The organism is Dictyoglomus sp. LHC4 (assembly GCF_055181355.1).
Genome location: NZ_CM143707.1, coordinates 1,672,474 through 1,787,816 on the forward strand (window position 1 = coordinate 1,672,474; position 115,343 = coordinate 1,787,816).

The 115,343-nt window shown below is 31.6% G+C and carries 111 protein-coding genes, 3 tRNA genes, 1 pseudogene and 1 riboswitch (2 of these 116 only partly in view); of the genes and pseudogenes, 51 read left to right on the top strand and 64 right to left on the bottom strand.

What is annotated here, in order from left to right; all coding sequences use genetic code 11:
* The 7 genes from ACY3JO_RS08505 to ACY3JO_RS08535 form a co-directional block, all read right to left on the bottom strand.
* Nucleotides 1-805: the 5' portion of a DUF5696 domain-containing protein gene (locus tag ACY3JO_RS08505; RefSeq protein ID WP_463084568.1), read on the bottom strand. Its footprint begins 1,406 nt before the window's first position; the window shows 805 of its 2,211 coding nt (coding positions 1-805); the start codon lies at nucleotides 803-805; the stop codon falls past the left edge of the window.
* Nucleotides 806-816: 11 nt separating this feature from the next.
* Entirely contained in the window at nucleotides 817-2,886 is a 2,070-nt protein-coding gene (locus tag ACY3JO_RS08510; protein ID WP_463084569.1) for a YIP1 family protein, read from the bottom strand.
* Nucleotides 2,887-2,892: 6 nt separating this feature from the next.
* Nucleotides 2,893-3,744, bottom strand: coding sequence for a carbohydrate ABC transporter permease (locus ACY3JO_RS08515; protein WP_463084570.1), 852 nt, complete (start codon nucleotides 3,742-3,744; stop codon nucleotides 2,893-2,895).
* Nucleotides 3,745-3,771: 27 nt separating this feature from the next.
* Nucleotides 3,772-4,671: a carbohydrate ABC transporter permease gene (locus ACY3JO_RS08520; protein WP_463084571.1), complete on the bottom strand. Its 900-nt coding sequence runs from the start codon at nucleotides 4,669-4,671 to the stop codon at nucleotides 3,772-3,774.
* An 18-nt stretch (nucleotides 4,672-4,689) separates the two neighbouring features.
* Nucleotides 4,690-7,554 carry an extracellular solute-binding protein gene (locus ACY3JO_RS08525; protein WP_463084572.1) on the bottom strand — a complete coding sequence of 955 codons (2,865 nt, stop codon included), beginning with the start codon at nucleotides 7,552-7,554 and terminating at the stop codon, nucleotides 4,690-4,692.
* An 88-nt stretch (nucleotides 7,555-7,642) separates the two neighbouring features.
* Nucleotides 7,643-8,968 carry an extracellular solute-binding protein gene (locus ACY3JO_RS08530; protein ID WP_463084573.1) on the bottom strand — a complete coding sequence of 442 codons (1,326 nt, stop codon included), beginning with the start codon at nucleotides 8,966-8,968 and terminating at the stop codon, nucleotides 7,643-7,645.
* Nucleotides 8,969-9,176: 208 nt separating this feature from the next.
* A complete protein-coding gene (locus tag ACY3JO_RS08535) occupies nucleotides 9,177-10,037 on the bottom strand; it encodes a helix-turn-helix transcriptional regulator (protein ID WP_463084574.1) in 861 nt (286 codons plus the stop codon).
* Between the two features lie 79 nt (nucleotides 10,038-10,116).
* On the opposite strand from ACY3JO_RS08535, the gene ACY3JO_RS08540 reads away from it, so the two are divergent.
* Entirely contained in the window at nucleotides 10,117-10,734 is a 618-nt protein-coding gene (locus tag ACY3JO_RS08540) for a histidine phosphatase family protein (protein WP_463084575.1), read from the top strand.
* Between the two features lie 18 nt (nucleotides 10,735-10,752).
* Here ACY3JO_RS08540 and ACY3JO_RS08545 read toward each other — a convergent pair.
* Nucleotides 10,753-10,847 (bottom strand) — tRNA-Ser (locus ACY3JO_RS08545).
* A 71-nt stretch (nucleotides 10,848-10,918) separates the two neighbouring features.
* The gene (locus ACY3JO_RS08550) at nucleotides 10,919-11,338 is read right to left on the bottom strand and encodes a Clp protease N-terminal domain-containing protein (RefSeq protein WP_463084576.1); all 420 of its coding nucleotides are present in this window, start codon (nucleotides 11,336-11,338) and stop codon (nucleotides 10,919-10,921) included.
* 153 nt (nucleotides 11,339-11,491) lie between these two features.
* Here ACY3JO_RS08550 and polX point away from each other — a divergent pair, with 153 nt between their 5' ends.
* Nucleotides 11,492-13,234 carry a DNA polymerase/3'-5' exonuclease PolX gene (gene polX, locus ACY3JO_RS08555; protein WP_463084577.1) on the top strand — a complete coding sequence of 581 codons (1,743 nt, stop codon included), beginning with the start codon at nucleotides 11,492-11,494 and terminating at the stop codon, nucleotides 13,232-13,234.
* A complete protein-coding gene (locus ACY3JO_RS08560; RefSeq protein ID WP_463084578.1) occupies nucleotides 13,231-14,091 on the top strand; it encodes a tRNA (adenine-N1)-methyltransferase in 861 nt (286 codons plus the stop codon). The genes polX and ACY3JO_RS08560 overlap by 4 nt, the downstream gene beginning before the upstream one ends.
* Here the strand turns inward: ACY3JO_RS08560 and recJ are convergent.
* The 14 genes from recJ to ACY3JO_RS08630 are packed head-to-tail and all read right to left on the bottom strand — an operon-like array spanning nucleotide 14,018 to nucleotide 26,586.
* Nucleotides 14,018-16,495 (bottom strand): single-stranded-DNA-specific exonuclease RecJ, encoded by a 2,478-nt coding sequence (gene recJ / locus ACY3JO_RS08565; RefSeq protein WP_463084579.1) that lies wholly within the window; start codon nucleotides 16,493-16,495, stop codon nucleotides 14,018-14,020. The two genes, ACY3JO_RS08560 and recJ, sit on opposite strands and share 74 nt — an antisense overlap.
* The gene (gene secF, locus ACY3JO_RS08570) at nucleotides 16,496-17,371 is read right to left on the bottom strand and encodes a protein translocase subunit SecF (RefSeq protein WP_463084580.1); all 876 of its coding nucleotides are present in this window, start codon (nucleotides 17,369-17,371) and stop codon (nucleotides 16,496-16,498) included.
* Between the two features lie 17 nt (nucleotides 17,372-17,388).
* A complete protein-coding gene (gene secD / locus ACY3JO_RS08575) occupies nucleotides 17,389-18,588 on the bottom strand; it encodes a protein translocase subunit SecD (protein ID WP_463084581.1) in 1,200 nt (399 codons plus the stop codon).
* Between the two features lie 24 nt (nucleotides 18,589-18,612).
* Nucleotides 18,613-18,891, bottom strand: coding sequence for a preprotein translocase subunit YajC (gene yajC / locus ACY3JO_RS08580; protein WP_463084582.1), 279 nt, complete (start codon nucleotides 18,889-18,891; stop codon nucleotides 18,613-18,615).
* Nucleotides 18,867-20,036 carry a tRNA guanosine(34) transglycosylase Tgt gene (tgt, locus tag ACY3JO_RS08585; RefSeq protein WP_463084583.1) on the bottom strand — a complete coding sequence of 390 codons (1,170 nt, stop codon included), beginning with the start codon at nucleotides 20,034-20,036 and terminating at the stop codon, nucleotides 18,867-18,869. Before tgt ends, yajC begins: the two co-directional genes overlap by 25 nt.
* An 11-nt stretch (nucleotides 20,037-20,047) precedes the next feature.
* Entirely contained in the window at nucleotides 20,048-21,067 is a 1,020-nt protein-coding gene (gene queA, locus ACY3JO_RS08590) for a tRNA preQ1(34) S-adenosylmethionine ribosyltransferase-isomerase QueA (protein ID WP_463084584.1), read from the bottom strand.
* Nucleotides 21,058-22,146: a SpoIID/LytB domain-containing protein gene (locus ACY3JO_RS08595; RefSeq protein ID WP_463084585.1), complete on the bottom strand. Its 1,089-nt coding sequence runs from the start codon at nucleotides 22,144-22,146 to the stop codon at nucleotides 21,058-21,060. The genes queA and ACY3JO_RS08595 overlap by 10 nt, the downstream gene beginning before the upstream one ends.
* A 12-nt stretch (nucleotides 22,147-22,158) precedes the next feature.
* A complete protein-coding gene (locus tag ACY3JO_RS08600) occupies nucleotides 22,159-22,380 on the bottom strand; it encodes a DUF2905 domain-containing protein (protein WP_463083443.1) in 222 nt (73 codons plus the stop codon).
* Nucleotides 22,381-22,382: 2 nt separating this feature from the next.
* A complete protein-coding gene (locus tag ACY3JO_RS08605) occupies nucleotides 22,383-23,249 on the bottom strand; it encodes a diacylglycerol/lipid kinase family protein (protein WP_463084586.1) in 867 nt (288 codons plus the stop codon).
* Nucleotides 23,227-23,793: an epoxyqueuosine reductase QueH gene (locus tag ACY3JO_RS08610; protein ID WP_463084587.1), complete on the bottom strand. Its 567-nt coding sequence runs from the start codon at nucleotides 23,791-23,793 to the stop codon at nucleotides 23,227-23,229. Before ACY3JO_RS08610 ends, ACY3JO_RS08605 begins: the two co-directional genes overlap by 23 nt.
* The gene (gene ruvB, locus ACY3JO_RS08615) at nucleotides 23,783-24,781 is read right to left on the bottom strand and encodes a Holliday junction branch migration DNA helicase RuvB (protein WP_463084588.1); all 999 of its coding nucleotides are present in this window, start codon (nucleotides 24,779-24,781) and stop codon (nucleotides 23,783-23,785) included. The genes ACY3JO_RS08610 and ruvB overlap by 11 nt, the downstream gene beginning before the upstream one ends.
* A 2-nt stretch (nucleotides 24,782-24,783) precedes the next feature.
* Entirely contained in the window at nucleotides 24,784-25,359 is a 576-nt protein-coding gene (gene ruvA / locus ACY3JO_RS08620) for a Holliday junction branch migration protein RuvA (RefSeq protein WP_463084589.1), read from the bottom strand.
* Nucleotides 25,360-25,836, bottom strand: a complete 477-nt coding sequence (gene ruvC / locus ACY3JO_RS08625; protein WP_463084590.1) for a crossover junction endodeoxyribonuclease RuvC — start codon at nucleotides 25,834-25,836, stop codon at nucleotides 25,360-25,362.
* Nucleotides 25,837-26,586 (bottom strand): YebC/PmpR family DNA-binding transcriptional regulator, encoded by a 750-nt coding sequence (locus ACY3JO_RS08630; RefSeq protein ID WP_463084591.1) that lies wholly within the window; start codon nucleotides 26,584-26,586, stop codon nucleotides 25,837-25,839.
* A gap of 122 nt (nucleotides 26,587-26,708) precedes the next feature.
* On the opposite strand from ACY3JO_RS08630, the gene ACY3JO_RS08635 reads away from it, so the two are divergent.
* Nucleotides 26,709-27,410 carry an HAD-IIB family hydrolase gene (locus tag ACY3JO_RS08635; protein WP_463084592.1) on the top strand — a complete coding sequence of 234 codons (702 nt, stop codon included), beginning with the start codon at nucleotides 26,709-26,711 and terminating at the stop codon, nucleotides 27,408-27,410.
* Here ACY3JO_RS08635 and ACY3JO_RS08640 read toward each other — a convergent pair.
* Together ACY3JO_RS08640 and ACY3JO_RS08645 are read right to left on the bottom strand one after the other, a co-directional pair.
* A complete protein-coding gene (locus ACY3JO_RS08640) occupies nucleotides 27,391-28,932 on the bottom strand; it encodes an NAD(P)H-hydrate dehydratase (protein ID WP_463084593.1) in 1,542 nt (513 codons plus the stop codon). The genes ACY3JO_RS08635 and ACY3JO_RS08640 overlap by 20 nt on opposite strands.
* Nucleotides 28,933-28,935: 3 nt before the next feature.
* On the bottom strand, nucleotides 28,936-29,283 hold the full coding sequence (locus ACY3JO_RS08645; protein ID WP_463084594.1) for a NusG domain II-containing protein: 348 nt from the start codon (nucleotides 29,281-29,283) through the stop codon (nucleotides 28,936-28,938).
* A 72-nt stretch (nucleotides 29,284-29,355) separates the two neighbouring features.
* Between ACY3JO_RS08645 and ACY3JO_RS08650 the strand changes: the two genes are divergently transcribed.
* From ACY3JO_RS08650 to ACY3JO_RS08685, 8 genes are all read left to right on the top strand, one after another.
* The gene (locus ACY3JO_RS08650) at nucleotides 29,356-29,979 is read left to right on the top strand and encodes a SagB/ThcOx family dehydrogenase (RefSeq protein WP_463084595.1); all 624 of its coding nucleotides are present in this window, start codon (nucleotides 29,356-29,358) and stop codon (nucleotides 29,977-29,979) included.
* 72 nt (nucleotides 29,980-30,051) lie between these two features.
* A complete protein-coding gene (locus ACY3JO_RS08655) occupies nucleotides 30,052-31,083 on the top strand; it encodes an SIS domain-containing protein (protein ID WP_463084596.1) in 1,032 nt (343 codons plus the stop codon).
* A 2-nt stretch (nucleotides 31,084-31,085) separates the two neighbouring features.
* Nucleotides 31,086-31,556 carry a divergent PAP2 family protein gene (locus ACY3JO_RS08660; protein ID WP_463084597.1) on the top strand — a complete coding sequence of 157 codons (471 nt, stop codon included), beginning with the start codon at nucleotides 31,086-31,088 and terminating at the stop codon, nucleotides 31,554-31,556.
* The gene (locus ACY3JO_RS08665; protein WP_463085669.1) at nucleotides 31,553-32,752 is read left to right on the top strand and encodes a glycosyltransferase family 4 protein; all 1,200 of its coding nucleotides are present in this window, start codon (nucleotides 31,553-31,555) and stop codon (nucleotides 32,750-32,752) included. Before ACY3JO_RS08660 ends, ACY3JO_RS08665 begins: the two co-directional genes overlap by 4 nt.
* 2 nt (nucleotides 32,753-32,754) lie before the next feature.
* Nucleotides 32,755-33,867 carry a DNA double-strand break repair nuclease NurA gene (locus ACY3JO_RS08670; RefSeq protein WP_463084598.1) on the top strand — a complete coding sequence of 371 codons (1,113 nt, stop codon included), beginning with the start codon at nucleotides 32,755-32,757 and terminating at the stop codon, nucleotides 33,865-33,867.
* 6 nt (nucleotides 33,868-33,873) lie between these two features.
* Nucleotides 33,874-35,547, top strand: coding sequence for a helicase HerA domain-containing protein (locus ACY3JO_RS08675; protein ID WP_463084599.1), 1,674 nt, complete (start codon nucleotides 33,874-33,876; stop codon nucleotides 35,545-35,547).
* 2 nt (nucleotides 35,548-35,549) lie between these two features.
* Nucleotides 35,550-36,725 carry a metallophosphoesterase family protein gene (locus tag ACY3JO_RS08680; RefSeq protein ID WP_463084600.1) on the top strand — a complete coding sequence of 392 codons (1,176 nt, stop codon included), beginning with the start codon at nucleotides 35,550-35,552 and terminating at the stop codon, nucleotides 36,723-36,725.
* On the top strand, nucleotides 36,722-39,631 hold the full coding sequence (locus ACY3JO_RS08685; protein ID WP_463084601.1) for an AAA family ATPase: 2,910 nt from the start codon (nucleotides 36,722-36,724) through the stop codon (nucleotides 39,629-39,631). The genes ACY3JO_RS08680 and ACY3JO_RS08685 overlap by 4 nt, the downstream gene beginning before the upstream one ends.
* Here ACY3JO_RS08685 and galU read toward each other — a convergent pair.
* Both galU and ACY3JO_RS08695 read right to left on the bottom strand, forming a co-directional pair.
* On the bottom strand, nucleotides 39,597-40,463 hold the full coding sequence (gene galU, locus ACY3JO_RS08690) for a UTP--glucose-1-phosphate uridylyltransferase GalU (protein WP_463084602.1): 867 nt from the start codon (nucleotides 40,461-40,463) through the stop codon (nucleotides 39,597-39,599). The two genes, ACY3JO_RS08685 and galU, sit on opposite strands and share 35 nt — an antisense overlap.
* A 15-nt stretch (nucleotides 40,464-40,478) precedes the next feature.
* The gene (locus tag ACY3JO_RS08695; RefSeq protein ID WP_463084603.1) at nucleotides 40,479-40,832 is read right to left on the bottom strand and encodes a hypothetical protein; all 354 of its coding nucleotides are present in this window, start codon (nucleotides 40,830-40,832) and stop codon (nucleotides 40,479-40,481) included.
* 206 nt (nucleotides 40,833-41,038) lie between these two features.
* On the opposite strand from ACY3JO_RS08695, the gene nifV reads away from it, so the two are divergent.
* Genes nifV through ACY3JO_RS08715 form a run of 4 tightly spaced genes read left to right on the top strand, consistent with a single transcriptional unit; the run spans nucleotide 41,039 to nucleotide 45,114 of the window.
* Nucleotides 41,039-42,187: a homocitrate synthase gene (nifV, locus tag ACY3JO_RS08700; RefSeq protein WP_463083423.1), complete on the top strand. Its 1,149-nt coding sequence runs from the start codon at nucleotides 41,039-41,041 to the stop codon at nucleotides 42,185-42,187.
* A 2-nt stretch (nucleotides 42,188-42,189) separates the two neighbouring features.
* The gene (locus ACY3JO_RS08705) at nucleotides 42,190-43,446 is read left to right on the top strand and encodes a 3-isopropylmalate dehydratase large subunit (protein WP_463084604.1); all 1,257 of its coding nucleotides are present in this window, start codon (nucleotides 42,190-42,192) and stop codon (nucleotides 43,444-43,446) included.
* A 15-nt stretch (nucleotides 43,447-43,461) separates the two neighbouring features.
* On the top strand, nucleotides 43,462-43,962 hold the full coding sequence (locus tag ACY3JO_RS08710) for a 3-isopropylmalate dehydratase small subunit (RefSeq protein WP_463084605.1): 501 nt from the start codon (nucleotides 43,462-43,464) through the stop codon (nucleotides 43,960-43,962).
* Nucleotides 43,963-45,114, top strand: a complete 1,152-nt coding sequence (locus tag ACY3JO_RS08715; protein ID WP_463084606.1) for an iron-containing alcohol dehydrogenase family protein — start codon at nucleotides 43,963-43,965, stop codon at nucleotides 45,112-45,114.
* 3 nt (nucleotides 45,115-45,117) lie between these two features.
* On the opposite strand, the gene ACY3JO_RS08720 is transcribed toward ACY3JO_RS08715, so the two are convergent.
* From ACY3JO_RS08720 to ACY3JO_RS08750, 7 genes are all read right to left on the bottom strand, one after another.
* Nucleotides 45,118-45,792, bottom strand: coding sequence for an acyltransferase (locus ACY3JO_RS08720; protein ID WP_463084607.1), 675 nt, complete (start codon nucleotides 45,790-45,792; stop codon nucleotides 45,118-45,120).
* A 14-nt stretch (nucleotides 45,793-45,806) separates the two neighbouring features.
* Entirely contained in the window at nucleotides 45,807-46,673 is an 867-nt protein-coding gene (locus ACY3JO_RS08725; protein ID WP_463084608.1) for a methylenetetrahydrofolate reductase, read from the bottom strand.
* A complete protein-coding gene (locus tag ACY3JO_RS08730) occupies nucleotides 46,670-47,278 on the bottom strand; it encodes a methylenetetrahydrofolate reductase C-terminal domain-containing protein (RefSeq protein ID WP_463084609.1) in 609 nt (202 codons plus the stop codon). Before ACY3JO_RS08730 ends, ACY3JO_RS08725 begins: the two co-directional genes overlap by 4 nt.
* On the bottom strand, nucleotides 47,262-48,113 hold the full coding sequence (locus ACY3JO_RS08735) for a bifunctional 5,10-methylenetetrahydrofolate dehydrogenase/5,10-methenyltetrahydrofolate cyclohydrolase (RefSeq protein ID WP_463084610.1): 852 nt from the start codon (nucleotides 48,111-48,113) through the stop codon (nucleotides 47,262-47,264). The genes ACY3JO_RS08730 and ACY3JO_RS08735 overlap by 17 nt, the downstream gene beginning before the upstream one ends.
* Before the next feature lie 9 nt (nucleotides 48,114-48,122).
* Nucleotides 48,123-49,757 carry a formate--tetrahydrofolate ligase gene (locus ACY3JO_RS08740; RefSeq protein WP_463084611.1) on the bottom strand — a complete coding sequence of 545 codons (1,635 nt, stop codon included), beginning with the start codon at nucleotides 49,755-49,757 and terminating at the stop codon, nucleotides 48,123-48,125.
* Nucleotides 49,754-50,275, bottom strand: coding sequence for a metallophosphoesterase family protein (locus ACY3JO_RS08745; protein ID WP_463084612.1), 522 nt, complete (start codon nucleotides 50,273-50,275; stop codon nucleotides 49,754-49,756). Before ACY3JO_RS08745 ends, ACY3JO_RS08740 begins: the two co-directional genes overlap by 4 nt.
* 49 nt (nucleotides 50,276-50,324) lie before the next feature.
* Nucleotides 50,325-50,414 (bottom strand) — tRNA-Ser (locus ACY3JO_RS08750).
* A gap of 90 nt (nucleotides 50,415-50,504) precedes the next feature.
* On the opposite strand from ACY3JO_RS08750, the gene ACY3JO_RS08755 reads away from it, so the two are divergent.
* Entirely contained in the window at nucleotides 50,505-51,065 is a 561-nt protein-coding gene (locus tag ACY3JO_RS08755) for a nitroreductase family protein (protein WP_463084613.1), read from the top strand.
* Nucleotides 51,062-51,874, top strand: coding sequence for a sugar phosphate isomerase/epimerase family protein (locus ACY3JO_RS08760; RefSeq protein WP_463084614.1), 813 nt, complete (start codon nucleotides 51,062-51,064; stop codon nucleotides 51,872-51,874). The genes ACY3JO_RS08755 and ACY3JO_RS08760 overlap by 4 nt, the downstream gene beginning before the upstream one ends.
* Here the strand turns inward: ACY3JO_RS08760 and pheA are convergent.
* Both pheA and ACY3JO_RS08770 read right to left on the bottom strand, forming a co-directional pair.
* Nucleotides 51,850-52,920: a prephenate dehydratase gene (gene pheA, locus ACY3JO_RS08765; protein WP_463084615.1), complete on the bottom strand. Its 1,071-nt coding sequence runs from the start codon at nucleotides 52,918-52,920 to the stop codon at nucleotides 51,850-51,852. The two genes, ACY3JO_RS08760 and pheA, sit on opposite strands and share 25 nt — an antisense overlap.
* A gap of 125 nt (nucleotides 52,921-53,045) precedes the next feature.
* Nucleotides 53,046-53,360 (bottom strand): hypothetical protein, encoded by a 315-nt coding sequence (locus ACY3JO_RS08770; RefSeq protein ID WP_463084616.1) that lies wholly within the window; start codon nucleotides 53,358-53,360, stop codon nucleotides 53,046-53,048.
* Here ACY3JO_RS08770 and ACY3JO_RS08775 point away from each other — a divergent pair.
* The 4 genes from ACY3JO_RS08775 (at nucleotide 53,266) to ACY3JO_RS08790 (ending at nucleotide 57,454) form a co-directional block, all read left to right on the top strand.
* Nucleotides 53,266-54,030 (top strand): ABC transporter permease, encoded by a 765-nt coding sequence (locus ACY3JO_RS08775; RefSeq protein ID WP_463085670.1) that lies wholly within the window; start codon nucleotides 53,266-53,268, stop codon nucleotides 54,028-54,030. The genes ACY3JO_RS08770 and ACY3JO_RS08775 overlap by 95 nt on opposite strands.
* Before the next feature lie 92 nt (nucleotides 54,031-54,122).
* Complete coding sequence (locus ACY3JO_RS08780) at nucleotides 54,123-55,139, top strand: sugar-binding protein (RefSeq protein WP_463084617.1); 1,017 nt, start codon at nucleotides 54,123-54,125, stop codon at nucleotides 55,137-55,139.
* A gap of 68 nt (nucleotides 55,140-55,207) precedes the next feature.
* A complete protein-coding gene (locus ACY3JO_RS08785; RefSeq protein ID WP_463084618.1) occupies nucleotides 55,208-56,695 on the top strand; it encodes a sugar ABC transporter ATP-binding protein in 1,488 nt (495 codons plus the stop codon).
* A gap of 60 nt (nucleotides 56,696-56,755) precedes the next feature.
* The gene (locus ACY3JO_RS08790) at nucleotides 56,756-57,454 is read left to right on the top strand and encodes an SDR family oxidoreductase (RefSeq protein WP_463084619.1); all 699 of its coding nucleotides are present in this window, start codon (nucleotides 56,756-56,758) and stop codon (nucleotides 57,452-57,454) included.
* 50 nt (nucleotides 57,455-57,504) lie between these two features.
* Here ACY3JO_RS08790 and ACY3JO_RS08795 read toward each other — a convergent pair whose 3' ends face one another.
* The 6 genes from ACY3JO_RS08795 to ACY3JO_RS08820 all read right to left on the bottom strand — a co-directional run bounded on the left by ACY3JO_RS08795 (nucleotide 57,505) and on the right by ACY3JO_RS08820 (nucleotide 62,980).
* Nucleotides 57,505-58,050: a PsbP-related protein gene (locus ACY3JO_RS08795; RefSeq protein ID WP_463084620.1), complete on the bottom strand. Its 546-nt coding sequence runs from the start codon at nucleotides 58,048-58,050 to the stop codon at nucleotides 57,505-57,507.
* Between the two features lie 21 nt (nucleotides 58,051-58,071).
* Nucleotides 58,072-59,139 carry an endo-1,4-beta-xylanase gene (locus tag ACY3JO_RS08800; protein WP_463084621.1) on the bottom strand — a complete coding sequence of 356 codons (1,068 nt, stop codon included), beginning with the start codon at nucleotides 59,137-59,139 and terminating at the stop codon, nucleotides 58,072-58,074.
* Between the two features lie 5 nt (nucleotides 59,140-59,144).
* Nucleotides 59,145-60,494, bottom strand: a complete 1,350-nt coding sequence (locus tag ACY3JO_RS08805) for an MFS transporter (RefSeq protein WP_463084622.1) — start codon at nucleotides 60,492-60,494, stop codon at nucleotides 59,145-59,147.
* 16 nt (nucleotides 60,495-60,510) lie between these two features.
* Complete coding sequence (locus tag ACY3JO_RS08810) at nucleotides 60,511-61,299, bottom strand: mechanosensitive ion channel family protein (protein WP_463084623.1); 789 nt, start codon at nucleotides 61,297-61,299, stop codon at nucleotides 60,511-60,513.
* A 149-nt stretch (nucleotides 61,300-61,448) separates the two neighbouring features.
* Nucleotides 61,449-61,961 (bottom strand): rubrerythrin family protein, encoded by a 513-nt coding sequence (locus ACY3JO_RS08815; RefSeq protein WP_463084624.1) that lies wholly within the window; start codon nucleotides 61,959-61,961, stop codon nucleotides 61,449-61,451.
* Nucleotides 61,962-62,173: 212 nt separating this feature from the next.
* Complete coding sequence (locus ACY3JO_RS08820) at nucleotides 62,174-62,980, bottom strand: phosphotriesterase family protein (protein WP_463084625.1); 807 nt, start codon at nucleotides 62,978-62,980, stop codon at nucleotides 62,174-62,176.
* Nucleotides 62,981-63,080: 100 nt separating this feature from the next.
* On the opposite strand from ACY3JO_RS08820, the gene ACY3JO_RS08825 reads away from it, so the two are divergent.
* The 10 genes from ACY3JO_RS08825 (at nucleotide 63,081) to thiD (ending at nucleotide 72,229) form a co-directional block, all read left to right on the top strand.
* Complete coding sequence (locus ACY3JO_RS08825; protein WP_463084626.1) at nucleotides 63,081-64,028, top strand: YbgA family protein; 948 nt, start codon at nucleotides 63,081-63,083, stop codon at nucleotides 64,026-64,028.
* Nucleotides 64,029-64,051: 23 nt separating this feature from the next.
* Complete coding sequence (locus ACY3JO_RS08830; RefSeq protein ID WP_463084627.1) at nucleotides 64,052-65,071, top strand: zinc-dependent alcohol dehydrogenase; 1,020 nt, start codon at nucleotides 64,052-64,054, stop codon at nucleotides 65,069-65,071.
* 167 nt (nucleotides 65,072-65,238) lie between these two features.
* On the top strand, nucleotides 65,239-66,648 hold the full coding sequence (locus ACY3JO_RS08835; RefSeq protein WP_463084628.1) for a cellulase family glycosylhydrolase: 1,410 nt from the start codon (nucleotides 65,239-65,241) through the stop codon (nucleotides 66,646-66,648).
* A gap of 40 nt (nucleotides 66,649-66,688) precedes the next feature.
* Nucleotides 66,689-66,807, top strand: a riboswitch (TPP riboswitch).
* Nucleotides 66,808-66,863: 56 nt separating this feature from the next.
* The gene (gene thiS / locus ACY3JO_RS08840; RefSeq protein WP_463085671.1) at nucleotides 66,864-67,058 is read left to right on the top strand and encodes a sulfur carrier protein ThiS; all 195 of its coding nucleotides are present in this window, start codon (nucleotides 66,864-66,866) and stop codon (nucleotides 67,056-67,058) included.
* Nucleotides 67,059-67,065: 7 nt separating this feature from the next.
* Nucleotides 67,066-67,839, top strand: coding sequence for a HisA/HisF-related TIM barrel protein (locus ACY3JO_RS08845; protein ID WP_463084629.1), 774 nt, complete (start codon nucleotides 67,066-67,068; stop codon nucleotides 67,837-67,839).
* An 11-nt stretch (nucleotides 67,840-67,850) separates the two neighbouring features.
* On the top strand, nucleotides 67,851-68,957 hold the full coding sequence (thiH, locus tag ACY3JO_RS08850; RefSeq protein WP_463084630.1) for a 2-iminoacetate synthase ThiH: 1,107 nt from the start codon (nucleotides 67,851-67,853) through the stop codon (nucleotides 68,955-68,957).
* Complete coding sequence (thiF, locus tag ACY3JO_RS08855; protein WP_463084631.1) at nucleotides 68,954-69,559, top strand: sulfur carrier protein ThiS adenylyltransferase ThiF; 606 nt, start codon at nucleotides 68,954-68,956, stop codon at nucleotides 69,557-69,559. The genes thiH and thiF overlap by 4 nt, the downstream gene beginning before the upstream one ends.
* Nucleotides 69,549-70,217: a thiamine phosphate synthase gene (gene thiE, locus ACY3JO_RS08860; protein ID WP_463084632.1), complete on the top strand. Its 669-nt coding sequence runs from the start codon at nucleotides 69,549-69,551 to the stop codon at nucleotides 70,215-70,217. The genes thiF and thiE overlap by 11 nt, the downstream gene beginning before the upstream one ends.
* A complete protein-coding gene (thiC, locus tag ACY3JO_RS08865; RefSeq protein ID WP_463084633.1) occupies nucleotides 70,198-71,454 on the top strand; it encodes a phosphomethylpyrimidine synthase ThiC in 1,257 nt (418 codons plus the stop codon). Before thiE ends, thiC begins: the two co-directional genes overlap by 20 nt.
* Nucleotides 71,432-72,229, top strand: a complete 798-nt coding sequence (thiD, locus tag ACY3JO_RS08870; RefSeq protein WP_463084634.1) for a bifunctional hydroxymethylpyrimidine kinase/phosphomethylpyrimidine kinase — start codon at nucleotides 71,432-71,434, stop codon at nucleotides 72,227-72,229. Before thiC ends, thiD begins: the two co-directional genes overlap by 23 nt.
* Before the next feature lie 299 nt (nucleotides 72,230-72,528).
* On the opposite strand, the gene ACY3JO_RS08875 is transcribed toward thiD, so the two are convergent.
* From ACY3JO_RS08875 to ACY3JO_RS08890, 4 genes are all read right to left on the bottom strand, one after another.
* Nucleotides 72,529-73,839 carry a DUF4388 domain-containing protein gene (locus ACY3JO_RS08875; RefSeq protein WP_463084635.1) on the bottom strand — a complete coding sequence of 437 codons (1,311 nt, stop codon included), beginning with the start codon at nucleotides 73,837-73,839 and terminating at the stop codon, nucleotides 72,529-72,531.
* A gap of 155 nt (nucleotides 73,840-73,994) precedes the next feature.
* Nucleotides 73,995-74,981, bottom strand: a complete 987-nt coding sequence (locus tag ACY3JO_RS08880) for an ABC transporter permease (protein WP_463084636.1) — start codon at nucleotides 74,979-74,981, stop codon at nucleotides 73,995-73,997.
* Between the two features lie 27 nt (nucleotides 74,982-75,008).
* Nucleotides 75,009-76,493 (bottom strand): sugar ABC transporter ATP-binding protein, encoded by a 1,485-nt coding sequence (locus ACY3JO_RS08885; RefSeq protein ID WP_463085672.1) that lies wholly within the window; start codon nucleotides 76,491-76,493, stop codon nucleotides 75,009-75,011.
* Nucleotides 76,494-76,604: 111 nt separating this feature from the next.
* Nucleotides 76,605-77,600 carry a sugar-binding protein gene (locus tag ACY3JO_RS08890; RefSeq protein ID WP_463084637.1) on the bottom strand — a complete coding sequence of 332 codons (996 nt, stop codon included), beginning with the start codon at nucleotides 77,598-77,600 and terminating at the stop codon, nucleotides 76,605-76,607.
* Between the two features lie 444 nt (nucleotides 77,601-78,044).
* Between ACY3JO_RS08890 and ACY3JO_RS08895 the strand changes: the two genes are divergently transcribed.
* From ACY3JO_RS08895 to ACY3JO_RS08910, 4 genes are all read left to right on the top strand, one after another.
* The gene (locus ACY3JO_RS08895) at nucleotides 78,045-78,269 is read left to right on the top strand and encodes a hypothetical protein (RefSeq protein WP_463084638.1); all 225 of its coding nucleotides are present in this window, start codon (nucleotides 78,045-78,047) and stop codon (nucleotides 78,267-78,269) included.
* Between the two features lie 124 nt (nucleotides 78,270-78,393).
* The gene (locus tag ACY3JO_RS08900) at nucleotides 78,394-80,574 is read left to right on the top strand and encodes an alpha-galactosidase (RefSeq protein WP_463084639.1); all 2,181 of its coding nucleotides are present in this window, start codon (nucleotides 78,394-78,396) and stop codon (nucleotides 80,572-80,574) included.
* 17 nt (nucleotides 80,575-80,591) lie between these two features.
* Complete coding sequence (locus ACY3JO_RS08905; RefSeq protein WP_463084640.1) at nucleotides 80,592-80,792, top strand: MoaD/ThiS family protein; 201 nt, start codon at nucleotides 80,592-80,594, stop codon at nucleotides 80,790-80,792.
* The gene (locus ACY3JO_RS08910; RefSeq protein ID WP_463084641.1) at nucleotides 80,792-81,736 is read left to right on the top strand and encodes a PP-loop family protein; all 945 of its coding nucleotides are present in this window, start codon (nucleotides 80,792-80,794) and stop codon (nucleotides 81,734-81,736) included. Before ACY3JO_RS08905 ends, ACY3JO_RS08910 begins: the two co-directional genes overlap by 1 nt.
* Here ACY3JO_RS08910 and ACY3JO_RS08915 read toward each other — a convergent pair.
* Together ACY3JO_RS08915 and ACY3JO_RS08920 are read right to left on the bottom strand one after the other, a co-directional pair.
* Nucleotides 81,720-82,139, bottom strand: coding sequence for a M67 family metallopeptidase (locus ACY3JO_RS08915; protein ID WP_463084642.1), 420 nt, complete (start codon nucleotides 82,137-82,139; stop codon nucleotides 81,720-81,722). The genes ACY3JO_RS08910 and ACY3JO_RS08915 overlap by 17 nt on opposite strands.
* Nucleotides 82,140-83,081 (bottom strand): radical SAM protein, encoded by a 942-nt coding sequence (locus ACY3JO_RS08920; RefSeq protein ID WP_463084643.1) that lies wholly within the window; start codon nucleotides 83,079-83,081, stop codon nucleotides 82,140-82,142. It abuts the gene before it with no gap.
* Between the two features lie 365 nt (nucleotides 83,082-83,446).
* On the opposite strand from ACY3JO_RS08920, the pseudogene ACY3JO_RS08925 reads away from it, so the two are divergent.
* Both ACY3JO_RS08925 and ACY3JO_RS08930 read left to right on the top strand, forming a co-directional pair.
* Nucleotides 83,447-84,694: pseudogene (locus ACY3JO_RS08925) on the top strand (alpha-amylase family glycosyl hydrolase); the annotation flags it as partial.
* A gap of 24 nt (nucleotides 84,695-84,718) precedes the next feature.
* On the top strand, nucleotides 84,719-84,934 hold the full coding sequence (locus ACY3JO_RS08930) for a hypothetical protein (RefSeq protein ID WP_463085673.1): 216 nt from the start codon (nucleotides 84,719-84,721) through the stop codon (nucleotides 84,932-84,934).
* On the opposite strand, the gene ACY3JO_RS08935 is transcribed toward ACY3JO_RS08930, so the two are convergent.
* From ACY3JO_RS08935 to ACY3JO_RS08955, 5 genes are all read right to left on the bottom strand, one after another.
* A complete protein-coding gene (locus tag ACY3JO_RS08935; protein WP_463084644.1) occupies nucleotides 84,896-85,876 on the bottom strand; it encodes an N-acetylglucosamine kinase in 981 nt (326 codons plus the stop codon). The two genes, ACY3JO_RS08930 and ACY3JO_RS08935, sit on opposite strands and share 39 nt — an antisense overlap.
* 10 nt (nucleotides 85,877-85,886) lie before the next feature.
* On the bottom strand, nucleotides 85,887-87,137 hold the full coding sequence (locus ACY3JO_RS08940; RefSeq protein ID WP_463084645.1) for a 6-phospho-beta-glucosidase: 1,251 nt from the start codon (nucleotides 87,135-87,137) through the stop codon (nucleotides 85,887-85,889).
* 84 nt (nucleotides 87,138-87,221) lie between these two features.
* Nucleotides 87,222-88,076 (bottom strand): 2-oxoacid:ferredoxin oxidoreductase subunit beta, encoded by an 855-nt coding sequence (locus ACY3JO_RS08945; RefSeq protein WP_463084646.1) that lies wholly within the window; start codon nucleotides 88,074-88,076, stop codon nucleotides 87,222-87,224.
* Nucleotides 88,073-89,746, bottom strand: a complete 1,674-nt coding sequence (locus tag ACY3JO_RS08950; protein ID WP_463084647.1) for a 2-oxoacid:acceptor oxidoreductase subunit alpha — start codon at nucleotides 89,744-89,746, stop codon at nucleotides 88,073-88,075. The genes ACY3JO_RS08945 and ACY3JO_RS08950 overlap by 4 nt, the downstream gene beginning before the upstream one ends.
* 38 nt (nucleotides 89,747-89,784) lie before the next feature.
* Nucleotides 89,785-90,903: an ROK family transcriptional regulator gene (locus tag ACY3JO_RS08955; RefSeq protein WP_463084648.1), complete on the bottom strand. Its 1,119-nt coding sequence runs from the start codon at nucleotides 90,901-90,903 to the stop codon at nucleotides 89,785-89,787.
* Between the two features lie 122 nt (nucleotides 90,904-91,025).
* Between ACY3JO_RS08955 and ACY3JO_RS08960 the strand changes: the two genes are divergently transcribed.
* From ACY3JO_RS08960 to ACY3JO_RS08970, 3 genes are read left to right on the top strand one after another with little or no spacing between them, the layout of a single operon-like run.
* The gene (locus tag ACY3JO_RS08960; protein ID WP_463084649.1) at nucleotides 91,026-91,856 is read left to right on the top strand and encodes a metal ABC transporter substrate-binding protein; all 831 of its coding nucleotides are present in this window, start codon (nucleotides 91,026-91,028) and stop codon (nucleotides 91,854-91,856) included.
* The gene (locus ACY3JO_RS08965) at nucleotides 91,840-92,583 is read left to right on the top strand and encodes a metal ABC transporter ATP-binding protein (RefSeq protein WP_463084650.1); all 744 of its coding nucleotides are present in this window, start codon (nucleotides 91,840-91,842) and stop codon (nucleotides 92,581-92,583) included. Before ACY3JO_RS08960 ends, ACY3JO_RS08965 begins: the two co-directional genes overlap by 17 nt.
* Before the next feature lie 2 nt (nucleotides 92,584-92,585).
* Nucleotides 92,586-93,380, top strand: a complete 795-nt coding sequence (locus ACY3JO_RS08970; protein ID WP_463084651.1) for a metal ABC transporter permease — start codon at nucleotides 92,586-92,588, stop codon at nucleotides 93,378-93,380.
* A 2-nt stretch (nucleotides 93,381-93,382) separates the two neighbouring features.
* Here the strand turns inward: ACY3JO_RS08970 and ACY3JO_RS08975 are convergent, their stop codons facing one another.
* On the bottom strand, nucleotides 93,383-94,597 hold the full coding sequence (locus ACY3JO_RS08975; protein ID WP_463084652.1) for an ROK family protein: 1,215 nt from the start codon (nucleotides 94,595-94,597) through the stop codon (nucleotides 93,383-93,385).
* A gap of 201 nt (nucleotides 94,598-94,798) precedes the next feature.
* Between ACY3JO_RS08975 and ACY3JO_RS08980 the strand changes: the two genes are divergently transcribed.
* A complete protein-coding gene (locus ACY3JO_RS08980) occupies nucleotides 94,799-95,659 on the top strand; it encodes a VIT1/CCC1 transporter family protein (RefSeq protein WP_463084653.1) in 861 nt (286 codons plus the stop codon).
* Between the two features lie 24 nt (nucleotides 95,660-95,683).
* Here the strand turns inward: ACY3JO_RS08980 and nuoF are convergent, their stop codons facing one another.
* The 3 genes from nuoF to ACY3JO_RS08995 form a co-directional block, all read right to left on the bottom strand.
* Nucleotides 95,684-97,315 (bottom strand): NADH-quinone oxidoreductase subunit NuoF, encoded by a 1,632-nt coding sequence (gene nuoF / locus ACY3JO_RS08985; protein WP_463084654.1) that lies wholly within the window; start codon nucleotides 97,313-97,315, stop codon nucleotides 95,684-95,686.
* Complete coding sequence (gene nuoE, locus ACY3JO_RS08990) at nucleotides 97,312-97,773, bottom strand: NADH-quinone oxidoreductase subunit NuoE (protein WP_463084655.1); 462 nt, start codon at nucleotides 97,771-97,773, stop codon at nucleotides 97,312-97,314. Before nuoE ends, nuoF begins: the two co-directional genes overlap by 4 nt.
* Before the next feature lie 62 nt (nucleotides 97,774-97,835).
* A complete protein-coding gene (locus ACY3JO_RS08995; protein WP_463084656.1) occupies nucleotides 97,836-99,767 on the bottom strand; it encodes an HD domain-containing phosphohydrolase in 1,932 nt (643 codons plus the stop codon).
* A gap of 48 nt (nucleotides 99,768-99,815) precedes the next feature.
* Here ACY3JO_RS08995 and ACY3JO_RS09000 point away from each other — a divergent pair, with 48 nt between their 5' ends.
* From ACY3JO_RS09000 to ACY3JO_RS09010, 3 genes are all read left to right on the top strand, one after another.
* On the top strand, nucleotides 99,816-100,496 hold the full coding sequence (locus tag ACY3JO_RS09000; protein WP_463084657.1) for a PrsW family glutamic-type intramembrane protease: 681 nt from the start codon (nucleotides 99,816-99,818) through the stop codon (nucleotides 100,494-100,496).
* Nucleotides 100,489-101,205, top strand: coding sequence for an HAD family hydrolase (locus ACY3JO_RS09005; RefSeq protein WP_463084658.1), 717 nt, complete (start codon nucleotides 100,489-100,491; stop codon nucleotides 101,203-101,205). The genes ACY3JO_RS09000 and ACY3JO_RS09005 overlap by 8 nt, the downstream gene beginning before the upstream one ends.
* A gap of 61 nt (nucleotides 101,206-101,266) precedes the next feature.
* A complete protein-coding gene (locus tag ACY3JO_RS09010; RefSeq protein WP_463084659.1) occupies nucleotides 101,267-101,473 on the top strand; it encodes a hypothetical protein in 207 nt (68 codons plus the stop codon).
* A gap of 38 nt (nucleotides 101,474-101,511) precedes the next feature.
* On the opposite strand, the gene ACY3JO_RS09015 is transcribed toward ACY3JO_RS09010, so the two are convergent.
* On the bottom strand, nucleotides 101,512-102,435 hold the full coding sequence (locus tag ACY3JO_RS09015) for a D-2-hydroxyacid dehydrogenase (protein ID WP_463084660.1): 924 nt from the start codon (nucleotides 102,433-102,435) through the stop codon (nucleotides 101,512-101,514).
* Between the two features lie 50 nt (nucleotides 102,436-102,485).
* On the opposite strand from ACY3JO_RS09015, the gene cysS reads away from it, so the two are divergent.
* The gene (gene cysS, locus ACY3JO_RS09020; protein WP_463084661.1) at nucleotides 102,486-103,883 is read left to right on the top strand and encodes a cysteine--tRNA ligase; all 1,398 of its coding nucleotides are present in this window, start codon (nucleotides 102,486-102,488) and stop codon (nucleotides 103,881-103,883) included.
* A gap of 3 nt (nucleotides 103,884-103,886) precedes the next feature.
* Here cysS and ACY3JO_RS09025 read toward each other — a convergent pair whose 3' ends face one another.
* Entirely contained in the window at nucleotides 103,887-105,281 is a 1,395-nt protein-coding gene (locus ACY3JO_RS09025; RefSeq protein ID WP_463084662.1) for a sensor domain-containing diguanylate cyclase, read from the bottom strand.
* A 93-nt stretch (nucleotides 105,282-105,374) separates the two neighbouring features.
* Here ACY3JO_RS09025 and ACY3JO_RS09030 point away from each other — a divergent pair.
* From ACY3JO_RS09030 to ACY3JO_RS09050, 5 genes are all read left to right on the top strand, one after another.
* Nucleotides 105,375-105,463 (top strand) — tRNA-Ser (locus ACY3JO_RS09030).
* Nucleotides 105,464-105,550: 87 nt separating this feature from the next.
* On the top strand, nucleotides 105,551-106,657 hold the full coding sequence (locus ACY3JO_RS09035) for a TIM barrel protein (protein ID WP_463084663.1): 1,107 nt from the start codon (nucleotides 105,551-105,553) through the stop codon (nucleotides 106,655-106,657).
* A 188-nt stretch (nucleotides 106,658-106,845) separates the two neighbouring features.
* Nucleotides 106,846-107,298, top strand: a complete 453-nt coding sequence (gene nrdR / locus ACY3JO_RS09040; protein ID WP_463084664.1) for a transcriptional regulator NrdR — start codon at nucleotides 106,846-106,848, stop codon at nucleotides 107,296-107,298.
* 22 nt (nucleotides 107,299-107,320) lie between these two features.
* On the top strand, nucleotides 107,321-109,204 hold the full coding sequence (locus ACY3JO_RS09045) for a ribonucleoside triphosphate reductase (RefSeq protein WP_463084665.1): 1,884 nt from the start codon (nucleotides 107,321-107,323) through the stop codon (nucleotides 109,202-109,204).
* Entirely contained in the window at nucleotides 109,176-109,859 is a 684-nt protein-coding gene (locus tag ACY3JO_RS09050) for an anaerobic ribonucleoside-triphosphate reductase activating protein (RefSeq protein ID WP_463084666.1), read from the top strand. Before ACY3JO_RS09045 ends, ACY3JO_RS09050 begins: the two co-directional genes overlap by 29 nt.
* On the opposite strand, the gene ACY3JO_RS09055 is transcribed toward ACY3JO_RS09050, so the two are convergent.
* The 5 genes from ACY3JO_RS09055 to ACY3JO_RS09075 all read right to left on the bottom strand — a co-directional run.
* Nucleotides 109,851-111,032 carry an MFS transporter gene (locus tag ACY3JO_RS09055; RefSeq protein ID WP_463084667.1) on the bottom strand — a complete coding sequence of 394 codons (1,182 nt, stop codon included), beginning with the start codon at nucleotides 111,030-111,032 and terminating at the stop codon, nucleotides 109,851-109,853. The genes ACY3JO_RS09050 and ACY3JO_RS09055 overlap by 9 nt on opposite strands.
* 39 nt (nucleotides 111,033-111,071) lie before the next feature.
* A complete protein-coding gene (locus ACY3JO_RS09060; protein ID WP_463084668.1) occupies nucleotides 111,072-112,481 on the bottom strand; it encodes a DUF4388 domain-containing protein in 1,410 nt (469 codons plus the stop codon).
* A gap of 111 nt (nucleotides 112,482-112,592) precedes the next feature.
* Entirely contained in the window at nucleotides 112,593-113,261 is a 669-nt protein-coding gene (locus ACY3JO_RS09065) for a carbohydrate binding domain-containing protein (RefSeq protein ID WP_463084669.1), read from the bottom strand.
* Nucleotides 113,262-113,307: 46 nt separating this feature from the next.
* On the bottom strand, nucleotides 113,308-114,144 hold the full coding sequence (locus ACY3JO_RS09070; protein WP_463084670.1) for a carbohydrate binding domain-containing protein: 837 nt from the start codon (nucleotides 114,142-114,144) through the stop codon (nucleotides 113,308-113,310).
* Nucleotides 114,145-114,242: 98 nt separating this feature from the next.
* Nucleotides 114,243-115,343, bottom strand: partial view of an ABC transporter substrate-binding protein gene (locus tag ACY3JO_RS09075; RefSeq protein WP_463084671.1) — the 3' portion only. 816 nt of this gene lie beyond the right edge of the window; only the last 1,101 of its 1,917 coding nucleotides appear in the window; its start codon lies off the right edge, out of view — the gene reads right to left on this strand; its stop codon occupies nucleotides 114,243-114,245.

Genomic DNA, 115,343 nt, shown 5'->3' on the forward strand with positions numbered 1-115,343 from the left:
AAACCCTATAATATGAAGTAGCATTACCCGCCATATAACAAGCTAAACTTGCATCAGCATCCCCACTCTCAATAATTCCCAAGATTCCTAAATCATTTCTTTTTACTCCATATATAGGTAAATTTATATTCTCTGTTTTTGGGGGCATATCATATAAAGGAAGTCCATAATCTAGACCATATATTGGAATTTCAAATCCTCTCTCATTTCCGGCCTTATGATCAAATCTTACTAAAGCTCCGGAACCATCAGGCAAAACAAGATAACCATTATCTCTTTTTTCACCATATATAAAATAAGGTAAAACCCAAATTCTATTTAACTTTAAATCTCCTTCTTCCTCTATAGAATCCATTGGTACTCTAACTTTTAATCCATATGAGGTCAAATAAAACTCTATAGAAATAGATAAGCCCTGAGTAGAAAATTCATAATCAAATCTTATTCCATCCTTAATATTCTTCACTTTATAGTTTCCTCTCATAACTCCTAAAGCATAGGTATTATAGACAGTAATTTTCCCTTCTTGATCTGCCATCTCTACCACTAAATGAGACGGAATACTAAACTTAGTAACACCCATAGAAGGATCGTTTTCCCAATTTTCTGGAAATTGTCTAAAAATTTTTCCTGTTTTATTCTCCTTTATCATAACTTCAGCTGTTTGACTATTAAGTAACATAGAGAACCTCTCGTTTTGAGCTACAACTCTCAAACCATTATCTTGGCTATATAGAGGGATAATTAATAAAAGGATTAATATGACCATAAAAAAATTACTGTATTTCAAGAAGTATCTTTCCATCTCTTCACCTCTTAACCAATCATATATTTAATCTCTAAATAAACTGTATAGACAAATCTAATAAATTGTTGAAAAGTAGCAAAGAAAACCATACCTATAAACATAGCAAATATTATTCCACCTAAGGTTACTAAAGACGTTCCTATAGCTTTACTTAGGGTATATTCTTGGAGTTCCATCATACCAGAAAGAATGATCCATATTGACCAAAGAGTTCCTATAGTACCTATAAAATAGTAAAATGCTGCCTCATCTAAGGTAAAAACATGACTCAATAAAGTTTGAGGCAAAATCAAAAGAGCCAGTGGGAAAATACCATATACTGCCATAATAAAAATCTCTCTCATTTTTGCTTTTCCTTCCATTATGGTGGTAACCGCCCAATTTATAATCACCCATACTAAAATAGGAATTAACACTCTGCCTATCTCCAAGAGAATATTCAATTCTTCAGGTCGATATGGATTAAAATGAAAAGCAGTCATTAACCTTTGTATTATAAAAGAGAGAATTACAAAAACTAATAAGATAAGCGCTCCTCTAAAAGCTTTAGGTTTCCTTCTTAACTCGTAGAATCCATCAAAAGGATGCCTAATCACATAAAAAACAAACACTACAGTATTAAAAAGTTCGTGCTTTCTGAGAAAATTATGATAATGACTTCTAATAGTGTTTCCCAAAAATCTGTTTATCAAATATAAAGCTAAGATCAATAAAAGTATAGTGTTCATTATTAATGTAAAATTCCTTCTCATATACTCTATTCTGTATCCTCTTAAGGCTTTTGAATATCCTGTAGGATAAAAACCAAGTCTAAAACTTTCCATGGCTTCTTTATATTTTTCTTCATGGAGATAGTTTTTGCCTATACCAATATAAGCAAGATCATAATTGGCATCCATCTTAACAACTTTGTCCCATATATTAGCAGCTTTTCCATAATAACCTTGCACATAATAAGAATTCGCTTTTAATACTAAATTTCCAAAAGTGGTAGGTTTAAAAGTAGTTATAGTACCCTTATTCTCATCTAAGACAAAAACTTTTCCTTTATCTATATCTATAGCGGTTGGATATTGGAAGGTCCCTTTTTGATTTCCAATATCACCAACAACAAAAAGATAATCACCAAGATTGTTATAAACAAAAACCCTACCTACTCTACCATCTAAAACATAAAGATTTTCAGAATCATCTACAGCAATATCCACAATTTCTCCTCTAACAGTAAAACCAAAATATAGATCACCATACATACCGCCCGTGCGACCTTCCTGTTTAATAATATTGTCTCCTAAGGCATTTAATCTTTTAATTTGGTCATACCAAGCCCTTACACATCCATATATAAATCCATCTTTATCCGCTGTTACATTTCTATACTCAATCGGAATAAAAAGTACAAGTTGAGATCTTTGTTTTCTTGTAAGTACTCTTCTCCAGAAAAGTTCTACTGGATTTACCTCAACTCTATTACTTCCAAAAAATCTTTCAAAATTTCCATTTGGACTAAACTGTATTAAACCTTCAACCACATTCTCTGCTACCACATATATTCTTCCCAATTTATCCACAGCCACTTTTTTAGGAATATAAACAAAATCTTTACTTATAACCTCACCCACAGGTTTACCTACAATTTTAAAAAGAGAACCATCTGGATTTAAAATCACAATTCTCGCATTCTGAGAGTCTGCTATATATAGTTTGCCTTCATCGGTTAAAAATAAACCTGTCGGTGCTTTAAATCCATCCCTTTTACCATTATTGATAAAACCATCAATAATTTTCTTAATTCTAAAATCCTTATCTATAACAACAATTCTATTATTTCCTGTATCTGCCACATATATATCTCCATTCCTTTTATCTACAAAAAGATCTTCTGGTGAAGAAAAATCTTTGTCTAATCCTATAGTTTCACCCGTATAGATCTTTTCTGGCTCATAAGCAGGTAAAGAGGGAACTGGTCTACGTCGCTCATTATAAATATAAGTGTGATAAGGTATACCTGCATAAGTTACAGAAATAATCAGAAAAAGAAAAACTATTAAAATGTAAAATCTTCTTCCTTTTCTCATAAACAATTACTCCTTAATACCCGCAGATTTCATAGTTTCTACTACATTGCTTTGGGTCACTATAAAAATAATTAAAGAAGGTAACATCATAAGAATAGCAGCTGCTGCTGCCGCTCCAGCCCTTACAAAGCCTCCTTGTTGAATATAGGTAAGTGCTAAGGAAAAAGGCTTCATAGCCTCATTATGAACATATAACGAAGGAGTATATGTATCATTCCATGTATCTCTAAAAGCAAATAATATAAGAGTAAGCCATGCAGGCTTCACATTAGGCATAACCACATACCACCATATCTTAAACTCATTTGCCCCATCAATCCTAGCAGATTCAATATAGGAATCTGGAATCTGTTCCATAAACTGTTTCATTAAGAACAAACCTAAGGTAGCCCCTATATAGGGGAGGATAAGAGAAAAATATGTATCTAAAAGTCGCAATTTAGCCATTATAATAAACCTTGGAATATTGGTAACATAACCTGAAAACATTAAAGAAAATATCACAAAATTGAACAAAAACTTACTTCCTGGAAATTTATGTTTAGCCAAAGGATAGGCAGCCATAGAAGCAATAAGCACATGTCCTAATGTGCTCATAAAACTGATAAAAATACTATTAAAAAGATATCTTGAAAAAGGTACAAAAGAATTACTCATGAGATAAAAGAGATCAGAAAAATTCTTTAAGGTTGGTCTTTTAACAAATAATCTGGGTGGAAAAAGAAATAATTCATCTAATGGTTTAAAAGCATTCATTATAGAATATACAAGGGGTAGAGCCATAAATACTGCTACAATTCCAAGTACAATTATTAGTATTAAATTTCCCCACCAAGATCTATTAATTCTTGATCTCATTTTAAAAGTAAAACCTCCTTATGAATATTAATCAGGCCTAATTAATTTTCTAACTCCTTGGTTAATACTCACTGTTATTAAGAATAAAATTACCGCTATTGCTGACGCATATCCCATTTCATATCTAATACTTCCATAATCCCACATATGAAGGACTATAGTATGAGCTGAATATAAAGGACTTGGAAATCCAATCAATTGAGCAGATATGTCAGCCACAGCAAAGGACGCGGTAACTTGCATTATAGCTCCGAAAATAAGTTGAGGTTTTATAGAAGGTAAAGTTATATACCACAATTCTTGCCATCTATTTCTGATCCCATCTACTGCTCCTGCCTCATACAGACTTCTGTCTATAGTTTGAAATCCTGCAATAAAGGCTAAAAAGCTTGTCCCTAAACTCATCCAAAGTTGAATTACCATAAGCACGTATAGATTAATACGAGAATCCTGTAACCAATATATTGGTTCCTTTATTATGCCTAAATTCATTAGAATACCATTTAGCAATCCATATACATCACCAGAAAAGATGTAAGTCCATATGAAGAAAATTGCAGAAGATAGAGCAGGAGCATAAAAAAGTAAAGTTAAAAAAGCTCTAATTTTTGGGGGTAGTTCATTTATAAGCCAAGCAAAAAATAAGCAAGCAAAATAACTCAATGGTCCAGTAATTAAAGCAAACTTAAAGGTATTTTGTAAAGCAGTTAAAAAAACGTCATCCTCTAAAAAGAGTCTTTTATAGTTATTCCATCCAACAAATCTAGGCATCTGTATTACATTATAATTGGTAAAACTAAGGATAGCTCCCACAATAACAGGAATTACAGTGAAAGTAAAAAATAATATAAAATAAGGAAGAACTAAAAAATAAGATTCTTTATTCTTTTTAATTTCCTTCCATAAATCTTCAAATTTCCCTCTCATTTTAAATTCTCCCTCTAATTATTCTTTTGCTAATTCAAGTCCAAACTCTTCTCGTTTTCTATCAATTTCCTTATTAATCTCTTTAGTATATTTCTCTATAGCTTCTCTTGGTATCTCTCCAAGCATAACTACTTCCCTAAAAGCATTATCTAAATGTCTATATGTATAGTAGCTACCAGGAACATTAGGAATCTCCTTAAGATATTTCCATTGCTCAGAAAGGACCTTATAGTCTGAAGAAGGCCATGGTAAATAACTCATAGCTTCTACATTAGCAGTGTTATATCTTGCACCTGCCCCTAAAACAGCTTCTAATTCCCTACCAAACCTTGCTTGTACATCAGATGATAACCACCACTTAACAAATTCCCATGCCTCAGGGATTTTTTTGGATTGGGCAAATATTAATACTGCGTTACCACCACCAGCAACACTTCTATCTATGCTACCATCTGATTTTCTTCTTCCCGGAACAGGTGCTATTCCCCATAATCCGCTTATTTCTGGAGCTGCTACTTTAAATTGATTATACATAGTATAAGGACCAATACCTAAGGGCATCTCTCCTGTTCTAAATCTGTTAAAGAAATCATAATAAAGCGGTATTCCATAGAGAACATATAAATTTGTCCACTCTCTAAATGCATCTACACCTTCCTCATTATTTAGTACACACCTTTTACCATCTTCTGTATAATATTTTCCTCCCCTTTGTAGAAGCAACATGTTGAAAATATCAAAACTTGTACCACCTGTTCCTGCAGCAAATTGTAAATTATAACTCTGAAGCTTTGCGATAGTTTTGTAAAGCTCATCCCATGTATCTGGAATCTCAATGTTTAGACGACCAAGGATATCTGCCCTATAAAACATTATTGGAAAATCTTGAGTCATTGGCAAACCGTAAACTTTTCCTCCGAAACCATATGGAACAAGAGCATACTTAGCAAATCTCTTTTTTACTTCTTCAAAACCAGGTAATTTTGAAACATCTACCAATGCCCCACGTATTCCATAATCTACAGCAAGACCTCGAGGCACATTAAGAGCCACATCTGGAGGATTCTCTTTTGATGCAACCGAGAAAAGTAGTGCTGCCTCGGTAGTTATAATATTAATGTTTACACCTATTCCTGTCTTTGGGGTAAACTCAGTATCTATTAACATCTTCAAGGTTTCAGCCTGATCTCTACCCATTTGTACCCACACATTAATAGCCTTATCCTTTTCATATATAGTACCAATTAAGTTATAATCTTCAATAAAAGATATGAAAAACTTTTTAGTTGCATCAATAACCCTTTCAAATATATTGGGATTTATCCTTGGTACTTGTGCATCTTGTGAGGCTATTACAATATAATCAATATCTAATGGCTGTTCTCTAATTGTAAGAACCCACGCAGATAATGAAGATAAGTTATCTCTATATCTTTGCAATCTTTGAGCAATTGTTTCTGGCTCTCTTGCCATTCCTTCCAATTGAATTGCCACAGTTTCCAAGGTAGCTGCTTCACTTGCCTTTTCACCACCGATTTTCCTTATCTTTTCTGCATTTTCTCTCAATATTTTTGCATTTTTAAGAAGAGTATCTATAAGATCAGGAATATTTTGCTCTAACATATAATCTCTGTAAGGGTCTGGATTAGGAGAAGTAATCATAACAATTTTTGTATATAATTGAGATAAATCAATAGAACATTGAAGCACATTTCTTATTATATCTGCAATGCTTTCATAAGTAACTTTAAGACGCAGGGTATGTTCACCCTTTTTTAAATAAAATAAATACGGATCTTTATCATTTCCCAAATACGAAAATTGCCATTGAGTATTATATTTAAACTTAATATTTTTAACCTCTTCAAAAGGAATTTTTCCATCTATATAAAGAGTTCTTTCTGATGGTATTCCCGGATTTGCATTCTGTCTATATTTAATTCCTATTTTATATAAACCATCTTCAGGTACATTAAATCTCCACTCAATCCATTGACCTGCAGATCTCCAATTGTAGCCTCCTATGATATTTAATACTTTTCTCCTGGGATCATACGGTTCATTAAGGGGATTAGACCTATCAGAGATTGGATAAAGAGTGGGTTCTGATTTTAAGGTAGCATTTTCACCTTGTACCTTTATAAAAATACCACTGAGTTTTTTATACTCATTTTTTGGTGAAACTTCTTCATATTTTGGTTTTCTTTCTTCGTTGAAAATCTTTATATAATCAATAACCATAGGTTCTTTCACTGATACAAATCTTATAGTATGTTTTCCTGGAGAAAAATAAAAAAGGAAAGGATCAGCATATAAACCATCAGGATCCTCTAATATCTTTTCTACCCAAATAGGATTTTCCACCTGTATAGGTCTAAGTTCATTACCCCTGTTGTCTTTAAAAGCAGGTCCTCCATCTTTCCATATTCTTTCAAATCTCAATATCCTGGCTTCGTTAAAAGGTCTTTTTCCATCAATAATAAGTTCTCTTTCAATACTTGAATTTTTACCTTTTACAGGAAAATACTTAACTGCTATGTTATATAAACCTTCCTCTTTTATATTAAAAGTCCACTCTATATATCCATTCTCTCCAGTAAATATAACTGGATGTTTGTCAGAGGTTAGATCAGTTAAGACTTTTAAATTTAAATCTTTAGAAAAACTAGAATATTTCACACCAGGAATAATAATAACTGATTTAGGTCTTGGTTTATCTATATATTTCGATATGTAAGTTTCATAAGAATTTTCTCTACTTATAAGTTCAAAAATAATGTTTAATTTAGAACTTTGATTCTGAGCAAAAGAAAATGAAAACAAGAAATTAACAATAAATATAAAGGTAACCACTTTCAAAAAAGTTTTTATAACCTTTTTCAATTTATCTTCCTCCACCTTTTTGTAAACAATTTTATATCTTTTTGGGGGAGAAGACAAGTATTTTTTAATCTTCTCCCCCAAGGTTAAACTACTTCAACCCTTCTAAAATAGCATCAATAGCAGCTTGGAATTTAGGCTTCAAGGCTTTTATAGATTTAGCGGGATTAGCCACATCAATTTGGTTTATTAGATCCCAAAAACCAGGGATTCCAGATATAGGATCAATAACTGCTCTCGTAGAGGCCTCTAAAAGCAAATCATAAATCTCTTTTCCACCAACTCTTTCTATCTGATCTTTCACTATTAACTCCTTCTCTTTATCTGTTGGCATTAGCATCCATATTAAGTATAATGCTGCAAGCTCTGGATCTTTGGAGGAAGAAGCAATAGCCCATGCACCATCATCTGCCATATCAGCACTCTTTTTCTTACTATCAGGTCCCTTTGGGAATGGAACTATTCCAAGCTTCTTACCAAGAGCATTCCTCATTCCACTAAGTTCCCATGGTCCCCAATAATCCATACAGGTTATACCTTTTTGGAATCTACCCTGTGGATCTGTCCACCAGTCAGCAGGTCTCATCTTATATTTTGCATCCATATCATACAAGGCTTGGAATGCTCTATATGCCTTTGGATCATCCATCGCAAAAACAGGTCTACCTCCAATATATTTCACAACTTCCACATCATTAGTATAAAGGAAGGGTTGTATAACTGCCCAAGTAGCATAGGCATATTGATCTATCTTTCCATCACCATTGATGTCCTGGGTTAGCTGTTTTCCTGCATTAAAGAAAGCATCCCATGTCCATTTACCCTGCTTATACAACTCTAATGGATCTGGCAGTCCTGCCATCTCAAATTTCTCTTTATTATAGTAAAGAATATATGGAAATACATTGTCATTATATATATTTGTTACTGCATAAACTTGTCCTCTCCATGTGAAGAAGTCTACAGTACTTTTCCTAAAACCTACAGCATTCCAAAGATTTTTATCCTTAAAGTCAATATACCTATTAAGAGGAAGGAGCATCTTCTTCATCATCCAAGTAGGTTTTTCACCTGCACCAATATACACTACATCTGCTCCTGCTCCTGACAATATGGCTGCACTTAATTTAGGTCTGTAGTTTTCCCATGTCGTATATACTATCTGTACTTTAGCACCAGTTATTTTTTCAAATTCTTCTCTTACTTGCTTTGCTGATCGAACACCTGGAATACTACTTTTTTCTTCTTCTGGCCAAAATTGCCAAACATAAATAGTCCTACCCCTGTACTTTTGCGTATCAATATTTAATGTATAATTCCCCACCTTTACTGTATATACCTTTTGGCCAAAAGACGGAACTATAGCAGTTACAGATAAAAACGTAAAAATTAAACAAAACAGAAAAAATTTTTTCATGACTTAAAACCTCCCACCTTTAAAAAAATTCATACTTTTCAAATTAATTTTATCTTTAATAAAATTTTATCTTCTACTACAATTTTGGTAAAAAATAAAAATATTTTGCTTTATATTAAAATTCCATTAAAAACATGGATGGATTAATTATAGACTGAAACTTATATATTTCTAATGATTTTGAGGATTTATAAATACATTTATAAATTTAATAATTTTGCTTTCTAAATTTCAGGGGCGTTATCTGCATATATCTCTTGAATACTTTAATAAAATAACTTATGTTATTAAAACCACATTCCAATGCTATCTCAGATATGCTCAAATCAGTGTTTCTAAGTAATTCTACAGCTTTCTCTACTCTTACTTTATTTATATATTCCACTGGACTCATTTTAAGACTATCTTTAAATAATCTACAAAGATAAAATTTACTCATATCTACTTCTTTACTTAACTCTTCTAATGTAAGATCTTTGTTATAATTTTTGTTTATATAATTTAATACATCTTTTATCCTCTCTAATTTATAACCTAATCTACCATCAGTTTTAATAGGTTGTACATAATATCTAAAAAGTCTTCCAAAAATATCAAAAAGCAAGCTTTTGATAAAAAGTTCATAGCCATAGGGTTTTTCTATAAAAACATCAATAATATCTTCCACATCTCTTCTTATTTTGTCATCGTTTATCAAATTTGGTATATATATTTTTTTATTAATAAGAGGCATAAAATATTCATATTTACAGTAATCGGGCTCTTCAGAATAAAGAATTCCAAGATCAAATACAATAGCATATCCTATTGTCCTTCTTACAAGTTCCTCTCCAGAATGAATTGCACCACCATTAACAAAGATATACTCCCTTTCCTTTATTCTATACTCATAACTATCAATATAAAATCTTCCTATACCTTTTTTTATATAAAGTATTTCAAACTCATTATGCCAATGAGGATCTATCTTACCATTTTTATAGACAAATATGTCCTCATGAACAAAAAGATGAAAATCTGGAGTTCCATGATCAATATCTTCTATTAAATCTGCTTTCCTCTGCCTCATATTCACCTTAAAAATATTTAATTTTTTAATAATTTATTATAGACTAAATGTACAAATTTGGTTAAAATTTCTTCTTAGTATGGGAGAAATATATTTAATAAGACACGGAGAAACAGATTGGAATAAAGAAGGAAGATTTCAGGGGAGAACAGATATTCCCTTAAATGAAAGGGGCAAAAAACAAGTCCAAATCTTGTCTGAATATCTAATTAAAGAAAATATTGATTTTATTTATTCAAGTCCCTTAATAAGAGCTTATGAAACAGCCCTTCCTCTATCACAAAAGTTAAATAAGGAGATTATCATAAGAAACAATTGGATAGAGTTTGATTTTGGAGAATGGGAAGGGCTTACCGTAATAGAAGTACACAATAAATATCCCATAGAGAGAGACTTATGGTTATATCATACTGAGAGAGGAAGAATTCCTAAAGGTGAAAGTTTTAAAAATGTCTATGAAAGATTAAAATTAGAAAAAGAATTTATCTTAGAAGAGCATCAAGAACATAAAATAGCAATATTTACTCATGGAGCAATAATAAGAGCAGCTTTATATGTCTTTTTAGAAATTCCTTATTTAGGTTTTGGGAGAGTTACTGTTAGCTCTTGCTCAGTAACTCATTTTAAAATAAGTAAAGGTAAATTTATTCTTATAAGGTTAAACTATTTATTTCCGCACGAAATCTTTGAGATTTAAGTTCTAAAGATTTTTAAATGGCGGAGAGGGAGGGATTCGAACCCTCGGTACGGGTTTTAGCCCGTACAACCGCTTAGCAGGCGGCTGCCTTAAACCGACTCGGCCACCTCTCCAAGCACTGAAGATTATACCATAAGGTGTTAACAAAAAGCAATATTAATGAAAACCCCTAAATTTGTGTTTACTATTTTTGAAGCTCTTTAATTATTTTATCTAAATTTACACCTTGAGAATTAAGAATTTTACTTGCAAGAGATGTATTATCTTTTAAAATCCCCAAAAGTAGATGTTCGGAATTTATCGCATTATCACCGAATTTTTTAGCAAATTCCTCAGCATAATCTAAAATTTTTGACAATTTTGGGCTTAGTGGATACATTTCGTACTTATCAGTTTTAAGATTCTTAATTTCTCTCTCAAGTTCTAATTTTATTTTCTTTAAATCTACTCCCATTTTTTTAAGAATCCCACTAACAATACTATTTTCCTCTTTTATTAATCCTAAAAGTAAATGCTCCACATCAACACAAGGAGAACTATAAGCTAATGCAATCTCTTGAGCATAAATCAAAAATTTATCAGCCCTAATTTTAAAAGTCTTCATAAAATTTCCCTCCCTCTACCCATCACTATTTTAGATATTTTACAGTATATACAAACTACTTACAAGATATAAAGTATCAAAAAGAAAATACTTAAATCTTATTTAACAAATTTGAGTATCCTACACAAAAACTATTAATGATATAATAAGAATATGAAGAACAGAGAAGTTGCTCAAATATTAGATGAGATAGCCATCTTTTTAGAGATAAAGGGAGAAAATAAATATAAAGTTGCAGCTTATCAAGAGGCTGCAAGAAGAATAGAGAATTTACCAGAAGACATAGAAAAATTATTTAAAGAAGGGAAATTGTATCAAATAAAGGGAATAGGAGAAAGTATTGGGCAAAAGATAAAAGAATATTTAACTACAGGAAAAGTAACTTATTTAGAAGAATTACGAAAAGAAATACCCCCAGAAATCCTTGAACTTCTAAAAATACCGGGAATCGGTCCCAAACTCGCTTATAGACTTTATACAGAGCTTGGAATAAAAGATTTAGAATCCTTAGAGAAGGCAGCAAAAGAGGGTAAAATAAGGCTGTTACCAAGACTTGGACCAAAAGTTGAGCAAAATATATTAGAAGCCATAAAAGAATACAAAGAGAAACAGCAAGTATCAGAAAGAATACCTTTAGGAGTAGCCTTACCCTTAGTGGAAGAAATCGTAAATTACCTATCTCAATATCCCTTTGTAACAGACATAATACCAGCAGGAAGTATAAGAAGAAGAAAAGAAACCATAGGAGATATTGATATTCTTATAACCACTAGTGACATGGAAAAAGTAAATCAAGTTCTAAAAAGTTTACCTATATTAAGAAACATACTTGCAGCTGGAACAACTAAAACAAGTATTATTGTTGAACCCGGAATTCAAGTAGATTTTAGAGTTGTAGACAAAGGCTCCTTTGGATCCGCCCTTCAATATTTCACAGGATCTAAAGCTCATAATATAAAACTAAGAGAAATAGCTATAAAGAAGGGATTAAAAATCAATGAATATGGAGTTTTTAGAATTAGCGATAACAAAAAGTTATGCGGAGAAAAAGAAGAGGAAATTTACGAGTTATTAGGTCTACAGTTTATACCCCCCGAACTCAGAGAAGATCAAGGTGAAATAGAATCAGCAATGGAAGGTAAACTACCAGTGTTAATTGAAGAAAAAGATATTTTAGGAGATATGCATGTACATACAGACTGGAGTGATGGGGCAAATACCTTGGAAGAAATGGTAGAGGCGGCATATAGATTAGGATACAAATATGTAGTAATATCAGATCATAGTCAGGCACTTGGAGTTGCAGGTGGTTTAACCCCAGAACAAATTGAAAAACAGAGACAAAGAATCAATGAATTAAATAGAAAATATAGGGATTTCAAAATTTTACATAGTATTGAAGCTAACATATTAAGCGATGGTAGTATAGATTTACCAGAGGAAGTTTTAAAGAACTTTGATCTTGTTATTGCAGGATTACATTCTGGCTTTAAACAGCCAAAAGAGAAAATAACTGAGAGATTGATTTCTGCTATCAAAAATCCATGGGTAGATATAATAAGCCATCCCACGGGAAGATTAATAAATAAGAGACCAGCCTATGAAGTAGATTTTCCTGCTATTCTTTATTGGGCTAAAGAAACAGGTACCGTACTGGAAATAAATGCTCAACCCGATAGACTTGATTTATGCGATATAGATGCAAGAATGGCTCGTGAGAAACATGGCATTTATTTATCTATAGGAACAGATAGTCATGATATTCGTAGTTATTCACTTATAAAGTATGGAATCTATGTAGCAAGAAGGGCTTGGCTTAAAAAAGAAGATGTTATAAATACATATCCTTGGGAAGAAGCAAAACTTAAACTTAAAAGATATAAAGAGAAAAGATGAAAATAAGAAGAAAAGGAAAACTCTCCGAAGGCGAATGGGTTATCCTTTGGGAAAGTAAGAGACGATATCTTATTCAATTAGAAAAAGACAAGACCTTCTATTACCACAAGGGTTATGTACAACATAATGACATAATAGGACTTGAAGAAGGAAGTATCATAAAATCATCTCATGGTGGAAATCTCTTAGTTTTAAGACCAACCTACGCAGACTATATCCTTGAAATGCCAAGAGGTGCCCAAATTATATATCCCAAGGATATAGGCACTATATTAGTATGGGGAGACATCTATCCTGGAGCAAGAGTATTAGAGGCTGGTATTGGATCTGGAGCTCTTACCATAGCACTTTTACAAGCAGTAGGAGAAACGGGGGTAGTTATATCCTACGAGATAAGAGAGGATTTTGCAAAAAGAGCACTTATAAATATAGAAAATTTCTTAGGAAGAAGAGATAATCATATATTACGATTAAAGGATATATATCAAGAAATAGACGAAGAAGATAAAGATATAGATAGAGTTATTCTTGATCTTCCAGAACCGTGGAGAGCTATTAAACATATTGATAAAGTTTTAAGACCAGGTGGAATACTTGTAATTTATACACCTACCATATTACAAGTTCAAAAAACAGTAGAAAGCTTAGAAAGCTTTAAATCATTTACCCTTATTGAAACAATAGAAACCCTTCTTAGACCATGGCAGATAGAGAGTTTATCTGTAAGACCTTATCATAGAATGGTAGCCCATACTGCTTTCCTAACTATAGCAAGGAAAGTACTTACAAAAGAAGAGAATATATTTCAGAAGGCTTTGCCTTCTGTAGAAAATGAAGAAAATTTTGAACCAAATTAGTAAATATTTCTCTTTCTTCCTTTTCCAAATAGGGTAATTTTTCTTTCATCCTTTTATAACCTTCTATAAACTCATCTTTTCCAAAAAGCAAAATAATATGTTGACCAAAGCTTGACCACTTAATAAACTCTAAGTCTGTGAGAGGAGGTTTTAAAAATACCAAATATTTATATATTTTGTTCGGTATCTTGTTAGGATAAAAATATACATCTCTTCCTTCAAAAGATCTAATATCTTTATCTTTTGTTTTGGAAAACCTTGCATCGGTAAAAGAAGGTGTATATACATCATTAGGTAATCGAAGATTTTTTATTCCTAAAAGATCTGAAAGCATTAATCTTTTTTCCTCATTTTTAAGGTAAGAAATAAAAATAATAGGATTTTTTAAATTTTTAATAGTTTCTAAAAATTTATGAAAAACTTGTTCCTTCAAAAATAACTCTGAATCATCCCATAATAAAATAGTATCTTTGTTAATTTGAATTGTTCCTAAACTCCATGGAGAATATAAGTTTAATTCCCAAAAATTTTTATTCCAATTAGGAGATACTATGATATAATCTCTTTCTCTTTTCTTTATCTCCTCTATAAGATTTAACACCTCAAATATATTATCAACAAAATATAATATATACTTAATTTTATCTCTTTTAGTACTTTTTAAGGATTCTTCCGATTCTTTCCACTCTTCAAGATAGAAATTAAAATATTCTCTCCCTTGATATCCTTCTTTTTCTATTTTTAAAACAATATCTACTGTTTTAGGAATATCCTTAAAAGTCTCTTCACCTATACTGAGGGAAAAGATGGGAGTCGAAAAAACTCTCCCTGTTACATCTCCTATCTTTATCTTATATCTTCCCCCATTACCAATCTTCTCAAAATGTGTAAAAGTTGTAGAATTTATCTTAAATCTTGGCTCCTCATTACCAGGGCCAAAAGGCGGTAGTAAATCAAGCTCAGAAAGAAATTTGGATAAAAATTCTTTACTGACCTTATCTAAAGATATTTCAGCATCTATCTTTACTTTAGGTGTAAAATCCAAGTCTTTCCAAAGATTGTTTGCAGTGTTTATTGCCTCTAATTTAAAATCTACATAATCTTTATTTAGAATAGAAAAACCAACTGCACCTTTATGCCCACCATAATTTATTAAGTATGAAGATAGCTTAGATATATAATCAAACAAATCTACCTCTTCCACTCCTCTACCTGAGAAAACAATCATTTCACCCTCTTTTCTTCCAAGAAAGAAAGGGAGATTATATTCTTCAGTTAACATTGAGGCTACAACCCCTATAACTCCCCCTACCTCTTTTCCCCAATTTTCACTATACAAAAAAACTACACGATTTTTCTCTAAATCCTCATACTTTACTAATTCTTTTGCCATCTCATAGACTCTTTCTACTTCCTCTTTTCGTTTCCTATTAAATTCATCAAGCTTATCTGCAAAAGATTCTGCTTCCTCCACATCTTCGGTCAGAAAAAGTCTTACTGCTTCCTCTACCCCCTTAAATCTTCCTACTGCATTTATTCTGGGAGTTATACTAAATATTATATCTTTAGTACTTATTAGGGTATTGCGATCCAAACCAGCCTTCCTAATTAGAGCTCTCAAACCTAAAATATCCGATTTTAAGATCTTTTCTAATCCATATTTCACAAGTACTCTGTTTTCATCCTTCAATTCCATCATATCTCCCAGGGTACCTAAGGTTACAAGTTCTAATACACCTTTTTCATTATAAATATTTTTACCTATAGCGTCTCCTAAAACCTTTAAAAACTTAAATGCTACTCCTACACCCGCCATATATGGGTATGGATAATTATTTAAATAAGGATCAAAAACCAATAAAGCATCTGGAATACATGTTTCATCTGGAATATGGTGATCCGTCACAATTACCTCAATACCATTCTTTCTTAAATAATCTATTTCTTTTTTATTCTTAATACCACAATCCGCAGTCAATATAAGCCTTACAAATTCATTTTGAGTTAAAGCCCTCTTAATACTTTTTTCTTTAAGTCCATATCCCTCTTCTAATCTGTGAGGAATATAATAAGAAACATTAAAACCCCAATTGGATAATACACTATAAAGAATAGTGGTAGCTGTAATCCCATCTACATCATAATCTCCAAAAATAAGAATTTTGCCCTTAATTTCTCGTAGCTTTAGTAAATATTTAACTGCTTTTTCAAAACTTGGAAAAAAGAAAGAAGGGTCATATAAATGTTCCATTTTAGGGTAAAGAAATTTTTTTGCTTTATTTACATCAACAATTCCCCTATTTACAAGGAGACGGGCAAGAAGAGATGAAATTCCAAGTTTTCTTGCAAGTTCCTCTTCCTGCCCTTTATTTTCTTCAAAAAGAAGAATCCACTTTCTCATCATCTATGAAATATGCATATCTTTCCACTCACAAAGTAATGAGGTAGCTATATATATAGTACTATAAGTACCTATTATTATTCCAAAATACAAAGCAATTATAAAAGATCTCAAAACTGTTCCACCCCATATAAGAAGAGGTGTTATTGCTAATAAAGTAGTTAAAACTGTATATATAGTCCTTGCAAGGGTTTGATTAATACTCCTATTAGCAAGAGCTGTAAATTTTTCTTTTGGATTCTGTTTCATATTCTCCCTTATTCTATCAAAAACTATAATATTATCATTAATAGCATAACCTAAAAGAGTCAATATTGCTGCTATAAAGGATGGACTCACTTCCCACTGAAAAATAGAAAAGAGAGAGATGGTAGCCAAAAGGACAAAGGCTTCACTTATAATTGCAGAAATTGCAAAATCAAATCTAAATCTTATAGTTATATACACAAGCATTATAATTATGGCTAAAACAGAAGCAAGGATAGCTTTCTCTCTGAGTTCTTTGCTTATAGTTGGCTCAATAGTAGTTAGTTCTCTACCATCATACTTTCCTAACACTTTCTCAATCTCAGAAGAAAGTTTTTTAACATCTTCTTCATTTAAAAATTTTGTTCTTATCCAAATCTCTTTACCCTCTGATCCTGTCTGTATTGTAGCCTTGTCATAAAGACTTTTGGCTATATCTCTGATCTTTGCAATCTGATCAGAGGTTAAAGGAGAAAATAATTTATAATAGAGAAGACTTCCACTTTGAAAGTCAATACTGTAATTCAATCCCTTTGTAAAAAAGAATACCATACCAACAGCTACAAAAAGGAAAGATATGATAAGAAAAAACCTTCTTACTTTTTTCCCTAAAAAATTTATCTCTCTTTTCACAACTTTTCCTCCCTTCTCTAAAGTCCAATTAACTTTGTTGCCTTCTTAAATACTGGAATTGATAACAAATTCTCAAGAAGAGTTCTTGTGACTGTAATAGATGTAAACATACTAAGAGCCACACCTAAGGATAATGTTACTGCAAATCCCCTTATAGGTCCTGTCCCAAAATAGAAAAGTATCAATGCTGCAAGTATTGTAGTAACATTGCTGTCAATAATAGCTCTTAAAGCATTCCTAAAACCAGAGTCTAAAGCTGCTATAGGAGTTTTACCTTTAGCATATTCTTCCCTCATTCTTGCAAAAATTAAACAATTAGCATCTACAGCCATACCTATGGAAAGAATAATACCTGCAATACCTGGTAAAGTTAAGGTTGCATTTAAAAGCTTTAAGGCTGCAAGATCTAATATTAAATAAATTAAAAGAGCAATATCTGCAACGAGTCCCATCATTCTAAAAACAAGAATCATAAACAAGATAACAAGGATTCCACCAATAATTCCATTTCTATAAGCGGACTCCATGGTATCCTTTCCTAAGGTTGGATCAACAGTCCTATTTTCAATAACCTTTACAGGTACAGGTAAAGCTCCAGCCCTAAGAAGTATTGCGAGTTTTTGTGCCTCATCAATAGTAAATCTTCCTGTTATCACTCCCACTCCTTCAGTTATAGGCTCTTTTATTACAGGATTGGATATTACCTTACCATCAAGTACAATAAAAACTTGCTTTCCTACATTTTTAGCAGTAAAATCAGCAAATATCTTAGCACCTTCAGGATTCATCTCTACCCTGACCATAGGTTGTCCAACCTGATCAAACTCTACTTTTGCATTTTTTAACGCTGAACCAGTCAATATGGTATTTCCCTTTTCATCTTTAAATTCAAGTAAAGCTGTTTGACCTATAATTTCCAATGCCCTTTCTGGATCTTTTATACCAGGAAGCTCTACTACAATCTTATCTGTACCTTCTTTATAAATAGAAGGCTCCGTTACTCCTAATTGATCTATACGATTTCTAATAACCTCAATAGTTCTTCTTACAGCATCATCTGTAATCTCGACCCCTTCTGCCTTTTGACATTGCAATGTAACCCTTATACCACCCCTAATATCCAACCCAAATCTAAAAGGGAAAGTAAGAAGAATCCAGATAGCTACACCTAAAAGAAGTACAATAAAAGCTGTTTTATATTCTGCCCTTATGTTCATTATTTCATATCTCCCCTTTCTCTATTAATCTTTTAAAGGATAAGCAATCCCATCAATCAGCATCTCAAAAACTATACCTTTTGCAAAAGAAACTTGTATTGTCCTTTTCTGTTTATTTATAGCTACTATCTGCCCTATCAATCCCCCTTTTGTAACTATTTTATCCCCTACTTTTAGAGAATTTAACATTTCTTCTCTTTTTTTAGCTTCCTTTTTTTGAGGAATTACAAGAATAAAGTAAAAAATAGCTAAGAAAACTCCCCAAACAACTATTAAACCTAATAAATTAACAGCTTGTTCCATATATCCTCCTTCTCCAATCTATTTTCTTTATCAGAGATCAAATACTTAGAAAGAAATTCTCTTTTGAACTCACCAAACCTCCCTTCCTGTATACTTTTTCGTATTTCTTCCATAAGTCTAAATAGAAATCTTAAATTATGAATTGTGAGAAGTCTATAAGAAAGGGTCTCATGCTGTAAAAATAAATGTCTTATATAAGCCTTGGTAAATTTTTTACATGAATAACAATCACAATCTTCCTCTAAAGGTGTAAAATCCTCTTTATATTTTGCATTTTTAATATTTTTTCTTCCCTCTTTTGTATAAAAAACACCATGTCTTGCAAGCCTCGTAGGTAAAACACAATCAAACATATCTACTCCCATGGAAACTCCAATTATCAAATCCTCTGGAGCACCAACTCCCATAAGGTATCTTGGTTTATCTTTAGGAAGTAAATCTAAGGTATACCCCATTATCTCATACATGGCTTCCTTAGGCTCACCCACACTTATACCCCCGATAGCTATACCTTTTAAATCAAATTCTAAAAGCTTTTCAACAGCCTCTTTTCTAAGTTCTTTGTAAAAACCACCTTGTACAATACCAAAAAGAATCTGATTAGTATTCCCTTTCTTTTCTTTATAGTCTATAGCCCTTTTTAGCCAGAAAATGGTAGTTTTTAATGCATCTTTAGTTTCCCAGTATGAAGCACCATATCCTAAACATATATCAAGCGGCATTATAATATCTGAACCTAAAGCTTTCTGTATATCCATGACAAGTTCTGGAGTAAAAAAATGCTGAGTACCATCAATATGAGAACTAAAGTAAACACCTTCTTCATCTATTTTTCTTAATCTGGCAAGGCTAAAAACTTGATAACCCCCACTATCAGTTAATATAGGTCTATCCCATCCCATAAAAACATGAAGCCCCCCAGCTTTTTCTATCAATTCGTGACCAGGTCTTAAAAACAAATGATAAGTATTAGAAAGAATTATTTCAGCTCCTACCTCTTTTACTTCTTCTGGAGTAACAGTTTTTATAGCACCTTGCGTATCAACAGGCATAAAAACAGGAGTATTAATCTCTCCACGGTAGGTTCTTAATTTTCCTAATCTTGCTTTTGTTATGTTATCATCTAATATTTTCTCAAAAATCATATTTATAGCTCCTAATATATAAACATGGCATCCCCAAAACTATAAAATCTCAATCTTTCATCTATAGCTTTCTGATATGCCTTTTTCATAAGATCATACCCCATAAATGCTGCAACAAGCATAAGAAGAGTAGATTTTGGAAGATGAAAATTTGTTATAAGGCCCTCAAGAATTCTAAATTCAAAACCAGGATATACAAACAAGGAAACCAAACCCTTACCAGGTTCCACTTTCCCAGATCTTCCCTGAGACTCAAGAACTCTTGTTACTGTAGTACCAACAGCGATAATTCTTCTTCCTTCTTCCTTTGCTTTATTTAACCTATAGGCTACATCCTCTGATAACTCAAAATATTCAGGTTCTAATTTATGTTGGGTAATATCTTCAACCACTACGGGTTTAAAGGTCCCAAGCCCTACATGAAGAGTGACATATAATATCTCTACTCCCATGTTTTCCAAATTTTTCAAAAGTTCAAGTGTAAAATGTAATCCAGCTGTTGGAGCAGCAACAGCACCCTCCTTTTCAGCATAAACAGTCTGATAACGATTTGGATCTTTTATTGGCTTTTTAATATATGGAGGTAAGGGTACTTCTCCGATCTCTGGAAGAATGCTTTCTATATTATCCTGAGAAAACCGTAAAACAAAGATCCCTTCCGTATTTCTTTCAATTACCTCAGCATAAATATCCTTTTCAAAAAATATTTTTGAACCAATTTTAGCTCTTTTTCCAGGCTTTATTAATGCCTCATATTCCTTATCAGCTGTTTTCTTTAAAAGGAATATCTCAATCTTTGCACCAGTTTCCTTTTTTCCATATATCCTTGCAGGAATTACTTTTGTATTATTAAGTACTAATACATCTCCCTTTTTTAAAAAGTTCTTTATATCTCTGAAAATATGGATGGAGATATCCCCTGTACTTCTATTTACCACCATAAGTTTAGAAGAATCTCTTGGTTCAGCTGGCTCTTGAGCAATAAGTTCTTCTGGAAGATAATAATCATAATCTGACAATTTCAATACCATCTAACAACATCCACTCCTTGATAATAGTATTTTAAAATCTCTCTATAATTATAACCTTTTTCTGCCAAAAATTTTGCGCCTTTCTGAGAAAGACCTACTCCATGTCCATTTCCTCTACCCACAATTAATATTTGCCCACCCCTATTCAAGGAAAAATTAAATAAAGTACTTGGTAAATTAAATAAATATCTAAAAGTCGTACCTTTAACATAATATACTCCGTAGTCATCCTTAAAAATTATATTATATACTCTATTTGATGGCGTTTTCTCTACTTCTATAGAAAATTCATTACTCAAAGGAATTCCTAAAGATCTCATTTTGAACAAAAGATCTCCTAAAGTTATCTCTCTTGTCCATGTGTCTAATAAAAGCTCATCCACATCTTTAACACTTTGCAAATATGGTAAATCTTGTCCCCAAACATATTTGCAAGCTTCAGTATAACCACCTGACGACGAATGGAAAAAAGCTTTTATAGGAATACCATTATATACAATTATCTCTCCCTTGGTGTCCATTACTGCTTTTGTAGATTTTTCATTCTCTTTTTTCATCCCTTTATATACTTGACAATGAGTAGTATTGCAAAGATCAAATTCTCCATGTCTACCTATATTAGCTAAAGCATAAGTTCGGGAAGCAACTGCTTGTGCTTTTAAAGCTTCCAAAGGATAGTAAGCAGGCATCTCTGATGGTACTACTGACAACAAATAATCTTCCATATTTATTACATTTACTAACCATCCACTTTTTGATATCTCCATATATCCACGATAAAAATCGTTATTATAGTTTAAATAGTAGCCATCCGGGTAGATTTTAATTGGAAAAGTAGTGGTAAGTATACCATTATCTGCTTCTATAATAGCACTATCATCCTTAACTTTAATCTTTATAATCCCTTTACCTTCAACCTTAATGTTAAGATAATCTGTAATAATCTCACCTATATTTGAAAAGAAAACCTCGCCATCAATTTTTTCAATACCAATTCTTAAAGTTGGGATTTCTTGAGAATAGGATAAACTAAAAAGGGATAAAGAAGAAAGAATAAATAACAGTAAAAGTTTCCTCATATTAATATTACTTTACTTTTTGAGTCTCAAGATAATATTTATGATTATGGTAAGGAAAAGACTCAAAAGAATAGAGGTGGTCAATGGAAAATAAAAAACAAAATTCTTCCTCTCTATTCTAATATCTCCAGGAAGCTTGCCTAATAAAGGAATTTTATCTACAAAGAGAAAAACTAATCCTAAAATTATAAGTAAAATTCCCAAAAAAATAAGTACTTTGCCCATAAAGTCCATAGTCACATACCCCCTATAATCTTTTGAAATTTATACATTGTTTTAAAGGTAACCTCGTTTCGTGTTATAAGCTCACCATCATAACTAATTATAAGTTCACTATCTGATTTTATTGTTACCTCTTTACTTCTATAAAATTTTACATGAGGATTAATGGAATGTTTTCCTATATATACAAGAGGAAAAGTAGCAATCAACTCCGCAGGATGAATCTTTTGAGCAATAGCTATATCAAGAAACCCATCATCCACCTTAGAATTAGGAAGTAATTTCATACCACCACCATAATACATCGTATTTCCCAAAGCCACCAAAGTAATTCTACCTTTCCAAGTTACAGAGTCAAAAAAAATCTCGCATTCTGGATATTTGAACCCTTTTAATGTGCTAAAAACAGAAATAACATACCCTTTAAATCCTGTCAAATTCAGCTTATTCGAATTATAATTTACATCTCCTACAAAACCTGTTCCTGCTATACCTACAAAATATATTCCATCTAATACTCCAATATCCACTTCTCTTATATTCTGGGATTTTAAAAGTTTTATAGATTTTTCTATATTTCTTGGGATACCATAGGATATAGCTATATCATTACCTCTTCCAAGAGGGATTATTCCTAAAATTCCTCTACCTTTAAGCCCATTAACCACCTCATTTATAGTACCATCACCCCCAGCTGCAACTACCACATCTACTCCTTTATCCAATGCCTTCTCCACCTGTTCAAAAGTTTTTTTACCACCAATAGTACATTCTATTGAATAATCTAATTCCTCTCTATCTAAAATATCTATAAGTTTTGGATATACTTTCTCAGCTTTTCCTCTATTAGAAGTTGGATTAAACAAAATGTGATATTTCATTTTTTCCTCCCTTCCAATATCTGTCTTTTTCACTATATATACATCCGCAATATTTCTGTCTATAAAGACCATACTCCTTAGAAAGATTGACTCCCTCTCTATATCCCACTCTAAAATCTTTGTAATAAAATTCTAAACCAAATTCCTTTGCTAAAAGATAGCCTACATCTTTTATTAAATCATGTTTTTGATATGGGCTTACTAATAAAGTAGTAGAAAAGAGCTTATATCCAAGTTCTTTTACTTTTTGGGCTGTTCTTTTAAGCCTCATATAATAACAAACAGGGCATCTATTATCTTCTCTATAAACTACTTGTCTTATAAATTCCTCTAAAGCGTAATCATCCTCATACACTAGTTGTAAATTCTGACTTTCTGCAAAGGATTTAAGAGTAGAAAGTCTAAGAGAATATTCGGTATAAGGATGAATATTGGGATTATACCAAAAACCAGTAATTTCATAACCTTCCTCTCTAAGAACTTTCAAAGGATAAGTAAGACAAGGAGCACAACATATATGAAGAAATATTCTTTTATCCTCCATCAGAGCACCTCATTAAATGAGAAAGTCCAAGGGGAGTTATTATTCTTCCTCTTGTTGTCCTTTGAATAAAACCTATTCTTAAAAGGTATGGCTCATAAACTACCTCAATAGTTTCAGGAGACTCATTAAGAACAGCAGCTAATGTTTTTATACCTACAGGTCCACCAGAAAACTTATCTCTAAGAGTAAAAAGGATCTTTCTATCTAAATCATCTAAACCCTTATCATCTATCCCCATAAGGTCAAGAATTTTTTTCACTTCTTCTTTATCTATAATTTCCATTTCTTCCACTTCTATATAATCTCTTATTCTTTTTAAAAGACGATTTGCAATCCTTGGTACTCCTCTTGATCTTTTAGCAACCTCATGTACACCTTCCTCAGAAAGTTCTACACCAAGTAATATTTGAGATCTCTTAATAATTTCTACCATTTCATCATGAGAATAATAATCAAGAGAAGCAATAAAACCAAAGCGATCCCTCAAAGGATTACTAAGAAGTGCAGGTCTTGTAGTAGCACCTACTAAGGTAAAAGGAGGAAGCTTAAAATTAAGTACTCTTGCTCCAGGTCCCTTGCCAGCAATAAAACTTATACTTCTATCTTCCATGGCAGAATACAATATCTCTTCCAAAGATGAAGATAATCTATGGATTTCATCTATAAAAACAATTCCATTTTCTGGAGCATTTGTCAAAAGAGCTACAAGATCCCCTGTTTTTTGCAAAGAAGGAGCCGAAATAGCTTTTATTGAAACCTTTTGTTCCTCTGCTAAAATAAAAGCAAGAGTAGTTTTACCAACACCTGGGGGACCTACAAAAAGTATATGATCTATAGGTTCTTTTCTTTTTTTGGCACCGTTTATTATCAAACTAAGTCTTTCTTTTATCTTTTTTTGTCCAATGAATTCAGAAAGATTTTTAGGTCTTAAAATATTATCCAAGAGGGGCTCTCTCTGAGTTAAAGAAGAGGCTGGAATCTTTCTCATTTTCATAACTCCTTAGATAATCTTTTTAGAGCAAATTTAATAATCTCTTCTATATTCTCAAAATCTTTAAATTCTTTTCTAATATCTTTCATAACCTCATTAACCTCTTCTATATTATAACCTAAGTTATATAAGGCTTTCCTTATAGTACTTTCCTCTTTTTTCTCCTTTGGCAATAAACCATTCTTTTCCAAGAATATTTTTTGAGCCACTTTTTTACCAATTCCTGGAACTCTTAGTAGAGCATTTATATCTTCACTTTCTAAGATTTCATTAAATTCCTCTGGAGAGAAATAATTTACAATCCTTAATGCTATTTTCTCCCCTACCCCTTTTATACGTTTAAGATCTTCAAAAAGATCTCTTTTATTCTCATCCAAAAAACCAAAGATTTTAATCTCTTCCTTATCGATACTTTCAGAGATATAAATCTTTACTTTTTGCCCTATGTTATTACCCAAAAGGGTCAGGTCCTTTTCTCCCAAAATAACCCTAAAACTAAAAAAATCCAAACTCACTACCACAAAATTATCATATATCTTAACTAATCTCCCTTCTATGGAATGAAAAAATGACAATTAAATATTCTCCCCTCTGCTATAAATATATGCTAATGCAATAGCTAAAGCATCAGCAGTATCATCTGGTTTAGGAATATCTTTCAAATTTAAGACTTCCTTGACCATATATTGGATTTGGCTTTTGGATGCCCTTCCATATCCAACTATTAATAATTTAACCTCTAAAGGACTAAACATTAATATCTCTTTTTGATGTTGGTAAGCAGCAAGCAAAATTATACCTTGAGATTGCCCAATACTTATAGCAGTTTTTACATTTTTATTAAAAAATATATTCTCCATCACAACAATATCAGGATCATAACTCTCTAATAGATCTGAGATTTGATCATACAAATAATTTAATCTCCTTCCTAAACTCCAATTAGAAGGAGTTATTAGAGCCCCATAATCAATAACCTTAATATAGTCTTCTTTATTTAAAATGCCAAAACCAGTTATAGCTGTTCCAGGATCAAGTCCTAAAACCTTCATCTAAGATAGAGCTTGTAAGATCTCGTCAGGTATATCAAAGTTAGCATAAGTCTTTTGTACATCATCATGATCCTCAAGCTCTTCCATAAGCTTAAGAAGTTTTTCTGCATCTGGACCTTCTACTGGAACTAAATTCTTTGGAACTTTTGTTACTTCAGTTTGAGTTATTACATATCCTTTTTCTTGTAATTTAGCTTTAACTTCGGAAAAGTTTTGGGGGTCTGTTATTATTTCAACACTATCACTACTTATTTGAACATCTTCTGCGCCAGCTTCTAAAGCATCACTAATTAATTGATCCTCATCCTTAACACTTTCCTTATCAATAAAAATGCTACCTTTATCTTCAAATATCCACGCCACACATCCTGCCTCTCCTAAACTTCCACCATGTTTCGTAAATATTCTTCTTATTTCCGAAGCAGTTCTATTTTTATTGTCTGTAACTACCTCTACCATTATAGCTACACCACCTGGCCCATATCCTTCATATGTAACCTCTTCATATGTTACACCAGGAATCTCTCCAGTACCTCTCTTTATAGCCCTTTCAATATTCTCCTTTGGCATATTAGCTTCTCTTGCTCTCTCAATTGCAGCTCTTAAACGGGGGTTAGTTTCTGGATTTCCTCCGCCTTGTTTAGCTGCAATAATAATCTCCTTACTTAAAGCTGAAAAAAGTTTTCCTTTTTTAGCATCTGCTGCAGCTTTTCTGTGTTTAATATTTGCCCACTTGGAATGTCCAGACATAATTTTCGCCTCCTTAGTTTAAAAGACTTGAATATTAGTGTTTTCAATGGCATTCTACAATATTTTACAAAGTTTGACAAGAATCATAATTTTCGATAAACTTTCATACTATGGATATAAAATTGATATTAACAGATATAGAAGGATGTATAACCAAAGATAAAGGATATCCCATAGACTTGGATGGGCTAAAATGGATTAGAGAGCATCTTAAACTTCTTCCTCCTATATCTTTAAACACAGGAAGATCAAAACCATATATAGAAGCAATGCTTCAAGCTATAGGTCAATTTGAGGATTCTATAGGAGAAAATGGTTGCATTATATATCTAATTGATAAAGATGATATAATTATGCACCCCAAAATAAAAGAAGAATTTTTAAGGCAGAGAGAAGAACTCAAAAAATTTTTAAAGGAGAAATTAAAAGGTTATGGACATATAGAGCCAGGTAAAGAAGTTTGTGTATCCATATTTCCAGAAAAAGATATTCCTGTACCAGAATTAGCAAAAATGTCTCAAGAATTAATTGAAACAAATTTTCCAAATTTTCAATTAGTTTATTCCTCTATTGCAGTGGATATTACTCCTAAAGGAATAGATAAAGGAGCAGGAATGGATCTGCTTTTGGAAATAAAAGGATTAGACTATGATGAGGTATTAGGTATAGGAGATAGTTTAGGAGATCTCCCCTTTTTAAGTAAATTAAAATATAAAGCAACACCATATAATGGACATCCACAATTAAAAGAAATAGCAAATTATGTAGCAAAAGAAGAAAATATTTCGGGTTTAATAGAGATTTTTAAATACTTTTTCCTTTAAAGATTTCCATAAAAATATCTGGAAGAAAATCTATAATATCTGACGAAATCATACCGTAATTTCCTCTATTTCTCTTCCAAAAATTAACAGAAAATCCATGAACATAGTTCCCTAAAATGCATGCATTATTCTCACTAAGGCCTTGGGCTAAAAGACTTGCCAAAATACCAGTAAGAACATCACCAGATCCTGCAGTAGCAAGTAAAGAATCTGCAAAAGGATTTACATAAATTTGTCCTTCTTTGGTAAAGGTTAAAGAATAAGGACCCTTAAGTATTAAGTTTATTTTGTATTTTCTTACAAAGTCTTCACCAATCAAGAATCTATTTTTCTGTATATAACCAACAGGAAGATTTAAAATTTTCGACATCTCTCCATAATGAGGTGTAATAATTATCTTTTTTCCTTTTATCTCTTCCAATATATCTTTGATATATACTAAAGCATCAGCATCTACCACTATAGGAGTATCTACTTTCGTAATAAACCCTTTGACAAAAAGACTAGTATCTGAATATAATCCGATACCAGGTCCTAAACCTATAGCATCAATTTCATAGCTATTTATAATCTCAATAATATAATCTAAACTTTCTGAAGAAATATAGCCATCAATTTCCTTAAGAGGAATATATATTATTTCGGGATATATAGCCCTGTAAATCATATGAATACTTTCTGGTACAGAAAGATAGACCATACCTGCTCCACTTCTTAAAGCGGATAAAGCAGAAAGAATCGGTGCTCCTGTATATTTCAAAGATCCCCCAATAATTAATACTTTTCCTTTTTTTCCTTTATAAACCATCTTAGTATGAACAGGAATTAACTTTTGTACCATATTTTCATCCACAAGCTCCATATTACTTTTTACTATAGAATCCAAAAACATATCCCCAAAGTTAAGTCTATCTACCACTAAATTTCCAATATACTCTATAGCAGGATATTCAAAAAATCCCTTTTTAGGATAAAACATAGTTAAAGTATATGAGGACTTTATAGCAGAACCTCTAATTTCACCAGTATCAGAGTCAATTCCAGAAGGGACATCTATAGAAATTACAAATTTTTTTAATTCATTTATATATTCAAAAATATTTTTAAGATTATCTTCTATATCTCTTTTTAATCCAATTCCAAATATTCCATCTACAATAATATCAAACAATCTGAGATCTTTATAATTAGCCTTTAAATCTAATATAGGAACATTATTTATAAGGCTCAGTTGAATTTTTAAAAGATCTGATATTTTTTTATCCCAAAAATAGGAAAATACGTATACATTTTTCACACCATAATTTAGAAGGTGCCTAACTAAAGCAACACCATCTCCACCATTATTCCCAGGACCACAAAGAATAGCCACATTCTTGCTTTTTAAATCTGAGATATTATCTTTTAAGAAATTAAAAATAAAGGTCGAGGCATTCTCCATCAACATAAGAGCTGGAATCTTATATTGCTTTTCTAAAATTTTCTCCAAATTTCTTATATCTTCAGAATTTACAATTTTCATATTCTACCTCTCAAGAGTTATTATAACTCTATTAGGTAAGCAAACAATGCTTTCTCCCGTTTTATTTATAAATCCTTGTTTTATACATATTTTATCAGGGCAAGGGGATGAGATCATATGTACTCCTCTTCCCTCTATATATTCAAAAATACCATCTCCTAAAGATCCTTTTACTTTATATTTATCACCACTTTTAAGTTTTGTTAGGGGTTTTCTCAATACTTCTCTGTTTTCTACTTGTACAACTAAAAATTTGGCTTCGCCTTTCGGTAGAAATAGAGATATAATACTTATAATGGAAAAAATTAAAAGAATAAAAATTAACAAATTTGCTTTTTTCATATTCATCATAAAAATTATACCATATCATTATATCACTAAGAGTACTTCAGAAAGTTTATTTCTTTGATATAATTTATAATCATGGTAAAGCTAAACAACTTTCAGAATAAAAATATCAAGCTATCAACACCTATTTGTAAAGGTCACTTATCCATAGAAGAAGCATTACTTTTAAGAAGGTCGGTAAGAACATATAAAGAGAACCCTATTAATTTACAAGATTTATCTCAAATATTATGGTCTGCCCAAGGAATAACAGAAAAGAATTACAAATTTAGAACATGTCCTTCTGCAGGTGCTACTTTTCCATTAGAAATATATGTCTCTGCTTATAAAGTTCATGATTTAGATATAGGAATTTACAAGTATATTTCTGAGAGCCATGAATTAAATCTCCATTTAAAAGGTGATAAGAGAGAAGATCTTTTTATTGTATGTTTAAGACAAGAATGGATTAGGAGAGCACCCGTTATTATCATAATATCAGCCAATTACTATAAAACCACTGCAAGATATGGAGAAAGAGGAATAAGATATGTATTTATGGAAGCAGGACATTGTGCCCAAAATATTTATTTACAATGTATATCTCTGAACTTGGGAACTGTAGCAGTAGGAGCCTTTAATGATGAAGATGTAAAAAGAATAATACATCTTCCTAAAAATGAGTTTCCTCTATATTTATTGCCCATTGGAAAGATTTAGTAAACATAGTTGATAAAATAAACTAAGATGTGTTAGACTTATCCAAAAAGAGTATTAGGAGGGTGAATAATAATGGATAAATTTATGATTAAAGAGATTAGAGAAAGTTTTCAAATTATTAAGGGATACAGGGAAAGGGTAGAAGAATTTAAAAATATATCCAATGAACTTAAGAACTATAATTTTAATCATGTAGTCTTTGTAGCAAGAGGTTCATCTGATAACGCTGCTATATGGGGAAAATATTATATAGAGTCTAATTTAGGAATACCTGTTTCATTATGTGCTCCTTCCCTCTTCACCATCTATAAAAGACCACCAAACATAAAAGATTCCTTAGTTATAGCCATATCTCAATCAGGAGAAAGTGATGATATATGTGAAGTAATAAGAACCGCTAATGAACAAGGTACATTAACTATTGGAATAACAAATAATCCAGAAGGCAAATTAGCAAAACTTGCCAAAATCAATATATTTACCAATGCTGGACAAGAAAAAAGTGTGGCAGCCACAAAAACATATCTATCTCAACTTGTTTCTCTGTATTTTCTCATAAATTCTATAAAGGGTAGAATTTATATGGATGAATTTGATAAAATATTAAAGGCTATGGAAACAATTTTGGGTATGGAAGAGAAAATAAAAGAAGAGGTAAAACCTTTTAAATATATGGAACATTGCGCTGTGTTAGGAAGAGGTTTTAACCTTTCCACAGCATTAGAAACAGCATTAAAATTTAAGGAAACTTCCTATATTATTGCCCAACCATATTCTTCCGCTGATTTTATGCACGGCCCGTTAGTTCTTGCTACTGAAGGTTTTCCTGTATTCTTCTTCGCCCCAAAAGGGGAGAGCTTAAACCATTCCTTAGAAGTACTCTCTATATTAAAAGAAAAGGGTACCGACATATATTTATTCAGCAATGAACCTAATCTTCATAAAGATTACCAAGGCTTCTTTATTGACTGTGATATTCCTGAAGATGTATCTCCTATATTGTTAATATATCCAGCTCAATTTTTTGCTTATTATTTAGCTGAATTAAAAGGTAGAGATCCGGATAATCCAAGAAATATAAGAAAGGTGACCATAACACGGTAGATATGATAAAAATAGTTATTGATCTAATTAACAATCCAATTTTCATTATTCCCTTCCTCGTAGTAATAATTACTCAATGGCTGAAGGGTATTATAAAAATTATTCAAGAAAAAAAGTTTTTATGGATAGCCTTCTTTGAGTGGGGAGGAATGCCAAGTTCTCACTCAGCCCTTGTTGTATCTTTATCATTAATAGTAGGTATAAAGGAAGGTTTTAATTCTACCATTTTTATATTATCTATGTTTTTAGCTGGAATAGTAATTGCAGATGCAATTGGAGTAAGACTTGCTACAGAAGAGCAAGCAAAAGTAATAAATAAGATAATTCAAAGGGAGTTAAAAGATCCAGAATTAAAAGAGATAAATCTAAAAGAATCTATTGGACATACCCCTATAGAAGCTATAGTTGGAGGAATAATCGGTTTAATCTTAGGACATCTTCTATATTACGGGATATTTCATAGACGAAAATAGGATTTTTTAGTGATACCTATAAACCTCAAAAGAATGGTGTAGCTACTGCCCTATTTTTTCAGAAGAAAACCTTAGAAGAAGAAGGTCATGAAGTACATCTATTTATTCCTTATATACCTAAAATCTTACCAGAAAAACATGTCTATCAGCTTTTTTCTATTACTTTTCCATTTCAAAAAGAACATAGAATAGCAACTCCTTTTTCTGTAAATTATGATCTATATCTTAACAATCTTAAATTGGATGTAATTCATACCCATACTCCTTTTTCCTTAGGAATTTTTGGAGCTTATGAAGCTAAAAAAAGAAAGATCCCTCTTATACATACTTACCACACCTTGCTTACTGAATACGCCTACTACATATGGGATCATTTTCCAGATATGGTCAAAAAACATATAATAACTGAGAAAAAAGCAAAAGATATAGCAATATGGATTAGTAGATCTTATTGCAACCTCTGTGATACTGTAATTGCCCCTTCCACAAAGATTAAAAAACTACTTATTGATTTTGGAGTTAAGAAACCCATAGAAATAATTCCTAATGGTTTAGATTTGAGGAATTTTCATCACATTGATAAAAAAGTAGCAAGAGAAAGATTACATATTCCTACTGATGCATATATTTTGCTATTTGTAGGAAGATTAGGAAAAGAAAAGAACATAGAATTTTTATTGAAAGTTATGAATAAATTAAAAAATTATCCCAAAATCTACCTTCTCATTGTAGGAGATAATCCTGACAAGAGAGTAATAAATAATCTAAAGGAAGAAGCTAAAAACCTTAATATTGAAGATAGGGTAATATTTACTGGCTATCTTGATTACGATAAGGTAATAGAAGCCTACTATTCTTCAGATATATTTGTTTTCTCGTCTTTGTCTGAGACCCAAGGATTAGTAGTGTTAGAAGCTCTCACAGCTGGGCTTCCTGTAATTGCCTTAGAAGATGAAGCTATTGCAGATTTTGTAAAAGATGAAATAAATGGTTTTCTAATACCCCCTAAAGCTTCTAACATAGAGGAAAGTATTATCTTATTTTCAAATAAAGTTATAGAATTATTAGAAAACTATAACTTGTATAAAAATTTATCAGAAAATGCTATAAGTAGTGCCCAAAATTTCAGTGTTCAAAAGATTAATAAAAAACTCCTTGACTTGTATAACAACCTTATCAAAGAATATAATATTTAAAAATGCCAGAATTCATTTCTCTTTTTATAGAAGAGTTAAACAGAAAAAAAGAAAAAATAAATAATCTTTTTTTCAAAAAAGATATAAAAGATAGGTCTTTCTTTGTAAACTTTGTAGAAACTCTATGGCATAAAATACCAGAAAATTTACAAAGTAATGGTCATAAAATCTTTGCTATTGATGCCTCACAAAGAACCCTATCCTTTTCCCTTGGTCCATATCTTCTTTTAACTCAAGGTTTAGCTATAGGTACTGAAGGTTATGAGAAAGCTACCATCTCATTAGATCCAATACCCGCATCAATTTCTGAAAATCAATTGGCCTGGATACGGGATTTAATAATGCAAAAAATAGAAACTGAACTTGCCCTTGAAATTATAGAAGAAATTAAACCCCCCTTCATCTTATTTATTGATGGCTCTATCATCTCACGACTTTCATATCTATTAAGATATATAAATCTTATAGAGGAAGAGCCTTACAAAGACTTGGCTCTTAATGTTTTAAAGGCCAACATAGAACTCATTCTAAAATCTAAAAATAAAAATATAGAATTAATATCTATCTCAAAATCAAGTAGAAATACCTTTTTCTTTCAAATTTTATCAATAGACCATCCTGAATTAAAAGAAGAACTTCCCTACATCCCCATTGACGCAGAATTTTTAAATATCCTTTCCTGGGAGCCAGGATATAGTACTCCCCTACTAATAGGAGCAGAAATGGGACTTGGTCATAATCAAATAGAGCTCATAGAGAAAGATCCTAATCTTCAAACCTTGCTAAAAGATATACCAGCTTTTATTACTTTCTATGTAAGACTCATTCCAAGAGACCAAATTTTAAGAATTGATATACCAAACTACTTAATAGGAGATTCAACCACACTTTTAGAAATAAACTTTCATTGGGAAAAGGATGTAAATATATATAATATTCTTGCTATTCTTAGAGAAAATTGTATAAACTCTCAAGTATATCAAACTCCTTTGTATTTAGTAGATAACATTGTCAGAATTAAAAAAACCCCCGATTTAGAAAGGTACATAATGATTCTTAAAAAAGAATTTCCTGATATCTTAGAATTAGATAGATCTCAAAGGAGGTTTTTCTAAATAATCATGGACTTAAAATGTGTAGGATATTTGGTAGGTGAAAGTTTTTGCGATAGTTTTCAATTTATTACTAATGAAGAATTAGCCCCTAAAAGATTGGAATATGTCATAATTAAAGGAACTGCTGCATCGGATGAAGAGGTAGACGTATTAGCTCAAGTAGAAAGTCTAAAGGCTTTTTCAGATATATTAACAGAAGATCAGGAATATGATGCAACCACAAGACTTTTAGAATTAAATTACAAAATACCACTAAAGCTTATTGCCACAGCCAGAGTTTTAGGTTATATAGATATGGATGATAATATTCAGCTTCCAAGATCAGTTTCTTTACCAGGTTCTCCGGTTTTTTTAGCTCCTGATGATCTTCTTAGAAGATTCTTCACTCATAAAAAGGCCACCGCTATAGAAATTGGAACCTTACTTTATAGGCCTAATGTCAAAGTAACTCTTGATCCCAATGGACTTAGGAGGCATCTGGCCATAATTGCCCAAACAGGAGCAGGTAAATCTTATCTTACAGGATTACTTTTAGAGAAACTTGTAAAACTTGGTGCTACTATTTTAGTATTTGATCCCAATAGTGACTATGTCTTACTAAGAAGGAAAAGAAATAATTTAAAAGAATTTTCATCTATTGCCCAACAAGTTAACATTTATAGAATACCTCAAGTAAAAGGGAGATTTACGGATGATATTATTGGGGGTGTAATACCCTATTCAATCAGATTTAGCGAATTAGAAAACGAACAAATAGCAGAAATATTAGGAATCTCAGAATATAGCAACATAAGAGATGCAGTTGAAAGAGCTATTGAGGAACTTAGAAAAGAAGGTGTTGATTTTACTCCAAATGAACTTTATGAAAAATTACAATCTATGGCAGGTACAGAAAAGGAAAAAGAAGAAATATTAGATTTTGACGACTATGAAAAAAAATATGTAAAAAAGATAGAGAAAAAGAATAAAAAATACTCCGAAGAAACTATGATTGGAGCAAGAAAAGCATTAAAATATGTAAAATGGATAAAAGATTATCCAATATGGGGATTTAAAGATATAAAGATTGAGGAAATTCTAAAACCTGCTCAGATATCTGTCATAGACTTGGCAGGTATAGAGAAAAATCTACAAGATTTAGTAGTAAGTAAATTGTTAAATGATATATGGACTAAAGCAAAATCAGAAGGACTTACATATCCCTTATTTATTGTATTAGAAGAAGCCCATAATTTAGTGCCGAAAGAGAAAGCAGAGAAATTAAGAAGTGCTAAGATAATAAATTCAATTGCGGCGGAAGGACGAAAATTTAAAGTATTTCTTATTGTGGTTACACAAAGGCCCTATAAAATAAGCAGTAATACTTTATCCCAATGTGGAAGCCAGATAATAATGAGATTAACTAATCCTACAGATCAAAACGCAGTAAAAGAAGCATCAGAAGCTCTTTCAGAAAATTTATTTAATGATCTTCCTGGATTAAACATTGGAGAAGCTATTATCTTAGGAAGATTAACCCGTATTCCTGTAATGGTAAAGGTTGGGGAAAGAGAAACAGCAGAAGGAGGTTTTGATATAGACATAGATGAAGAATTTGAGAAAGCTTTAAAAGATGCTCAAAATAGAGATATATTCGAAGATATTATAACCGATCTCCCTGATATTGGGAGTGAAATCTAAACATGATAAAAATTCTTATAACTGCTGATAACCATTTAGGTAAATACTACAAAAAGTTAGTACCAGAAAGACTAAACGAAAGAAGAAGAAAGATAAGAGAAGCATTCAAAAAAACAGTAGATTATGCCATTGAAGAAAAGGTAGATGTATTTATACAAGCTGGAGATTTATTCGATTCTACAAATCCCAGGAACCAAGATTTGGCCTTTGTCGCTCGAGAGTTTTCAAGATTAAAAAGAAACAATATTCAAATTTATACTATTGGTGGAAACCACGATGCTCCAAATATGATAGATAGTGATGCCTTTCCCATGAAAATTTATGAAGAAGTAGGTTTAATAAAATCTTTTTTATCTCAATCTAATATTAATGTAGATATATTTGAGAAGGATCAGAAATTAATTATATCTGGCTTATCCCACGATCCAAGAAAAAAGGGAAGAATTGATCCATTAGAAAATATAAAATTAACAGATTCTATACCTCAAGATAATAATATATGGAAAATCCTAATTCTCCATTACTCCTTTGAAAAATATGCTCATCCAAAATCTTCTGAGCCTCAAGTATCAGTACATACTTTATATAGTCTCCCCTTTAATATTTATATATTGGGACACCTCCATGAGAAGAATATTTATAAATTTGGAGATAAAATACTAATAATACCAGGGAGTACTGAAAGATTTGATTTTGGAGAGATAGATCTTATCCCAGGTTTTTATCTATTAAAAATAGAAGGAAAAAAGATTGATATAATTCATGAAAAAATAGAACCACAACCCATGAAAATCATGGAGATAAAACTTTCAGAAATTACGGAAAAAGATTATACCAATGCCATTATTGACAAAATATTAAGAGAATCTCAAAAAGATCTTATGTTAAAATGCAAAATTGTAGGAGAAATTCCTATATCTATATATAGTTCCATAAATTTTAGCAAGATATTAGACGAAGGACTTAAAGCTAATTTTTTATTTGACTTAGATACGCAAAATTTGAGAATAAAAGGGAAAGAGATATCAATAATACCATCAGAAGATTTCAGTTTTGAAAAGAATCTGTCTAAAGTAACAGAAAAATATTTGGAAGAAAACAAAGAAGATCAAGAAGCTATAATAGAAGCAGTTAAATGGATAAGAGAAGAGTTAAAAATTAGAGGAGAGTTCTTATGATAAAACTTGTGAGCTTAAAACTTAGAAATTTTAAACAATATGAAATAGCATCTCTAAATTTTCCAGATCAGGGAAGAATACTTATAAAAGGGAGGAATGAGGCAGGAAAAAGTAGTATATTTGAGGCAATCTATTTTGCACTTTTTGGGGAAGGACTCGAACACAATAAAAATGATCTTATAAGATTTGGAACCAACGAAACAACAGTAGAGCTTACCGTAAAAACTAATGATAAATTAATAACTATAAGAAGAGTCCTTCCTCTTAATAAAAACCAAGATGCCTCTTTGGTTATAAAAAATATAAATGGGCAAACTATAAAACAAGAAATAGTAAAAGGAGTAAGAATTGTAAATAGTAGAATAGTTAAAGAAATAGGTCTTGATGGGGATATATTATTAAACACATGTCTTGTAGCACAAAAAAAATTAGATGCCTTAGAATCTTTAAAGGCCGGAGACAGAAGAGAAATAATATCCAAATTATTTAACTTGGATTATCTTTTGAATATTTCTGAGAAAGCAAAACAGATCAAAAATGAACTTGAGAAACAAAAACCCCAATATGAACTTTTGAAGAAAGCAGCTGAGGCTAAAAGAGTTTTACCAGAAATTGAGGAGGAATTAGATAGAATCCATAGAGAAATAGAAAGGATTGAAAAAATTGAAAAATCTAAAAATATATACAATTTGGAAGTAACTTTAAATAATCTTAAAGAAGAAATTAGAGGCTTGGAACAAAATCTCGAAAACCTAAAAAATAAAGTAGAAACCTTAGAATTCTTAAAAGAAGAAAAAAGAAAAATAGAAGAAATAACAAGCATTAAAGAAAAACTTCAGATATTAGAAAATCAGAAAGAAAAGCTTCAAAAAGAAATAACTGATTTAGAAGAAAGAATAGCTAAAGAAAAGGAACTTTCAATTCAACTTGAATGGCTTAATAATGTTATCAAGATAAAGCAGGAAATTGAAAAATTAGAAAAAGTATTAAATGATGGAAATAATTTAATATCAAACCTTCAAGAAAAATTCACAAAATATGAGGAATTAGAAAACAAAACATCAAAAGAAAAAGAATTACTAGAGGAGAAAGATAAGCTCCAAAAAGAAGAAAGAAACTTACTTTTTAAGAAAAATCTATTAGAATTAAGAGTTAAGAAACTAAGAGATCTATCAGGAAAAATACAAGAAATACCCAAATTAGAAGATAAATATAAAAGGGCTTTAGATTATCATAAACAAAAAAATAAAGTTTATGAATTAATTTATGAAGTACAAAAAACTAAAAAATACTTTGTTACCTCATCATTCATTACACTACTATCTTTAGCATTAGCTATCCTTTTATCAAATATGTTTTTCATCACCACAGGAATATTAATCATTTTATCCATCTACTTTTATCAGAATTATGCAAAGATAAACAAAGAGTTTACCAAAGAAAAAAATCTTCAAGAATATATTGAGAAAGACATTCCTCTTGATCTCAAAGAAAAGAATCAAGAAGAATTAGCCTTAATATTAAATAAAATTCAAGAGAAAAAAACATATAAAAAGGAACAAATAGAAAGATTAGAAGAAAAACTAAAAATGAAACTTAATCAAACCAATAATTTAATTACAGAAATGTTGCAAAAGAAAGCTTACATAGAAAGTGAAATTAAAAATATTGATTCTTATAAAAATGAAATCCATAAATTATCCTTAGAATTCCAAGAAAAATTAAAAGAAAATAACTTGAACAAAATAGAAGAGAAATTAAAAAAGCTATCAGACACCATTAAAAAGAAGGAAGAAGAATTAATCTCCTTAAGAGAAAAGGATACTATGCCTGAAAAAGAATTATCTTCTCTTATTTCTCAAAAAGGATCTATAGAAAACGAGATTGAAAATATAAGGAGATTAAAAGAGGAATTAGAAAGGAAAAAAAGAGACTACAAAAATATTGAAAACGAAATATCAAAAGAACAAGCAAATTTAGAAGCAAAGATAAACGAATTAAGAAGAAGTGATGATAAGTATTTGTCAGAAATAGAAGAATTAATAAGTCAGTTGGAAAATGATAGGGTAAAAGAAGAATATGAAAAAATTGCTCAGGAACTAAACAAAAAAAAGGGCGAAAAAAACTCTATAGAGAAAAATTATCAGGATCTTATAACTGAATTTTCCAAAAGATTTGTAGATGATTGGAGAAACTATATAAATGAAGTATTTGATGAAAACTCAAAAGAGGAATTAACAATAAAAGAAAAGGAACTCCTTCAACAAAAAGGTGAAAAGGAAGGAATACTAAAAGAATATGAGCAAAAAACAGGAAATAAAAGAGAAGATTTACATCCAGAAAGAATAAATCAAGAATATATAAAATTAGAAAAAGAAATTACTAAAATGAACTATGCAATGAAGATTGTAGATACCACAAGAGAAACTATATTAAAAGCAATTAGACCAAGAACAGAGTCCTTTATGCAAAAAATATTACCCATTTTAACCTCAGAAAGATATCATTATGTAGAGATTGGGGACGATTATAAATTAAAAGTTTACACAAGTTTCAAAAAGGAACCCTTAGAAAAAAACATTTTTAGCGGAGGAACACAAGATCAACTTTCCTTAGCTTTAAGACTTGCTTTTGCTATGGCCACGTTACCCCAAGATAAAGGTGTACAGCCCAAATTTATATTCTTAGACGAACCTCTTGGATCTTTTGATGAGGAGAGAGCAAAAGGCTTATTATACCTTCTCACTGAAGGAGACGTAGCAGAGCATTTTGATCAAATCTTCCTTATAACACATGTTCCCATCGATGAATCCATTTTTGATGAGATCTACTATGTAGAAAATGGTAAAATAACAAAAGTACAGGAAAACACTACTCAATCTTTAGATTACGAAGATAATTCTTAAATTGTTCTCCTAAATCTTCTCTCTGAAGAGCAAGTTCTACCGAAGCCATTAAAAAACCAAGTTTATTTCCTGTATCATATCTCTTTCCATTAAATTCATAAGCATATATAGCTTCTTTCTCTAATAATAATTTAAGTCCATCAGTAAGTTGTATTTCTCCACCTCTTCCTGGCCTTACCTTCTCAAGCATAGTAAAGATTTCAGGAGTTAATATGTATCTCCCAACAATAGCTAAATTAGAAGGGGCCTCTTCTACGGAAGGTTTCTCTACCAGATCTGTTACTTGATAAATCCCTTCTTCAATCTCTCTTCCAGAAATAATACCATAGTTTTTAACCTCATCCCTTGGTACTCTTTCTACTGCAACAACAGAACACTTATATCTTTCGTAAACATCTATCATTTGCTTTATACATGGAATATTACTGACTATTAAATCATCACTTAAAATAACAGCAAAAGGTTCATCTTTCACTAATGCCTTTGTTACAAGCACAGCATGACCAAGACCCAAAGGTTCCTTCTGTCTTATATAATAAACTGTACCAAGCTCTGATATTTCCCTAACTTGCTTTAAAAGATCTAAATCACCTTTCTTTTGGAGAAAATATTCCAACTCAAAAGATATATCAAAATGATCCTCAATAGCTCTTTTATTTCTACCAGTTACTATTATGATTTCTTCAATTCCTGAATTTACAGCCTCTTCCACAGCATATTGTATTATAGGTTTATCAACTACTGGAAGCATCTCTTTAGGCTGAGCCTTTGTAGCAGGTAAAAATCTAGTACCAAGACCAGCAGCAGGAAAAACAGCCTTTTTAATACTCATCTTTGAGTTCCTCCTCTAATTTTCAGGAATTTTAACTATAACTAAAGTTAAACTCTCGCTCTCTACTCTAAGCTGATGACAAATTCCAGGGGGAATTATTAAGACATCACCATCTTTTATATTTATCTCCTCTGGTTCTATAATTTCACACTTTCTTATTTCTCCCTCCTCTATCTCCGTACCCCCACTATATTTATCACTTAATAATACTTTCCCTCTCCCTTTAAATACGATATACATATCATTAACTCTTTTATGAATCTCTGTATCACTTATAAAAGTAGGAGAAAAGTTTAAAAACCTAACCATAAAATTACCTTTTTTATAATCTTCCAAATTCCCTTCAGAAAGTGAAAATTTTCTATACATATCTTTCCTCCCAAAAAAGTTTAACAAATCTCTAATTATTCTATACATTAAAGATTATTTAAGCAACTTTTTTTCATTACAATTTTGTGCTAAAATTAAATGGAAAAACTGAGAAAAAAACGCAAAGGTGCTTTGGACGAAAGGAGCCAAAGCACCTTTTTTAGTTTTTAGTGAAAGATAAATATTTACAAGGAGGCGTATAAAATATGAAGGATACAGAAATAAAGATAGTAGATACAACATTGAGAGATGGAGAACAAACAGCTGGAGTAGTATTCTCCAAAGCTGAAAAACTCCAAATAGCAAGAATGCTTGACGAAATAGGAGTACACCAAATCGAGGCAGGTATCCCTGTCATGGGAGGAGATGAGGAGGAAGCAATAAAGGCTATAGTAAAGGCCGGCCTCAAAGCCAGTATTATGGGATGGAATAGAGCTGTTATAAGCGATATTGAAGCATCATTGAGATGTGGGGTAGATGCAGTAGCTATTTCTATTTCTACTTCCGATATACATATAAAATATAAACTTAAAAAGACAAGAGAATGGGTTTTGGAAAACATGGTTAAAGCTACAGAATTTGCTAAGAAACATGGAGTATATATATCAGTAAACGCAGAAGATGCCTCAAGAACAGACTTAGAATTCCTACTCCAGTTTGCGAAAGCAGCCAAAGAAGCAGGTGCAGACAGATTGCGATTTTGTGATACCGTTGGGATAATGGAACCTTTCACAATATATGAGATTGTTAAGACCATTATAGAAAAGGTAGGAATTCCTGTAGAAATGCATACTCATAATGATTTTGGTATGGCTACCGCCAATGCTTTAGCAGGAGTAAGAGCTGGGGCAACCTATGTAGGCGTGACTGTAAATGGGCTTGGTGAAAGGGCTGGAAATGCAGCATTGGAAGAAGTAGTCATGGCCTTGAAGTATATTTATAACATAGATGTGGGAATTAAAACTTATAAATTAAAAGAATTATGTGAGTATGTAGCAAAAGCTTCTGCAAGAGAATTACCTGTAAATAAAGCTATAGTGGGTAAAAATATATTTGCTCATGAATCTGGAATACATGCAGATGGTGTAATTAAATATCCTAAAACATATGAAGTATTCTCTCCAGAAGAGGTGGGAGGAGAAAGACAGATAGTAATTGGTAAACATTCAGGCACTCATGCTCTTATAAGAAAATTCCAAGAATATGGAATCACTTTATCTGAAGAAGATGCCCAAGAACTACTTAAAAAGGTAAGAGCTCTTGCTGTAGAACTTAAAAGACCTTTATTTGATAAAGAATTAATGTATCTTTATAATGACTATCTAAAAGAAAAATTAGAAAAAGAAGGAGTGTAAAGATGGGAAAAAATATAGCAGAAAAAATTTTTTCTAATCATGCTGGTAAAGATGTTAAAGCAGGAGATATTGTTATTGCTAAATTAGATGCTTTAATGGGACAAGATGGCACATCTCCATTAGCAATAAAAGTCTTTGAGGAACTAGGAGGAACAAGAGTTGTAAATGCAGAAAAAGTACTTATTGTTATGGACCACTCAGTTCCTCCTCCTAACGAAGGAGTGGCTAACCTTCATAAGTTAATGAGAGAATTTGCAGAAAAATATGGAACTCAGATTACAGAATTTGGAGAAGGAGTATGTCACCAAGTTTTTATGGAAAGAGGTTTAGCTACTCCAGGAAGTCTGGTAATTGGGGCAGACTCCCATACCTGCACTTATGGGGCTCTAAACTGCTTTTCCACTGGAGTAGGATCCAGTGAGCTTGCAGCAGCAATGTATACGGGTAAATTGTGGTTTAAAGTTCCAAATGCTGTTAAAATCAGTCTCAATGGCAAACTTCCTAAGGGCGTTGTTTCAAAGGATATCATATTATACCTAGTAGGATACTTTAAAGCTGATGGATTAACATACAAAGCAATTGAATTTGATGGAGAAACTATTAGAGACCTTTCTATAGATGGAAGAGCTACAATAACTAATATGGTCGTAGAAATGGGTGCAAAAGCAGGTATTATGCCATTTGATGAAAAAACAAAGGAATTTTTTAAAAACATAGGAATGGATATAAATAGTGGTATTGAAGCGGACAAAGATGCAGAATATGAGGCTGTTTATAATTTTGATATCTCTAATTTAGAGCCACAGGTAGCCTTACCCCATACTGTGGACAATGTATATCCCATATCTCAAATAGAGAAAATAAAAATTCATGAAGCCTTTATAGGAACATGTACTAATGGTAGATTGGAAGATTTAAGATATGCAGCTCAGATATTAAAGGGGAGAAAGGTGAATAAAAATGTTAAACTTATAATCACTCCAGCATCTAAGCGAATATATATGCAAGCCTTAAAAGAAGGATTTATTGAAATATTTTTAAATGCAGGAGCTATAGTTACAAATCCTGGTTGTGGTCCATGTGTAGGCACACATCAAGGAGTACCCGCTGATGGAGAGAATGTTATATCTACTGCAAATAGAAATTTTAAAGGAAGAATGGGAAACAATAAAGCTTTAATTCACCTTGCATCTCCTTTAACAGTAGCTGCCTCAGCAATAAAGGGAGAGATTACTGATCCTCGTGAATTTTTGGATTAGGAGGAAAGAATAAAAATGATATTAAAAGGTAAAGCTCATAAATTCGGAGACGATATAAATACTGACTATATTATATCTGGAAAATACAAATTTAAATCCTTAGACTTTAATGAGATGTCAAAACATCTCTTTGAGGATTTAGATCCAGAATTTTATAAAAAGATAAATCCAGGGGACATAATAGTAGCTGGAAAGAATTTCGGATGTGGCTCCTCAAGAGAACAAGCCCCTTTAGTTATAAAATATGCAGGAATAAGTTTAGTAATTGCCAAAAGTTTTGCAAGAATATTTTATAGGAATTCAATTAATATTGGTCTTCCTCTCTTAGAAGCTAATACTGATGAGATAGGTAATGGAGATGAATTAGAAGTAGATTTATTTCAGGGAAAAATTTATAATAAGACTAAAAATATAACAATATTATCTAAGAGTACATTTCCAGATATCATGGTAAAAATATTACAGGCAGGAGGATTAGTAGAGTATCTTAAAAAAGAGGGAGATTTCAAAATATAAATGCAAAATTTTTCCTTTTATCTACCTGTAAAGATTAAATTTGGTATAGGACTCTGGGAAAGAATTCCCGAAGAGTCCTATGCCTTGGGAGCCAAAAAAATACTTTTAGTAACTGGTAGAAAGCATCTAAAAATTACAGGAATTTTAGATAAATTACTCCATCTTTTTAATAATTATCAAGTAGAAGTAACCATTTTTGATGATGTACCTCCAGAACCACCATATTATGTGGTAGATAATGGTGCTGAGATTGCAAAACTAAAAGAAGTAGATTTAATTGTAGGAATAGGAGGTGGAAGTGTTTTAGATGTTGCAAAAGCTATAGCTCTAAAGATAAATCTTCCAGGTTCTATATGGGACTATATAGGTGAAAAAAGTGAAAAAATCTTTACACAAAGTATACCATGCATATTAGCCCCTACTACCGCAGGTACAGCAAGTGAAGTAACGAAGGTATCAGTACTTATTAACCCAGACACTAAAGAAAAACTAAGTATAAGGCATGATAGTTTATATGGGAAAATTGCTATTGTGGATCCTCTACTTACCTTATCTATGCCAAGAGAAAATACTATCTATAGTGGCTTAGATGCCTTTATTCATTCCTTAGAATCTTTTCTATCGCTAAATAGCAATATTTTAACTGATCCCATTTCTATTAATTCTCTTAAAATTGTTTATAAATATTTGCCAAGAGTAATTGAAAATTTAGAAAGAATAGACTTAAGGGAAAAACTACTTTATGCAAGCACCATTAGTGGAGTGGCCTTCTCTCAAACAGGGCTTGGAGGTATTCATGCCTTAGCCCATCCCATAGGAGTATATGCTAATATACCTCATGGTCTTGCATGTGCTCTCATTACCATTCCAATGTTAGAATATAACTTGGATATTTTACCAAGAGAGAAGATCTCAATCCTTGGCAAAGCTGTAGGGGTCTATTCTTTGAGATCTGCAAAGGAGAAAATTTTGAAAAAAATAGAAGAATTTTTAAAAACTTTAGATATAAAATTAGGGCTCAGAAATTACGGAATATCAAAGGAACAGCTATCAACTATTGCTAAAGAAGCTCCAAAGACAGGCTCTTACAAAACAAATCCTCGAGCCCTAAACTATGAAGTCATCTTAGAAATTCTCAAAAAAGCTTGGTAAATCCTATTTTAAGCTAACTATATCTAAATCGGGTTTAAATTTTACTATTGACTTATGAGGAATATACCCTCTTACAGAAGCATTAGGATAAACTAGTACTTTTTTGCCTAATATAGTGCCAGGATTTAAAACAGAATTACAACCTGTCTCACTCTCATCTCCTATAATTGCTCCCAATTTCCTTAATCCAGTATCATAAACTTCACCATTTACACTTATTTTTACCGTAGAAGAAGGTCCCATCTTTAAATTAGATATTTTTGTCCCAGCCCCTAAATTGACCTTATGACCTAAAATACTATCACCAACATAATTGAAATGAGGGGCTTTCGCACCATTTAGCAATATGCTATTTTTAACCTCTGTACAATGGCCCACTACACAATTATCCCCTATATAAACATTCCCTCGTATATACGCACCTTGTCTTATCTCACAATTTTTCCCTATATAGGCAGGACCCTTTATATATACAAATGGTTCCACAACTGTGCCTTCACCTATATATACTGGACCCTCTATAAAAACTCCTCCCTGAATAATACCCTCCATATCTGGCTTTATATACTTTTCAAGAAAAGTTTTTAGGTTTTTCAAGGCTTCCCAAACATATTCAACATTTTTAAAGAGATCTTCCTCTATTCCATCAATTTCAAAAAAATCTTCTGGTGCCCACATAGACCTATCCTCCTTTACCATCTTAAGATATTCATAACTTCTATAATATCTGATGGTCTGGATGCAAGAAAATGAACACCATCAACCAACTTACTTTCTTTCATTTTACTACATAAATCTACACAAAGTTCAATACCAATATTTTTTATGTTATCTTTTCCCTCAAATTTTTCTAAAATATACCTTGGTATTTTTATGCCTGGCACATTATTTATCATATAGTCAATCATCTCCATGGATTTAAAAATAGTAACTCCAGCGATTATCTTTACCTCACTACCCACCTTTTCTCTTATCCTTTCCATTATTGATAGATCAAATACCAATTGGGTTTGGAAAAATTCAGCTCCTGCTAAAATTTTCTTTTTTATCTTTAAAATCTCAATATCTAAAGGAGTAATATTAGGATTAAAGACTGCTCCTAAGAAAAAATTAGGACTTTTATTTAATTTTTTTCCTGCAAAATCTTCCCCTGATTCTAACTTCTTTGCCATCTTTAATATATTTACTGTGTCTAAATCAAATACAGGTTTAGCACTTTTAGATATACCAGTAGTTGTATAATCCCCTGTTAAAACTAAAACATTTTTTATACCAAGGGCATATGCACTTAATAGCTCACCCGAAATGGCAACCCTATTCCTATCTCTGGCTGTAATTTGAAAGATAGGCTCTATTCCCTCTTTTAACAACAAATAGCTTCCTACTAAAGAGGTGATTCTAACACCTACATTTTGGAAATCAGTAACATTTACTGCATCTACTCTATCTTTTAACATTAAAGTCTTGCTAACAAAAGAAGAAACATCCACTCCTCTCGGAGGACTGACTTCCGCTGTGATTATGAATTTTCCTGATTTTAATTTTTCCTCAAAATTCATTCTTGTAAAAGAATTTTACTAAAATCTTTTGGTGGAACAATTTTGAGGAAATCTTCTTCAGATATTCTATTTGCTCTAAACAAAATTACCCAAGGACACAATCTCTCGTAAACCTCACATATCCCATTTTCTGCTCCACCACAAGGTCCATTTCTCATCTTTTTAGGACATAACTTTTCCATACAAAGATTCCCTGTATAATAAATCCAACATTCTCCACAAGCAGAACATAATCTTGCAAAACTACCCAAGGATCTACCAGGTTCGATCTTCAGAGTATTAGTAGCTGGAATAACAGGTTTCTTAATATAATTTGTTAATATTTGAGGTAACCCACCACAAGTAAATGTCAGAATATTATCAGCTCTATTTATATCAATCCCAATCTTATCTATTATCCTCTTCAAACTACCCACATTACACTTATCCTTAGTAAGATTATAAACTCCCACTATATCTATTTCTAACTCAGCCAAATAAGAAAATATCTCTTTATTCTTTTTCTCAATACTTTCAAAACCACAATTATCACAAGAGAAAATAAATATTTTTTCTCCTGATATTAAATTTTTTATTTCTTCTATCTTTTTAATTTCGATCCTCATTCTTTTCTATAGCCTTTAATAAATTTAACGCTAATATTCTTGTGGTTATTACACCTATTCCACCTGGAACAGGAGTTATAGCTTCAACCTTATTCTTTACGCTCTCAAAATCAACATCACCTACTAATTTTCCATCTACCACATTAGTTCCTATATCAATTACAATCCCGTTCTCCTTTACCATGTCCTCTGTAATTATACGAGGTTTACCTACAGCTACTATCAAGAAATCTGCCATATTAGTATAAAACTTTAGATCTATCGTTTTTGAGTGACATATTGTTACAGTTGCATTTCTATGCAAAAGAAGAAGGGATAAAGGTCTTCCTACAGAAATACTTCTACCTACAACTACTACATTTTTACCCTCTATAGGAATATTATAAAAGTCAAGAAGTTCGATAACCGCCTGTGGTGTACAAGGAAAAAATGTATCTTCACCAGCCATCAATTTACCTAAATTCTCATAAGTTATTCCTTCCACATCTTTTGAAGGCGGAATATACTGGAAAGCCTTCAATTTTTCTAAATTTCGAGAAAGAGGTCTGAGAAGCAAAATTCCATGAATATCCTTATTTATACCAAGCAAATTCATTTCGTTAATAAAATCATTTAGAGAGATATTTTCATCAAAATTGATTTTATTTATTTTTATTTCTAATTTTTTAAAGATCTTTTCTATACTATTTGCATAAGCCTCTGCTTCAGGATTATTACCCACTCTAACCACACAAAGAGTTGGAGTAATTCCCTTTTCTATATATTTTCTTACCTTTTCTACAATTCTTCCTTCCAAGTTTTCTGCTACACTCTTTCCATATAAAATCTTTGCCATTTTACCCTCCTAAATCACTCCTATAATATCTCCATTATCATTAATATCCATTTTACAAGCTGAGGGTATCTTAGGTAATCCTGGCATTGTCATTATATTTCCAGTATAGGCAACTATAAACCCTGCCCCTCCAGAAATCTTTATTCTTTGCACGTTTATTACAAAATTCTCTGGCTTTCCAGTAAGCTTAGGATTATCTGAGAGAGAAAATTGGGTTTTTGCCATACAAATAGGTAAATTTTTAAATCCCCATTTTTCTATTTTTTTAAGATCTTCTTTTGCCTCGTCTAAAAACACAACATCTTTTGCTCCATAAACATTTACTGCAATCTTACGGATTTTCGCCTCATAAGGTTCATCAAGATTATAAAGAAAAGCAAAGTTATTTGGATCATTTTCAATAGCAGAAAGAACTTCTTTTGCTAATTCTACCCCACCCTTTCCACCCTTTTCATACACTTCAGAAATAGCAACCCTTATACCTTTTTCCTTTAACATCTTCATTACAAAATTTATCTCTTTTTCTGTATCTGTAGGAAATCTGTTTATTGATACAACAACTGGCAAACCAAATACTTCCTTGATAATATAAATATGGTGAAGAAGATTAGGAAATCCTTTTTCTAAAGCATCTATATTTTCCTTCTCCCAATCTTTTTTTAATCCACCATGATACTTCAAAGCTCTTATTGTTGCAACTAAAACTACTACATTGGGTTTTATATCACCTATTCTACATTTTATATTAAAAAACTTTTCAGCCCCCAAATCTGCCCCAAAACCAGCCTCAGTAACCACAAAATCAGCAAGTCTCAAGGCCATCTCTGTAGATATAAGAGAATTACAACCATGAGCAATATTAGCAAAAGGACCCCCATGTACAAAGGCAGGAGATCCTTCTAAGGTTTGTACCAAATTGGGAGATAAGGCATCTTTTAAGAGTACTGCCATAGATTTATGAGCTTCTAAATCCCTACTAAAAACAGGATCCCCTTTTTTGTTTATACCAACAACAATATTACTAAGTCTCCCCTTTAGTTCCTGAATATCCCTTGAAAGAGAAAGAATAGCCATAACCTCAGAAGCAGCAGTTATATCAAATCCATCTTCCCTCGGTATGCCATTTCCCTTTCCTCCAAGACCACTTACTATAAATCTTAATTGGCGATCATTCATATCTAAACATCTTTTCCAGAAAATTTGATTAATGTCTATTTCAAGCCCATTTCCGTGATATATGTGATTATCTAACATAGCAGACAACAAATTATTAGCAGAAGCTACTGCATGAATATCACCTGTGAAATGTAAATTTATATTTTCCTCTGGAATAACCTTGGCCTTACCACCCCCAACAGCCCCTCCCTTAACTCCAAAAATAGGCCCCATCGAAGGCTCTCTTATACATATAATGGTTTTATAAGATAAAAGATTTAAAGCATCACCAAGTCCTATAGTTGTTGTGGTTTTTCCCTCACCTAAAGGGGTAGGACTCATAGCACTTACAAGAATCAATTTCCCCTTTTCTTTATCTTTAAGTCTACTTAGAACCTTCCAATTAACTTTTCCTATATACCATCCATAAGGCAAGATATCTTTTTCGGAAAGTCCCAATTCTGATGCAAGATCAAAAATCTTCTTCACTCTATACCTCCAAGATTCAGGTTTATAGGAATTATTTCTCCCCAGACCTTATCTCCATCTATATAAAGATAACCTATAGTATTTTTATCAGTAAAAAACCTATCTGTTGGAGATCCTGGATTGAAAAAGAATATTTTATCATCCCATTCCATAAGAGCATGATGCGTGTGTCCAAAGATAATAACATTAATATTTTCTAAATCTTCTTCAAAAACTTTCTTGACCCTGTCTTTAATTCCCCATGGAGCACCGCTACCATGAGTGATTCCAATCTTTACTCTTTCAAGAGTAATAATCCTTTTAGAAGGTAAAACTTTTTTCACTTCCCATGAATCCATGTTTCCGTGTACACCAATGACATCAGCTATTTTTTTAAGTTCAGGAAAGAAGAAAAGCTCTTCCCAATCACCAGCATGCAATATGAGATCAACTCCCACTAATTTTTCTAAAATAATTTTAGGAAGATAAGGAAAACGAGAAGGAAGATGTGTATCAGAAATTACTCCAATTTTTAACATTCGTTCCTCCGATGTTAGAGAAACATTTTTAAAATATCTAACAAAAAATTGGCGGGGAGGGTGGGACTCGAACCCACATGGCCGCGAAGGCCTTACCGGTTTTCAAGACCGGCCCCTTAGCCAATTCGGACACCTCCCCGATGTCCAAGAAAATTATACCATAAAAATTTTTAATTTTGTTTAAAATCTTGTGATATAATCTAAGAAAAAAGAAAGGAAATTTTATAAAATGGATGTTAAAAAAGCAATTCAAGAAAGAAGAGCTTTAAGATTATTAGAACCTTTTGAAGTTACTGAAGAATTAATCTTAGATCTTGCTGAATCTGCATCCCTTGCACCTTCATGTTTTAATAACCAACCATGGAGATTTATATTTACATATGACAAAGAACTCTTAAAAGAACTATTTACTGCTCTAACACCAAGAAATAATTGGGCTTTTGTATCACCATTAATAGTAACTGTATTTACAAAATATGAATTAGATTGCCAAATAAAAGGGAGAGATTATGCTTTATTTGATACTGGAATAGCAGTAGGCCTTATGTTATTAAGGGCAACTGAACTCGAACTAATAGCTCATCCAATAGCAGGTTATGATGAAGAAAAGGTCAAGAAGATTTTAAACATACCTGAGGATATGCAAGTAATAGCTCTTATTATATTTGGGAAAAAAGCTGAAAAGCTAAGTACTTTATTATCTGATGAACAAAAAGAAAGAGAATTAAAAAGACCAGAAAGGCTTCCTATAGAAAAATTTGTATTTATAAATAAATATACAGAAAAATGAAAATATCGTGTTCTACAGCAGCTTTTATTGATCCATCCTCATCTACAGAACAAAAATTAAGAGATTCTATAAAAGCTATAAACAATATAGTTAAACATGGCTATGATGGTATAGAACTTTTTATACCAAATGTATTTTCTGATGAACAAAAAGAAATCCTATTCCAAGAAGCTTCAAAAATAAAAGGAAAAGTACTTACGATTCATGCCCCTAAAAATACTCTTCATCGACCCTTAAAAGAAATTTTTACTCCTTTAAGTAAATTAATCAAAAAAGCGTCAGAATTAGAGGTAAATTATATAATTTTACATCCACCATTTCAAAAAAACTTTAAATCCTTAATAAGAACAATATTCTACATTTTGGACAATATTTTACTTTTTGCTAAAAGAAAAAATGTTACACTTACAATAGAAAATGTACCATACCTTTTAGATCCTCCAGAGTTTTTTAAAAACATTTGTGAAAAATATAAGGATGGTTTTGGAATAACCATTGATACAGAATATCTTTATTCCACTCCCTATTCCTTGGACAAATACCCTAAAGACCTTCTTTCCAAATATCTCAAGAATATTCATATAAGAGATTATGATGGAAAAAGTTTTGACGAAAAAGGAAATAGAAGATACCTAAAACTTGGTGAAGGCTTTATAAACTTCAAAGAGCTCTTCGAAAAACTTTTTGAGATAAACTATGACAGTATCCTAACAGTAGAGACTGTATTTAACGATAAGATAGAATATCTAATCTATAGTAAAGAATTTATAATTAAACATCTACCTCAGAAATCATTAGCTTCTGGATAAGAACCAAGTATTTTAAAATCTAAACATTCTTCCTTTATCTTATCCAATGCTCCTTTTACTTTATAATCTTCAACATGTCCCTGGAAATCAACAAAAAATCTATACTCAAAGGGTTTAGAGGGGACTGGTCTTGATTGAATTAAAGTCATATTTAATCCAAAATCATGAAGAGGCCGTAAAGCCCTATAAAGAGCTCCCGCTTGATGTTTTACTGAAAAAATTATGGAGGTTTTATCCTTACCTGTTGGTTTTGGAATATTTTTACCAAGTACTAAGAACCTTGTTTTATTATTCCATGCATCTTGTATATTTTCAGCTATTATATTTAAGCCAAAAATTTCAGCCGCAAAATTACTTGCTATTGCTGCACTATTTTTTTCTTTTAACACTAACATGGCAGCATAACTAGTACTAGAAGTTGGTATTTCTTCTACATCAGGTAAATTTTGCCTCAGCCATCTCCTACATTGGGCTAATGCTTGAGGATGAGAATAAACTTTTTTAATCTTTTTAATATCCTTTTCTGTGGATAATAAGGAATGTCTAATGTCCAAATATACCTCACCTATTACCTTATTTGTAGTAATTGCTAAAAAATCCATTGTAACTCCTACTGTTCCTTCTAAAGAATTCTCAATAGGTACTACCCCAAAATCTGATCCTTCCTCTAAAACCTTAAAAATATCTTCCACAGAAGGTAAAGGAATAAATCTAACTCCTTCCCCAAAAAATTTAACAGCAGCCTGATGTGTAAAACTTCCTTCAGGGCCAAGATAGACTACAGCTAAATCTTTTTCAAGACTTCTCAAATAACTCATTATACTTTTAAAAATTCCATAAACCGCCTCTGGAGGTAGAGGACCCTCATTCTCCTTTATAAGTCTTTCCAATATTTCTTTTTCTCTTTTAGGGTCAAAAACAGGATAGTCTTTTTCTTTTTTCCAGTTTTTAATTTCTAACACTATCTTTGCTCTCTCATTTAAAAGATTCAAAATCTTTTTGTCAATCTCATCTATCAATTCTCTTAATTCATTTAATTTTTCCATAACTAACCTCTTTTAAATCTATAAATTTTTATAAATTCTATAAGATAAAATCTTATTAGGTCAATATATATTGTAATTCTGAGAAAAATTTTGATTAAAAACTTTTTAATGATATAATAAAAACGTTAACGTAATCTTTTTAAAAAGGGGTGATAAAGTATTAAACCAGAAAAACAAAGAAAAAGAGGATTCTTCAAGGAATTTAACATTCTTATTGCCCTAACTGTACTTTGTGTATTTATAACCATTCTCAACCCAAAATTTATAACTCCCTTTAACTTACAAGTAATAGCAAGACAAGTAGCAATATATGGTCTTTTAGCTATAGGTGAAACTCTTATTATTATTGGAGGAGGTATTGATCTTTCCGTAGGATCTTTAGTAGCTTTAACTGGAGTTTTAGTAGCTCTTTTCATGAAAAATGGAATTGATATGTACATTTCTATATTATTAGTTCTTCTATTTTCCTCTACCATAGGTTTATGGCATGGATTTTTTGTTACTAAGCTTAATGTACCACCTTTCATAATAACTCTGGGAACATTAACAGCTGCAAGAGGACTTGCTTCCGTAATAACAAAGGGTTGGCCTATAATAGGCCTTCCAGAAAAGTTCTTCTTTATAGGTCAAGGTGAAATTTTAGGAATACCCTTTCCATTAATAATTCTTATTTTTTTCACTCTTCTTTCCTTTTTCATCACTAAATATACTGTTCTTGGAAGAAATTTATATGCCATTGGTGGAAATATTGAAGCAGCAAGACTTTCTGGAATAAATGTGGATAAAATTAGAATATATACTTACATCTTTGGCTCCTTTCTCTCAGGTGTAACAGGAATAATAATTGCATCAAGACTAAGTCAGGGACAGGCAGGAGTAGGTGGAGGATATGAACTAAGTGCTATTGCTGCAGCTGTTATAGGTGGAACATCCTTATCAGGTGGTGAAGGTACTATTCTTGGTACGATTATAGGTGCCACCATAATGTCAGTTATTTACAATGGACTAATTCTATTGGAGATATCTTCTTATTGGCACGATGTGGTAATGGGACTTGTCATTGTTACAGCAGTAACCTTAGATATCTGGAGGAAAAAGAAAAAGCCATAAGTTGGAAAGGAGGTGAAAATTTTTCTTAAGTTGTTAATCTAAACAAAATTTCTGAACCTTAAATTAAAAAAAATTAACAGGGGGGAATAAAAATGCGTAAATTACTTGTTATCTTATTGATTTTAGTATTTCCTTTCATATTCTCTACCGGATTTTCAAAAGATATCCATGTAGCAGTTATAGGAAAATCTGTACATCCTTATTGGGCAGAAGTAGAATTAGGAGTAAAGAAAGCTGCACAAGATTTAGGAGTTAAAGCCACATTCTTTGTACCTCAAAAAGAAGATATTCCAGCACAGATTTCTCAAATGGAATCTTTCATTGCTATGGGCGTTAATGGTATAGCTATAGCACCATCCGATCCTACAGCTATTGCTCCTACTATTGAAAAGGCTATGGCAAAAGGTATTCCAGTAATAACCTTAGATACTGATGCTCCTCAAAGCAAGAGATTAATATACATTGGAACTGATAACTACTCAGCTGGAAAAATTGCTGGTTTGGTAATGTCTGATCTTTTAGGAGTACGTGGTGGAAAAGTAGCAATAGGTACAGGATCACTTACTGCTATGAACTCCTTAGAAAGAATGAGAGGATTCATGGATGGTATAGCTAATAACAAAAGAATTACAGTTGTCACAAAACCTGCACTCTGCGACTTTGAGGATACAGGAAGAGCAGTAACTCTTGCTGAACAAGCCTTACTTACCTACCCAGATCTGAGAGGTTTCTTTGGGGTATATGCATTTAATGGACCAGCTGCAGCAAAAGCTGTAAAATCTGCTGGAAAAGTAGGACAAGTAATCATAGTATGTTTCGATACCACAGCTGAGCATATGCAACTTATAAAAGAAGGAGTTATTGCTGCAACCGTAGGACAGAGACCATATATGATGGGTTATAAGAGTGTAGATGTACTTACTAAGATGGCTCAAAAGGGTGTAGATGCAACCCTTAAAGAATTACCTACTAATAGAATTATTGACACTGGAGTTGATGTGGTAGCAGGAGATAAATATGTAAAGAGCATAAAGAGCGTACAAGCTCTTACAGTAGAACAATATAGAAAGAAGCTACAAGAGTTAGGAATTCCAGCACAAGGCTGGTAAACTTATTAAAGGAGAGGGGATTTTATCACCCCTCTCCTTTAAAATAAAATGGAGGTGTAGATCATAAAATGAACCAAGATATATTGATAGAGATGAGAAATATATATAAAAGTTTCCCAGGAGTTCAAGCTCTATCAGATGTCAACATAAAAGTATATAAAGGAGAAATTTTAGCAATTGTAGGTGAAAATGGAGCAGGAAAGTCTACTCTCATGAAGATTCTCGCTGGTATATATCAAAAGGATAGTGGTAAAATAATATTTAAAGGTAAAGAAATTAATCCTCAAACACCTCACGAAGCCCAAATTCTTGGAATATCCATGATACATCAAGAATTCAATTTAGCGCACAATTTAGATATTGCAACCAACATTTTTTTAGGAAAAGAACCCAAAAAGGGGAAATTAATAAAAATTTTTGATTACAAAAAAGCATTCTATGAATCCCAAAAATTATTAGAAATACTAGGTTTAGATTTACCTCCTGATACATTAGTAAAGGATCTTACAGTTGCCCAACAACAAATTATAGAAATCGCTAAAGCTCTTGCATTAAAATCAGAAATAATAATTATGGATGAACCTACATCAGCATTAGCAGGAAAAGAAGTAGAAAAACTATTTGAAATTGCAAGGAATCTTAAGAATCAAGGAGTTTCCATCATATTTATAACCCATCGTTTAGATGAAGTATTCCAAATTGCTGAAAGAATAATTGTTTTAAGAGATGGGAAAAAGGTAGGAGAATTGCCTGCAGACCAAGAAAGATATAATGAAGTTATAAGATTAATGGTAGGAAGAGATATAAGGGTTATTCCAAAACCTGAAACTGAAAGAGGAGATATAGTATTAGAGGTAAAGAACCTTTCATCAAATAAAATCCACAATATATCTTTTTATTTAAAAAAGGGTGAAGTTTTAGGTATTGCTGGACTTGTAGGAGCAGGAAGGACAGAGATTGTCAGAGCAATTTTTGGGGCAGATCCAAAAACCAAAGGGGAGATATATTTAGAAGGTAAAAAGGTATATATTAGGACTCCTAAAGATGCAGTAAAATTGGGCATAGGATTAGTACCAGAGGATAGAAAGTTACAAGGACTTATTTTAAATATGGCTGTATATGAGAATATATCTCTTGCTTCCTTACCCTTTTTATTCCCAAACTATATTATAAAGGCAGAAAAAGAATATAAATTAGCAAATCACTTTGTAGAAAAGTTAAAGATTAGAACCCCAAGTATTTTTCAAAAAGTATTAAATCTATCAGGAGGAAATCAACAGAAGGTTGTTTTATCAAAATGGCTTGCCTTAAATCCTAAGGTCTTAATATTGGACGAACCAACAAGAGGTATAGATGTAGGAGCAAAAGCAGAAATACACTCTCTAATAGGTGAATTAGCAAAAGAAGGCATCGGAATTATACTTATTTCTTCAGAACTTCCAGAGATTTTAGCTTTATCCGATAGAGTACTGATAGTTTCAAAGGGGAGAATAACAGCAGAATTACCTAAGAAAGATATATCTCAAGAAACTATAATGCAATACGCAGTAATTTAACATCTCTTAAAAATTAGGATGAAATAATAGCAAAATATATACTTAAAGGAGGAACTTTGTATGTCCTATATTGTATTAATAACAGGAGCGTCAAAAGGTTTAGGTTATTCGTTAACTGAACTTTATCTTTCAAAGGGTGATTATGTAATTGCCACCTATCGAAAGAATTTAGAAAACTTAGAGAAGATCAAAGATAATCCTAATCTCCTATTATACAAAATGGATGTAACATATGAAAATTCTGTTAAAGATGCCTTTGAATTTATAAAAGGTAAAGTTCCCCATATTGATATATTAATTAACAATGCAGCAGTCTATTTGGAAGATAAAACAAAAACAATCGAAAATGTAGATATAGAAAAAGCCATAAAAACTCTTAATATAAATTCTATAGGCCCCTTAAGAGTATTAAAATACTTCCTCTCTTTAGTTGAAAGGGGGAACAAGAAGTTAATAATTAATGTATCTTCAGAAGCAGGTAGCATATCAAATTGTTGGAGAGATAGAGAATATGCTTATTGTATGTCAAAATCAGCCTTAAATATGCTTTCTGCCATATTACAAAATTATAGTAGAAATAAAGGTATAAAAGTGCTTGCAATTCATCCTGGATGGATGAGAACCGATATGGGTGGTCCTAACGCTGATATTCCTCCAGAAGAAGCAGCAGAAGGAATTTATAATTTATCCATGAAAGAATGGGACATTAATGATAAAAACATCTATATGGATTATAAAGGAAATCTTATAACGTGGTAGATTTATGAATTATACTTATGGGAGGGACTTAAATTAGTCCCTCCCTTTTTTTACAATATTTGAAATGTTTTTAAGCTATTTTCAAAAAGAGGCAAATATTTATCAAATGTATCCTTAAGAGCAGAGAAGGTAAAAACATAGAATTTATGATCTTTAATAAAGAATACTTGCTTTTGTTTTATAGCTATATCTCCTACCACCTTAATTAAATAAACTAATTCGTATCCTTCAAATCCCGCCACATCCCTTTTACTCTCACTTTGGAATTCTATTTCTCCTAATTCCTCTGAAGCATAGCTTAATCCTTCCTTGATTGATAATATCAACTCATCATTTATGATAGCTTCCTCATCTTCTGGAATATTAACTACAACAATATTAAAGTTAACTCTAAAACCTAAATCAACAGGACCAACAAAAATGGCAGCACAATTATAAGGAGCACCATCCTTAAATTCCCAATCTATGGGTGGCATTATTGAAAATCCATATTTTTCATTTACATATATTTCTATATCTGCTAGAGTAATATTAAGGTTAATAGTTAGCAGAACTAAAGAAAATATTAAAAATCTAATAATTCTTTTATAAGACATTAGCTTATACCTCTCCTCTTTTTAAAAGTTTACAATTTCCCAAAAAGCCTTCTTAGGATTGTGATTCTTATCAAAAAGAAGTGGATAATCTTCTCTCCCCCTTACAGGCCAGAAGAAAAGCCATGTATAATCATCAGCAACTCCCCAAAAAGTAACTCCTGTAACTTTTCCCTTGTATTTTCTTAATATTGCAAAAGCTTCTTTATAAAGTTGAGCTTGTCTTTCAAGTCTATCCTCAGGTGGAACTTTAAAATTATTATTTTCATTTCTATCATAATAAATCGATATATCGAATTCTGTAATCTGCACTTCTACACCAAGCTCTAAAAATCTCTTTATTGAATCTTCAAGCATCTTTGGAGTTGGCCAACTCAAAGTCCAATGTCCTTGAATACCAATACCATGAATTGGCACCCCTTTTTCTTTCAATCTTTTCACCAATTGATATGCTTTCTCTCTCTTTACAGGATCCTCCAAATTGTAATCGTTATAGAACAATTTTGCGTCCGGATCTACCTCATGTGCCCATATAAAAGCTTTTTCTATAACTTCTTCTCCACAAATATCGTACCATGGTGCTTTCCTTAAAAATTCATACGGATTATCTGATAATGCTTCATTTACCACATCCCAAGCATAAACCTTTCCTTTGTAATGGCCTACTACTTCCTTTATATGTTCCTTTAATCTTTCTAATATTTCCTCTTTAGTGCCTGTTCCTCCCTCTTTTCCAGCAAAAACCCATGGTGGAGTCTGATTGTGCCAAACCAAAGTATGTCCCCTTACTTTCATACCATTTTTAATGGCAAACTCTACAATTTCATCAGCAGGATCAAAATTATAAACATAAGGTCTAGGATGAATAACTTCCCATTTCATCTGGTTTTCAGGAGTCAAACTGTTGAAATGTTTCTTAAGAAGTTCTTCATAATTATAAATATTTAAATTACTTACAGCAGCACCAATTAAAAAATAATCTTTATACACTTCCTTAAGCGATGGTATCTCCATAGCTTTCACCTCCCTTAAAGAGGTCATTATAGAAAGTAATAAAGGAAACAAAACAAAAATTTTTAAACTGAACCTCATAAGAATTAACCTCCTTTCCGTTTTTTCATTGAATTTTTTATATTTTCAAGCTTTAAATAAAGATCTTTCAATTCTTTCTCAAAGAAGAATACCAAGAGAAAAAGCAAAATACCACATGGATACCAGAAAAGAGAAGAAATTGATAAAGAAAAATCAAGTTTTGAAAATTTAACAAGATCTATAGCTCTTTCAGGAGGAACACTCATACTTACATTGGCTAAGACTCCTCCTATATATCTTCCAATTCCAGTACCTACTGAATCTGTCAGATTAAAAATGGAAAAAATTGAAGTCCTATTTTCTGGTACATTAACATTCATAAGCATCATCTTTACATTAGGCCCTGTTAAAGAAGAAAAGAAACTTGCCAAGGTCCCCAAAAGAGCAAAATTCAAAAAAGATTTTGAGGATATATAAGCAAAGACAATATATGCAAGAGTTGCTCCAAGAATAGCACTTATACCACAAAATAAAGGAGTATACTTAGGTCTCTCTTTATAAAGAGCTCCACCTATAAAACCCCCCAAAAAAATTCCTAAAAGATTTCCCAAACCAAATAAGAAGTATATAAAGGTGGCCTGTCCCTGCGATAAATCTCTTTTTCCTACGAGGAAAACTATAAGAAAATAAGGAATAGCTCCCCATGGAATGGTTCCTGCTATACCCTGCAAAAAAAGAAGAAGATTGGTTTTTATTTTAACAAGATTTGCGTAGTCTCTAATATTTATCGTCCTTGGATAAACATAACCTGCCTTAATTAAATCTTCTATTCCCTTTTCAGAATACCCTCTTTCTATATTAGGAATGAAAAATAAATAAACTAAAGCGAGAATCCAGTTTGGCACCGATACAACTATAAAAGATAATCTGAAATTTCCTGTATATTCATATACAAGGCTTGAAAGAATTACCCCAATAAGAACTCCCAATGATAGGGAAGAAGCAACAATAGAGGTTGCTTTACCTCTTTCTTCCTCTTTATATAGGTCGCTAACAATAGAGAAAGCAAGTGGAAAAACCACACCTACACCTATACCCGTGAGAACTCTTAATATAAAAAATTGAGTCCAATTTTGGGCAAAAGCTGTTAAGAAGCATGGGATTTCTCCTATAAGAATCCCAGTTACCAAAAGTATTTTCCTATTTATTTTGTCTCCAAAATATCCCCAAAAAAGTGATATGAAAGCCCCAAAAATAGTAAAAACAAGACCTAATTCTCCAAGATGGTTAAAATTTACATTAAACTCTTTCATAATCTGATCCATAAAAGGAGACATCACCAACTGATCAGCATTTAGAAAAACCATCATTAAAACTATTAAGGATAAGGCAAATCCTCTAACCCCCTTTTTCACAATAAATTACCCCCTCTTATACTTTTTGATTAATTCTTAAATCAACTACCATAAATGGAATAGTAATTCCATTATCATCAAACTTTTTCTTTATTCTAATACTTAATGAGTTAGCAGCATTGAAATAATTATCTCTATCTACCCAAAAATATATTGTATATGTAACACCAGAACTACCATATTCTTTAAATGCAACAAAATTTGTTACAGAAGGATCTTTTACTACTATTGGTTCCTCCTCTAAGGCTTCTTTTATTAACCCAATAACTTTATTAAGATCCGAAGAGTAATCAACAGTTACATCGAAACTTATTCTGCGATAAGGGCCTGGCCAATATTTAGTAACCATTCCAGACCATACTTTTCTATTAGGTATGTAAACCATCTTTCCATCAAAGGTTTTTAATCTGGTATGATTCATCTCCACAATATCTACTATTCCACTTATTCCATCAATTTCTACCGCCTCTCCTTCAAATACTTTTCTTGTAACCAAAACAAGTATTCCAGAAAGGAAATTAGTAAGGGGTTCTTGAAAGGCGAGTCCTAAAACAACACCTGATATACCAAGACCTGCAAGATACGGAGTTAAATTAATATTCCATATAGACAAAACAATTGCTAAACCAAAACCATATAAAAGAAAACCAATAATCATGGAAACTGTTTTAGGGGCCTTTATCTCTTTTCCTGTCCTTGAAACAGCCCTATCTATGCCCTTCATGATAAATCTATGTCCAAAGAATGTTATAAATAACACTAATATGGAAAAGAAAACGTTTAAATACATGTTACTCAAATTCATTTTCTATAGTAACCTCCAGCTAAATACAAAACCTTTAAATATTATATCATCAGAATAAATTTATCTCAATTAATGGAATTATGGATTAAAAAAGGAGTTTGATTAAAAAATAAAGAGGGAGAGGAAAAACTCCCCTCCCCATCATCTTTTTACACAGAAAACTCTTTATATGAGCTTTTAGGAGCTCCACAAACAGGACATTTCTCTGGTGGCTCACCTTCTACAGTATGTCCACAGACTGGGCATATATAAATTTTTTCTGCTGTATAATCTTCGTTTTTCTCCACTAATTCCTTCGCCTTTTTATACATTTCAGCATGTATTTTTTCTGCTTCCCAAGCAAATCTGGTGCTTCTTTCTGCTCCTTTTTCATTCTGGAACAAAGCAGTATTGTTATACACTGGGTACATCTCTTCTATTTCAAAGGTCTCTCCTTCTATACATTGCATAATATTTTCTGCCATCTGTCCACTTATAAGTCCAAGTTCTCTATAATGGTTTTTTGCATGGATATACTCTGCATAGGCTATTGCTTTAAAAAGATTTGCAAGCCTAACTAAACCCTTTTTCTCAGCCTCTTCAGCAAAAATCATATATTTCATATGAGCCATACTTTCTCCTGCAAAAGCCTCATGAAGAAACTTTTCACTCATCTTTCTCATATTTTCTTACCCCCTTTATTCATTTCTTTATTTATAATTATAACAATTTTTTATCTAATACTCAAAAATTAATTTAACTATCTTTTTCTTATCTTAATCTCAAAAGCTCTTCTTGGATTTTCTATTAGAAATTTATTTATTATCTCTTGAGAAATATTTCTATTGATTAGCTCGGGTATCAGTTTGTAAAAAATATCAGTATAACCTCTTATTTATTGTCTTTCCCTATCCCTTTCTCCTACAGTATACCAACCAGCATCATGGGAAAGAAGTATTCTATCTTCAAATCCTTCTTTTATAACCTTCTCTATCAACCAAGCATAGTAATAAATGGGTCTTGCACCAATCGAATCGTATTCAAGCCATACTCCTTTTTTTAATAACATTAAATGTACATCAAAATCCTCTATACCATCAGCATGCACCACTATAAGAGCATTTGGATCCAAACCTTCATTTACAATTATATCCGTTGTTTCCATAGCACAAACAGCTTCTCCAGTATGACATGCAATAGTAAGACCTGTTTCAAGATGGGTTATAACAGTAGCTATTATAAGTTTTTTATCTAAATCACTGAGAGGTCCAAGATTTACTGCAGTCTTTATAAATCCTGGTTTTATATCCGTATCTTCAATACCTTCTTTCCACTCTTTAATAAACATTTCTGCCATTTTTTCTGCAGTTTCCCCATAATATTTTTTGGGAACATGTTTTCCATTACCTGCTCCATAAAATCCCGTATTTGTAACAATATTTAAACCTGAAAGTTCAGAAAGAATTTTTAATGTCTTAACATCCCTTCCTACATATTTAGGGGTACATTCAAAAAAAGTTTTAACACCCAAATTCTTTATTTCTAATAAATAAGGCAACATGTTATTGATAATATCGGACCTTATAGAATTTGTTATCTCTATCTGATCTTCTGCAGAAGAAAAATCCACAAGAAGGTGTTCATGTACTAAAGTGAGGCCTAAACTTTCCCCATCTATAGCACCCTTTACAGTCATAATCATAAAAATTTACCTCCTTAAAAAATTTACTCACTAAGTTTAGTATAACAGAAGATTAGTTTTAGATCTTTATTTAAAAAATTTAAAAGGATATAATTTAAACATGAGAAAGTTTATTAAGCCTAAAATAGTTTTAAGTTCATGTCTAAATTTAGAACCCGTAAGATATAATGGAGAAACCATTAAAGATCCCTTTGTTATAAAACTTAGAGAATATTGTGAGATAATTTCTGTATGTCCTGAAGTATCCATTGGCCTCGGAGTACCAAGAAACAAGATTATAGTTTATAAAGAAAAAGACAACTATGGTATTTATCAACCCAGCAAAGATTTAGATTTAACTCAAGATATGTTAAATTTTACATATAATTTTTTATCAAATCTTCCACAAGTTGATGGCTTTCTATTAAAAAATAAATCACCTTCCTGTGGAGTTTCCAATACACTTATATATGCAGATAAATCTGGTAAGGAATTTTACTTCAAAGGGAAAGGAATATTTGCTCAAATAATATTAGAAAAATTTCCAAATCTACCTATAGAAGATGAAGGAAGATTAAGAAATAGAGAAATAAGAGAAAGATATCTGATAAGAATTTTTAGTCTATCTGAATTGAGAAATCTTGAAAATCAACTAAAAAATATATCCCAACTTATAGATTTTCATCAAAAACATAAATTTTTATTAATGGCCTTTTCACAAAAACATTTAAAAATTATGGGAAACTTAATAGGAAATTATAATAAAGAAAAACCGTTGGAAGATATTAAAAAACCGTATTCTAATCTATTTAAAGAGGCCTTATCCTCAGCATTAAAGAGGGGAAATCAAGCTAACGTCTTACTCCATATTTTTGGACATTTTTCTAAAAAATTAAAAGAAGGAGAAAAATCCCATTTTCTCTTTTTAATTGAAAAATACAGAAAGGGAAAAATAGAAATAAAGATACTTCGTGAAATAATCAAATCCTGGGCTTACAGATTTGACGATCAATATATTATGAATCAAACCTATTTAGAACCTTATCCTGAAGATCTTGAAGAATCTTAATAAATACTAAGGGGGACATTCTTATGAAAAATCAAGGTTGGCTTCTTAAAGAAATAAAAAGGTTAGAACTTATTGAAACACCTTATCCGTCAAAAAATGATGATGAAGTATTATTAGAAGTAATCTATGCAGGAATTTGTGGATCTGATCTTCATGCCTACCTGGGAGAACACCCCTTTGTAAAACCAGGCATTGTTTTAGGCCACGAATTTGTTGGAAAAGTAATTGATAAAGGAGAAAAAGTAAAAAATGTGAATTTAGGAGATTATGTTGTAATTGAACCAAGTTTAACATGTGGGAAATGTTACAATTGTACCCACGGAAGATATAATATTTGTAAAAATTTGGATGTAATTGGATGTACAAAAACTAACGGTGGATTCCAAAGATACATATCAATTCCCTCTCACAAGGTATATTCAATAAACGATATTCCTTTAAAAAGGGCTGTCTTAACAGAACCTTTAGCAGTAGCTGTTCATGGGGTTAGAAGATCAAGTTTCAAGCCAGGAGACGAAGTATTAGTTATAGGTAGTGGTCCTATTGGACTTCTTACTACCATATTTCTATATCTATCATCGCCTAAAAAGATCGTAGTTGTAGATCCTATTGAAAATAGATTAAAACTTGCAAAAGGTTTATGCCCCAACATTATACCTACAAAGCCAGATGAGTTAACAAATTCCCTCTTTACCCAAGAAGGCCCTGACGTAACCTTTGAATGTGTAGGCATAGATCAAACAATAAATATGGCTATTGAAAATGCAAGAAAAGGAACAGATATAATCCTTGTTGGTGTTCCTAAGGAAATATCTTTAGCTAAGCTTATTTATATTCAAGACAGAGAACTAAACTTAAAAGGCTCCCTTATGTATACAAGAGACGATTACCTAATTGCTATAGATTTACTAAGGAAAAATCAAGTAGATTACGAAAGATTAATCTCCCATATCTACCCATTTGAGCAGGTAAATAAAGCTTTTGAAGATATTATTAATGAGAAAGAAAAATATCTAAAGGTAATAATTGAAATGGAAAAATAAAGTAAAAAACAATAAAAAATTGTAAATATTTTACTCAAGCATTATTCTAACATTTAAATGTTTTTTCTCTTACTTTTGTTACAAAAAAATATGTAATTATTTACAAACTCTTTACTACGTGATATGCTTTTTAAAGGAAGTTTAAACAAAGGAGGGTACATAAATATATGAAAAAACTAAAACTCCTAAACATATTACTTCTGTCTTTAATCTTTATAAGTTTTATTTCAGGCTGTACTAAAACAACTGATATATCTAATAATACATTACTAGAAGATATAAAACTAGAAGATATAAATAAGGCACCCAGTACATATGACATAAAGGGGGTTAATAATCCCCACATTTGGTTTGATTCACAAGCATATTCTGCCCTTGATACTATAAAAAGCTATGGTTTTAATACAGTTAGAATTGTATGGCAAACAAATGGATCAGCCTCAAGACTGAAACAGATAATTGATAGATGTAAAAGCTTAGGTCTTAAACCCATTCCTGAATTGCATGACGTTACAGGTAGTACATCTACTAGTGATTTAGATAGAATGGTATCTTGGTGGATAAATAATAAATCATATATCGCCAGTGATGTATGGATTAACATTGCAAATGAGTGGGGACCAAGAAACAGTACCGTTTGGAGAGATGCTTACAAAAACGCTGTAAGCAGAATGAGAAATGCTGGAATAAATAATGTATTAGTAATCGATTCCGGTGGATGGGGACAAGATGACCAAGATATTTTAAAATATGCCTTAGATGTATTAAATTCCGATCCATTAAAGAATACTGTCTTTAGTATACACATGTATGGAGAATGGAATGACAATAGTAAAATATATAATTTTTTGTCTACATGTAAGAACCTTGGTATTCCTATCATTGTAGGTGAATTTGGATATAACTATAATAATGGTAATAACAATCTTGGATGTAAAGTTGATGCTTTATACCTAATGCAAACCTGTAGAAATCTTGGAATAGGCTTTATTGCATGGTCATGGACAGGCAATAATAGTGAAAATGCATGGCTTGATATGACTTCTCCTTCAGATTGGAGGACTCTAACTTATTGGGGCAAAATGGTAGTGTACGAAAAAGATCCAAATGCTGGAAATTCATCAGTATTATATAATTTTGAGGGTAGTACTCAAAATTGGGCAGGTACAAATGTAGCTGGAGGGCCATGGTCCGTAAATGAATGGGCTTACAATGGAAGTTATTCTTTAAAAGCTGATGTAGACTTAGGTACAGGTAAGCAATTTTACCTTTGCATAATTTCAAATCATAATTTTTCTGGAAAAACAAAACTAAAAGCAGTGGTAAGACATGCAGCCTGGGGTAATCAAGGAACAGGCATGCAAGCCAAATTATATATAAAGGTGGGAAGTGATTGGAAATGGTATGATGGAGGTACTGTTAATATTAACTCAAATACATCAGGGAATGTATTAACTTTAAATCTATCAGGAATTTCAGGACTAAATGACGTAAGAGAATTAGGAGTTCAATTTTTATCTGGCAGTGGATCATCAGGAAGATCTGCTATTTACCTTGATTATGTAACTATTGAATAAAATAACTTTATTTTGTGGTATAATTATTAAAAATTGAAGATAGGGTTTCCAGGGGAGCTGAGGGGAAAAGCTCGGCTGAGAGGAGGTCTATAATCCCGACCTCGACCCTTAGAACCTGACCCGGGTAATACCGGCGGAGGGAGTAGAAATTATTGAAATTTAGAGGACCGCTTGGTAATATCCGGGCGGTCCTTTAAGTTTTATATGGAGGTGAAATTTATATGTTAGTAAACGATATAGAACTAGAGTACAAGGGAAATATTAAAGGACTCCTTTTAAAACTTGAATATCCTTTAGAAAAAATTGCTGTTCTTGTTAACGGAGAACTTATTAAAAAAGAAGATTGGGAAGAATATTATCTTAAAGATGAAGATTATGTGGAAATAGTATCCTTAGTAGGAGGGGGTTAAGAAGAATATGCAGTTTGAAGTTGGTGGAAAAATAATAAACAATAGGTTATTTGTTGGAACTGGAAAATTACCAGATTACAGCATTATCAAAAATATGTATGAGGAACTCAAAATAGAAGTATTTGTCGTAGCAGTGAGAAGAATAAATACAGATATAAATAAAGGTAACTCTATATTAGATTTTATTCCAAGAGATGCTACCATCATGATAAATACCTCTGGGGCAAGAAATCATAAAGAAGCTGTAAAAATAGCCCTTATCGGCAGAGAAATTACAGGATCAAACTGGGTTAAGATCGAAATCACAGGAGAAACGAAGTATCTTCTACCAGATAATGAAGAGACAATTAAAGCATCAGAAATTTTAGTAAAAGAAGGCTTTAAAGTATTTCCATATATATCACCTGATCTTATAATTGCTAAAAAACTCGAAGAAAATGGAGTTTCAGCAGTAATGCCTTTAGGATCTCCTATAGGTAGTAATAAGGGCATTGATTCAGAAATACTAATTAAAGCAATAATTAATGAAATTTCTATTCCTGTAATAATAGACGCAGGAATTGGTAAACCTTCCCACGCCGCAAAAGCTATGGAGTTAGGAGCTGATGCTGTACTTATAAATACAGCCATAGCTACTTCAAAAGATCCCTTAAATATGGCAAGGGCTTTTTATTATGCTGTAAAAGCTGGAAGATTGGCATATGAAATAGGACTTCCGGAAGAAAAAGATTACGCAAGTGCCAGCTCTCCCCTTCATGATCTCATTAAAAGTTTGGATTAATAGGTGAACCAATGCTAGAAAGAGTTCTAAATTGGGCTGATAATTTTTTAGAAGAAATTAGAAAAGAAAAGAAAAAGTATGATATAAGGAAAATTTTAAAAAAGGAAGAAATAAACGAAGAAGAACTTTATATTCTACTATCTGATACAGACGACAATAATCTTGTACTTATGGCGGAAAAGTCAAAAAAACTTACAGAAAGATACTATGGAAAAGTTATCACTCTATTTACCCCTCTTTACCTTTCTAATTATTGTCTTTCATCATGTAAATATTGTGGTTTTTCTATAGAAAACAAGATAAAAAGAATAAGATTAAACAAAGAAGAATTAATTGAAGAATATAAACACATAAAAAATTTTGGAATTGATAGTATTTTGTTATTAACAGGATGTGATAGGATCAATACACCTTTTGAATATATACTCTCTGCTGTAGAAGAAGCAAAAAATTATTTTTCTGAAATCATAATAGAGGTATATCCAATGGATGAAGAAGAATATAAAATCCTTGTTAATAGAGGTCTAACAGGAGTAACACAATATCAAGAGACATATAACTTAAAAATATATGAAGAATTACATCCTTATGGTCCAAAAAAAGATTTCTGGTACCGAATAAAAACGCAAGAAAGAGCAATAAAAGCAGGAGTTTTTGAAGTTACCTTAGGTATTCTACTTGGGCTAAATAATCCCATTGAAGATACATTTAAAATGCTACTTCATGCTAAATATCTCATGCAAAAATATCCTAAGGCAGAAATAAATATCTCTTTCCCAAGATATCGCCCCGCTGGAACAAATTTTGTTCCCCAATATATTGTGAATTCAAAGACCCTATTACGTCTCATTTTTACCTCTCGAATTTATTTACCTCCAATTGGGATTACCATCTCAACACGTGAATCCCCAAAACTTAGAGATCTTATTATAGGTTATGGCGTTACAAAAATGTCGGCAGGTTCTAAAACATCCGTCGGTGGATACGCAAAAGACAGAGAATCAGGAACACAATTTGAGGTAGAAGATAAAAGAAGTATAAAAGAAATAATTGAGATAATTAAAAGCAAAGGATATAGGCCAGAATTTACAAATTGGATTAAAGGAGGCATAACATGAATGACTTTAGAGACATGCTTGTAAATTATTTTACCCAAGAAGAATTAAATAAAATTCGTAAGACAAAAGTAGTAATAGTAGGTTGTGGGGGATTAGGCTCAAATGCTGCTATAACTCTCACAAGAACAGGTTTTGAAAATTTTATTCTCATAGATCATGATAAAGTAGAAATATCAAATTTAAATAGACAAGCCTATTTCTACAATCAAATAGGTAAACCAAAAGTTATTGCTCTTAAAGAAAATATTCTTTCTATAAATTCTCATTGCAATATTATCACTTTTGATGTGAAGATCGCATCTGAGAATGTAATAGATCTATTATCTCAAGGAGATATCATTTTGGAAGCAGTAGACACTGCAGAAACAAAAGCCCTTTTAATTAACACTGCTGTTAGTCTAGGTAAAAAGATTGTCTCAGCTATAGGGGTTTGTGGATTTGGTGACATTGAGAAAATAAAGATTAAAAAATTTAAAAACATAACCCTTATTGGAGATTTTCAAAGTGATAATAAAAACTTTCATCCTTATGCTCCTAAAGTAATTGCTATTTCAAGTATGCAATGTGATGAAATTTTAAGGATGGTGCTATATGAAATCTAAGAAATTAGATCTACTAAAGAATTACAATCTTTACTGTATTACAGCCGAAAATTTATCTTTAGGTAGAAACAATATAGAAGTGGTAAAAGAAATGCTATCTTCAGGTGTAAAAATCATACAATACAGAGAAAAGAAAAAAACATTAAAAGAAAAATATAAGGAAGCATTACTTTTAAGAGAACTTACCCTTCAATATAGTGCCATTTTAATAGTTAATGATCATTTGGACCTTGCAAAAATTGTTGGGGCAGACGGGGTACATATTGGTCAAGACGATTATCCTATAGAAGTAGCAAGGGAATTATTAGGAGAAGAATTTATTATAGGAGCTACTACCCATAATAAAGAACAAGCCAAAAAAGCTGAAAAAGAGGGGGCTGATTATATTGGTCTTGGACCAATTTTTGAAAGTTTTACAAAAGAAAACCCCCATCCTCCAATTGGATTAGAGATTCTAAAATGGGCTACTGCAAATATAAAAATTCCAGTAGTAGCAATAGGAGGTATTAAAGAAAGCAATTTAAAACAAGTTTTTGAAAATGGAGGAAAATGTATAGCTATGGTAAGTGAGATTGTATCTTCTTCTGATATTAAGGAAAAAATAAAAAATCTCATGAAGATAATGGAGGTTTACAAAAATGGAACAAACAATTCTTGAAAAACTAAGAATAAATCAAATCCCTCAGGAAATAGAAATAGCATACAAAAATGAAGAATTCCCATCTATAGAGGTGTTTCTTAGAAAAATAAAAGAAGGAAAAATTGTAGTTCCAGCTAATAAAAAAAGAAAAAGAAATAAATATTATGCTATAGGAGACGGCTGTAGCATAAAAATAAACGCCAATATTGGGGTAACATCGGATTTTTCAAGTTTTGATCTGGAATTAAAGAAGGCTGAAATTTGTGAAAAATATAATGTGGAATCGGTAATGGATCTTTCTTGTGGTAAATATGCAAAATCTTTCAGAGAAAAATTAGTAAAAGAATTCAGTTTTTTAGTAGGGAGTGTTCCTGTTTATGATATAGCAACTCGTGCAAAGAACTTTATTAAAACAAAACCAAAAGATTTTCTTGAGGTTTTAGAAGAACATGCAGATTCAGGAGTTGATTTTTTAACTATACATGCGGGAATAAACTTAAGGTTAGCAAAAGAATTAGAAAAATCACAAAGAATTTTAAACATAGTATCTCGCGGGGGTTCTATGATCTATAAATGGATGATAGAAAATCAATCTGAAAATCCTTACTATGAATACTTTGATGAAGTACTCAAGATATTAAAGAAATATGATGTAACCATAAGCATAGGTGATGCATTTAGGCCAGGATGTATTTTTGATTCAGGTAATATTTTACAGATTGAGGAAACATTAGAAGTAAGTAAATTAGCAGAAAAGGCTCATAATTATGGTGTGCAAGTAATTATTGAAGGTCCTGGCCATATAAAAGCAGATGAAATACCCTATACCATAAAAACCATAAAAAGGATATGCCATGATTTTCCATTATACGTTCTTGGTCCTTTAACTACCGATATTGCAGCAGGATATGATCATATATCGGGAAGTATAGGAGCACTAATTGCAGGTTTGAACGGAGCTGATTTTATATGTTATGTAACACCAGCAGAGCATCTAAGATTACCAAATATAGAAGACGTGAAAGAAGGAATCATCGCCTTTAAAATAGTAGCTCATAGTGTTAACTTGGTGAAAGGATTTAAAAAGAGTATAGAAAGGGACTATACTATGGCTTTAGCAAGAAAAAATTTAGATTGGGAAAAAATCATAAATACATCTATAGATCCTGATAAAGCAAAGGAATATAGAAAGGGTTTATCAATAACCACATGTACTATGTGTGGTGATCTTTGTGCCATCAAGAATAGTTCATAAAAAGAAGATACTCATAATATCAGGATATGATCCAACAGGTGGAGCAGGTCTTTTATTGGATACAAAAACTATTCATCTTCTTAATGGTTATGCTTTAGGAGTACCCACATGTCTTACTATCCAAGATACTCAAAGAGTATATAAAGTCTATGAAATAAATTCCAAATATTTTATAAAATCACTCGAGCAATTAATAAGAGACGTGGAAGATATTGATGCAGTAAAAATAGGAGCTCTGTATTCAGAGAAAATTATTAATGCAGTGATAGATACCATAATAAAATATAGATTTAAAAATATTGTTCTTGATCCAATAATTAAACCAACAAAAGGTATCAAATTACTAAAGAAAAATAGTTTACAAAACTTAGCTCAACTAATTTCCTTATGTACAATAATAACCCCAAATATATCCGAAGCAGAGACACTTTTAAACATTAAAATAAAGACTCTAGAAGATATGAAAACTTCCATTTATGATTTAAGTAAGCAATTTAAAATAAAAAATATTGTATTGAAAGGTGGACATCTTCCCATAGGTAACAAGGTTTATGATATTCTTTATACAAGGGATAAATGTATTTTTTACCCCAAGATTTTTAGACAAAACCTAAATATACATGGTACAGGCTGTATCTTCTCTTCAATTTTTGCTTATTATTTATCTATAGATAAAAATATAGAAGATGCCTTTTATAATACCGAATATACATTTGATAAGATCACAAAGAATATAATACAAATAGGCAAAGGCCAAAAGGTATTAAACATATAGAATTTAACATTCCATCCTTATCACTTCTTCTTTAATTCCTAAATCCTTTTTCTCCATGAAAATAAAGTAAGGTTGTCTTCATATAAATTGCATGAAATACAAGACCTACCCGCACTTATCTCAGAAATTATATATCAATATGAAAAGGGAAGAAAATTCCTGTATTCATATTCCTTAGCGCTACTCTACCCAAGAATATCCTAACCCTGAATTATATAAAATCAAGCTTTATCTCCAATAATAGCAAAATTAAAGGGAAAAACTATACTAAAACTTTATTTTTCCTAATCATTTAACCCTTAAATTACCATAGCATATTTTTCCACATTTCTTGGGTTTAATAGTTTAATCTCCTCCAAGACTTTTTGCAATAATACTTTTAATTCAGCCTCTCCAATTCTATTTTTCATCTCATCAAAGATTAAGTCAATTCCACCTTTAACAAATCCTACTATTTCTTCTTCTGAATATTTTTCCTTCTCTCTATTAAAATAAGCAAAGTTTGGTATTGACCCTTCAATTATATGGGAAAATATAAATCTGACATCTAAAAAAGAACTATCAATGTAGCTCCTATAAATTTCTATTAGCTCATTATCTAAACCTTTCTCTTTCATTTCTTTTAAAAATCTTCTCCAGAATATATAGAAGGAATGTATTAAATCTAACTTTTTATCTTCTGATATGTCAGCTATATGTTTATTTGTGATTAAATCCACAATTATAGATTGAGTCTCTATTTTATCAAGTAAAGAATAATGAAATACCTGTTTTAAAGATCTCTCCCCATTAAAAAATAATGAAACTATCAACTCATTAGAATTTAGTTTTCTATTAACAGAAACATATATACTATCACCTTTTTCGCCCAATAAAATGGAAAATTGTTCCAGTTTTCTTCTGTCAGATGGCATCTTTATCTGCTTGTTTAAAACTTCAAAAGCCTCTCTAAAAAATACCTCTATCTTACTCTCAGGAAACTTCACAATATTTCTATAGAAGTAATGCCAAGAAATCTTTTCTGAAGACGTTATATCTTCTATGATAAAGGCAAGTTCTTCTTGCATACCTGAAATAAAATCTTTAATAACCTTTCTAAGATTCCTTTCGTTTATCCCTATTTTGTTTCCTTCTTCTAAGAGATATCTCCAACGTCTCCAAAAAGTATATAGAAGAAGGACCCTACTATCCTCCTCAGGATATATTAACTTTTTCTCCTTTATAAGCTTTTTAATTATCTCTAAGCTCCTATACTCTCCCAAGGGAGAATTCAAAAGCACCCCTCTAACACTTAAGATACCATCAAAAGATGAAGCCACCACTTCTTCTTCTAAGGCTAAACCATCCACTCTTACTGGTAACAGTATTAAATCGCCGAGATAATTTGCTGAGTCTATATAATCTGATGCATTAATAAACACTTCTAAAGGATCTAAATTTAAAAGCTTTTGTGAAATTTTTTCTTCAGGATGAAAAACAAAATCCCCCTTATCCCATAATACAATACCTAATAAGGCATCATATCCTTCAATAAACCCTGATCTTACATTTACAATCTTTCCATTTTCTATAAATATCTCAGCACTCTTACTTCCATTATCTATCTCCAATCTTCCTGTTTTTTTTACCTATAGAGATTGTCTGAAGAATCTCCCATAAAGGAATACTTTGTAAATTACCTTTAAGCCCCACAAATTTTTCCCCCTTTCTAAAATTTTCTTTCTCCCTCTACCTCCCTCCCAGAGATTTTTATAACATTCCTTATCTACCTAATTATTCCCATTTTTTTCTTCCTATATTGATCAAATATAATAGCAGCAATTATAATTGCCCCGATAGCTGATGGTTGCCAATAGGCTGGAAAACCTAAAAGTACCATACCAGTTCTCAAAACTTGCATTATTGCTGCACCTATAATTACTCCTAAGACAGTACCTTCTCCTCCAGTAAGAGAAGCTCCTCCTATAACAGCTGCAGCAATAACATCTAACTCATAACCACTAGCTGCAGTAGGAGCTGCTACTCCTAACCTTGCAGTCATTAATATTCCACCAATTGCCGTTAGAATTCCACTTAGGGTATAAACAAGAATTTTCACCCTTCCTGTATTAATACCAGAAAGCCTTGCCGCTTGCTCATTTCCACCAACTGCATAGATTCTGTATCCCCATGATGTCCTATTAAGAAAAATTGAGGTTATTATACCTAAAATTATCATAAAGACCACAGGTAGAGGAATTCCAACACCTAAAAAGGGTATATCAAATTGACCTAACATGTTGAAACTCCTTGGTAAATCCCTAACAGGCCATCCTCCAGTAATCCCATAACAGAATCCCCTTGCTATATTCATAGTACCCAGGGTTGCTATAAATGGAGGCAAATTTGTTTTACTTATAAGGAGACCATTAATAAAACCAATAAATGCTCCTATCAATACACCTCCTATAATCGATAGAAATACACCAAAATTAGCCTTTAGCATCATTGCAGTTATTAAACCAGCCATAGCCATAACCGATCCAACCGATAAATCTATACCACCAGTTATAATCACCATTAAAATCCCAAAACCACTTATTGCAATCCATGAAAAAGCACGCAATATATTAAAAATATTTGTTGAGGTTAAGAAGGTTTCAGTAGTTAAACTTAAAAAAAGACATAAAACAAAAAGAATGATTAATATGCCAATCTCTTGCATTCTTATCGTTTTTAATATCCCTTTTCTCTCTTTAGAAGCTTCCTTCATTGAAATACCTCCCTCCGATATAAAAAATTAGTAACTACCAGATGCATAAGCCATTATCTTTTCCTGAGTCGCTTCACTTCTTGGTAGCTCTACCACAATCTTTCCCTCACTCATAACAAGAATTCTATCGCTCATGGCAAGAACCTCTGGAATTTCTGAAGATATCATAATAATTCCTATTCCAGTTTTAACAAGTTGGCTCATTATAGCATGAATTTCAGCTTTTGCACCTACATCTATACCCCTTGTTGGTTCATCTAATATCAATATCTTAGGATTTGATGCAAGCCATTTTGCAAGAACAACCTTTTGTTGATTTCCTCCTGATAGATATAAAACTTTTTCAAAAACACTTGGAGTTTTAATATTTAATCTCTTTACGAAATTTTCAGATATCTCAGTAAGTTTATTCTTATCTACAAAACCTAAAAATTTCAAGAGTTTCCTAATAATTGTAACTCCAACATTTTCCCTTACAGACATCTTTAATATTAAACCTTGATTTTGTCTATCTTCTGGAACTAAGCCAATACCATGTTTTACTGCGTCTTCTGGGGATTGAATCTCAATTTTTTCTCCATTTAAGTATATTTCACCTGAAATCTTAGGATCTGCACCAAAAATTAATCTTACGAGTTCCGTTCTACCAGAACCTACCAATCCTGCTATACCAAGAATTTCACCCTCATATAGAGTAAAACTTACTTCTTTTATTATCTCACTTTTTAAGTTCTTAACTTCAAGAAGAGGCTTACCTTTAGAAACCTCTTCTTTTTTAAACATATCTCCAAGGGGCCTGTTTACCATAAGATATATAACTTTATCAAAAGTAGCTTCGTCCTTACTCATTACTCCAACCATTTTTCCATCTCTGAGTACTGTTATTCTATCTGCTATTTTAAATATTTCTTCCAATCTATGAGAGATAAATATAATAGCAATACCATGCTCTTTCAGTTGCTTTATAATACCAAATAGTTTTTCCACCTCCTCAGGACCTAAAGCAGAGGTTGGTTCATCCATGATGATTATCTTTGCATCAAGAGATAAAGCTTTTACTATTTCCACCATTTGTCTTTGAGCCACCGAAAGATTTTTAACCAATTCCTTGGGATCAATATTAGCCCCTACCCTATCAAGAAGCTCTTTTGCTCTTCTTTCCATTTCCTTCTTATCCACAAAACCCAATTTCCCTAATATTCCTTTTCTCTTAATCTCTCTTCCTAAAAAGATATTCTGAGCTACAGTTTGATTTGGTGTTACATTTAATTCCTGATATATAGTACTGATACCCAAAAGTTGAGCATGATATGGATCTTGAATTTCTATTCTTTTCCCATTTAAATAAATCCTTCCTGCATCCTTTTTATAAGCCCCACTAAGAATTTTCATCAATGTAGATTTTCCAGCTCCGTTTTCACCCACAAGAGCCATAACCTCACCACTATAAGCCTCAAAATCTACTCTATCCAATGCTTGAACTCCCGGAAATGTTTTAGATATTCCTTCCATTCTAAGTATTGGTTCCAAATTTTGTCACCTCCTCTAAACCAAGAGTGGGGGGTACAAAGAATCATCTTTGTACCCCCCACTCTTTATTAATCTAAAAACCTACCACTGTTTTTAAAATGCTGGTGGAAGTGGAGTCTTGAAATCTTTTAATAGCCATGCTCTTATCATCGCATCTACGTTCTTTTGAGTAACAATATCAAAACCAGTATCTATCCATTCAGGGAATTTTTCGTTATTTACAACTTTTCTATAAAGGATATCTATAGCATCATAACCCCATCCCCAATATTTTTGACCAACAAGACCTACAAGATATCCCTCTTTCAAAAGTTGTAACTCCACTGGTAATGTGTCAAAGGCAACAGTAAATACTTTCTTCGCCTTTGCAGCTTTTTCCCAAAGTGGCATAGATCCTCTTTCTGCAAAGAGAGGCCAAAGTCCTACAAAGAACCATCCCTTCAAATTAGGATACTTCTGCATTGTTTCCTCAACTACTTGCACGCCTCTGTTGATGTCATCGTAACATGCTACAGTTGTTACTATCTTAATCTTAGGATATTTCTTTATTTCATCTCTAAATCCTCTCATTCTCTCTTCCAAATTAAGTGCACCAGGTACTCCAGTAAGCATTGCCACGTCCCCACTGGTTCCCATAGCTTTTACTAACAACTTTGCTGCCCATTTTCCACCCTCATAGTTGTTTACACCGAGATAAGTAAATCTCTTACTCTTTGGTGAATCAGCATCAAAGGTCATAACAGGTATACCCGCTTCTACCGCTTTATTAATGACATCTATTAATGCTGTAGGATCATTACAAGAAATAGCTATTCCATCTACTTTCCTTGCCACAACATCTTCCAATACTCTTGCTTGTTCTGTAGCATCAGATGCTACAGAAGCCACATAAAGAATTTCTACCTTATATGGCCCCTTCTTTGAAAGTTCCTCTGCTCTCCTGAAAGCACCATCTCTTCCAAGTTCAAAAACTGGATTGTTTAATGCCTTTGGAATCCATGCAAAAACAAGTTTTTTAGGAGTCTGAGCAGTTGTAGCCATTAAAAGAAATACAAAAACAATAAATACAATCATCAACAACCTCTTCATATAAAGCACCCCCTATTAATAATATTCTGTGAACAAAATTTACAAAAAGGAAAACGTTTACCCTTTCGATAAACCTCTTATCCTGCTTTTATATTCTCTCTCATCCCCTTCCTATATAGTTATTTTCAGAAAATATTATAACATCAGTCTAATAATTTTTCAATTTGAATTAAAAATTATGCTATATTTCGGTTGATATAATCAAAGAATAGGCAATTTGATAAGGCATCATTATTGTAAGAAAGGAGAAAATCTGTTTGTTTAAAAAAGAAAAAAAAATTTACTGCTATTAAAATAGCTTTTGAGTATTTTTACTCTAATAGGTAAACTGCTAAACTCTTAGATCTCAATATTAGGCAAGAAAGTATTTTTTCTTTAAGAAAGAGGAGAATAAATATCTTAATCTCTTCTACTAAAAAAGAACTCATGGATATTTTTCACCTAATGTATTACCCTCGCTATCTATTATTTAATGAATCTACAATAATAAAAAACACTTTTTTGAAACTCTATAAAAATAGACCTAAATGGAATAATAAACTTTGTGAAATGCTTGATAATTCACCTGGACAATATAAAAAGATTCTTGGAACTTCCTTTTATAAATATCATGTGTTAACTTTTCCTGTTATACTTTTAGAAGATTTATTAAGAACTACAGTTTTTTAAATATATTCACTTTTTCCATAAAAGAACTTACTTCCCCCACTATTTAGGGTAATTTAAATAATACTCTGTATCATTTATATCCTTTTTATGCTATATTTATTAAAAAAAATCGTGAGGTGATAATATGCCCATAATATATGATGAGAATAACAAAATCTTTCATCTAATTGCTGGAAATTCCAGTTATATAATGAAAAATTTTAAGAATAAATATTTAGTCCATCTATATTGGGGAAAAAAATTAAATCATTCGGGTTTTTCTGAAGCTTTTATGACTTCTCCCTTTGGAGCAAATCCTGATCCTGATGATAAAACTTACACTTTTGATAGAATGCTATTAGAATATCCAGCCTATGGAAATTCAGACTATAGACATCCTGCATATCAAATAGAACAAGAAGATGGATCAAGAATTACAAACCTAATATTTAAAGATTACAAGATTTATAAAGGAAAACCAAAACTTCAAGGACTACCAGCAACTTATGTGGAAGACGAAAATGAAGCAGAAACCCTTGAAATAGAGCTAATAGATGATCTTATTAATCTAAGAGTTATTCTCCTATATACAGCATTTAGAGACTACAATGTTATTACAAGAAGTGCTAAATTTATAAACGATGGGGATCAAAAATTAAAAATATTAATAGCTTTAAGTACTTGTGTAGATTTTGATCACTGTAAGTTTGACCTTTTACATCTTTGGGGATCATGGGCAAGGGAGAGGTACATAGAAAGAACTCCTTTAATGCATGGTATAAAGACCATTGAAAGTTCACGGGGAGAAAGCTCTCACCAACACAATCCATTTATTGCTCTACTTTCTAAAGACGCAAATGAAAAACATGGAGACGTATATGGCTTTAGTCTAGTATACAGTGGAAATTTTTCAGCTAATATAGAAGTAGATCAATTTAATACTACAAGAGTAACCATGGGAATAAATCCATTTGAATTTACTTGGATATTAGAAAAAGGAGATACCTTTCAAACACCAGAAGTAGTAATGGTTTACTCTGCCGAGGGTTTGGGAGAAATGTCAAGAACCTATCATAGACTATATCGTAAAAGACTTTGTAGAGGTGAATATAGAGACAAAAGAAGACCTATTCTTGTGAATACATGGGAAGCAGTTTATTTCAATATTAATGAAGATAAACTTTTAGCTCTTGCCCAGAAGGCAAAAGAGTTAGGAATAGAACTTTTTGTCTTAGATGATGGATGGTTTGGCAAAAGGGATGATGATACCAGCTCTCTTGGAGATTGGTATGTGGATAGAAGAAAATTACCAAACGGACTTGATGGACTTGGTAAAAAATTAAATGAAATGGGGTTAAAATTTGGACTATGGTTTGAGCCAGAAATGATTTCTCCAAACAGTGAACTTTATAAAAAACATCCAGATTGGTGTATACAAGTCCGAAGAAGGACCTTATCTCAATGTAGAAATCAGTATGTTCTTGACATAACACGAGAAGAAGTAAGAAAAGAAATTCTTAGAATGATGAAGGAAATTATAAGAAACGCCCCTATTGAATATATAAAATGGGATATGAATAGACCTCTAACAGAAGTAGGCTCTCTTGCCCTTACTCCAGAAAAACAAAAAGAAGTATTCCATAGATATGTTTTAGCATTATACGAAATGATGGAAGAGTTAACATCAGAATTTCCACATATTCTTTTTGAAGGTTGCTCAGGTGGAGGAGGCAGATTTGATCCTGGAATACTATATTATATGCCTCAAATATGGACCAGTGATAATACTGACGCCATAGAAAGATTAAAGATTCAGTGGGGAACAAGTATTGTGTATCCTGCCTCCACTATGGGTGCCCATGTGTCTGCAGTACCTAATCACCAAGTTGGGAGAATTACACCTCTCAAGACAAGAGGCTATGTAGCAATGTCAGGTGTTTTTGGATATGAAATGGACCTTACTAAATTAACAAAGGAAGAGGAAGAAATAATAAAAGATCAAATAGAATTCTATAAAAAGATATGGCATATAGTTTTTGAAGGAGATCTATATAGATTAATAAGCCCATTCCAAGAAAATGCTGCGTCTTGGATGTTTGTTACTCCGGATAAAAAAGAGGCCTTTGTAGTATATGTAAACATCTTAGCTTTTCCTAATCCGCCCTTTTTAAAGCTCAAATTGGACGGTCTTGATCCTAACAAAATATATAAAATAGAGGGAACCGATAGAGAATTTTATGGTGATGAATTAATGAATATAGGAATTAATATACCCCCAATGAAAGATTTTGAATCCTTTGCATTCATACTAAGATCAAAAGAATAAAGGAGGATAAATCTAATATGAAAGTAATACTTAGAAGAGAAAATGAAATAAAAGAGATAAAAGGAAATTACAAAGTAAATGAAATACTTAAAATTTTAAATATAAATCCAGAAACCGTTATTGTAGTAAAGGAAAATGAAATTGTCACACCTGACAAAATAATAAAAGATGATGAAGAAATAGAAATTATACCCGTTATATCTGGAGGAAGTATATAATGAAATGTATAAAATGCAAAAATGAAGCAAACATATACATAAAGCGCCATAATAGTGCTTTCTGTAAAGATCATTTTATTGAATATGTATTTCATCAAACAGAAAAGGCAATAAAGCATTATAAAATGTTTACCCAAGATGAAAAAATTTTAGTTGCTGTCTCAGGAGGAAAGGATAGTTTAGCTTTATGGGATATTCTTATATCTTTAGGATATAAAGCAGATGGCATGTATATAGAACTTGGTATCAGCGAATACTCTGAAAAATCTAAAGAAAAGGTTAAAAAATATGTCAATACCAAAGATCTAAAGTTACATATAATTTCTCTTAAAGAGATTTATGGGATCGGAATTGAAGAAATAGCCAAAAGAAATAAAAAAGTCCCCTGCTCTACCTGTGGAGTAATTAAAAGATATATAATGAATTTGACCGCAAGAGAATTAGGTTATAGTGTAATTGCCACTGGCCATAATTTAGATGATGAGGCTGCTACCCTTCTTGGTAATATCCTACACTGGCAAATAGATTATTTAGAGGTTCAAGAACCTATTCATAAAGAAGAGGAATATTTTGTAAGAAAAGTAAAACCTCTATATAGACTAACAGAAATTGAAACATCTGCATACTGCTTAATAAAAAAGATAGATTACATAATAGATGAATGCCCTATGTCTTATGATGCAAGATCTCTTATGTATAAAGAAGTCCTTAATATATTAGAAAACAAATCTCCTGGAACAAAAGAACATTTTTATTATGGATTTTTAGAAAAAGGTATTAAATATATCAAAAGCCAAAAAGAAAAATTAGAATCAAAAAATTGTCAAATCTGTGGAGAACCTACAACTAAGGATATATGTGTATTCTGTAAGCAAATGGAAAAAGCCCACCTAAATTCCTTAGATATAAAAAATTCCATAAAAAGGCTCAAATTACAACAATAGTAATTTCATTAAGTATACTATTATTCCAAATATAGCTTTTTATATCTAAGAATAAGTTATCCTTTAATTTAATAGCTAATATCAAATAAAAAATATCCTTCAACATATGATTTATATCATCCAGAGAGGGTTCTACCCCCTTCTCTGGATGGGAGTGATAAACTCCTAATATTTTTAAGCCATTTTTCTCAATATCTCTAAATACATAAAGCTCATCTAAGGGATCTATTAAATAGCTATTATAAGGTGCTAAAGAAGCATTTTTGACCTTATAAACTTTCTCAATTATAAATTTATCCTCCTTTGTATTTCCCCCAAAAATACCACAAGCCTCCTTTGGATACTCATCAATAGCATGATTAATTACAAACTTTAACTGATCTCTCTTTAAGATTATTCTCATCTATTTACCCATTGCAGTCAAAACATTAGGACAATAAGGATCAGGCTTTCTCAAATCCCCATTAATTATCCAAGATCTTGCATAACAGCCACCCCCACAAAAATCCAATATCTCACAATTGTAACAATAATTAGTTCTCTCCTTAAGCTCTTTATATAAAGGATTCTTTAATATATCATTGATTGCCTCTTTCAATGATTTTGTCCTAATCTCTGCAATAGGAATATCAATAACATCACAAATTAATATATCTCCTGTAGGTGCAAGATCAATAAAATCGAAAGCATGACATTTATCTACATAAATATTTTGAGGAAAATCTAAAAGTTTAAGAAAAGGGGCACACCAAATATTTATTTTATAGTTTTCTTCTATTGCTTTAACGGATAATTCCCTTATGCTCTCCAATATTCTTGAGGAATCAAGATAAATATGAGATTTCTTAGCCTCACCTGAAGGGATAACAGGAATAACACAGAGTTCCTTAGCAAGATTCTTCTTTGCAAAATCTACCATGTTAGATAAATCTTTATAATTAAATGTGGAAACCGAAAAAATCATAGAATAAGGTATATCCAAATCGTTAAGTATTTCTAATTTCTTTAATAAAATATTAAAGGTTCCTTTTCCTCTCAATTTTTCATAAATCTCTTTATTACTTCCATCAACAGACACATAAAGATAGACTTCATTTTCTTTTATAAGTTTCGCTTTTTCATAGTCTAAAAGAAGAAGATTTGTATTTATGGAGACATTTAAATCTAAGTTCTTAGCTTTAACAATGTAATCAAATAATTCAGGAATTAAGAGAGTCTCTCCTCCTGTAAAATCAATATGAGTAAAATTTGATTCTTTTGCCTCTCCTATTAATTTTAATCCTCTTTCTTTTGATATTTTTTTCTTCCAATTTCTTGCATGTACATAACAATGTGGACAATTCAAATTACATTTAGTATCTAAAATCCAAATTATTTCAGTAAAGAAGATATCAACCTCCCTTTTTGAGATTTAAATTATTTTATTTTTTGAGTATTTAAAGTTTACAATCTTAAAAAAAATTTGTCAAAAAATTGGAATCAATTTTTAAAAAATGAATTTTTAAAAGATCTATAAATCTCAGCTTAAATAAATATTAAGAAAACAATAATGTAACTAATACCATGACCATTTGACATAAAAAATTAATCTATGATAATCTTAATCTCAAGAAGCGTAGGGTAGGTAAAAAGCCCGGGCGAGTGAAAACAATACGCTCACCGGGCTTCTAAAATTTATTTCTATTAACACATGTTAATAAGGAGGCAACCATGAATAAAAAATTGAAATTCATTATAATCTTTTTATTTATTACCCTTTTATTTTTATTTTATACCCATGGATATAATTTACCTTGGTACAAAAATACAACTTTTTATGAGATTTTAGTTAGATCTTTTGCGGATAGTGATGGTGATAAAGTGGGAGATTTGAAAGGATTAACTGATAAATTAGATTATCTAAAACAACTTAATATAGATGGCATATGGTTAATTCCCATATTTATGTCTGTAAGTTATCATGGATACGATGTGACTGACTATTATGATATTCATCCAGCATATGGAAATATGAGGGATTTTGAAGAATTAATTAAAGAAGCTCATAGAAAAAATATAAAAGTAATTCTTGATTTAGTTGTAAATCATACTTCATCCCGACATCCTTGGTTCATAAGTGCATCAAACTCTTAAACTTCCCCATACAGAGATTATTATATTTGGAGTGATACAAAACCAACTCAGAACTCTAATTTTTGGTACTATAAAAATACGGGTTATTACTATGCCTTCTTTTGGTCTGAAATGCCTGATCTAAACTTTGATAATCCAAAGGTTAGAGAAGAAATCAAAAAGATGGCTAGATATTAGCTTGAAAAAGGTGTAGATGGACTTAGACTTGATGCTGTAAAGCATATATATGATGACGATAATAAAAACATAATATGGTGGAAAGAGTTTTATGATTATTTAAAAAAGATCAAACCAGATATATATCTTATAGGAGAAGTCTGGGACAACGAATATGTAATAGCAGAATATTATAAGTCAATTCCTTCTCTTTCTAACTTTCCCCTTTCAGATAAAATTATGAGTTCGGTAGCAAATCAAAGAGATTTAGGGATATGTGATTTTTTAGATATGGAAAGAGAAATGTTTAAAGAAAATTATTCCGATTTTACTGATGCTACCTTCTTGAGAAATCATGATCAGGTTAGAGTGAGAACATCATTTGGGGGGAGTATTGATAAAAGTCTACTTGCAGGTTCCATATACCTAACTCTCCTTGGAACTCCCTTTATATATTATGGTGAAGAAATAGGGATGGAAGGGACAAAACCAGACGAATACATAAGAGAACCTTTTAAATGGACAGATCAAATGAATTCCGAAGAACAAACCTATTGGATAAAGCCTAAATATAATATTCCCACCAATGGAATATTCTATGCTACAGAAAAAGAGGATAAGAATAGTATATTAAACCATTATAAACGAATCCTTAAACTAATGAAAGAATATAAGGCTTTATCTTTGAGAGAAATGGAAAAAATTAATCTAAATGATAAAAGTTTATTAGCATACCTAAGAGGAATAGATGATGAAGAGATATTAGTAATACATAATCTTAATAGGGTAGAAAAGATAATAAGTCTAAACTTTACTTTTAAGGATATTCTCTATTCAAGAAACACCAACTTAAAAGATAATAAATTAATATTAGGTCCCTTTAGCAGTATCATAATTGAAGTTCAATAATTTTTCCCAGATTTTACTATCTACCATAAAGCCTGCTTTTTCATAAGCAATTAAGGCAGCTCCTACCGCTGGAGGAATTCTAAGAGGTACAACCTTACTTTTTTCTGCGAACATTTTCATCTTGGATTGAATATAATCGGGAAGCCAACTTGCCCCCTTATATATACTCCCAGCTAAAACTACAGGCGTTTCATCTTCCAATAAATCCAATTTTTGCATCAAGTTATAAGCCGAAATAACAGTTTCATCCACTATTTTTTCCACAATTCTCCTTGCTACTTTATCTCCCTTTCTTACACACTCAAAAAGTAAAGGAGCAAGTCCTAAGGCCTTATTATATTCCTCAGAATTATAATATAATCTCTTGGCAAGTTCATTATAGTCCTTTGCAGAAAAATACTTTAGTACTTCGTTTTCAAGGAGAGTTTTCTCCCCTCTACCATCATAGGATCTAAAAGCATAGAATAACATCTCTTGTACTACAGATGAAGCACCTCCCCAATCTCCAAAAATATAGCCTTCACCAAAATATCTATATGATCTTCCATCTTTTGATCTTCCATATCCATTATTCCCAGTACCCATTATTATAATCACACCCCAGAATTCCATATTCCCAGCTCTTAAAGCTATAGGTGCATCATTTTCAATAACTAAATCCTTAGCTATGTTTAAGGATCTTGCCTCTTTCTCCAACATCTCAAAATCCTCTAAAAAATCAGCACCTGCAAGTCCAAAACACGCAAAATCAAATATAATTTCCCCTATTTCTTTTTTAGCCCTATCTATAGCTAACATCCAATTTTTCTTTGCCCTTTCAATACCTATACCTTCATAATTTCCAGGGCCAGATCTACCAAAGCCTACAATTTCTCCCTTTTCATTTAAGATAATAGCCTCTGTTTTTGTACCGCCTGCATCTAAGCCGAGAAAGTATCTCATATATTACTCCTTAACTTAATTTTGGGAAATATTCTTTATTTTCCTCTATTAATCTATTAAGAACTTTTTCTGCAAGAGTAAATGAAGAGATTAATGGATGTTGTGCAAGAGCAAAAACAGCCTTTTTATATGAACCTTCCATAGCAGACTCTATTGTTAATCTCTCATATACTTTTACAGCCTCTATAATTCCTTTAACTTCAATAGGTAAATTACCTATAATATATCTTCGAAATATATCATGTTTTACGTAAACCGGTATCTCTACCACTGAATCCTCTGGTAGATCTCTTATAGCTCCATTATTCATAACATTTATTATCTGAAATCCCTCTTTCAAACCAAAAAGATGCATAATCAGATTAACAGCAGATGTTGAGTAATAGGCTCCACCTCTTTTAGAAAGTTCTGCTGGTTTAGTATCTACCTTAGGATCACTATATATTTTTAATAACTCTTCTTCCACTTTCATCACTTCTTCTGCTCTTTTTGGCTTATGTTTTAACTCTTCCACTTTTTCCTCTCTAAAAAAGTAATATCTGAGATAATAATTTGGGAACAAACCTAAAATGTCTATAATTCTTTTTTCCTCTTCCGACAATTTTTCTTTTGCTTTATGTAATAAATATTGAGTTTTATCTTCTCCCTTTATAAATATTCTTCTTACAAAACTCAAATGATTAATACCAAAATAGTCTAAAAAGACATCTTCTAAGCTTACACCTGATAAATCAGCAAAAAATTTTTGAAAATTTATAGGCACATTACACAACCCTATAGCTTTTACTTTAGTATATCTGAGAAGCATTTCTGTGATTATTCCAGAAGGATTAGTAAAATTAATAAACCAAGCATTAGGAGCATGTCTTTCTACCTTTTTTGCTATATCATATACCACTGGTATCGTTCTAAGAGCATTCGCAAATCCCCCTGCCCCAGTAGTCTCTTGTCCTAAAAGATTAAATTCCAAAGGAATGGTTTCATCTAAGAGCCTTGCTTTATTTCCTCCAACCCTTATTTGATTTATTATAAAATCAGCTCTTTCTAAGTTTTCTTCCAAGTTTGTACTTTTTAAAAATTCTATTTCAGCCTTAGCTTTTTTGGCCATCCTTAATAGAAAATCATACACAATATTTAATCTTTCAGTATTAATATCAATAAGAACAACTTTTAAAGGATGAATCTCTTGCCAAATATTAAAAAATCCTTCAATTAATTCCGGAGTATACGTACTACCCCCACCAATAACTACTACCTTCATTTTGGAGTACCTCCAAGAATTATTATGCTTACACTAATTATAGTATATTTTTATTACATTGTAAACTATGTTTACTATATTTTCTTACATAAACTTTTTTACTATTTTATTAAACATATCATTAGGATCTCTCTTCTTTTTATATAGAGGTTTGCCTTGTAATTGAGGAATAACCTCTTCAAAGATCGGTTTCTCTTTTTTATAAATAACTCCTATAGGTATCCTTTCTCCCCATTCAAGGGATTTCTCAAAAGCCAAATGTATATCAGAAGGATCATAATCTGGACCAAGTTTATATACTCTTTCTTTATACCATTGAAAAGTATTTACCTTATTAAAAGTTACACATGGTTGAAGAATATCTAACAGAGCAAACCCTTTGTGAAGTATAGCAAGTTTCATCATTTCTGTAAGATGATCTGGATCTCCAGAAAAGGACCTTGCTACAAAAGATGCTCCACTTGCAATAGCTAAGGATATGGGATTTAAGGATGGATAAGCTACCCCCAATGGCTGAACCTTAGTCTTCATTCCCATATCGCTTGTGGGTGATGCCTGACCTTTTGTTAGACCGTATATTTGGTTATTATGTACGAAAACTTTTATATTTAAATTTCTTCTCATATTATGAATCAAATGATTACCTCCTTCTCCATAGGTATTTCCATCTCCTGATTCACATATCACAAGAAGCTCTTTATTAGCTATCTTAGCCCCACAGGCTACTGGTATATCTCTTCCATGAAGTCCATTAAAGAGGTTGCATTTAAAATAGTGAGGCGCTTTTGCAGCTTGACCAATACCAGAAACCATTAGTAATTTATTAGGTGGAATCTCAAGTTCTGCCAATGCTCTCTTTATACAATTCAAAATAGACCAGTTTCCGCATCCTGGACACCATGCAGGTATTTGATTATTATCAAAATCCTCTATTCTCATCCCATTATCTCCCTCACTCCCTCCATAATTTCTTCTACAAAAAATGGCATACCATTATATTTAACAATACCCTTATCTACTTTTATGCATAATTCTTTTCTTATTAAAGCAGCTAATTGCCCCTCATAATTTCCTTCTATTGTATATAGTTTTTTATCTTTAAAATCATTAAGAATTTTGGTAGGTAAAGGATAGACATCAGAAAAATGTAAATGTCCTATCTCATATCCTTCTTCCAACAAATTAGAAATAGCTTCTCTTATTACTCCGTATGTTGATCCCCAACCGATAAAAACTACCTTGGGGTTATCTACACCAAAATAAACAGGTTCTTCCAAATCTTTCATAATAGCTAATTTCTTTCTCAACCTCTTTTCCACCATCTTTTTTCTTATATTTAAATCTTCTGTAATATGTCCCTCTTCATCATGTTCATCACTATCAGTGATCACAAAACCATCAAACTCTCCTGGGATAGCTAAAGGAGAAATTCCATCCTCAGTAATCTTATGCCTTAAATAGTTTTTATCTACCAATATCCTATAATTCTTAATCTCAGGCACATGGAGACCATCTATAACAGCCTTAGAATCAATAAGATACTGATCAGTAAGAATAATAGATGGCACCTGATATTTTTCAGCCATCTCAAAAGCCTTTATAGTTTTATAATAAGCATCCTTCTGATCTCTTGGTGCAGTGACATATCTGGGAAATTCTCCATGACCAGCATGAATAACAAAATTAAGATCAGCTTGTTCCGTTCTTGTAGGGAGACCTGTCGCTGGTCCAGGACGCTGAGCCACATGAATTACTACAGGTGTTTCTGTCATACCAGCCAAGCTCAAGCCCTCAACCATTAAAGCAAATCCTCCTCCAGAAGTGGTTACCATAGATCTTGCCCCTGCAAAAAAACCACCAATTGCCATATTTATTGCAGAGATTTCATCTTCAGCTTGTTCTACCACAATATCAAAATCAATCTCATGTTCTGCTAAAAAATTCATTACTGCAGTACCTGGAGTCATAGGATAAGAAGCAAGGAATTTACAACCTGCTACAATCGCACCAAATCCTACAGCCTCTCCCCCATTTATTATTAATCTTCCTTCTCTTTCTCTTTTTGGAAATTCTCTACATCTTCTATTTATATTCAATGCATAAATATATCCTGCCTCTAATGCTTTAATGTTCATATCTATATATTCATCTCTAAAGGATTCAGAAACCACTTTTTTCATCTCTTCTAAGTCACCAGATACTAATCCCAAAAGAACCCCACAAATAACAGTATTTTCTACTAACCTCGTTTTAGCTACCTCTTGGGCAATTTTTCTAACTGGGACTTTATACATCTCTTCAAAACTAAAATCTCCCTTTATATTTTCATCACAAATAATATATCCACCCTTTTTAACTTGGTCCTTATGAAGCTCAATAGTTTCACTATTCAAGGCAACAAGAATATCTATTTTTTCACTATCTATAGCATAAATAGGATTACCTGAAATCCTTATTAAGCTATAATTATGGCCACCTCTTATGCGGGATTGATAACTTTCAATAGTAAAAATAAAATAGCCTATTCGGTAAAAAAATTTAGAAAGGATATTAGATATGGTTTGTATTCCTTGGCCAGCCTCTCCCCCTATTAATATTTTACAATCCAACTTTATCAACCCCTTTTTTGTAATTATTATAACTTATTTTAAACCCCTTTGAAATATCCTAAAAACCCTAAAATACCAGCTCCTATTAACAGACTATCTCTACCTAATTTTGATGAATAAAAGAAAATCTTACCCCTCAAATTATTAAATATATGGTTTTCTACTTTTTCTTTTAAAATTTTTGTAATCATATCAAGAATATTTTTATTTATAAACATATTACCAGAAATACATACAGCTTCAGGAGCCAATAGATGTATAGCATTTGCTAACGAAACACCTAAATAATTAAAAGTTCTCTCCAGAATTTCATTTTCCTTTTTATACAAAAATTCCTTCAGAACGTTTTCAAAATCGTTCTCATAACCAAAATCCTTAACTATTTTAGAAAGGGAGGCATAAATTTCCAAACAACCAGAATTACCACACCAACACTTCTCACCATTTTCTTTAATAGTAGTATGACCAATTTCACCTTCGATACCTTGAAAACCTTCCAAGATCTCTCCTTTATAAAATATTCCAAGTCCAATACCTTTTTCTAATAATAGATAAAAAAACGTATTATACCTACCAGCATCCCCATACCAATTTTCAGCTATTAATCCCACATTAGTATCCTTTTCTATATATATAGGTTTTCTATAATATTTCTCTAAAAATGATACAATCTCGAAGTTTTCCCAATTTAAACTTACAGAAAGAATAACCTTTCCATTTTCCCTATCAATTATTCCTGGTACTGAGAGAAAAATAGCAATTATTTTTTCATTATATTTCCTATAAAGAGGATCTATGAGCTTTAATAAATCTTCTTTAGCATCTATCTTGTATGATATACTTTCCTCAATTTCTCCTTTTGCATTAAAAATAGCAGATCTTCCCTCCATACCACTAAGATCTACTGAGAGCACTTTCAAATCTGGATTTATAGTTAACTTAGTAGGCCTTCTTCCTCTCTCTGTCTCCACTTTTCCTACTTCTATTATTATTTTCTTTTTAATAAGATCATCTACTATCTCTGAAATAGCAGTCTTTGTAAGATTAGATATTCGAGCAAGTTCAGCTCTTGATTTTGGTCCTGTTCTCATTAATATTTCAAGAATAAGATTTTTGTTATATGTTCCAATATATTCAGGAGTTCTCCCTTTCTTCATACTACTTCTCTCCTTTTTGTTAAACTTAATATTAAATTCATTAAAATTTTAACATAAAAATTTTTCTTTCCAATTGTGATATAATTATCCTACTAAAAACTAAAAAGGTGGTGACAATTAAAATGAAAAAGATAGCTATTTTCATCATATTATCAATAATCACTCTTCTAAACAGCATTTATGCAATTCAAACCATATCAGTGTCCATTCCTCCCATAGGTAGCATCTTAAAATATATTGTAGGTGAAAAATGGAAGATAGAAGTACTTTTACCCCAAAATACAAATCCTCATCTTTTTGAGCCAACCCCAAACACCATGAAAGCCATAGAAAACTCTAAACTTATAATAATAAATGGTGGAGATGTAGATCTATGGGCAATGAAACTTATTAATACTAAACAAAAAGATCTTCTCATAATAGCGGATAAGATTAAAAACAAAGACGATAACCCCCATTATTGGCTTGATCCTCTCATGGTAAAAGAGATAGCACAAGCCATTTACGAAAAATTAAGAAGTATTGATCCCCAAAATCAAGCTTATTATCAAAATAATTTAAAAATTGTGGAGAGGAATATCCAAGAAATTGATAATTATATAAGAAAAAGTTTATCTCCCTATAAGAAAAGGGAGATCATAGCATATCATCCCTCTTGGTATTACTTTTATAAAAGATATGATATCAAAGTATTGAGCTATATAGAGGAAGGAGAGGGAAAAGAGCCCTCCTTGAAAAAGATTCAAGAGATCATAAATATTATTAAAAAACATAAGATTAAATACATTGTAAAAGAACCTTTTATTAATTTACCAGTGATAAGAACAATACAAAAAGAAACAGGAGTAAAAGTAGTAGACATGGATCCTATAGGTTTCAATAAAGATTATTTTTTCTTAATAAAAGAAAATACTAATATTTTGAGAAATATATTTTATGAACAAAATCGTTGAAATAAAGAATCTGACTTTTTATTACAATAATGATAACATATTAGACAACATAAATTTAGAGGTAGATGAAGGAGAATTTTTAGGTATTATAGGTCCTAATGGGGCTGGAAAATCTACCCTTTTAAAACTAATAGTTGGCATATTAAAACCTCAATATGGGAAAATAATTTTATTTGGAAAAGAAATAGATAATATTACTTATGAAAAAAAATTTGTTGGATATGTACCTCAAAAACCTGATATAGAAAAGTATCTACCCTTAAAAGTAAAAGACATAGTTGCCTTTGGAAGAAGAATCTTTAGAGACTGGAAAGCACTTAACAAAGAAGACCATGAAATAATTAATAAAATAATGGAAAAGTTAGAGATCAAAGAATATGCAGATAAAATATTTAGAGAACTTTCGGGTGGACAACAACAAAGAGTATTAATTGCAAGAGCTTTAGTTCAAAACCCTAAAATTCTCCTTTTAGATGAACCAACAGTAGGTGTGGATATAAAAACTCAATATAGCTTTTATAGAATTCTTGAAGAGCTAAAAAAACAAAAGATCTCTATTATTTTAGTAACCCACGATATCGGAGCTATTACTAATAAGGTGGATAAATTTGCATGTCTAAATAGAAAGTTGTATCTTCATGGATGCCCTGAAGAAATTAAAATACACAGGGCATTAAAAGAAATATATGGTGAAGAATTTATATATTTAACTCATAAGGAGGATTAATTTTGGATATTTTTCAATATTCTTTTATGCAAAAAAGTATTTTAGCTGGCATATTTATAAGTATAATTACAAGTATTATAGGCATCTATATTCTCTTAAGAGGGATAACCTTCATGGGGGCAGGAATAAGTCATGCGGTATTTGGAGGATTAGCTTTAGGTTATCTACTCAATATAAACATGACCTTAACATCTATAATATTTACCATAATAATAATATTAAGTATGCCCTATATAACTAAAAGATCAAAATTAAAAGCAGACGTACCATTAGGTATTTACTTTTCCTCTTCCATGGCTTTAGGAGCATTGCTTCTAAGTTTTCATAAAGGTTACACAACTGATCTTTTTAGTTTCCTTTTTGGAAGTATTCTCTCTATAGGAGACCAGGATCTTTTTCTAACAATTATATTTACAATTTTTCTTTTGTTCTTTTCTTATAAAAATTATTGGAAGATTTTATTTATTATCTTTGACGAAGAATCTGCCAAAGCCTCTGGAATAAATACAACCCGTTTAGAAACCTATATCTTAATCCTCACCGGTATAGCTATTGTACTTATAAGTAAACTTGTTGGCATTATCTTATCTTCAGCTTTAATTATTATTCCTGTAGCCACTTTAATACCTTTTATAAAAGACATAAAAAAATTAGCAATGTATACCATATTATTTACCTTTTTAAATATCTTATTGGGATTAATAATTTCCTACCACTTTGATACACCTTCTGGCTCCACCATTGTTATGCTTGGAACTCTTGTTTTCTTTATCTCCCTATTTTTTTCAAAAAAATAAAATTACCTATAAGTTTCTTCTTCTGCCTTCTCAAATATTTTTTTAAGCAAAGTCTCTTCTATTACCTCTGCTGCAGCTCCTATAGGTCCTGTTAAGCCCCCTAATTTAGTTGTAATTATCTCTGGTATAGGAGGAAAAGCATGAAGATTTACAACCCTCTTTACAGGCTCCAAAAGAAGATCCTCCGCTTTGGAAAGTCCTCCAGCGATTATAACAATTTCAGGATTTAGTATATTTATAAGATTAGCAATACCTATACCTAAATAAGTTCCAAGCTCCTCAAAAATATTAAGGACAAATCTATCCCCAGATTTCCCAGCCTCAATGATCTCATCTAAAATCTCATCTCTACTTTTATTTTCCAAATTTACCCTTGTATATGCATTTTTGTGAATACCCTCTAATATTTTTTCATAAAGCACCTGAGTTGAAACATAACTCTCTAAGCATCCATAACTTCCACATTTACATTTATTTCCATTTTTCTCTATAATTATATGCCCAAATTCTCCAGCTCTATCATCAGGTCCTCTATAAATTTTACCGTCAAGCACCAAGCCTGCACTCACACCACTTCCCACCCTTACACATATGAGATTATCCTTACCAATACCAGCACCATACCAAAGTTCTCCATAAGTGACAGCTTTTACTATATGCTCAATAAAAATAGGTACTCCTTCTATGTATTTAGAAAGATATTCTTTTATTTTTACATTTCTCCATCCAAGATTTGGTGAAAACAAACACACTCCTTCCCTTCTGTTTATTGTGCCAGGTACAGCTAACCCAACCCCAATAATATCCTCCTTATTTACCCCATCAATCAAGGAACGATATATACTAACTACTCCATTCAAAACCCTATCTACATCATTGTCATATAAGGCAATACTCTCTTTTCTCAAAACTCTCCCAGAAAGAGCCATTAATATGCCTGTAATCTTATCCTTCTCTATCTCTATTCCTATAGGATAATAACCCACCTCATTAAGAGTAAGTTCTATAGGACGTCTGCCAACTTTTGTTACCTGGGCAGGACTTTCCTTTATTATCCCCACACTTATTAGGTTTTCCACAATACTAGATACCGCAGAAGGACTTAATTTTGTAATCTTAGAAATATCATAACGAGATATAGGCCCCATTCTCCTTATGGTATCAAGTACTAAAGATATATTAGCAATCCTCATACTTTTTATATTAACAGGTTTCAACTTCCCTTGACCTCCAATAAAAAAATTTTTTTTACCCTGAAAAATTATATTATTTTTCATAGATCAAAGTCAATAAAAATAAATATAATTCAAGAATTATAAGAAGATATTAAAGGAATATCTTTTTACATCTGTATTATTTAACTTAAACGTAAAAATTATCCATTATGATAATATATTAGGAAGAAAGGAGGTAAAAAAATGGAAGAAAGGATTTTATTGGAAATTCAGAGAAACGAAATAACCGAACACAATATATATAAAATTCTTTCAAAAGGGTTAAAAGATGAAAAAAATAGGGAAATACTTTTAAAAATATCTCAAGATGAGTATGCCCACTACAACGTACTAAGGAAAATAACCCAAAAAGATCTAAATCCTAATAAATTTAAGCTCTACCTGTATCTCTTTCTTACAAAAATTTTTGGTTTTACTTTTGTACTCAAAATCATGGAAAAAGGAGAGGACAAAGCAATAGAAAGCTATAGAAAAATTATTAATAAGTATCCACAAATTAATGAAATTCTTGATGATGAAAAAGAACATGAACAGAAATTATTAACCACCTTAGATGAAGAAAGATTAAACTATATTGGATCAATGGTTCTTGGATTGTCAGATGCCTTAGTAGAACTTACAGGTACCTTAGCAGGTTTAACCTTTGCCTTTCAAAATACAAAGCTTATATCCATATCTGGATTAATAACAGGAATTTCAGCTTCACTATCAATGGCAGGATCAGAGTATCTATCTACAAAAGCAGAATCTTCTGAAAGAAATCCTTTGAAATCTGCAATAATCACTGGAATAACATATATCATGACAGTTTTAATTTTAATCCTCCCCTACTTAATAACACAAAATTATATACTTGCTTTAATTTTAGCTCTTTTCTTTGCAGTCATTTTAGTTGTAATCTTCAATTTTTATATATCAGTTGCAAAGGACTATGAGTTTAATAAAAGATTTTTAGAAATGACAATTACTATCTTTTCTGTATCCTTTATAAGTTTCTTAATAGGGCTTTTTGTCAAAAAGGTTTTAGGAATCAATATAGATTAAGAAGGGGAAGCTTATAGCTTCCCCTTAAGATAATACCCCTACTTTTCTCCCACATCTATTTGCTACACAATATTTTTCTTTAAAATGTTTTATAAACTCATCTTTAAAATATCTAATTGCAGAAACTACAGGAAGATGTACCGATTGCCCTAATGGACAGAATGACGTATCTTTCATTACAAGACTAATATTCACCATTTCATCTATATCCTCTTCAGAACCCTCTAAATTAGCAAACCTATTTATTGTTTCCACCAATCTCTTAGTACCAACCCTACAAGGAGTACACCTACCACAAGATTCATGCTCAAAAAACCTCAAAATACTCTTCAACATATCTACAATACATGCTGTTTCATTCATAACTAATATAGCCCCAGATCCAAGAACTGCTTTATATTCCTTTAAGTTTTCAAAATCCATCTTAACATCAAGCATCTTCTCCCCTAAAAAGGCACCAGCTGCTCCTCCCACCAATGCACACTTAAACCTTTTCCCATCCTTTATCCCGCCACCATATTGGAAAATTATCTCTCTCAAAGAAGTACCCATCTCTACCTCTATAAGGCCTGCATTTACTACATCTCCCAAAATGGTATAGACCTTAGTACCTGGACATTTTTCTGTTCCAAACTGTCTAAACCATTCAGCTCCGTTCCTTACAATATCAGGAATATTAGCCAATGTTTCTACATTGTTCACTACAGTTGGCTTATTTCTTAATCCCTGAGAAACAGGATAAGGAGGCTTTATTCTTGGTACTCCTCTTTTACCTTCCAAAGATTCTATTAAAGCTGTTTCTTCTCCACAAATATAAGCACCTGCTCCCTTCCTCACCTCTATATCAAAGGAAAAATTACTACCAAGAATATTATCTCCAAGAAGTCCATAATCTTTTGCTGTTTGGATAGCTTTCTGCATACGATCTATGGACAATTTATATTCCCCTCTAATATAAATATATCCCTTTTTAGCTCCTACCGCATAACCAGCAATAGCCATAGCTTCAACTATTCTATAAGGATCACCTTCTAAAATTAATCTATCTTTGAAGGTACCAGGTTCTCCTTCATCAGCATTACATATAACATATTTTTCATCTGCAGGAATTTTATAAGTAAATTCCCATTTCAAACCTGTAGGAAAACCTGCTCCTCCTCTACCTCTAAGTCCTGAATCTTTAACCAATTTTATTACATCTTCAGGTTTCATTTCAAAAATAGCCTTAGTTAGGCCATCAAATCCATCAGAAGCTATATATTCTTCTATACTCTCAGGATTTATCACTCCACTATTTTTAAGTACAATCCTTACTTGTCTCTTGGTTAACCCAACCTCTTCCTTTACTACTACTGATGGGGTAGTAATGTTTTCCATCATAAGTCTTCTTAAAGGTCTTCCTTTTACAAAATGTTCCTCCACCAATTCTGGAATATCTTCCGGTTTTACATTGCCATAATAAACTCCTTCAGGATAAACCAGCATTACTACCCCTTTCCCTATAACTCCAAGAGGACCTGTTTCAATTACTCCAACTTCTTTATCAATACCCCTTTTTCTTAATTCATTTATCAAGGCTTCTTCTACAGCTTTTGCTCCTGCTAACAAAGTGTTTGCATCTATGGATATCAAAACATGACTTCTTACTATACTCATAAATTCCCCCTCTTTTCCTCCAAGATTTTATCAATCTTCTCAAAAGTAAGATTTCCATAAACATCATCATTAATCATCATAGCAGGAGCTACCGCACATACCCCAATACAGCTTGTAAGTTCCAAAGTAAAAAGTCTATCAGGAGTAGTTTCTCCAACCTTTATCTTCAATTTTCTCTCTAAATATTCTAAAAGGGACTCAGACCCAACTAAATGACATGGGGGTGAATCGCACAATCTTATCACATATCTTCCCCTCGGTTTTAAACTAAACATGGAGTAAAAAGATGCCACACCTTCCACATAGCTCACAGGAAGATCTAAATATTCTGCACATAGTTTTATATCTTCTGGAGTTAAATAATTATAAGGATTACTATCTTGGAGAGCATGAAGAATCTCAATAATATAATCAGGGTTTTTAGGAAAACTTTTCAGAATTTCTTCTTTCGTTTTCATATTTTACAACCCCCAAATTTTTGTTTCCTTCTAAATAGTGTAAAATATAACGATTTAATCTGTCAATAACTTTCCTCTATCGTCTTCTCTTTTATAATCTCTACCATAATTTCAGCTATTTGAGGATCAAACTGCTTTCCCTTATTTTTCTCTATCTCTAAAATAGCCTCCTCAAAAGTCATCGCTCTTTTATAAGGTCTTTCACTGGTCATAGCATCAAAAGCATCAGATGTTGCAATAATCCTTGATTCTAATGGAATTTCATATGCGGATAATCCATAAGGATATCCTAACCCATCCCACCTCTCATGATGATATCTAATAATTTCTGCTAAATCTTTAAATTCTTCTACCTGTTTTAATATTTCCTCACTTTTAATGGGGTGTATTTTTACAATTTCAAATTCCTCGGGTGTTAATCTTCCATTTTTATTTAAAATACTTTGAGGAACATAAATCTTACCTATATCATGTAATAATGACGCCCAATATATCCTCTTAATTTTTTCCGCAGATAAATTAAGCTTTTCTGCAATCTTTACTGCATATTTAGCAACCCTTTCAGAATGTCCTTGTGTATATTTATCGTAGTATTCAAGAGTCTTAACAAGAAGAGCTACCATCTTGCTTAAATAAACCTCTCTTTCTCTAATATGTACTCTTATACCATAAAATGCTGAAATAATATCTCCAAACTTTTCAAACATTTGCATATCCTTTTTCTCAAAGGAATATGTACTTTCCTTTGGAATAACACAAGCTAAACAACCATATACTTTTCCTTGCCATTTAAGAGGGTATAAAAGCATCTCTTTAATATTTATATTTTTTAAAAAACCTGGCTCTCTTATTAAGGTAATATTTTGTATATTCAAAATGTTATTATTCTCTTCCTTTGAAATTAATAATCCTTCCAAATTATTATAATATCCATTTATGGCTAAAATCCTTAAACAATCCATATATTTATCAAAAAATATTCCATAAGTATTTTTATCCAAGAGGAAAACAGTAATCTGCAGTACTCTTTTTACAAAATCATAATCCTTCAAATTTATGTTTGAAAAATCGGCAATATTTCTTATAAAAAATTCAAATTTATCAACCTGCTCTCTAAGTTCATCATGAGCTCTCTTTAATTCTTCTGTAGCTTTTCTTACTCTAAAAGAGAGAATTCTATTATATGAAAGTGCAAGTAATAATACGAAAAGTCCAATAGTTACAATATATAGAACAACCTTTGGAAAATATGGGGGAAATTCTTTTTTAAATGAATATTTTTCTAATAATCTATCCATATCTTCTTGGGGAATTTTTGATAATCCATCATTTATTGTAGATATAATATGATTTTTTAAAGAGGCTACATAAAGATAGTTTGAACATATTACAGGACCTTTAAAAAACTCATAAATCAGATCATGTTTGACCAAATAATAGAGGGCAGGTGGATCATCCATAACAAATACCTTTATTTCACCCTTTTTAGCAGAAAGGATTATATCAGAATAATTACTATAAAATCTAAAATTGACATGAGGATTTTGCAATAATAAGAACTCTATTAAAGCGTCGCCTCTTTTTACTCCCACAATAAAGGGTGTAACATCCTTTGGATAATTTATCTTTGGTATACTTTTATGATAATAAATACTTGATGTAATCTTAAAAGTTGGTTTAGAAAAAATCAAATATTTTTCCCTTTCAGACGTTTTGAATATAACATCAATTGCATCAACTTCGCCCTTTAAAAGTAAATTTTGTGCCTTAATCCATTCTTTTGGAATAAGCTCTATTTTTATTCCTGTCTTCTTACTCCATATCTTCCAAAATTCTACCAATATTCCTACTAGATTTCCTTTCTCATCAATGTATGTAAATGGAGGATAATCTTTATCTGTAACAATTTTTATAGAATTATTAGAAGATATGGGGGATGCAATGAGGTACAATATTAATAATGCAAGAAGACATTTAAAAACTTTTAACTTCATATTAATCTTAATTTTATCATATTTATGCTATAATTTTACCATGAAAATATGAATTTACTGCTAATATCTATAGCTCCAGGAATTGCCATCTCTTGGTATGTATATCATAAAGATAGATGGAATAAAGAACCATCAAAAACTATAATTTATGCATTTATATTAGGAGCCCTCGTATCTTTTCCATCTGCGTTTTTAGAAGTTGTTATAGATTTACTCAATTTATTTAAACCATACAGAGATTTAGCCTCCCTTTTTATATATACATTTTTCGGAATTGCACTTATAGAAGAAGGAGCAAAATACTACGTCATTTATAAATTTATCTATCCCAAAGAAGAATTTGATGAACCCTTTGATGGAATTGTTTATTCAGTAATGGTTGGTATGGGATTTGCCACAGTAGAAAACATATTCTACGTCATACCAGGAGGATATGTGGTAGGTTTTACAAGAGCTTTTTTAGCTGTACCTGCCCATTTTGTTATGGCTCTTTTTATGGGATATGCCTTTGGACTTGCAAAATTTGGTGTTAAGCCTGAAAAATATTTAACACAGGCATTATTCTACCCAGTTTTCTGGCATGCACTTTACGACTTTTTAATTTTAACAAATATATGGTATCTCTCCATCCTTATTCTACCCATTGTATATATAGTGGGAAGGTGGATATGGAAAAGAGGACAAAGGTTGGTTATAACTGAAAAAGGGGAGGAAAATAAATATGATTAAAGCAATACTCTTTGATCTTGATGGCACCTTACTATATAGTGATTTAGAATTATTTACCAAACATTATTTCTCTATGTTAAGAGAAGAATTTAAGAAAATAGGAGATGCAGATTCTTTATTTAAAAGTTTAAATATAGCGGTAGCGAAAATGATGCAAAATAAAGGGCCCAAATCTAATAATGACGTATTTTGGGAAGAATTTGAAAAATTAGTAAACAAAGATAGAAATATTATGGAAGATTTTTTTAATAACTTTTACATGGAAAAATTTCCAAAATTAAAAGATATGGTAAAAGCCAGACCAAATCCATACGCAAAAGAAGTTATTGAGAAGGCATTTGATTTAGGTCTCAAAGTAGTAATAGCCACTAATGCAGTTTTTCCACTAATAGCTATAAGGGAGAGATTAAGATGGGCAGAAATAGATAATTTTAATTATGACTTAATAACCTCTATGGAAATTATGCATGCCTGCAAACCATTTCCCGAATACTATAAGGAAATCTTGGAAAAAATAGGAGAAAAGCCAGAAAAAACCATAATGGTTGGAAATGATTTACAAGAAGATCTTTCTGCTAACTTCTTAGGTATTATTACTTTTCTAACCAAGGACGGACAAATATTAAACGAAGATAAATCAAAGTATACTCCTGACATTATAGGAAAAATGGAGGATCTTTTAGATATTCTTCCTCTACTTTCTAAATAAGACCTTTTGTTTTATAATATTTTTGTATTTGTTTTCTCACAAAATAAGGGAGGTGACAGTTTTGTTAAGCAAGATTTTAATCATTCTATTTGGTATTATCTGTATTGGATTAGGCCTGTGGGGGCTCATAGTTTGGTGGTCCTATTTTTTGAAGGCTTTAATGGCTGGGGTGCCAATATTTTTAGTTTTCTTAGGAATAATTTTGCTTATTTTCGGATATACAGAATTAAAAACTATACTTTCGGAAAAAAGGGAGAAGAGAGGATAACATATTAAAAAGAGGGGGAATTTTTGCCCCCTCTTTTTCTAATACCCAGCTTCTTTATCTACCACATTAATCATCCTTTTCACATTAGGATACTCTTTCAGATTCTTCAAAAATATCTCCACTAACCTTTCATCATAATAAGGAGTCATTCCTGCAATATGCGGTGTTATAATTACATTCTCCATATCCCATAATGGGCTATCATTAGGTAAAGGTTCATCGTAAAATACATCAAGTAGCGCACATTGTATTTTACTTTCCTCTAAAGCCTTTATTAAAGCCTTTTCATCTACTGTTCTACCTCTCCCCACATTAACAAAAATAACATTATTTTTCATTTTATTAAATTCTTCTTCAGAAATAAAATTTTCCGTTTCTTTAGTAAGAGGTAGTACTGTCACAATAATATCTGAATCATTCAAAAGCTTATCTAAATCTTGAAAAGTTAATAACTCATCAGATTGTATTTTTACATTCTCTTTTTTCTTTTTAAGCCCTATAACCCTTATATCAAAACATCTAGCAATTCTTCCTATCTCTTGTCCTATATTACCGTAACCAATTATACCCATAGTTTTTCCAGTAAGTTCATCACACCACTCTATTTCATCTTTATTCCACCTTTTCTCTGTTTTTCCTTTTATTGCCACATTTATCCTACGAGTCCATGAAAGAATTAAACCAAAAACATGTTCAGCAATAGATTTCGGATGAACCCCACTAGCAGAAGTCAAGATTACATAAGAGTTAATAATATCATCATAAAGCATATGATCTACACCCGCAGATGTTAATTGTATCCACTTTAAATTTTTAGCTTTCTTGAACTCTTCTTTATTTAATCCCCAACCAAAGAATATATCCGCCTCTTCAATATTATCAGTTATTTCAACATTTCGACCAAGAGATAAGATTTTATTAATATGCTCTTTTTTTAATGAATACCTAACATAAATTTTCATAGAAACCTCCTTTGAAAAAGAATATTATTTTATGATATAATCTTACCACTATGGACTTATACCTTTATAATACTTTAACAAAGAAAAAAGAAAAGTTTGAACCAATAAATCCACCCTATGTTGGAATGTATACTTGTGGTCCTACAGTTTACAACTACGCCCACATAGGAAACCTAAGAACCTATGTTTTTGAGGATATTTTAAAAAGAGTATTTATTTATAACGGATATATAGTTACTCATGTAATGAACATAACTGATGTGGGACATCTTACTTCTGATGCTGATGAGGGAGAGGATAAGATTGAAAAGGAAGCAAAAAAGGAAAGAAGAAGTGCATGGGAAATTGCAGAGTTTTACACCAAGGCTTTCAAAAGAGATTTGAAAAAATTAAATATTTTGGAACCTACTATCTGGTGTAAGGCAACAGATCATATACTTGACTTTATAGAACTTATAAAAATCCTTGAACAAAAAGGCTATACCTATAGGATATCTGATGGTATATATTTTGATACCTCAAAGGTACCTGACTATGGTAAATTAGCGGGACAAGATTTAGAAGAGCTCTTACCAGGAGCAAGAGTGGAATTTAATCCTGAAAAAAGAAATCCTACTGATTTTGCTCTATGGAAATTCTCTCCTAAGGATGTAAAAAGGCAGATGGAATGGGATTCTCCATGGGGAGTAGGTTTCCCTGGATGGCATATTGAATGCTCAGTTATGTCTACAAAATATTTAGGACAACCCTTTGATATCCACTGTGGTGGTGTGGATCATATTCCTATTCATCATACAAATGAAATAGCACAGTCTGAAGCTGCATATGACAAGCCTATGGCTAAATATTGGTTGCACGGAGAATTCCTCATAATGGGAGAAAAGAAAATGGCAAAATCCGAAGGTAATTTTCTTACATTATCAGATTTGGAAGAAAAGAGTTATCATCCCTTAGCATATAGATATTTTTGTCTTACCGCTCATTATAGAAGTCCTTTAAGATTTACATGGTCAGCTCTTGAAGGAGCACAAAGAGCTCTAAATAGACTTTATGAAAATATGAAAAGATATCCCAAGTTAGAAGCTGATTTTGATAAAGAGTATGAAGAAAGATTTCATCAAGCCATAAATGATGATTTAGATATGCCAAAAGCACTTGCCATTTTATGGGAACTTGTGAAAGATGATAAAATAGCACCCGAGGTTAAGAGAGCTACAATTATTCAATTTGATAAAGTATTCGGATTATCCTTAGATAACCCTCCAGAAGTTAAAATTGAAGTACCTGAAGAAATTTGGCAACTTTTAGAAGAAAGAGAAAAAGCCAGAAAGGAAAAAAATTGGGAAAAAGCTGACAAAATTAGGGAAGAAATAAAACAAAGAGGTTATATAATAGAGGATACACCTCAAGGACCAAGAATCAAAAAAGCTACAATCCTTAATAAATAATTTTTATTTCTTTTCTTTATCTTTATACATTCTTTCATCAGCAATCTCTATTAATTCATCTAAGGACTTGCTATCTTCAGGGTAAGAGGCTATACCAAAGCTAAACCCTAAACTAATGCCATCAATATTTGAAAATCTTTCTTTAAAATCACGAAGGGTTCTTTTCATTATTTTCTCTGCCATTTCTCTTGTTGTATTTATAAGAATAATACAAAACTCATCTCCTCCAAATCTTATAATTACATCCCCAGATCTAAAATTATTTTTAAAAAATTCTACTACTTCTCTTAGTATTTGATCCCCTACATCATGACCAAATTTATCATTAACATCCTTAAAGTTGTCCATATCAACAAAGACAAGAGAAAAAGAAATATTTTTATTTACTAATTCTTCGAAAGTAACATCTAAATATCTTCTGTTATAGGTTTGAGTTAAAACATCCAAATAAGCTATCTCCTTCATAATATTTCTTTCTATTAACAACTTTTCTTCTCTTATCTTGATTTTATCTATCATATTTTTAAAAGTCCTCATAAAATCGCCAATTTCGTCTTTTCTATGAATATCAAAATCCACATCATAATTTCCCAATTCTATTTCCCTTGCTATTAGTACTAACTTTTCAAAAGGTCTCATTATATAGGAAGTTAGAAATTGGGAAATCAAAAGAGATGATATTAATATAAAAAGAGTGAATGATATAAGCATTATTAAAAATGATCTATACATTAAATATATAATCTTGCTCTCTTTTTCTATATGAACCAATATGTTTTCATTTAAAGGAATCTCAATATGATAGGATGGATACTCATAATAATTTCTTAACTTTTCTTCTCTAACATCTCCTATATTTAAAACCGTTATTTTAGCCTCTAAAAAACTCTCCCATACTCTAATTATCTCTTCATCTATAGGTTTTGAAAACAACAAATATGCATCATAAAAATATCTTTTATCATCACTCATTACCGGGCCTACAGCACATAGAAACACCTTTCCTCTATAAGAATAGAAGAAAACTTCCACCTCTTTTCCTTTTTCTTTTAGAAAATCTTTTGGGATATTATGGAATGAAGAAGTGATAATTTCTCCATTTTTTGTAAAAAGAACCACATCATATTTAAGGGTTTTCTTAACCCATGGATTAATATTTGCCTCTAAAAACTCCTTGTCTCTTCTCTTAACCCCTTTTTCTCCCAAATCCCTCCAATAAATATAATCGGATATATTAATAATTAGAATATTCTTTTCTTCTTCCACCAATTTACTAAATAAGACTTGGATATTTTTAATTTCTTTGTTTACACTTTCCCTAAAAACGTTTTTTACAAGCAGTATATCTCCGAGGATAAGAACAAAGGAAATAAAAAGATTAACAACTACTAAAATCAATACTATTTTAGTTCTCAGCCTTATTTTCTTTATCCTCCTCCTTTACCATATTGAATAGATTATATCATAAGTTTTTGTTAAAATATTCATGAAGGAGAGGTGGCCGAGTGGACGAAGGCGCTCGCCTCGAAAGCGAGTAGGCCGGCAAAGCCTCGTGGGTTCGAATCCCACCCTCTCCGCCATATTTTTTAATTACCATTAAAACGATTGTCTAAACAGATCTCTTATTGTAAAATATTTTAAAAACTAATAATAGGGAGGTAAAAATTATGCCCTTTGTAGATCATCGTTCTCAAAAGATAAGAAGGAATAAAGAGGAACTTCTTAAACATCTCCAAACCTTCAAATTAGATCTTAAATTTTCAGTGGGTATCTGGTACTTCACTCCTGGTGGTGGCAGATTCCATGAACCTTATGTAGAACAAAAAAGTATTCCAGAAAGAATAGAAATGGCTGCTGAAATGGCTAAATATGGAGTGAAGGGAATAGAAGCTCACTATCCTGCCGAAGTCAATGAAGAGAATCTTCATCTTTATAAAAAACTCGAAAAGGAAACTGGAATAAGACTTGTTGCTGTTCCATTAAGTCTTTTCTACGATAAAATATTTGAATTTGGTTCTCTTTCTAATCCTTACGAAAAATATCGTAAGGTAGCCTATGAAAGGTTAGTAAAAGGTTTAAAATTGGTGAAGGAAGCTAACGCAGATATATGTATAATATGGCCCGGAATTGATGGATATACTTATTCATATGGACATCTTTACTATCATATGTGGGACACCTTTGAAGAATTAGTAGCCCAAGCTATGGACGAGGTACCAGGAGTACAAATCGCTATAGAACCAAAACCTTATGAACCAGCGCCAAACAATATATATAGAACTACTGCTGATGGAATATTAGCTGCAAGAGATATAGAGTCAAGGCTCAAAAACCCTGAAAATCTCAAACTAATAAATGAAGGACATGCATTAGTAGGTTTAAATCCAGAGGTGGGTCATGTCAGAATGGGATTTGAGGATCTTCCTTATGCTTATGCCAGAGTTGCAAGAGAAGGTAGACTATTCCACACTCACTGGAACAGCCAACCTCTCGGAAACTATGACCAAGACTTAAATGTAGGAGTAGTTGACTGGGATTCTACAGAAGCATTGCTTTATACTTTAAAGATGGTAGGTTATCAAGGGTATTTTGGAATTGATATAAATCCTGAAAGAATGCCTGTACAAAAAGCAATAGAAATCAATACAAAAGTCCTTAACATTATGAATGAGAGGATTGAAAGATTACCTCACGAAAGAATTATTGAGTGTTACTTTGACCCAGAAAATCACAGAGGCGAATTAGAATTAATCTTAGCAGAAAACCACAAATAAGAGAATCCTTTTTAAGAGGGGAGAAGTATTTCTCCCCTCTTTTTTAACCTATGGTCAAAAAATTATAAAATAACTCATATTTAAAAATTTTTTGGTAAAAAAAATCCTTATATCTCAGTTTTTTCCCTTTGAACTATATATTGAGTTGTGATATAAATATAACTACAATATTTAGTGGGGGTATAGGAATGAGATGTCCATTTTGTAATTATGAAAATACTTCTGTCATTGATACAAGAGAAATAGAAGATCAAAGAGTAATAAGAAGAAGGAGAGTATGTCCAAGATGTAAAGAAAGATTCACCACCTACGAAAGAATAGAAGAAAAACCTATTATGGTAATCAAAAAAGATGGCAGAAGAGAACCTTTCGACAGAAATAAGCTTTTAGCGGGTTTACAAAGAGCAGTAGTTAAGAGAAACATTGATAGCGAAAAATTGGAAACTATTATTGATGAAATTATAGGGGATATAAAGAAACAAGGAGTAAGTGAAATCTCCTCAAAGGAAATAGGAAAAATGGTATTAGAAAAACTAAAAGATTTAGATGCAGTTGCATATGTAAGATTTGCTTCTGTGTATCAAGAGTTTAGTTCATTGGAAGAATTTGCGAAACTTCTTTCTCAAATGAAAAAAGCTTAAATTAATTAGGGAGGTATGAAAAATGATCAGCAGTCTGAATGATCTTATAAAAGAGTACTTAAACAGGGAAGACTGGAGAGTAAATGAAAACTCAAATATGGGATATTCTCTCCAAGGCTTAAACTATTATCTTTATTCTTCTCTTATAGCAAGATATTGGTTAGAAGAAATCTATCCTCCAGAGATAGCAAGGGCTCATCAAAATGGAGATTTTCATATACATGACCTTGGATCTCTTTCAGTATATTGTGTGGGTTGGGATTTAGAAGATCTACTTTTGAAAGGATTTGGAGGGGTAGAAGGAAAAGTCGCCAGCAAACCAGCCAAACATTTCAGAACTGCTTTGGGACAAATTGTAAATTTCATGTTTACACTTCAAGGTGAAGCGGCAGGAGCTATCGCTTTTTCAAATTTTGATACATTGCTGGCTCCTTTTATTGCCTATGATAATCTCACCTATAAAGAAGTAAAACAAGCCATGCAAGAATTTGTTTTCAATCTCAATATTCCAACCCGTACAGGATTTCAGACTCCGTTTACTAATTTAAGCTTTGATTTAGTAGTACCAGAAGATTTAAAAGATAAAAAAGTAATAATAGGAGGAGAAAGAAAAGAAGCTAAATATGGAGAATTTCAAAGAGAGATGGACCTTCTAAATGAAGCTTTTGCAGAAGTAATGATAGAGGGAGATGCCAATGGGAGAATCTTTACCTTCCCTATACCAACTTACAGCATAACAAAAGATTTTCCATGGGAAAAGTCAAACTTAACCAAAATTTGGGAAATGACAGCTAAATACGGTACTCCTTATTTCTCAAACTTCGTTAATTCAGATATGGATCCTTCAGATGTAAGATCTATGTGCTGTAGATTAAGATTAGATAACTCTTTAGTAAGACAAAGAGCCTTAAGTTTTTCTTTAAATGTAAATAATAAAAACGTGGACGAGTTAAAACATAGAGGTGGCGGATTATTTGGAGCCAATCCTCTTACAGGAAGTATCGGTGTGGTAACCATAAATATGCCCAGACTTGGATATTTATCTAAAAATGAAGAGGAATTTTTTGAAAGACTATCTTATCTAATGGATCTTGCAAAAGAAAGCCTTGAAATAAAAAGGAATGTAATAGAAGATCTCACACATAAAAATTTATATCCTTATTCTAAATATTATCTTTCTGGAGTTTATGAGTTAACAGGACAATATTGGGGCAATCATTTTGCCACCATTGGACTTATAGGCATGCATGAGGCATGTGTAAATTTACTTGGAGAAGGTATAGATACTTCAGCTGGAAGGAAATTTGCCATAAAAGTTCTTAAATTCATGAGAGAAAAACTTTTAGAATATCAAAAAGAAACTAAAAATCTTTACAACTTAGAAGCTACTCCCGGAGAAGGTACATCCTACAGATTAGCAAGAATAGATAAGTCAAAATATCCAGATATATATACCTCGGGAGATAAAGAACCCTTCTATACCAATTCTACTCAACTTCCTGTTGATTATTCAGCAGATCCTTTTGAAGTATTGGAACATCAAGATGAGCTCCAAAGTCTCTATACAGGTGGTACTGTATTGCATATATTCTTAGGTGAAGCATTAGAAGATATAGAAATGGTAAAAGAAGCAGTAAAACTTATCACAAATAACTATAGATTGCCATATTTCACACTAACTCCCACCTTTAGCATATGTCCTGAACATGGTTATCTTAGAGGAAATTACGAAAAATGCCCTACTTGCGGAAAAGAAACAGAAGTTTATTCAAGAGTAGTAGGATATTACAGACCTGTCAAAAGTTGGAATAAAGGAAAACAAGAAGAGTTTAAATTTAGAAAAACCTTCAAGTTGACATTAGAGGAGAGGAGAAAACATGAAAATCTCAGGTTACCTGGGATTTAGTCTCATAGATTATCCTGGAAAACCAAGCTTTGTTATATTTACTCAGGGTTGTAACTTTCGTTGTCCCTTCTGTCACAATCCTGAGCTTATATCTACAAGGAAAAAAGGTATTTATTCTGAAGATTTTATAATAGAGGAAATTGATAGGAGAAAAAAAATAATAAAGGGGATTGTAATAACAGGAGGGGAGCCTACCCTACAAGAGGATCTCCCCTCCTTTTTATTTAAATTAAAAAGAAAAAGATATTTCATAAAATTAGATACAAATGGGGCAAATCCTAAAATGCTTATAGAACTAATCAAAGGCAAATTGGTTGATTATGTGGCTATGGACTTTAAAACGTCACCCTCAAAATATGCTATGGCAATAGGACTTCCAGAAGAATTAGCCCAAAAATATGTAAATAAGATAAAAGAATCCTTAAGAATATTAAAAGAAAGTAACATCAACTTCGAGGTTAGAACCACTGTAGTACCAAATGTTGTAGAAAAAGAAGATATTATAGAGATAAAAAATATTATTGAAGACGTGCCTTACTTTTTACAAACCTTCAAACCTGAAAAAACTTTAGATCATAATTATAGAAACCTATCTCCTTACTCCAAAGAATATTTAAAGGAACTCAGTACATTGTCAAAAGGAAATTTAAGATAAATTTTTAAATCTACTATTTTTAATCTCTTTTAGAATTAAAAGCCCAAGAATAGAAGAAATTAATCCCTGCAAGAAATTAACCCTATATCCACCCAAATCAATAGTCATTCCAGAAGTAAAATATGCCAAAACCTGTGCCATAGAAATCACAAGAGTATTAACACCTACAAAACTTCCAGCTTTTCCCTTAGGTATATATTCAAGAATAAGACTATAAGGAATAACCATTAAAGACCCTAAACTAATGCCATAAATTATAGAAGCAATAAAAGCATGAAAAATCCTGTAGGTTTGAGAAAATAAAAAACTGCTCAATCCAAAAAAAAATAAAGAAAAAACAGAAAGTTTTTCTTTAGAATATTTATCAGCAAGAAAACCAGATACAAATGTAGAAAGGGCAGTTAAAATTCCAAAAATAGCAAGTACTACCATATAATCATTAATAGAAGCTGAAAGAGCATCTTGAAAGAATAAAAGAATAAAAGAACTAACAGAAGAAACTCCATACCAAATGGAAAATTGAAGGAAAAATAGTAAAAACCAAAATCTTCCTTTAAAGAGTTCCAAATCTAATTTTAGATTTTCATTTTTACTAACCCCTGATTTCTCAGGTAAAAATAATAGGAAAAAGACAGAAATTAATGTTCCATATTTAAGAAGCTCAAATTTTAGATTAGATGCATGGGAAATTACCACGACGAATATATATAAACCTTGAAAAAATTGAGACATAAAATTTATTATACCTGTAGCACGGGCATATGTATCTCTGGGTATCAGATCGGGAATTAAAGCTTGATAAATAGAAAAACCAGAATAAAAAAATATAAAGAAGAAAGTTATATAAATATATAAACTAGATATATCTTTTACTTTTTCGAGACTATAAACAGAAAAAAGAGATAAGAATAGAAAAAATATTATTAAAATTTTTCTTCCTTTAAGAAAATTCCTAAGTTTATCCGAAATATATCCAATTATCGGAGGTATAACTATACCTATAAGGCTTCCAAGAGAAAGCAATATACCAACCTCTGTCTTCGATGAAACAAATTTATTTACAAAAAATACAAATGAAAAGCTCCTAAAAGCCTGGAAAAAAGAAAAACTAATACCACCTAGGCTTATAAGAACAACGATTTTTATAAATAAACTTAAGCTTATTGCTTCCACAATAAGGTAATTTTACCATCTTTTGCAACTTAAAAAAAATTACTTTATATATACCTCATTTAGTAAATTAGAAATAGCTTCTTTTACTTGTTGAGAAGAAAATCTTTCCACATTTTTGAGTAAATCATTAATTGATTCCTCTATTTCTTCCTTAGAAAGTACCTTTTCTGCAAACTCATATACTACTTTAATTGCTTCTTTCAAAAATGCCCTTAACTCATCCTCTTGAGATTTTGCTATATTTTTATAGAAATAGGGGAAATTAGGCTTAGTTTCAAAAGTGAGATGAGAAAAAAGATGCTTTACATCAGAAAGACTTTCATATATAAATTTATCCCATTCTTTTTTAAATTCCTCTGCCTTTCCTTTCTTTTCCAACTTTATAAGTATATCTTGCCAGAAATTAAAGAAATAGTTTAGAAAATCAAGCTTTAAATTATCTCCTAAAGGTAGAACTAATTTTTTATCCATCACTGATTTTACAAGTTGTAATTTTCTTAGTTCACCAAAAGGTAAAATATCGAGGGTTTCTCTTAGAACTCTTTTTCCTTCAAAGGACCAAAGAACAATATTTTCCTCAATAATTTCGCTATATTTTATAGGTATATAAACCTTTTCCATATAAGGTTCTAATTCCTGACTAAGGAACAGAATCTTTCCAGTATCAATTACATTGTTAACTTCAAGCTTTCTATAACTTTCTATAAAATGGAAAGCATCCTTAACTACTGGGAAGAATTCAGAAATTGGAATCTCCCTTATTAAAGGAAATACATTAAACCATTCTACTTTTTTATCACGAGTTAAAACCTCATAAGCAAGTTTATAGGTAGATGGCATTTTATTTAATGTATCTATCCATTTTTTACGAAAATCTCTTTCATTTTCCTTTTCAAGAGTATAAATAAAATATCTCCAGAAAGTATAAACCCAAAATAGATTTAAGTTTTCGTCTATTCTTAAAAGATTTCTATTTTTTCTAAGCTTTTCAATAATTCTTAATGTCTTCGCTTCACCATATGGAGAATTTAAAATGATTTCCTTTGCAGGTTTAAGTCCATCAAATAATAATCCTACATTTTTCTCTTCATCTGTTAAATTAGCAATATTAATAAATAGGAAGATAAGATCTCCTAAATATTCAATAAGATCAATATCCTTGGATACATCTACAAGAATATGGAGAGGATCTAAATTTAAATTGGTTTTGGGAGCTCTATCATCTGGAAAGAAGGCAAAATTTCCTTCTTTCCATAAGGCAAGCCCTAATATGGCATCATTATCCTCACAGTTTTCTGCTTTTATATGCTTAATTCTACCTTCTTCAAAATAGACGTCAGTTTTTTTAGAACCATGAGTCAACTGTAATCTTCCTGTCTTTCTACTGAAGGATAATATTTCAAGAACCTCCCATAATGAAACGCTTTTCAAATCTCCATTTAAACTCATAGCCCTCTCCTCTTCCTCTTATTTTTTTAAAGGGGAAAGCTGAGAAAACTTTCCCCTTTAACTATTATATCACGGCTTTAAGATAAATTTAAAATTTTTCTTTTTATAAAATTATTTAATATTAATAATCTTTGCTACTAATTCGTATAAGTCAGGAGTAATTTTAAAGGCAGTTTTTCCTTCTACAATCACAAGATCATCAATATAAAAATCAAGTGAAGTATTAGACGGAGCTTCTACATATAAAGTAAGATCAAGGATGGAAACATTAGCAGGAATCTCATAAGTGCCAGAAAGTTCTACCCATTTTCCATTAGGTACGTTATTTTCATGCTTTATCCAATCATATTGAGTATTAGAGTCAGAATCATATTTTCTTTGCATAGTAAGACCTAAATATTGGCTTGATCCAGATTTTTGCAATATCCATACAGATATGCTATAAACCCTTCCTGGTTTCAATATATCTTTTAATTGAATCTGTGCACCATGCCATCCTGCACTTCTTCCAGAGACATATAAACTGTACTTACCTGTATGTGCCTCTTTATCTGTTACTAAGATCTTTACATTATCACCTCTTGCTGTCCATCCTTCCTCTTTGCCACTTTCAAAAGTTGTCAAAACTAAAGCATTAGGAGTATTTGGTACTGAAGCAACCTCTTTCTTAACCTCTTCTACCATCTGAGCTTGTTCTGTAGTAGACATAGGTGCCTTAGCACAGCCGGCAACAAAAAACAATACTATCAATAAAGAACAGATACTAAAGACCCTCTTCATAATAAGTACCTCCCTACTCTATAAATTTTTTAGGAATGGTAGAAATTTAATTTTCATTTTTTATTTTTATTACTAATCCATCAATATAATAGGACAAATCAGCATTAGGAGATTCAACATAAAGCAAAAGTTGGGTTGCATTGGTAGGGACACTATATGAACCCGATAGCTCTACCCATGTTTCATTAGGTACATTCTTTTGCCAGACAATAGTATCATAGTTTATACTTTCATCATTATTCGTTCTTTGCATAGTCAAAGTTATTTTTTGCTCAGATCCAGAGTTTTGATAAACCCATATCCTTATATTGTAACTATTACCAGGTTGTAAATACTGTACTCCATCTCGAGAAAGTAAAGGTATTTGAGTACCATGCCAATTACTACTTCTTCCAGATACAAATAAAGAATAATCTCCATGACTAGCAACACCATATTTCACTTCTATAGATACCCCTGATCCTCTTGGTTGCCAAGATTGAGTGGTTTCGTCCTCAAAACTTGTGCTAACAATTGGAACTTCAATTTGAACTGCATTCGATAGCTTATTACCCTTATCATTATAAGCTTTTATTCTATAAGAATATACACTATTACGGGAAACACTATCATCAATATAAGAGGTCGTGTTGGGTTCTAATCGCGCTATCACTTCATATTGACCACTACCTGTTTTTCTCTCTACTATAAACCCATCTTCATTATCAGAATTATCCTTCCATAGAAGTTCAACTTTTACCTCAGTTAATATGGGATCTACTAATTTAGCAATTAAATTAGAAGGTGCTTCGGGTAGTCCCTCTAATGATGTCCTTGGAGCACAGCCCCCAATTAGAATAAATATACAGAATACTAAACAAAGGACTAATAACTTTTTAAACATTACTTTGCACCTCCCTTTATTTTAAAAAGTTTGTTCAAACCATTTATTAAAATTTAGAAAAGGGAGAAGGGCATAAATTTCCCTTCTCCCAAAATATTTTATTGTTTAAAGAAAAATTGTTCTGGGAAGGAATTAAGTTCAGATCTATAAGGATCATCCCATAGTATTCCAGATGGCACATTCCTTAAATTGTTCTTTACTATTACAAGCTGAGGCAATCCTCCCACTGTTCCAATGATCCATATATTCTTTCTGTGTAAAGCTATAATCTGTCTTATTATTGTATCTCTCTTTCTTGCATCTACTGTTCTATTAAATTCATCCCATAGATCATATATCTTTCTAATATCTCCAGAAGGTTCCTCTCCCTCTTGACCCTTTGTCCAATACCATCTAGCATAAAGAGGTGCCCAGGGACCATCTGTCCATGTGCCAAGCAATCTTCCTGCATTTATAGCCACATTACTCATACGATCCATAACCCAAACACCAACTTCTATATCACCTGAATTACAATTTGTGGTATACAAACTTCTATCCACCTGTTTAATTATAGTCTTTATACCTATAGCCTCCCAATAGCTCTTAATAAGCTCCATTGTGCTCATATTAGCACTACCTGGATATGTGGTAAAACTTATTACAAGCTCAATTGGTTTTCCATCTGGACCTAATCTAAATCCATCTTTCCCAATTTTTAAGCCCATTGCATCTAACAATATTTTGGCTCTTCCAGGATCATATTGAGCATAAGCTTTTGTCCAAGCCTCATCATAATATGCAGCTCCAGGCGGAATAGCTGCTTGCATTGGTACTCCTAAACCAAAGAAAAGAATCTTATTAATTTCTTCTCTGTTAATAGCAAGAGATAAAGCTTGTCTAAATCTTACATCTTGGAAGAGTTTTCTCTTTACAGGATCTTTTACATTTTGATTTAGATATATAGCAGGATCTGCCCCTGTACCAGTTCTCCAAACAAGTACTCTGTAATTTCCTTTATCTTTATTTTGCATGAATAAAGTATAATTGGGAAGCCTAATATGTCTTGCTTGAAAGTCTATCTCTCCAGCTACAGCCTTCATATTTATCATTTCTGCATCACTAACAAGATAGTGTACTACTCTATCAATATATGGTAGTTGGTTTCCTTCGATATCTACTACTGGATAGTAAGGGTTTCTTTCCATAACGAATACTGG

Coding starts and splice junctions, on each gene's coding strand:
- ACY3JO_RS08510 (WP_463084569.1), bottom strand. CDS start 2,886: ATGAGAAAAGGAAGAAGATTTTACATTTTAATAGTTTTTCTTTTTCTG.
- ACY3JO_RS08515 (WP_463084570.1), bottom strand. CDS start 3,744: ATGAGATCAAGAATTAATAGATCTTGGTGGGGAAATTTAATACTAATA.
- ACY3JO_RS08520 (WP_463084571.1), bottom strand. CDS start 4,671: ATGAGAGGGAAATTTGAAGATTTATGGAAGGAAATTAAAAAGAATAAA.
- ACY3JO_RS08530 (WP_463084573.1), bottom strand. CDS start 8,968: ATGAAAAAATTTTTTCTGTTTTGTTTAATTTTTACGTTTTTATCTGTA.
- ACY3JO_RS08535 (WP_463084574.1), bottom strand. CDS start 10,037: ATGAGGCAGAGGAAAGCAGATTTAATAGAAGATATTGATCATGGAACT.
- ACY3JO_RS08540 (WP_463084575.1), top strand. CDS start 10,117: ATGGGAGAAATATATTTAATAAGACACGGAGAAACAGATTGGAATAAA.
- ACY3JO_RS08550 (WP_463084576.1), bottom strand. CDS start 11,338: ATGAAGACTTTTAAAATTAGGGCTGATAAATTTTTGATTTATGCTCAA.
- polX (WP_463084577.1), top strand. CDS start 11,492: ATGAAGAACAGAGAAGTTGCTCAAATATTAGATGAGATAGCCATCTTT.
- ACY3JO_RS08560 (WP_463084578.1), top strand. CDS start 13,231: ATGAAAATAAGAAGAAAAGGAAAACTCTCCGAAGGCGAATGGGTTATC.
- recJ (WP_463084579.1), bottom strand. CDS start 16,495: ATGATGAGAAAGTGGATTCTTCTTTTTGAAGAAAATAAAGGGCAGGAA.
- secD (WP_463084581.1), bottom strand. CDS start 18,588: ATGAACATAAGGGCAGAATATAAAACAGCTTTTATTGTACTTCTTTTA.
- yajC (WP_463084582.1), bottom strand. CDS start 18,891: ATGGAACAAGCTGTTAATTTATTAGGTTTAATAGTTGTTTGGGGAGTT.
- tgt (WP_463084583.1), bottom strand. CDS start 20,036: ATGATTTTTGAGAAAATATTAGATGATAACATAACAAAAGCAAGATTA.
- queA (WP_463084584.1), bottom strand. CDS start 21,067: ATGGTATTGAAATTGTCAGATTATGATTATTATCTTCCAGAAGAACTT.
- ACY3JO_RS08595 (WP_463084585.1), bottom strand. CDS start 22,146: ATGAGGAAACTTTTACTGTTATTTATTCTTTCTTCTTTATCCCTTTTT.
- ACY3JO_RS08600 (WP_463083443.1), bottom strand. CDS start 22,380: ATGGACTTTATGGGCAAAGTACTTATTTTTTTGGGAATTTTACTTATA.
- ACY3JO_RS08605 (WP_463084586.1), bottom strand. CDS start 23,249: ATGAAATATCACATTTTGTTTAATCCAACTTCTAATAGAGGAAAAGCT.
- ACY3JO_RS08610 (WP_463084587.1), bottom strand. CDS start 23,793: ATGGAGGATAAAAGAATATTTCTTCATATATGTTGTGCTCCTTGTCTT.
- ruvB (WP_463084588.1), bottom strand. CDS start 24,781: ATGAGAAAGATTCCAGCCTCTTCTTTAACTCAGAGAGAGCCCCTCTTG.
- ruvC (WP_463084590.1), bottom strand. CDS start 25,836: ATGAAGGTTTTAGGACTTGATCCTGGAACAGCTATAACTGGTTTTGGC.
- ACY3JO_RS08630 (WP_463084591.1), bottom strand. CDS start 26,586: ATGTCTGGACATTCCAAGTGGGCAAATATTAAACACAGAAAAGCTGCA.
- ACY3JO_RS08640 (WP_463084593.1), bottom strand. CDS start 28,932: ATGAAAATTGTAAATTCTGAAGATATAAGAAATTTGGAGAAAATTTTA.
- ACY3JO_RS08645 (WP_463084594.1), bottom strand. CDS start 29,283: ATGATGAATATGAAAAAAGCAAATTTGTTAATTTTTATTCTTTTAATT.
- ACY3JO_RS08650 (WP_463084595.1), top strand. CDS start 29,356: ATGGTAAAGCTAAACAACTTTCAGAATAAAAATATCAAGCTATCAACA.
- ACY3JO_RS08655 (WP_463084596.1), top strand. CDS start 30,052: ATGGATAAATTTATGATTAAAGAGATTAGAGAAAGTTTTCAAATTATT.
- ACY3JO_RS08660 (WP_463084597.1), top strand. CDS start 31,086: ATGATAAAAATAGTTATTGATCTAATTAACAATCCAATTTTCATTATT.
- ACY3JO_RS08670 (WP_463084598.1), top strand. CDS start 32,755: ATGCCAGAATTCATTTCTCTTTTTATAGAAGAGTTAAACAGAAAAAAA.
- ACY3JO_RS08675 (WP_463084599.1), top strand. CDS start 33,874: ATGGACTTAAAATGTGTAGGATATTTGGTAGGTGAAAGTTTTTGCGAT.
- ACY3JO_RS08680 (WP_463084600.1), top strand. CDS start 35,550: ATGATAAAAATTCTTATAACTGCTGATAACCATTTAGGTAAATACTAC.
- ACY3JO_RS08685 (WP_463084601.1), top strand. CDS start 36,722: ATGATAAAACTTGTGAGCTTAAAACTTAGAAATTTTAAACAATATGAA.
- galU (WP_463084602.1), bottom strand. CDS start 40,463: ATGAGTATTAAAAAGGCTGTTTTTCCTGCTGCTGGTCTTGGTACTAGA.
- ACY3JO_RS08695 (WP_463084603.1), bottom strand. CDS start 40,832: ATGTATAGAAAATTTTCACTTTCTGAAGGGAATTTGGAAGATTATAAA.
- nifV (WP_463083423.1), top strand. CDS start 41,039: ATGAAGGATACAGAAATAAAGATAGTAGATACAACATTGAGAGATGGA.
- ACY3JO_RS08705 (WP_463084604.1), top strand. CDS start 42,190: ATGGGAAAAAATATAGCAGAAAAAATTTTTTCTAATCATGCTGGTAAA.
- ACY3JO_RS08710 (WP_463084605.1), top strand. CDS start 43,462: ATGATATTAAAAGGTAAAGCTCATAAATTCGGAGACGATATAAATACT.
- ACY3JO_RS08715 (WP_463084606.1), top strand. CDS start 43,963: ATGCAAAATTTTTCCTTTTATCTACCTGTAAAGATTAAATTTGGTATA.
- ACY3JO_RS08720 (WP_463084607.1), bottom strand. CDS start 45,792: ATGTGGGCACCAGAAGATTTTTTTGAAATTGATGGAATAGAGGAAGAT.
- ACY3JO_RS08725 (WP_463084608.1), bottom strand. CDS start 46,673: ATGAATTTTGAGGAAAAATTAAAATCAGGAAAATTCATAATCACAGCG.
- ACY3JO_RS08730 (WP_463084609.1), bottom strand. CDS start 47,278: ATGAGGATCGAAATTAAAAAGATAGAAGAAATAAAAAATTTAATATCA.
- ACY3JO_RS08735 (WP_463084610.1), bottom strand. CDS start 48,113: ATGGCAAAGATTTTATATGGAAAGAGTGTAGCAGAAAACTTGGAAGGA.
- ACY3JO_RS08745 (WP_463084612.1), bottom strand. CDS start 50,275: ATGTTAAAAATTGGAGTAATTTCTGATACACATCTTCCTTCTCGTTTT.
- ACY3JO_RS08755 (WP_463084613.1), top strand. CDS start 50,505: ATGGATGTTAAAAAAGCAATTCAAGAAAGAAGAGCTTTAAGATTATTA.
- ACY3JO_RS08760 (WP_463084614.1), top strand. CDS start 51,062: ATGAAAATATCGTGTTCTACAGCAGCTTTTATTGATCCATCCTCATCT.
- pheA (WP_463084615.1), bottom strand. CDS start 52,920: ATGGAAAAATTAAATGAATTAAGAGAATTGATAGATGAGATTGACAAA.
- ACY3JO_RS08770 (WP_463084616.1), bottom strand. CDS start 53,360: ATGTACATATCAATTCCATTTTTCATGAAAAGAGCTACTAAAACTCCA.
- ACY3JO_RS08780 (WP_463084617.1), top strand. CDS start 54,123: ATGCGTAAATTACTTGTTATCTTATTGATTTTAGTATTTCCTTTCATA.
- ACY3JO_RS08785 (WP_463084618.1), top strand. CDS start 55,208: ATGAACCAAGATATATTGATAGAGATGAGAAATATATATAAAAGTTTC.
- ACY3JO_RS08790 (WP_463084619.1), top strand. CDS start 56,756: ATGTCCTATATTGTATTAATAACAGGAGCGTCAAAAGGTTTAGGTTAT.
- ACY3JO_RS08795 (WP_463084620.1), bottom strand. CDS start 58,050: ATGTCTTATAAAAGAATTATTAGATTTTTAATATTTTCTTTAGTTCTG.
- ACY3JO_RS08800 (WP_463084621.1), bottom strand. CDS start 59,139: ATGAGGTTCAGTTTAAAAATTTTTGTTTTGTTTCCTTTATTACTTTCT.
- ACY3JO_RS08810 (WP_463084623.1), bottom strand. CDS start 61,299: ATGAATTTGAGTAACATGTATTTAAACGTTTTCTTTTCCATATTAGTG.
- ACY3JO_RS08815 (WP_463084624.1), bottom strand. CDS start 61,961: ATGAGAAAGATGAGTGAAAAGTTTCTTCATGAGGCTTTTGCAGGAGAA.
- ACY3JO_RS08820 (WP_463084625.1), bottom strand. CDS start 62,980: ATGATTATGACTGTAAAGGGTGCTATAGATGGGGAAAGTTTAGGCCTC.
- ACY3JO_RS08825 (WP_463084626.1), top strand. CDS start 63,081: ATGAGAAAGTTTATTAAGCCTAAAATAGTTTTAAGTTCATGTCTAAAT.
- ACY3JO_RS08830 (WP_463084627.1), top strand. CDS start 64,052: ATGAAAAATCAAGGTTGGCTTCTTAAAGAAATAAAAAGGTTAGAACTT.
- ACY3JO_RS08835 (WP_463084628.1), top strand. CDS start 65,239: ATGAAAAAACTAAAACTCCTAAACATATTACTTCTGTCTTTAATCTTT.
- ACY3JO_RS08845 (WP_463084629.1), top strand. CDS start 67,066: ATGCAGTTTGAAGTTGGTGGAAAAATAATAAACAATAGGTTATTTGTT.
- thiH (WP_463084630.1), top strand. CDS start 67,851: ATGCTAGAAAGAGTTCTAAATTGGGCTGATAATTTTTTAGAAGAAATT.
- thiF (WP_463084631.1), top strand. CDS start 68,954: ATGAATGACTTTAGAGACATGCTTGTAAATTATTTTACCCAAGAAGAA.
- thiE (WP_463084632.1), top strand. CDS start 69,549: ATGAAATCTAAGAAATTAGATCTACTAAAGAATTACAATCTTTACTGT.
- thiC (WP_463084633.1), top strand. CDS start 70,198: ATGGAACAAACAATTCTTGAAAAACTAAGAATAAATCAAATCCCTCAG.
- ACY3JO_RS08880 (WP_463084636.1), bottom strand. CDS start 74,981: ATGAAGGAAGCTTCTAAAGAGAGAAAAGGGATATTAAAAACGATAAGA.
- ACY3JO_RS08885 (WP_463085672.1), bottom strand. CDS start 76,493: ATGGAAGGAATATCTAAAACATTTCCGGGAGTTCAAGCATTGGATAGA.
- ACY3JO_RS08890 (WP_463084637.1), bottom strand. CDS start 77,600: ATGAAGAGGTTGTTGATGATTGTATTTATTGTTTTTGTATTTCTTTTA.
- ACY3JO_RS08895 (WP_463084638.1), top strand. CDS start 78,045: ATGTATTACCCTCGCTATCTATTATTTAATGAATCTACAATAATAAAA.
- ACY3JO_RS08900 (WP_463084639.1), top strand. CDS start 78,394: ATGCCCATAATATATGATGAGAATAACAAAATCTTTCATCTAATTGCT.
- ACY3JO_RS08905 (WP_463084640.1), top strand. CDS start 80,592: ATGAAAGTAATACTTAGAAGAGAAAATGAAATAAAAGAGATAAAAGGA.
- ACY3JO_RS08910 (WP_463084641.1), top strand. CDS start 80,792: ATGAAATGTATAAAATGCAAAAATGAAGCAAACATATACATAAAGCGC.
- ACY3JO_RS08915 (WP_463084642.1), bottom strand. CDS start 82,139: ATGAGAATAATCTTAAAGAGAGATCAGTTAAAGTTTGTAATTAATCAT.
- ACY3JO_RS08930 (WP_463085673.1), top strand. CDS start 84,719: ATGGAAAAAATTAATCTAAATGATAAAAGTTTATTAGCATACCTAAGA.
- ACY3JO_RS08935 (WP_463084644.1), bottom strand. CDS start 85,876: ATGAGATACTTTCTCGGCTTAGATGCAGGCGGTACAAAAACAGAGGCT.
- ACY3JO_RS08940 (WP_463084645.1), bottom strand. CDS start 87,137: ATGAAGGTAGTAGTTATTGGTGGGGGTAGTACGTATACTCCGGAATTA.
- ACY3JO_RS08945 (WP_463084646.1), bottom strand. CDS start 88,076: ATGAGAATAGAGGATTTTGATAATAATCAAATACCTGCATGGTGTCCA.
- ACY3JO_RS08955 (WP_463084648.1), bottom strand. CDS start 90,903: ATGAAGAAAGGGAGAACTCCTGAATATATTGGAACATATAACAAAAAT.
- ACY3JO_RS08960 (WP_463084649.1), top strand. CDS start 91,026: ATGAAAAAGATAGCTATTTTCATCATATTATCAATAATCACTCTTCTA.
- ACY3JO_RS08965 (WP_463084650.1), top strand. CDS start 91,840: ATGAACAAAATCGTTGAAATAAAGAATCTGACTTTTTATTACAATAAT.
- ACY3JO_RS08980 (WP_463084653.1), top strand. CDS start 94,799: ATGGAAGAAAGGATTTTATTGGAAATTCAGAGAAACGAAATAACCGAA.
- nuoF (WP_463084654.1), bottom strand. CDS start 97,315: ATGAGTATAGTAAGAAGTCATGTTTTGATATCCATAGATGCAAACACT.
- nuoE (WP_463084655.1), bottom strand. CDS start 97,773: ATGAAAACGAAAGAAGAAATTCTGAAAAGTTTTCCTAAAAACCCTGAT.
- ACY3JO_RS08995 (WP_463084656.1), bottom strand. CDS start 99,767: ATGAAGTTAAAAGTTTTTAAATGTCTTCTTGCATTATTAATATTGTAC.
- ACY3JO_RS09000 (WP_463084657.1), top strand. CDS start 99,816: ATGAATTTACTGCTAATATCTATAGCTCCAGGAATTGCCATCTCTTGG.
- ACY3JO_RS09005 (WP_463084658.1), top strand. CDS start 100,489: ATGATTAAAGCAATACTCTTTGATCTTGATGGCACCTTACTATATAGT.
- ACY3JO_RS09015 (WP_463084660.1), bottom strand. CDS start 102,435: ATGAAAATTTATGTTAGGTATTCATTAAAAAAAGAGCATATTAATAAA.
- cysS (WP_463084661.1), top strand. CDS start 102,486: ATGGACTTATACCTTTATAATACTTTAACAAAGAAAAAAGAAAAGTTT.
- ACY3JO_RS09035 (WP_463084663.1), top strand. CDS start 105,551: ATGCCCTTTGTAGATCATCGTTCTCAAAAGATAAGAAGGAATAAAGAG.
- nrdR (WP_463084664.1), top strand. CDS start 106,846: ATGAGATGTCCATTTTGTAATTATGAAAATACTTCTGTCATTGATACA.
- ACY3JO_RS09045 (WP_463084665.1), top strand. CDS start 107,321: ATGATCAGCAGTCTGAATGATCTTATAAAAGAGTACTTAAACAGGGAA.
- ACY3JO_RS09050 (WP_463084666.1), top strand. CDS start 109,176: ATGAAAATCTCAGGTTACCTGGGATTTAGTCTCATAGATTATCCTGGA.
- ACY3JO_RS09060 (WP_463084668.1), bottom strand. CDS start 112,481: ATGAGTTTAAATGGAGATTTGAAAAGCGTTTCATTATGGGAGGTTCTT.
- ACY3JO_RS09065 (WP_463084669.1), bottom strand. CDS start 113,261: ATGAAGAGGGTCTTTAGTATCTGTTCTTTATTGATAGTATTGTTTTTT.
- ACY3JO_RS09070 (WP_463084670.1), bottom strand. CDS start 114,144: ATGTTTAAAAAGTTATTAGTCCTTTGTTTAGTATTCTGTATATTTATT.